Annotated in this window: 109 protein-coding genes (1 of these 109 cut by a window edge); 49 read left to right on the forward strand and 60 right to left on the reverse strand. The window is 61.2% G+C overall.

The annotated features are described in order from the left end of the window. Positions 1-75 precede the first annotated feature (75 nt). A complete protein-coding gene (gene rhlE1, locus AC3IT9_RS25440) occupies positions 76-1413 on the reverse strand; it encodes an RNA helicase RhlE1 (protein WP_150755014.1) in 1338 nt (445 codons plus the stop codon). 78 nt (positions 1414-1491) lie between these two features. Continuing rightward, positions 1492-2424: a drug/metabolite exporter YedA gene (gene yedA / locus AC3IT9_RS25445; protein ID WP_489271291.1), complete on the reverse strand. Its 933-nt coding sequence runs from the start codon at positions 2422-2424 to the stop codon at positions 1492-1494. 165 nt (positions 2425-2589) lie between these two features. Between yedA and AC3IT9_RS25450 the strand changes: the two genes are divergently transcribed. Then, complete coding sequence (locus AC3IT9_RS25450; RefSeq protein WP_007994028.1) at positions 2590-3045, forward strand: Lrp/AsnC family transcriptional regulator; 456 nt, start codon at positions 2590-2592, stop codon at positions 3043-3045. 131 nt (positions 3046-3176) lie between these two features. On the opposite strand, the gene AC3IT9_RS25455 is transcribed toward AC3IT9_RS25450, so the two are convergent. From AC3IT9_RS25455 to AC3IT9_RS25465, 3 genes are all read right to left on the reverse strand, one after another. Continuing rightward, entirely contained in the window at positions 3177-3788 is a 612-nt protein-coding gene (locus tag AC3IT9_RS25455) for a 3'-5' exonuclease (RefSeq protein WP_103396515.1), read from the reverse strand. Between the two features lie 22 nt (positions 3789-3810). Continuing rightward, the gene (locus tag AC3IT9_RS25460; RefSeq protein WP_007990686.1) at positions 3811-4290 is read right to left on the reverse strand and encodes a LabA-like NYN domain-containing protein; all 480 of its coding nucleotides are present in this window, start codon (positions 4288-4290) and stop codon (positions 3811-3813) included. A gap of 124 nt (positions 4291-4414) precedes the next feature. After that, positions 4415-5194 (reverse strand): DUF2076 domain-containing protein, encoded by a 780-nt coding sequence (locus AC3IT9_RS25465; RefSeq protein ID WP_489271292.1) that lies wholly within the window; start codon positions 5192-5194, stop codon positions 4415-4417. 178 nt (positions 5195-5372) lie between these two features. Here AC3IT9_RS25465 and AC3IT9_RS25470 point away from each other — a divergent pair, with 178 nt between their 5' ends. Both AC3IT9_RS25470 and AC3IT9_RS25475 read left to right on the forward strand, forming a co-directional pair. Further along, the gene (locus AC3IT9_RS25470) at positions 5373-6047 is read left to right on the forward strand and encodes a YciC family protein (RefSeq protein ID WP_353741629.1); all 675 of its coding nucleotides are present in this window, start codon (positions 5373-5375) and stop codon (positions 6045-6047) included. A gap of 66 nt (positions 6048-6113) precedes the next feature. After that, the gene (locus AC3IT9_RS25475) at positions 6114-7193 is read left to right on the forward strand and encodes an endonuclease/exonuclease/phosphatase family protein (protein WP_489271293.1); all 1080 of its coding nucleotides are present in this window, start codon (positions 6114-6116) and stop codon (positions 7191-7193) included. 41 nt (positions 7194-7234) lie between these two features. On the opposite strand, the gene AC3IT9_RS25480 is transcribed toward AC3IT9_RS25475, so the two are convergent. The 5 genes from AC3IT9_RS25480 to AC3IT9_RS25500 form a co-directional block, all read right to left on the reverse strand. After that, positions 7235-8068 carry an ABC transporter ATP-binding protein gene (locus tag AC3IT9_RS25480; RefSeq protein ID WP_489271294.1) on the reverse strand — a complete coding sequence of 278 codons (834 nt, stop codon included), beginning with the start codon at positions 8066-8068 and terminating at the stop codon, positions 7235-7237. Continuing rightward, a complete protein-coding gene (locus AC3IT9_RS25485; RefSeq protein WP_150715941.1) occupies positions 8056-8859 on the reverse strand; it encodes an ABC transporter permease in 804 nt (267 codons plus the stop codon). The genes AC3IT9_RS25480 and AC3IT9_RS25485 overlap by 13 nt, the downstream gene beginning before the upstream one ends. An 8-nt stretch (positions 8860-8867) precedes the next feature. Then, complete coding sequence (locus tag AC3IT9_RS25490; protein WP_489271295.1) at positions 8868-9854, reverse strand: ABC transporter substrate-binding protein; 987 nt, start codon at positions 9852-9854, stop codon at positions 8868-8870. A 375-nt stretch (positions 9855-10229) separates the two neighbouring features. Continuing rightward, a complete protein-coding gene (locus tag AC3IT9_RS25495; protein WP_150726981.1) occupies positions 10230-11600 on the reverse strand; it encodes an aspartate aminotransferase family protein in 1371 nt (456 codons plus the stop codon). A gap of 21 nt (positions 11601-11621) precedes the next feature. Then, the gene (locus AC3IT9_RS25500; protein WP_489271296.1) at positions 11622-13112 is read right to left on the reverse strand and encodes an aldehyde dehydrogenase; all 1491 of its coding nucleotides are present in this window, start codon (positions 13110-13112) and stop codon (positions 11622-11624) included. 226 nt (positions 13113-13338) lie between these two features. Between AC3IT9_RS25500 and AC3IT9_RS25505 the strand changes: the two genes are divergently transcribed. After that, complete coding sequence (locus tag AC3IT9_RS25505) at positions 13339-14259, forward strand: LysR family transcriptional regulator (protein ID WP_489271297.1); 921 nt, start codon at positions 13339-13341, stop codon at positions 14257-14259. 52 nt (positions 14260-14311) lie between these two features. Here AC3IT9_RS25505 and hrpB read toward each other — a convergent pair whose 3' ends face one another. After that, complete coding sequence (gene hrpB, locus AC3IT9_RS25510; protein WP_489271298.1) at positions 14312-16828, reverse strand: ATP-dependent helicase HrpB; 2517 nt, start codon at positions 16826-16828, stop codon at positions 14312-14314. A 109-nt stretch (positions 16829-16937) separates the two neighbouring features. On the opposite strand from hrpB, the gene AC3IT9_RS25515 reads away from it, so the two are divergent. Together AC3IT9_RS25515 and AC3IT9_RS25520 are read left to right on the forward strand one after the other, a co-directional pair. Further along, positions 16938-17357 (forward strand): polyribonucleotide nucleotidyltransferase, encoded by a 420-nt coding sequence (locus AC3IT9_RS25515; protein WP_150726978.1) that lies wholly within the window; start codon positions 16938-16940, stop codon positions 17355-17357. A gap of 41 nt (positions 17358-17398) precedes the next feature. Next, on the forward strand, positions 17399-18295 hold the full coding sequence (locus AC3IT9_RS25520) for a cation diffusion facilitator family transporter (protein ID WP_489271299.1): 897 nt from the start codon (positions 17399-17401) through the stop codon (positions 18293-18295). On the opposite strand, the gene AC3IT9_RS25525 is transcribed toward AC3IT9_RS25520, so the two are convergent. Beyond that, on the reverse strand, positions 18289-19332 hold the full coding sequence (locus tag AC3IT9_RS25525; RefSeq protein WP_489271300.1) for a DUF6515 family protein: 1044 nt from the start codon (positions 19330-19332) through the stop codon (positions 18289-18291). The genes AC3IT9_RS25520 and AC3IT9_RS25525 overlap by 7 nt on opposite strands. Positions 19333-19769: 437 nt before the next feature. Here AC3IT9_RS25525 and AC3IT9_RS25530 point away from each other — a divergent pair, with 437 nt between their 5' ends. Further along, positions 19770-20249 carry an Lrp/AsnC family transcriptional regulator gene (locus AC3IT9_RS25530; protein WP_007937367.1) on the forward strand — a complete coding sequence of 160 codons (480 nt, stop codon included), beginning with the start codon at positions 19770-19772 and terminating at the stop codon, positions 20247-20249. Between the two features lie 213 nt (positions 20250-20462). Further along, a complete protein-coding gene (locus tag AC3IT9_RS25535) occupies positions 20463-20672 on the forward strand; it encodes a DUF2788 domain-containing protein (RefSeq protein ID WP_039594082.1) in 210 nt (69 codons plus the stop codon). Here AC3IT9_RS25535 and AC3IT9_RS25540 read toward each other — a convergent pair. The 4 genes from AC3IT9_RS25540 to AC3IT9_RS25555 all read right to left on the reverse strand — a co-directional run bounded on the left by AC3IT9_RS25540 (position 20667) and on the right by AC3IT9_RS25555 (position 27168). Further along, positions 20667-21302, reverse strand: a complete 636-nt coding sequence (locus AC3IT9_RS25540; RefSeq protein ID WP_423505251.1) for a pseudouridine synthase — start codon at positions 21300-21302, stop codon at positions 20667-20669. The two genes, AC3IT9_RS25535 and AC3IT9_RS25540, sit on opposite strands and share 6 nt — an antisense overlap. A 71-nt stretch (positions 21303-21373) precedes the next feature. Then, on the reverse strand, positions 21374-22873 hold the full coding sequence (gene amn, locus AC3IT9_RS25545; protein ID WP_191624916.1) for an AMP nucleosidase: 1500 nt from the start codon (positions 22871-22873) through the stop codon (positions 21374-21376). A 186-nt stretch (positions 22874-23059) separates the two neighbouring features. Continuing rightward, complete coding sequence (locus AC3IT9_RS25550) at positions 23060-24709, reverse strand: acyl-CoA dehydrogenase family protein (RefSeq protein ID WP_489271301.1); 1650 nt, start codon at positions 24707-24709, stop codon at positions 23060-23062. 95 nt (positions 24710-24804) lie between these two features. Continuing rightward, complete coding sequence (locus AC3IT9_RS25555; protein WP_489271302.1) at positions 24805-27168, reverse strand: 7TM diverse intracellular signaling domain-containing protein; 2364 nt, start codon at positions 27166-27168, stop codon at positions 24805-24807. 410 nt (positions 27169-27578) lie between these two features. Between AC3IT9_RS25555 and AC3IT9_RS25560 the strand changes: the two genes are divergently transcribed. From AC3IT9_RS25560 to AC3IT9_RS25575, 4 genes are all read left to right on the forward strand, one after another. Next, entirely contained in the window at positions 27579-28376 is a 798-nt protein-coding gene (locus AC3IT9_RS25560) for a hydroxymethylpyrimidine/phosphomethylpyrimidine kinase (RefSeq protein WP_057713171.1), read from the forward strand. 31 nt (positions 28377-28407) lie between these two features. After that, positions 28408-29031 carry a thiamine phosphate synthase gene (gene thiE, locus AC3IT9_RS25565; RefSeq protein WP_489271303.1) on the forward strand — a complete coding sequence of 208 codons (624 nt, stop codon included), beginning with the start codon at positions 28408-28410 and terminating at the stop codon, positions 29029-29031. Positions 29032-29059: 28 nt separating this feature from the next. Next, positions 29060-30343 carry a glutamate-1-semialdehyde 2,1-aminomutase gene (gene hemL, locus AC3IT9_RS25570; protein WP_056728829.1) on the forward strand — a complete coding sequence of 428 codons (1284 nt, stop codon included), beginning with the start codon at positions 29060-29062 and terminating at the stop codon, positions 30341-30343. A 224-nt stretch (positions 30344-30567) separates the two neighbouring features. Beyond that, positions 30568-31122, forward strand: coding sequence for a tetratricopeptide repeat protein (locus tag AC3IT9_RS25575; RefSeq protein ID WP_150726970.1), 555 nt, complete (start codon positions 30568-30570; stop codon positions 31120-31122). 138 nt (positions 31123-31260) lie between these two features. On the opposite strand, the gene AC3IT9_RS25580 is transcribed toward AC3IT9_RS25575, so the two are convergent. Further along, on the reverse strand, positions 31261-31590 hold the full coding sequence (locus AC3IT9_RS25580) for a DUF1820 family protein (protein ID WP_008052403.1): 330 nt from the start codon (positions 31588-31590) through the stop codon (positions 31261-31263). Positions 31591-31723: 133 nt separating this feature from the next. Between AC3IT9_RS25580 and miaB the strand changes: the two genes are divergently transcribed. The 5 genes from miaB (at position 31724) to lnt (ending at position 37138) form a co-directional block, all read left to right on the forward strand. After that, complete coding sequence (miaB, locus tag AC3IT9_RS25585; RefSeq protein ID WP_150726969.1) at positions 31724-33052, forward strand: tRNA (N6-isopentenyl adenosine(37)-C2)-methylthiotransferase MiaB; 1329 nt, start codon at positions 31724-31726, stop codon at positions 33050-33052. Positions 33053-33266: 214 nt separating this feature from the next. Next, on the forward strand, positions 33267-34274 hold the full coding sequence (locus AC3IT9_RS25590; RefSeq protein WP_008022966.1) for a PhoH family protein: 1008 nt from the start codon (positions 33267-33269) through the stop codon (positions 34272-34274). After that, on the forward strand, positions 34267-34761 hold the full coding sequence (ybeY, locus tag AC3IT9_RS25595; protein WP_489271304.1) for an rRNA maturation RNase YbeY: 495 nt from the start codon (positions 34267-34269) through the stop codon (positions 34759-34761). Before AC3IT9_RS25590 ends, ybeY begins: the two co-directional genes overlap by 8 nt. 5 nt (positions 34762-34766) lie before the next feature. Then, positions 34767-35606, forward strand: coding sequence for a CorC family transporter (locus AC3IT9_RS25600; RefSeq protein ID WP_027924283.1), 840 nt, complete (start codon positions 34767-34769; stop codon positions 35604-35606). 8 nt (positions 35607-35614) lie between these two features. Then, complete coding sequence (lnt, locus tag AC3IT9_RS25605; RefSeq protein ID WP_489271305.1) at positions 35615-37138, forward strand: apolipoprotein N-acyltransferase; 1524 nt, start codon at positions 35615-35617, stop codon at positions 37136-37138. Positions 37139-37220: 82 nt separating this feature from the next. On the opposite strand, the gene AC3IT9_RS25610 is transcribed toward lnt, so the two are convergent. Next, entirely contained in the window at positions 37221-37982 is a 762-nt protein-coding gene (locus tag AC3IT9_RS25610) for a YdcF family protein (protein WP_489271306.1), read from the reverse strand. Between the two features lie 104 nt (positions 37983-38086). Next, positions 38087-38407: a hypothetical protein gene (locus AC3IT9_RS25615; protein WP_108216349.1), complete on the reverse strand. Its 321-nt coding sequence runs from the start codon at positions 38405-38407 to the stop codon at positions 38087-38089. A 281-nt stretch (positions 38408-38688) separates the two neighbouring features. Here AC3IT9_RS25615 and leuS point away from each other — a divergent pair, with 281 nt between their 5' ends. The 5 genes from leuS to AC3IT9_RS25640 all read left to right on the forward strand — a co-directional run bounded on the left by leuS (position 38689) and on the right by AC3IT9_RS25640 (position 44852). Continuing rightward, positions 38689-41295 (forward strand): leucine--tRNA ligase, encoded by a 2607-nt coding sequence (leuS, locus tag AC3IT9_RS25620; protein ID WP_151214180.1) that lies wholly within the window; start codon positions 38689-38691, stop codon positions 41293-41295. 87 nt (positions 41296-41382) lie between these two features. Continuing rightward, positions 41383-41988, forward strand: a complete 606-nt coding sequence (locus AC3IT9_RS25625) for an LPS-assembly lipoprotein LptE (protein ID WP_489271307.1) — start codon at positions 41383-41385, stop codon at positions 41986-41988. Between the two features lie 39 nt (positions 41989-42027). Further along, entirely contained in the window at positions 42028-43065 is a 1038-nt protein-coding gene (holA, locus tag AC3IT9_RS25630; protein ID WP_150755365.1) for a DNA polymerase III subunit delta, read from the forward strand. 238 nt (positions 43066-43303) lie between these two features. Further along, positions 43304-43468 carry an alternative ribosome rescue factor ArfA gene (gene arfA, locus AC3IT9_RS25635; RefSeq protein ID WP_150755366.1) on the forward strand — a complete coding sequence of 55 codons (165 nt, stop codon included), beginning with the start codon at positions 43304-43306 and terminating at the stop codon, positions 43466-43468. Between the two features lie 61 nt (positions 43469-43529). Further along, positions 43530-44852 carry a lytic murein transglycosylase gene (locus tag AC3IT9_RS25640; RefSeq protein ID WP_489271308.1) on the forward strand — a complete coding sequence of 441 codons (1323 nt, stop codon included), beginning with the start codon at positions 43530-43532 and terminating at the stop codon, positions 44850-44852. Between the two features lie 93 nt (positions 44853-44945). Here AC3IT9_RS25640 and AC3IT9_RS25645 read toward each other — a convergent pair whose 3' ends face one another. From AC3IT9_RS25645 to AC3IT9_RS25705, 13 genes are all read right to left on the reverse strand, one after another. Then, positions 44946-45896, reverse strand: a complete 951-nt coding sequence (locus AC3IT9_RS25645) for a S66 peptidase family protein (RefSeq protein ID WP_489271309.1) — start codon at positions 45894-45896, stop codon at positions 44946-44948. A gap of 173 nt (positions 45897-46069) precedes the next feature. After that, a complete protein-coding gene (gene lipA / locus AC3IT9_RS25650; RefSeq protein WP_162130289.1) occupies positions 46070-47068 on the reverse strand; it encodes a lipoyl synthase in 999 nt (332 codons plus the stop codon). 25 nt (positions 47069-47093) lie between these two features. Beyond that, entirely contained in the window at positions 47094-47741 is a 648-nt protein-coding gene (gene lipB / locus AC3IT9_RS25655) for a lipoyl(octanoyl) transferase LipB (protein WP_223449073.1), read from the reverse strand. Further along, a complete protein-coding gene (locus AC3IT9_RS25660; protein WP_095941984.1) occupies positions 47741-48016 on the reverse strand; it encodes a DUF493 domain-containing protein in 276 nt (91 codons plus the stop codon). The genes lipB and AC3IT9_RS25660 overlap by 1 nt, the downstream gene beginning before the upstream one ends. A gap of 87 nt (positions 48017-48103) precedes the next feature. After that, positions 48104-49261: a D-alanyl-D-alanine carboxypeptidase family protein gene (locus AC3IT9_RS25665; protein ID WP_150726959.1), complete on the reverse strand. Its 1158-nt coding sequence runs from the start codon at positions 49259-49261 to the stop codon at positions 48104-48106. A gap of 185 nt (positions 49262-49446) precedes the next feature. Next, positions 49447-50454 (reverse strand): septal ring lytic transglycosylase RlpA family protein, encoded by a 1008-nt coding sequence (locus tag AC3IT9_RS25670; RefSeq protein ID WP_489271310.1) that lies wholly within the window; start codon positions 50452-50454, stop codon positions 49447-49449. Next, positions 50454-51464 (reverse strand): lytic murein transglycosylase B, encoded by a 1011-nt coding sequence (gene mltB, locus AC3IT9_RS25675; protein ID WP_008052379.1) that lies wholly within the window; start codon positions 51462-51464, stop codon positions 50454-50456. The genes AC3IT9_RS25670 and mltB overlap by 1 nt, the downstream gene beginning before the upstream one ends. A 17-nt stretch (positions 51465-51481) precedes the next feature. After that, a complete protein-coding gene (gene rodA, locus AC3IT9_RS25680) occupies positions 51482-52585 on the reverse strand; it encodes a rod shape-determining protein RodA (protein ID WP_053162859.1) in 1104 nt (367 codons plus the stop codon). Between the two features lie 31 nt (positions 52586-52616). Then, positions 52617-54512: a penicillin-binding protein 2 gene (gene mrdA, locus AC3IT9_RS25685; protein ID WP_150726956.1), complete on the reverse strand. Its 1896-nt coding sequence runs from the start codon at positions 54510-54512 to the stop codon at positions 52617-52619. Positions 54513-54522: 10 nt separating this feature from the next. Beyond that, the gene (gene rlmH / locus AC3IT9_RS25690) at positions 54523-54990 is read right to left on the reverse strand and encodes a 23S rRNA (pseudouridine(1915)-N(3))-methyltransferase RlmH (RefSeq protein ID WP_003185785.1); all 468 of its coding nucleotides are present in this window, start codon (positions 54988-54990) and stop codon (positions 54523-54525) included. 9 nt (positions 54991-54999) lie between these two features. Next, a complete protein-coding gene (gene rsfS / locus AC3IT9_RS25695) occupies positions 55000-55494 on the reverse strand; it encodes a ribosome silencing factor (protein WP_007975896.1) in 495 nt (164 codons plus the stop codon). A 73-nt stretch (positions 55495-55567) separates the two neighbouring features. Next, a complete protein-coding gene (gene nadD / locus AC3IT9_RS25700; protein WP_150726955.1) occupies positions 55568-56257 on the reverse strand; it encodes a nicotinate-nucleotide adenylyltransferase in 690 nt (229 codons plus the stop codon). 1 nt (position 56258) lies between these two features. Beyond that, entirely contained in the window at positions 56259-57530 is a 1272-nt protein-coding gene (locus AC3IT9_RS25705) for a glutamate-5-semialdehyde dehydrogenase (protein WP_150755373.1), read from the reverse strand. A gap of 177 nt (positions 57531-57707) precedes the next feature. Here AC3IT9_RS25705 and AC3IT9_RS25710 point away from each other — a divergent pair, with 177 nt between their 5' ends. Next, entirely contained in the window at positions 57708-58418 is a 711-nt protein-coding gene (locus tag AC3IT9_RS25710; RefSeq protein WP_489271311.1) for a DNA-3-methyladenine glycosylase, read from the forward strand. A gap of 158 nt (positions 58419-58576) precedes the next feature. Next, positions 58577-59893, forward strand: a complete 1317-nt coding sequence (locus tag AC3IT9_RS25715) for a bifunctional DedA family/phosphatase PAP2 family protein (RefSeq protein ID WP_489271312.1) — start codon at positions 58577-58579, stop codon at positions 59891-59893. 6 nt (positions 59894-59899) lie between these two features. On the opposite strand, the gene AC3IT9_RS25720 is transcribed toward AC3IT9_RS25715, so the two are convergent. From AC3IT9_RS25720 to AC3IT9_RS25730, 3 genes are read right to left on the reverse strand one after another with little or no spacing between them, the layout of a single operon-like run. After that, complete coding sequence (locus AC3IT9_RS25720; RefSeq protein WP_007998442.1) at positions 59900-60490, reverse strand: LON peptidase substrate-binding domain-containing protein; 591 nt, start codon at positions 60488-60490, stop codon at positions 59900-59902. 10 nt (positions 60491-60500) lie between these two features. After that, positions 60501-61217, reverse strand: coding sequence for an LrgB family protein (locus tag AC3IT9_RS25725; RefSeq protein ID WP_489271313.1), 717 nt, complete (start codon positions 61215-61217; stop codon positions 60501-60503). After that, positions 61214-61576: a CidA/LrgA family protein gene (locus tag AC3IT9_RS25730; RefSeq protein WP_489271314.1), complete on the reverse strand. Its 363-nt coding sequence runs from the start codon at positions 61574-61576 to the stop codon at positions 61214-61216. Before AC3IT9_RS25730 ends, AC3IT9_RS25725 begins: the two co-directional genes overlap by 4 nt. A gap of 193 nt (positions 61577-61769) precedes the next feature. Here AC3IT9_RS25730 and AC3IT9_RS25735 point away from each other — a divergent pair, with 193 nt between their 5' ends. The 3 genes from AC3IT9_RS25735 to AC3IT9_RS25745 all read left to right on the forward strand — a co-directional run bounded on the left by AC3IT9_RS25735 (position 61770) and on the right by AC3IT9_RS25745 (position 64727). After that, positions 61770-62225 (forward strand): MaoC family dehydratase, encoded by a 456-nt coding sequence (locus AC3IT9_RS25735; protein ID WP_046041672.1) that lies wholly within the window; start codon positions 61770-61772, stop codon positions 62223-62225. A 114-nt stretch (positions 62226-62339) separates the two neighbouring features. Continuing rightward, entirely contained in the window at positions 62340-64058 is a 1719-nt protein-coding gene (locus AC3IT9_RS25740; protein WP_150755377.1) for a C13 family peptidase, read from the forward strand. A gap of 27 nt (positions 64059-64085) precedes the next feature. Further along, the gene (locus AC3IT9_RS25745; RefSeq protein WP_489271315.1) at positions 64086-64727 is read left to right on the forward strand and encodes an oxidoreductase; all 642 of its coding nucleotides are present in this window, start codon (positions 64086-64088) and stop codon (positions 64725-64727) included. A gap of 132 nt (positions 64728-64859) precedes the next feature. On the opposite strand, the gene AC3IT9_RS25750 is transcribed toward AC3IT9_RS25745, so the two are convergent. The 4 genes from AC3IT9_RS25750 to AC3IT9_RS25765 all read right to left on the reverse strand — a co-directional run bounded on the left by AC3IT9_RS25750 (position 64860) and on the right by AC3IT9_RS25765 (position 69186). Beyond that, on the reverse strand, positions 64860-65144 hold the full coding sequence (locus AC3IT9_RS25750; RefSeq protein ID WP_150726947.1) for a YceK/YidQ family lipoprotein: 285 nt from the start codon (positions 65142-65144) through the stop codon (positions 64860-64862). Further along, the gene (gene ubiX, locus AC3IT9_RS25755) at positions 65137-65769 is read right to left on the reverse strand and encodes a flavin prenyltransferase UbiX (protein ID WP_150726946.1); all 633 of its coding nucleotides are present in this window, start codon (positions 65767-65769) and stop codon (positions 65137-65139) included. Before ubiX ends, AC3IT9_RS25750 begins: the two co-directional genes overlap by 8 nt. After that, on the reverse strand, positions 65766-67115 hold the full coding sequence (gene mpl / locus AC3IT9_RS25760) for a UDP-N-acetylmuramate:L-alanyl-gamma-D-glutamyl-meso-diaminopimelate ligase (RefSeq protein WP_150726945.1): 1350 nt from the start codon (positions 67113-67115) through the stop codon (positions 65766-65768). Before mpl ends, ubiX begins: the two co-directional genes overlap by 4 nt. Positions 67116-67272: 157 nt before the next feature. Further along, positions 67273-69186 (reverse strand): sigma-54-dependent Fis family transcriptional regulator, encoded by a 1914-nt coding sequence (locus AC3IT9_RS25765; protein WP_489271316.1) that lies wholly within the window; start codon positions 69184-69186, stop codon positions 67273-67275. A 299-nt stretch (positions 69187-69485) separates the two neighbouring features. On the opposite strand from AC3IT9_RS25765, the gene exaC reads away from it, so the two are divergent. The 9 genes from exaC to AC3IT9_RS25810 all read left to right on the forward strand — a co-directional run bounded on the left by exaC (position 69486) and on the right by AC3IT9_RS25810 (position 78997). Continuing rightward, positions 69486-71006: an acetaldehyde dehydrogenase ExaC gene (gene exaC / locus AC3IT9_RS25770; protein WP_353741646.1), complete on the forward strand. Its 1521-nt coding sequence runs from the start codon at positions 69486-69488 to the stop codon at positions 71004-71006. Between the two features lie 256 nt (positions 71007-71262). Next, positions 71263-72636: an ethanolamine permease gene (eat, locus tag AC3IT9_RS25775; RefSeq protein ID WP_489271317.1), complete on the forward strand. Its 1374-nt coding sequence runs from the start codon at positions 71263-71265 to the stop codon at positions 72634-72636. A 196-nt stretch (positions 72637-72832) separates the two neighbouring features. Next, a complete protein-coding gene (locus tag AC3IT9_RS25780; protein WP_150726941.1) occupies positions 72833-74227 on the forward strand; it encodes an ethanolamine ammonia-lyase subunit EutB in 1395 nt (464 codons plus the stop codon). A gap of 8 nt (positions 74228-74235) precedes the next feature. After that, positions 74236-75060, forward strand: a complete 825-nt coding sequence (gene eutC / locus AC3IT9_RS25785) for an ethanolamine ammonia-lyase subunit EutC (RefSeq protein WP_489271318.1) — start codon at positions 74236-74238, stop codon at positions 75058-75060. 114 nt (positions 75061-75174) lie between these two features. Further along, complete coding sequence (locus AC3IT9_RS25790; protein WP_007990572.1) at positions 75175-75636, forward strand: GNAT family N-acetyltransferase; 462 nt, start codon at positions 75175-75177, stop codon at positions 75634-75636. A 270-nt stretch (positions 75637-75906) separates the two neighbouring features. Next, entirely contained in the window at positions 75907-76563 is a 657-nt protein-coding gene (locus tag AC3IT9_RS25795) for a DedA family protein (protein WP_489271319.1), read from the forward strand. 4 nt (positions 76564-76567) lie between these two features. Next, positions 76568-77380, forward strand: coding sequence for a M90 family metallopeptidase (locus AC3IT9_RS25800; RefSeq protein ID WP_489271320.1), 813 nt, complete (start codon positions 76568-76570; stop codon positions 77378-77380). A gap of 113 nt (positions 77381-77493) precedes the next feature. Beyond that, complete coding sequence (gene ppa, locus AC3IT9_RS25805) at positions 77494-78021, forward strand: inorganic diphosphatase (protein WP_007990564.1); 528 nt, start codon at positions 77494-77496, stop codon at positions 78019-78021. 229 nt (positions 78022-78250) lie between these two features. Next, positions 78251-78997 carry a LexA family transcriptional regulator gene (locus AC3IT9_RS25810; RefSeq protein WP_150726938.1) on the forward strand — a complete coding sequence of 249 codons (747 nt, stop codon included), beginning with the start codon at positions 78251-78253 and terminating at the stop codon, positions 78995-78997. 305 nt (positions 78998-79302) lie between these two features. Here the strand turns inward: AC3IT9_RS25810 and AC3IT9_RS25815 are convergent, their stop codons facing one another. From AC3IT9_RS25815 to AC3IT9_RS25845, 7 genes are all read right to left on the reverse strand, one after another. Continuing rightward, a complete protein-coding gene (locus AC3IT9_RS25815; protein ID WP_489271321.1) occupies positions 79303-80316 on the reverse strand; it encodes a PDDEXK nuclease domain-containing protein in 1014 nt (337 codons plus the stop codon). A 146-nt stretch (positions 80317-80462) separates the two neighbouring features. Then, positions 80463-81275 carry a YfaP family protein gene (locus AC3IT9_RS25820; protein ID WP_353741649.1) on the reverse strand — a complete coding sequence of 271 codons (813 nt, stop codon included), beginning with the start codon at positions 81273-81275 and terminating at the stop codon, positions 80463-80465. A gap of 3 nt (positions 81276-81278) precedes the next feature. Continuing rightward, positions 81279-82922 carry a DUF2300 domain-containing protein gene (locus AC3IT9_RS25825; RefSeq protein ID WP_412072399.1) on the reverse strand — a complete coding sequence of 548 codons (1644 nt, stop codon included), beginning with the start codon at positions 82920-82922 and terminating at the stop codon, positions 81279-81281. Next, positions 82900-87459 (reverse strand): alpha-2-macroglobulin family protein, encoded by a 4560-nt coding sequence (locus tag AC3IT9_RS25830; protein ID WP_489271322.1) that lies wholly within the window; start codon positions 87457-87459, stop codon positions 82900-82902. The genes AC3IT9_RS25825 and AC3IT9_RS25830 overlap by 23 nt, the downstream gene beginning before the upstream one ends. Then, the gene (locus tag AC3IT9_RS25835) at positions 87456-88121 is read right to left on the reverse strand and encodes a DUF1175 domain-containing protein (RefSeq protein ID WP_353741652.1); all 666 of its coding nucleotides are present in this window, start codon (positions 88119-88121) and stop codon (positions 87456-87458) included. The genes AC3IT9_RS25830 and AC3IT9_RS25835 overlap by 4 nt, the downstream gene beginning before the upstream one ends. Beyond that, complete coding sequence (locus AC3IT9_RS25840; protein ID WP_489271323.1) at positions 88091-89803, reverse strand: DUF2138 domain-containing protein; 1713 nt, start codon at positions 89801-89803, stop codon at positions 88091-88093. Before AC3IT9_RS25840 ends, AC3IT9_RS25835 begins: the two co-directional genes overlap by 31 nt. A gap of 39 nt (positions 89804-89842) precedes the next feature. After that, positions 89843-90634, reverse strand: coding sequence for a YfaP family protein (locus AC3IT9_RS25845; protein ID WP_489271324.1), 792 nt, complete (start codon positions 90632-90634; stop codon positions 89843-89845). A 278-nt stretch (positions 90635-90912) separates the two neighbouring features. Here AC3IT9_RS25845 and AC3IT9_RS25850 point away from each other — a divergent pair, with 278 nt between their 5' ends. The 5 genes from AC3IT9_RS25850 (at position 90913) to AC3IT9_RS25870 (ending at position 97355) form a co-directional block, all read left to right on the forward strand. After that, positions 90913-92058 carry a Fic family protein gene (locus tag AC3IT9_RS25850; RefSeq protein ID WP_489271325.1) on the forward strand — a complete coding sequence of 382 codons (1146 nt, stop codon included), beginning with the start codon at positions 90913-90915 and terminating at the stop codon, positions 92056-92058. 144 nt (positions 92059-92202) lie between these two features. After that, on the forward strand, positions 92203-92445 hold the full coding sequence (locus tag AC3IT9_RS25855; protein ID WP_007970180.1) for an exodeoxyribonuclease VII small subunit: 243 nt from the start codon (positions 92203-92205) through the stop codon (positions 92443-92445). Beyond that, a complete protein-coding gene (gene ispA, locus AC3IT9_RS25860; RefSeq protein ID WP_489271326.1) occupies positions 92442-93329 on the forward strand; it encodes a (2E,6E)-farnesyl diphosphate synthase in 888 nt (295 codons plus the stop codon). Before AC3IT9_RS25855 ends, ispA begins: the two co-directional genes overlap by 4 nt. Before the next feature lie 91 nt (positions 93330-93420). After that, positions 93421-95319, forward strand: coding sequence for a 1-deoxy-D-xylulose-5-phosphate synthase (gene dxs, locus AC3IT9_RS25865; protein ID WP_489271327.1), 1899 nt, complete (start codon positions 93421-93423; stop codon positions 95317-95319). Between the two features lie 152 nt (positions 95320-95471). Further along, on the forward strand, positions 95472-97355 hold the full coding sequence (locus tag AC3IT9_RS25870; RefSeq protein ID WP_489271328.1) for a TonB-dependent receptor domain-containing protein: 1884 nt from the start codon (positions 95472-95474) through the stop codon (positions 97353-97355). 137 nt (positions 97356-97492) lie between these two features. Here AC3IT9_RS25870 and AC3IT9_RS25875 read toward each other — a convergent pair whose 3' ends face one another. The 11 genes from AC3IT9_RS25875 to nrdR form a co-directional block, all read right to left on the reverse strand. Beyond that, the gene (locus AC3IT9_RS25875; protein ID WP_489271329.1) at positions 97493-98293 is read right to left on the reverse strand and encodes a cobalamin-binding protein; all 801 of its coding nucleotides are present in this window, start codon (positions 98291-98293) and stop codon (positions 97493-97495) included. Beyond that, complete coding sequence (locus AC3IT9_RS25880; protein ID WP_150726902.1) at positions 98293-98712, reverse strand: MFS transporter; 420 nt, start codon at positions 98710-98712, stop codon at positions 98293-98295. The genes AC3IT9_RS25875 and AC3IT9_RS25880 overlap by 1 nt, the downstream gene beginning before the upstream one ends. Continuing rightward, entirely contained in the window at positions 98709-99326 is a 618-nt protein-coding gene (ribA, locus tag AC3IT9_RS25885) for a GTP cyclohydrolase II (RefSeq protein WP_150726901.1), read from the reverse strand. The genes AC3IT9_RS25880 and ribA overlap by 4 nt, the downstream gene beginning before the upstream one ends. Positions 99327-99614: 288 nt before the next feature. Then, positions 99615-100118, reverse strand: coding sequence for a phosphatidylglycerophosphatase A family protein (locus tag AC3IT9_RS25890; RefSeq protein WP_007970166.1), 504 nt, complete (start codon positions 100116-100118; stop codon positions 99615-99617). Continuing rightward, the gene (gene thiL / locus AC3IT9_RS25895; protein ID WP_150755393.1) at positions 100115-101080 is read right to left on the reverse strand and encodes a thiamine-phosphate kinase; all 966 of its coding nucleotides are present in this window, start codon (positions 101078-101080) and stop codon (positions 100115-100117) included. Before thiL ends, AC3IT9_RS25890 begins: the two co-directional genes overlap by 4 nt. Positions 101081-101108: 28 nt before the next feature. Then, a complete protein-coding gene (nusB, locus tag AC3IT9_RS25900; RefSeq protein ID WP_150726898.1) occupies positions 101109-101609 on the reverse strand; it encodes a transcription antitermination factor NusB in 501 nt (166 codons plus the stop codon). Then, a complete protein-coding gene (gene ribH, locus AC3IT9_RS25905; protein WP_003228649.1) occupies positions 101606-102082 on the reverse strand; it encodes a 6,7-dimethyl-8-ribityllumazine synthase in 477 nt (158 codons plus the stop codon). The genes nusB and ribH overlap by 4 nt, the downstream gene beginning before the upstream one ends. A 91-nt stretch (positions 102083-102173) precedes the next feature. Continuing rightward, positions 102174-103265 (reverse strand): bifunctional 3,4-dihydroxy-2-butanone-4-phosphate synthase/GTP cyclohydrolase II, encoded by a 1092-nt coding sequence (gene ribBA, locus AC3IT9_RS25910; protein ID WP_150726897.1) that lies wholly within the window; start codon positions 103263-103265, stop codon positions 102174-102176. A gap of 16 nt (positions 103266-103281) precedes the next feature. Then, positions 103282-103947, reverse strand: a complete 666-nt coding sequence (locus AC3IT9_RS25915; protein WP_008018158.1) for a riboflavin synthase — start codon at positions 103945-103947, stop codon at positions 103282-103284. A 47-nt stretch (positions 103948-103994) separates the two neighbouring features. After that, the gene (ribD, locus tag AC3IT9_RS25920; RefSeq protein WP_489271330.1) at positions 103995-105128 is read right to left on the reverse strand and encodes a bifunctional diaminohydroxyphosphoribosylaminopyrimidine deaminase/5-amino-6-(5-phosphoribosylamino)uracil reductase RibD; all 1134 of its coding nucleotides are present in this window, start codon (positions 105126-105128) and stop codon (positions 103995-103997) included. Further along, the gene (nrdR, locus tag AC3IT9_RS25925; RefSeq protein WP_003228656.1) at positions 105125-105589 is read right to left on the reverse strand and encodes a transcriptional regulator NrdR; all 465 of its coding nucleotides are present in this window, start codon (positions 105587-105589) and stop codon (positions 105125-105127) included. The genes ribD and nrdR overlap by 4 nt, the downstream gene beginning before the upstream one ends. Before the next feature lie 127 nt (positions 105590-105716). On the opposite strand from nrdR, the gene AC3IT9_RS25930 reads away from it, so the two are divergent. Genes AC3IT9_RS25930 through trxA form a run of 3 tightly spaced genes read left to right on the forward strand, consistent with a single transcriptional unit; the run spans position 105717 to position 107746 of the window. Further along, positions 105717-106181 carry a YbaY family lipoprotein gene (locus AC3IT9_RS25930; protein ID WP_150755394.1) on the forward strand — a complete coding sequence of 155 codons (465 nt, stop codon included), beginning with the start codon at positions 105717-105719 and terminating at the stop codon, positions 106179-106181. Continuing rightward, positions 106178-106834 carry a class I SAM-dependent methyltransferase gene (locus tag AC3IT9_RS25935; protein WP_150755395.1) on the forward strand — a complete coding sequence of 219 codons (657 nt, stop codon included), beginning with the start codon at positions 106178-106180 and terminating at the stop codon, positions 106832-106834. The genes AC3IT9_RS25930 and AC3IT9_RS25935 overlap by 4 nt, the downstream gene beginning before the upstream one ends. A gap of 39 nt (positions 106835-106873) precedes the next feature. After that, entirely contained in the window at positions 106874-107746 is an 873-nt protein-coding gene (trxA, locus tag AC3IT9_RS25940) for a thioredoxin (protein WP_150726892.1), read from the forward strand. A 104-nt stretch (positions 107747-107850) separates the two neighbouring features. On the opposite strand, the gene AC3IT9_RS25945 is transcribed toward trxA, so the two are convergent. Continuing rightward, positions 107851-108189 carry a hypothetical protein gene (locus AC3IT9_RS25945; protein WP_489271331.1) on the reverse strand — a complete coding sequence of 113 codons (339 nt, stop codon included), beginning with the start codon at positions 108187-108189 and terminating at the stop codon, positions 107851-107853. A 135-nt stretch (positions 108190-108324) separates the two neighbouring features. Between AC3IT9_RS25945 and AC3IT9_RS25950 the strand changes: the two genes are divergently transcribed. From AC3IT9_RS25950 to AC3IT9_RS25970, 5 genes are all read left to right on the forward strand, one after another. After that, positions 108325-108915: a DUF2796 domain-containing protein gene (locus AC3IT9_RS25950; protein WP_150726890.1), complete on the forward strand. Its 591-nt coding sequence runs from the start codon at positions 108325-108327 to the stop codon at positions 108913-108915. Positions 108916-109050: 135 nt separating this feature from the next. Further along, positions 109051-109761 carry an ABC transporter ATP-binding protein gene (locus AC3IT9_RS25955; protein WP_489271332.1) on the forward strand — a complete coding sequence of 237 codons (711 nt, stop codon included), beginning with the start codon at positions 109051-109053 and terminating at the stop codon, positions 109759-109761. Between the two features lies 1 nt (position 109762). After that, positions 109763-111028 (forward strand): ABC transporter permease, encoded by a 1266-nt coding sequence (locus AC3IT9_RS25960; protein ID WP_057713119.1) that lies wholly within the window; start codon positions 109763-109765, stop codon positions 111026-111028. An 11-nt stretch (positions 111029-111039) separates the two neighbouring features. After that, a complete protein-coding gene (locus tag AC3IT9_RS25965) occupies positions 111040-111558 on the forward strand; it encodes a DUF3299 domain-containing protein (RefSeq protein ID WP_489271333.1) in 519 nt (172 codons plus the stop codon). A gap of 221 nt (positions 111559-111779) precedes the next feature. Continuing rightward, a complete protein-coding gene (locus tag AC3IT9_RS25970) occupies positions 111780-112478 on the forward strand; it encodes an OmpW/AlkL family protein (RefSeq protein ID WP_150726886.1) in 699 nt (232 codons plus the stop codon). Between the two features lie 272 nt (positions 112479-112750). On the opposite strand, the gene AC3IT9_RS25975 is transcribed toward AC3IT9_RS25970, so the two are convergent. Together AC3IT9_RS25975 and AC3IT9_RS25980 are read right to left on the reverse strand one after the other, a co-directional pair. Continuing rightward, positions 112751-113680, reverse strand: coding sequence for an NAD-dependent epimerase/dehydratase family protein (locus tag AC3IT9_RS25975; RefSeq protein WP_150726885.1), 930 nt, complete (start codon positions 113678-113680; stop codon positions 112751-112753). Next, positions 113673-114062, reverse strand: partial view of a sugar nucleotide-binding protein gene (locus AC3IT9_RS25980; protein WP_489271334.1) — the final stretch only. 495 nt of this gene lie beyond the right edge of the window; only the last 390 of its 885 coding nucleotides appear in the window; its start codon lies off the right edge, out of view; the stop codon is at positions 113673-113675. Before AC3IT9_RS25980 ends, AC3IT9_RS25975 begins: the two co-directional genes overlap by 8 nt.

The raw sequence follows: 114062 nt of genomic DNA on the forward strand, positions 1-114062 counted from the left end.
ACACAGATCCAGTGTGGGAGCGGGCTTGCTCCGGGCGGCGTTCCGACGAAGGCGATTTAGCAGGCGCCGCAAATATTAAGGCTTACGCTTACGCGGCCCAGTATTGAACACCGGCACCTTGCGCACAGGCTTGATAGAAAGCTCTGCTGGCGCAACCTCTCCGCTATCCACCCACTTGCCAAGATTACGCTTGCCGCCACCACCGGAAGCTTTTGGCTTCTTCGGTTTTTTCGGCTTCTTGACGACCTGGCCGCTGGCATCGGTGTCCGGCACGCGGTGCTCGGGTTCGAAGTCCGGTTCGTTCTGCCGCTTCAAGGTCTGACGAGTCAGCATCTCGATGGCCGACAGAAGATTCACTTCATCGGCGCACACCAGGGAAATCGCCTCACCGGTCGAACCCGCGCGGCCGGTACGACCGATGCGGTGGATGTAATCCTCGGCCACGATCGGCAAGTCGAAGTTGACCACCAACGGCAGGTCTTCGATGTCCAGGCCACGGGCCGCCACGTCGGTAGCGACCAGGATCTGCACTTCGCTCGCCTTGAAACGATCCAGTGCGCGCTGACGGGTCGCCTGAGGTTTGTCGCCGTGGATGCCGTCGGCGTTGATGCCCAGGCCCTGGAGTTTATCCACCAGCGCATCCACGCCGTTGCGGGTCTTGGCGAACACCAGCACCTGCTTCCACTTGCCCTTGCGCATCAGGTGAACGAACAGCTCCGGCTTGCGCTTCTTGTCCACCGTCACGATCCATTGCTTGACCGTATTGGCCGCAACGTTGCGCGGGCTGACTTCGATGGTCAGCGGATCGTTGAGCATCTGCCCGGCCAGCAGGCGGATGTCGTCGGAGAAGGTCGCGGAGAACAACAGCGTCTGACGTTTCTTCGGAAGAGCGCGGTAAATGTTCGCCAGTTCCTCGGAAAAGCCCAGGTCGAGCATGCGGTCGGCTTCGTCCAGCACCAGGGTCTGCAACTGGTTGAACTTCAGCGCGTTCTGGCGGAACAGGTCAAGCAAGCGGCCCGGGGTCGCCACCAGCAGGTCGACGCCGCTGCGCAGCTTCATCATCTGCGGGTTGATGCTGACGCCGCCGTATACCGCGTAGGTGCGCAGCGGCAGGTTTTCGGCGTACTGGCGCACGGCTTCGTGAACCTGCTCGGCCAGCTCGCGGGTCGGTACCAGGATCAGCGCGCGGACCGAGTTGGCGGTGACTTTCGGCCCTTCCATGGCCAGCAGTTGCAACAGCGGCAGGGCGAAACCGGCGGTCTTGCCGGTGCCGGTCTGGGCGGCGGCCATCAGGTCACGACCGGCCAGCACCGCCGGAATGGCTTGCGCCTGAACCGGCGTCGGAGTCTGGTAGCCGAGCGTCTCGAGGGAGCGCAGCAAGGGTTCGATCAGGCCAAGGGTGGCGAAAGTCATGGGAGTACCGTAGGAAAATTCAGCGCGGGTTGTTCAAAACAAGTGTGCAAAACAAGATGCAATGGCGCGCAGTTTACCCTAATTCACACGGGATTCTGTCGGTACTGCCGTCGTTACCACTGGCCGCTCTGGCGTGCGGCGCCATTGTGGCAAGCCGATCAACACCACGGCGCTGATGATCACCGCCATCGCCAGCGCTTCCTCGATACCGATGGTCTCGCCAACGAACACGATCCCCAGCAACACCGCCACCGCCGGGTTGACGTAGGCATAACTGGTGGCCGCCGCCGGACGCACGTGTTTCAGCAGGTACATGTAGGCGTTGAAGGCGATGATCGAACCGAACACGGTCAGATACGCCAACGCGGCCCAGCCTTCGATCGGCGGCACCTTTTCCAGGTGCTCACCGCTCACCGCGCTGGCGATCAGCAATACGACGCCGCCCACCAGCATTTCCACAGCGCTGGCCATCGCGCCTTGTGGCAGCGGCAAGTGTTTGCTCCACACCGAGCCAAAGGCCCAGGTTGCCGCCGCGAATATCAGCAACGCCGCGCCCAAAGGGCTCGATTGCAGATTGGAGCCGAGGTTGAGCATGGCGATGCCGATCAGCCCGAGCACGATCCCTGCCCATTCGAGACGGGTATTACGTGTGCCCCAGAAATAGCCGCAGAGCAAGGTAAACAGCGGCACCGTCGCCACCGCCAACGCCGCCACCCCGGAGGCCACGCCCGTGTGTTCGGCCACGCTCACCGCGCCGTTGCCGCACGCCAGCAACAAGATCCCAATGATGCCAGCGGCTTTCCACTGCGCCCAGGTCGGTGCCGGCGCCCCGCGCCAGCGCAGGAAGGCGTACATCAAGGCTCCGGCGATCACGAAGCGGATACCGGCGAGCAGCAACGGCGGCCATGACTCCACGCCAATGCGGATCACCAGGTAGGTCGAGCCCCAAATCACATACAAGGCGAAGAAGGCAGCGATCAAGGGTAAGGGAAAGCGACGAAGGCCGGACATGGGGGCAGCTCACAGGCAAGGACAAGTGAACGGCTATTCTAGAAAGGCCAGCGTCGAAAAATAAGTTACAAAACCTGTTTAAAGCGCCAGTACACTTTTCAAAACACGGAGTTCAGCGCTATAAACCGTGTTTTCGAAAGTCGGCCATTTTCAGGAGTCACCCCGATGGATAAGTACGACCGCATGCTGCTCAGCGCCCTGCTGGAAAACGGTCGCGCGTCCTACGCGGACCTGGCGCGCAAGGTCAACCTGTCCGCCCCGGCCGTGGCCGAGCGCGTGGCCAAGCTCGAAGCCAGCGGCGTGATCACCGGCTATCAGGCGAAAGTCGACATGGCCAAGCTCGGCCTGCCGATCCAGTGCGTGATCGAACTGCGCCTGAACCAGCACGGCAACCAGAAAGCCTACGACGACCTGATCAAAATCCCGCAATTGACCGAATGCCATCGGGTGACCGGTGACCCGTGCGTGATCATGCAAGCGGCGGTGGGCTCGATGCCGGAGCTGGAAGAGCTGATCAACCGGATTGCCACGTTCGGGTTCAGCAAGACGTCGATTGTGTTGTCGAGTGCGATAGAGAAGCGGGTGCCGTTGGGGCATATCGAAGGGAATGGCAAGCTTTGATCGAACGCGGAACCTGTAGGAGCGAGCCTGCTCGCGATGGTCGCCAACGATAACGCGGGAAACCTGACACCCCGCACTGTTCTCGGGTTCATCGCGAGCAGGCTCGCTCCTACAGGGGGTATGCGGTGTTTTCAGAACCCGCGATAACGCTTGAGGTGTTCGCCCACTTTCGCCGCCGGGACCTTCTGCAACTTGCACAGCAAGTCATGGGACAGCTCGCGCAAGCCATGCTTCTGGCGCAACTCCTCGGCCAGATGCGCCGTCAGGTTGGCCGCCATTTCGGCATCGGCCATGGCCCGGTGGGCCTTGCCCGTATGGGGCAGGTTGGCGAACGTGGTGAGGGTGCCGAGTTTGTGGTTCGGCGCGGCAGGCATCAGGCGGCGCGCCAGCAGCAGCGAGCAGGCAAAGTTCTGCAAGCGGGTGCGTTTGATTCGCCCAAGTTCGAAGTCCCAGAACTTCTGGTCGAACGCGGCGTTGTGCGCCAGCAATGGTGTAGTACCGACGAACTCATTCACTTCGTTCATCACTTGCTCCGCCGACGGCGCGGTGCGCAGCATGGCGTTGCTGATGCCGGTGAGTTGCTCGATGAAGGCCGGGACGCGCACGCCGGCGTTCATCAGGCTTTGGTAACGCTCGACGATGCGCCCCTGTTCAAGGATCACCACGGCGATTTCCGTGGCCCGGCAGCTGCTGCTCGGGGAGATCCCGGTGGTTTCAAAGTCGATGACTGCTATGCGTTCCAAACCTGGTTCAACTCCGTAAAAATCAATTCTTGAGCAGCAACGCGCCTTCGATCGGCACATAGCGGCTGGCGGCGCGGATCAGCGAGTTGGCGGTCAGGCCCGGCACGCCGTAGGCCACCGCTTGCACCCCGTGTTTGCTGATGATGCGTTCCAGCAGCATGTCGAAATCACCGTCGCCGGAGGCCAGGACGATTTCATCGACATGGTCGGCGGCATCCATGATGTCGAGGGTAATGCCCACGTCCCAGTCGCCCTTGGCCGAACCATCGCTGCGCTGGATGTACGGCTTGAGCTTCACGGTGAAACCGAGGTTGCGCAGGATCTGCTGGAACTGCTGCTGTTTGCTGTCGCCACGGTCGATGGCGTAGGCGTAGGCTTCGACGATCTCGCCCTGTTTGCTGATGTCAGCCCACAGTGCGGCGTAGTTGAAGTGGCAACCATAAGCCTGACGCACGGTGTAGTAGAGGTTCTGGACATCGGCGAACACTGCGATTTTTTTCACCGGCTTTCCTCAAGGCTGAATCAGGCACCAGGCCCGAAAAGTCGCCCAGTATGCCAGCCCGAAGGATTGTTCCGCGAATAATCGGCTATGTGGCAAGGGAGCAAGCTCCCTCGCCACAGATCTGTCAGACGAAGGAATCGTCGCCGCCGAAGAACGATGAGCTGTCATCGCTGTAGTCGGCGTCGCTGAACCCGCCCTGATCGTTACTGTAGGAATCGTTACCGGCCATGCGCTGATCATCGCCCCAGCCATTGTTGCCCTGGTCGTTGACCTGGGCCGGCTCTTCCTTGATGACTTCGACGACTTCCGGTTGCTGATTGTGATGGAACAGGCTGCTGATGCCTTGTGCCAGCATCACGCCACCCGCCACGCCGGCGGCGGTTTTCAGCGCACCACCGAGGAAACTGCTGCCAGCCGCTGCCGGAGCCTGTTGCTGGGGTGCATAGCCCTGTTGTGGAAAGTTTTGCGGTGGCGCGCCGAAGTTCTGCTGTGGCGGTTGCAAACCGAACGACGAGCGTCCCGGCTCACGCCAGCCACCGCTCGACGGCGGTGCGCTCTGGGTTGGCGCGGGCTGTGGCTCACGAGAGCCGCCGCCAAAGATGCTCGACAAAAAGCCACCGCTACTCGGCGCAGGAGCCGAGGTTGCCTGGGCCTTGACCTGTTGCAGTTCGGCCTGCAATTGCTGGATTTGCTGGGTCAGTTGTTTGTTCTGCTCATCGAGGCTCTTGATCGCCGCCTCTTGCACCAGAATCGCCTGGGTCATGAAATAACCTGCCGCGGGCTGGCGCGTCAGGTGTTCCTTGATCCGCGCCTCGGCCTGGGCGTCGCGCGGGGCTGAGTCCGTTTCGGCCTGTTGCAGCCGGGAAAACAGTCCATCGATCAGGGTTTGTTCTTCGCTGTTCATGGCGACCTCGTAGATTGCCGGGAAAATCGTTGCCTTTATCCAATGAGGATAAGGTGCTCGACCTTAATGGAGGCTGAAACAAGATGTTTCAATGTCCTTTACCGAACGTTTACGTTTGCGCCCCCCGGCGCTTGATCGGTTAAAGTGAGCCACTGCTTCCAACCTGCGATACCAACTGATGAATCCGTTAGATGTGCTGCGTGACTCCCTGTATTTCTTCAAGCGCAATCTGCGCCAGATCGTGCAGCTGTGCCTGCCGCTGGTGATGCTTGAGGCACTGCTGCAACAAGTGGTCGACCACTCCACCGAGCCGGACAGTTTCCCGGGCATCAGCGTGATTGTCGGCTTGCTGGTGTACCCGCTGTACACCGCCGCGCTGATTCTGTTTCTCGATGCTCGCAGCCGCGGCGAATCGCCGAGCAACCGCGAGCTGCTGTCTAGGTCCGCCTACCTGTGGCCGCGCTTCGCCTTGCTGACGGCGCTCAATACCGTGCTGATTCTGCTGGGCCTGTCGCTGTATTTCCTGCCGGGTATCTACCTGATGGTGACCCTGGCGTTTGGCGAATACCTGCTGGTGTTGCGCGGCCTGGCGCCGCTGGCGGCCATGAAGGAAAGCCTGCGCATGACCCAAGGGCATTTCTTGCGCATCCTGCTGTGCATTCTGTGTGTGATGGGGCCGTTGTGGCTGCTCAAAGGCGTGACGCTGGCGGCGTACCCGGAACCTCAGAACCCGGTGGTTTCAGTGCTGATCGACAGCGCCCACAGCTTCCTGCAGCTGTTTACCAGCGTGGTGCTGTTCCGGTTGTTCATGCTGATCAACCCGTTGCCTGAGAGAAATGACAGCTCGCTCTGACCTTGGGCACGACCATCGCTCTCGGGTATGCTCGGCAATAATCCTGTAACGCTAATAAGCCGAGCCATGACCCGTCTACTGCGCTACACCCTGCTGGGCCTGCTGATCGTGACCGGCCTGATCACCGTGATGATCTACAGCCTGACCTGGCGCCCCGATGCCAAAGAAGTGTTGCCAGTCAGTTGCAGTGCCCAGGCCCCCTCCCTGGTCCCCGGGCAGGCGTTGAAGGTGATGACCTGGAACGTCCAGTACCTGGCCGGCAAGCGCTACGTATTCTGGAATGACCTGGCCGCCGGCACCGACGAACGCCCTACAGCGGAAGACATGGCCTTCAGCCTCGACGAAGTGGCGCGGGTGATTCGCGACGAACAACCGGACATCGTGCTGTTGCAAGAGCTGGACGACGGCGCCAAGGCCAGCGATTACCAGCACCAGTTCAAACTGCTGCAAGAACGGCTCGCCGACTTGTTTCCGTGTGGCACCAGCGCGTTCGACTGGAAGGCCGACTTCGTGCCGAACCCGCACATTTTCGGCAGTGTCGGCCGGCAACTGGCGACCCTGAGCCGTTACCGGATCGAACATGCTGAACGGCTGCAACTGCCCATCGCCTCGGGCAATCCGCTCAGCCGCCAATTCAAACCCAAAGACGCCTTGCTGGTGAGCTACTTGCCGTTGAGTGATGGCGGGCAAATAGCGGTGTTCAATACCCATCTGGACCGTGCCAACCAAGCCGACAATACCTTGCAGAACCAGGTGAGCGCCGTGGCCAGGGCCCTCGATAAACTCGAAAGCCGTGGCACGCCGTGGCTGATCGGTGGGGATTTCAACCTGTTGCCGCTGGGCCAGTATCGACGCCTTTCCGACGCGCAACGCGCGCCCTACTCCGCCGACAGCCCGTTGCACCTGCTGTGGGACAAATACCCGATGATCCCGACCAACAACGAAGCCAGTGGTATCGACCGCGAACGCTGGCTGACCCATTACCCGAACGATCCCGGGCTGAACGGCCCGGACCGGACCGTCGACTACCTGTTCTACAGCCCGCGGATCAAACGGGTCGAGGCGATGGTGCGGCAGGACGATACGTTGCGCATCTCCGATCACCTGCCGGTGATTGCGCGGTTCCTTCTACCGGCTGCGCCCTGACACCTCGCTCCCACAGGGATGGTGCATGGCCACAATCAGCCTTAATGCACCTCCTCCAGATCATCATGCAGCAGCCCGAAGATCTCGCGTTTCATCTCGATGAACGAGCGCTCCATGACCATATCGAGGTTGCGTGGACGTTCGATCGGCACATCCAGAATCTGCTTGATCCGCCCCGGCCGGGCGCCCATGACGTAGACCCGGTCGCCGAGCAGGATCGCCTCGTCAATGTCGTGGGTCACGAACAACACGGTCTTCTTGCTGTTGCCCCACACCCGCAGCAACAACTGCTGCATTTGCAGGCGCGTCTGGCTGTCGAGGGCACCGAAGGGTTCGTCCATCAGCAGGATCTGTGGATCGTTGGCCAACGCCCGGGCAATCGCCACGCGTTGCATCATTCCACCGGACAACTGCTTGGCGTAGTTGTCGGCAAAGCCGCTCAGGCCCACTTCGTTGACGTAGTAATCGACGATGTCCTTGCGTTGCGCCGCCGGCATGCCGCGCCGCTTGAGACCGAATTCGACGTTCTGCCGCACCGTCAGCCACGGGAACAGCGTGTAGCTCTGGAACACCATGCCACGGTCCGCGCCGGGGCCTTCCACCTGTTGGCCGCCGACGTAGATCTCGCCCGAGGTCGGTTCGGCCAGGCCGGCGGTGAGGTACAGCAGGCTCGACTTGCCGCAACCCGAAGGCCCCACCAGTACCGCAAATTGCTGGTCCGGCACCTCGAACGACACTTCCTCCAAGGCGGTAAAGGTACCGCCATCGGGTTTCCTGTAACTCAGGCTGACCTTGTCCACTTTCAGCCGGGGCGCGCTTACCGGTGCAGCCTGAGGGGCGACAAAACGATGAGTGGCGGCGGTTACTGAGCCCATGCGGTGATCCTCAGACGTAGGAAACGGAACAGTTGATCGGTGACCAGGCCCAGCAGGCCGATGATCGCGATGGCGAGGAAAATCACATCCACCTGGAAGCCACGCATGGCCTTGAGGCTCAGGTAACCCAGGCCACTGGAAGCGGCGACCAGTTCAGCCACCACCAGGTAAGTCCAGGCCCAGCCCATGGTCACGCGCAGGGTGTCGAGTACGCCTGGCAGGGACGCCGGGGCGATCACATGCAGCACCGCGTCACGACGATTGGAACCTAGGGTATAGGAGGCATTGATCAGGTCCTTGGAGATGCCTTTGGACACGTCCGCGATCATCACCAGTTGCTGGAAGAACACGCCGAAGATGATCACCGACACCCGCTGCTCCAGACCGATGCCGATCCACAGGATGAACAGCGGCACGAACGAGGTCACCGGCAGGTAGCGAATGAAATTCACCAGCGGCTCAAGGAAGGCCTGGACGATGCGGAAACTGCCCATCAACAGCCCCAGCGGCACCGCCACCAGGGACGACACGATGAAACCGACCATCACCACTTCGAAGCTGGCCCACACATGCTGGCCGAGGGTGCCGTCGCGACCCAGGCGCACGGCGGCCTCGACCACCGCGCCCGGCGTCGGCAGGAACATGCCCGGCACCACGCCACCGTAGGACAACCCGGCCCACAGGCCGACCAACAGCACCCAGGCCAGGCCGCTCGCGCTCCAGATCACCGAGACAGGCAAACCGGTCTTGGGCGTGATGCAGCGGCTCAGCCATGAATTGCGCTTGAACATGCAGCCTCCTAGAGCGGGGTGACGAAGCGGTTGTCGATCAGGTCGTCATTGCTGACGTTGTAGGGCTTGCCTTGCAACTCGCTGGCGGTTTCATTGGCCAGTTTGATCAGCGGTGCGCTGTCACCCGGCTTGCCCGGCGAGCCCAGGAGTTTTTCGCTCATGGCCTGATCGTAGAAACGCACGCCCTGGGCGGCCGCTTCCATTTCCTTCGGATCGGCCAGGTAACCGCCGACACCCTTGGCCATGATTTTGTAGGCTTCCTGTGGATGATCCTTGGTGTACTGCACCGCTTTGTACAAACCGGCCACCAGGGCCTTGACGTCTTCCGGCTGCTTTTCGATCACGCTGCAGTTCAGTGCGACCACGTCGACGATCACCCCCGGTGTGCTGCTGCTGTCGATCAGCACCTTGCCCTGCTTTTTGTCGCGAACCATCGACAGGTGCGGCTCCCAGGTCACGGCGGCCGGTACGCGACCGGCGATGAACGCGGTGGCGGCGTCGTCGGCCGTCATGTTTTGCACGGTGATGTCGCTCATGCTCATGCCGTGTTTTTTCAGCAGATAGGACAGCCAGAACTGCGAGGTCGAACCTTCGTTGACCGCAACGGCCTTGCCCTTGAGCTCCTGCAGGCTCTTGACGTCCTTGCCCACCAGCACGCCGTCGCCACCATGGCTGTCGTCCAGCGCGGCCACAGCCTTGAAGCAGAATTGCGGACGGTACTTGAGCACCTCGTCGATGGTCGACGCCGAGCCGGACAATTCGCCGGACGCTTGTGCGGCCATGTACATCGCCGCTTCTTCGACCACCGGTAACTCGACGGTCAGACCGTTTTCCTTGAAGTAGCCAAGGTCCTGGGCCAGGTACAGGGTGCCGTAGCCGACCCAGGTGGTATGACCGATGGACAGGGTGCCGGCCTGGACGCTGGTGGCGACCGTCGCGGCGATGGCGGTGACCGCCAGTGGATGGGCAACGCGGGTAAGCAAGGACTTGATCATGGAGCACTCCCAAAGCTGTTGATTTAGTTTTGTCATGGGCAGTACGGCGAGCCCTGAATCGGCTGCAACCTGTGGTCTCTCGGGGACCCTTCGGCGGACAGCATTCGGTGGGCTGGCGAGATCGATGTTGGCCCAAGGGCGGGATTAGGAAAATGAGGAAATATGTGGATGCGAGTGATGAAAAAACTGGTTAGTGCGCACCGTGAAAGAGCGCTGTGGGCGGGGATGCCCGAGGTGGGTGCAAGACGTTAAAAATGTGTTGAATGGACCATCGCATTCGCGAGCAAGCCCGCTCCCACAAGGGATCCGTGTCAGACACAAATCCAATGTGGGAGCGGGCTTGCTCGCGAAGAGGCCCGAGAGAGCGCTACATGATCAGAGCCGGCCGTATTCCTGCGCCGTACGATCCATCGCTTTCAGGGTCTTGCTGATCAGCTCATCAATCTCTTCACGGCTGGCAATCAACGCCGGCGCCATGATCATCCGGCCCAAGGTCGAACGAATGATCACCCCCTCCTCGAAGCCAATCGTGCGGCAGCGCCAGGCGATGTCGTTCTCGTTGGCGAAACGCTTGCGAGTGGATTTGTCTTCGGCCAGTTGCAGCGCCGCGACCATGCCGGTGCCCTGGATGTCACCCACCAGCGGGTGCTTGCCGAACACTTCGCGCAGGCACTGCTGCAGGTACGGGCCGATGTCGTCCTTGACCCGCGTCACCACGCCTTCATCACGCAGGGCCTTGAGGTTGGCAATCGCCACCGCCGCCGCCACCGGGTGCCCGGAATAGGTCAGGCCGTGGGCAAACACGCCGCCCTGCTCCACCAGCACCGAGGCCATTTTCTTCGACAGGATCAAGCCGCCCATGGGGATATACCCCGAGGTCAGGCCCTTGGCGATGGACAGGGTGTCCGGCTCGAAACCGAAGTACTCGTGGGCGAACCATTCGCCGGTACGACCGAAGCCGCCGATCACTTCATCGGCACACAGCAGCACATCGTACTTGCGGCAGATGCGCTGGATTTCCGGCCAGTAGCTTTCCGGCGGGAAGATCATGCCGCCGGCGCCCTGGAACGGTTCGGCGATAAAGCCCGCGACCTTGTCGGCACCCAGTTCGAGGATCTTCGCTTCCAGTTGCTGTGCCGCACGCAGACCGAATTCGGCCGGCGTCAGGTTGCCTTCGTGGGCGAAGAAGTACGGCTCGTCGATGTGTTCGATGTCCGGAATCATACCGCCCATTTCGTGCATGAATTTCATGCCGCCCAGCGCCGTCGCGGCCAGGGTCGAACCGTGGTAACCGTTCCAGCGGCCGATCATGATTTTCTTCTCGGGCTTGCCGAGCACCTGCCAGTAACGACGCACCGTACGGATCAACACCTCGTTGGCTTCGGAACCAGAGTTGGTGTAGATCGCGTGGCTGTAGTGAGCCGGCAGCAGGCTGAACAGCAGCTCGGACAGCTCGATCACCTGCGGGTGGGTGGTGTGGAAAAACATGTTGTAGTACGGCAGCTGTTCCAGTTGCTGGCTCGCAGCAAAGGCCAGGTCCTTGCGCCCGTAACCGAGGTTGGTGCACCACAGCCCGGACATGCCGTCGAGGTAACGCCGGCCATCGTTGTCCCACAGGTGCAGGCGCTCGCCACGGACCATCACCCGTGGCCCTTCGTCGTTGAGGGCTTTCTGATCGACGAACGCATGGATGTGGTGCGCAGCGTCGGCGGCCTGGTAGTCGCGGGTATCACGTGGTGTGGTCATCGCCAGTTCTCCGTTTTGTTATCAGCGCAATTGAAACCAGGTGGTCTTCAACTGGGTGTATTTATCGAATGAATGCAGGGACAGGTCGCGACCGAAACCCGACTGCTTGCCACCGCCAAAAGGCACGGTCACGTCCAGCGCATCGACGCTGTTGACCGACACCGTACCGGCCCGCAATTGTCGCGCCACACGGTGGGCGCGATTGAGGTCATCTGTCCACAGCGAAGCCGCCAGACCGTAGACGCTGTCGTTGGCCAACTGCAAGGCGTGGGCTTCGTCGTCGAACGCCGTGATCGCCAATACCGGGCCGAACACTTCATCGCGAAACAGCGGCATGTCCGGCGTCACACCGGTGAAAATCGTCGGCTGGATAAAGTTGTCGGAGCCGTTGAAGATCGACTGCCGACCGCCACAAACCTTGGTCGCGCCTTGCTGTTCGGCCTGCTGGATGAACTTCATGATGCGCGCGGTCTGACGGCTGTCGACGATGGCCCCGGCGGCGCTCGACGGGTCCAGCGGATCGCCCGGCAACCAGCGTTCGGCCTGGGCCTTCAGGCGTTCGACGAACTCGTCATGGATCGAGCGCTGCACCAGCAATCGCGAGTTGGCCGAGCACACTTCGCCCTGATTGAAGAAGATGCCGAATGCGGCTTTCTCGGCGGCCAGATCGAGGTCCTGACAATCGGCGAACACCAGGTTGGCACTCTTGCCGCCGCACTCCAGCCACACTTGCTTGAGGTTCGATTGCGCCGAGTACTGCATGAAATATTTGCCGACTTCGGTGGAGCCGGTGAACACCAGGCAATCGACGTCCGGGTGCAGGCCCAGAGCCTTACCGGTCTGCTCGCCGAGGCCCGGCAGTACGTTGAGTACGCCTGCCGGAATCCCCGCCTTAAGCGCCAGTTCAGCCAGGCGCAGGGCGGAAAACGGCGACTGTTCGGCAGGCTTGAGGATCACCGAGTTACCGGCGGCCAGGGCCGGGGCGAGTTTCCACGCGGCCATGTCCAGGGGGAAATTCCACGGCACCACGGCAGCCACTACGCCGAGGGCTTCGCGGGTAATGGTTGCCAGCACGTTCTGCGCACTCGGCGCGACCTGATCGTAGAGTTTGTCGAGGCTCTCGGCGTACCAGCGGAACACTCCCGCGGCACCCGGCACGTCGATATTGTAGGCATCGGCGACGGGCTTACCCATGTTCAACGAATCGAGCAGCGCCAGCTCTTCACGGTTTTCCAGGATCAAGTCGGCCAGGCGCAACAGCACTTGCTTGCGTTCGGTCGGCGAGCGCGCAGCCCAGGTGCCAGCTTCAAAGACCTGCCGCGCATTGTGCACCGCCGCGTTCACGTCTTCTTCGCCGCAGGCGGCAACGTTGGCCAGGCATTGCCCGGTGGCAGGGTTGATCACGGCGAAAGTCTGCCCCGACTGCGCCGGGCGGCGCTGGCCGTCGATCACGGCCTGGTCGGGAAACCGCAGGGAAGCGGCCTTGCGTTGCCAATACTCAAGCTCGAACACGTTCAGATGCTCCAGAGGACATTCTTGTGTATTGGATAGTCGCTCAGGCCCAAGCGGTGGAAAACCAGTAAAAATGTGTTCGCAGGCCAAGAAAAAACTACGTAGCCAATCTCCCTTCTGGCGCAGCATGTGGTTATTGTTCAAACACAACAAATCGCTACCCGAGCGGATAGGGGTGGCGCGCAAATTGCCAGGATGCCTGATCCGTTCTCCCCCGAGGTTTGCTGTGGCTGCCTACAATCTGCGTCAACTGAAATACTTCATCACCACCGTCGAGTGCGGCAGCGTCGCCGAGGCCTCGCGCAAGCTGTACATCGCCCAGCCTTCGATCTCCACGGCCATCAAAGGGCTGGAAGACAGTTTTGGCGTGCAACTGCTGATTCGTCACCATGCACAGGGCGTTTCATTGACCCCCAGCGGTGCACGCTTCTACCGCAAGGCCCAGGAACTGCTGCGCATGGCCAAGGAGTTCGAACAGAACGCCCTGGCCGACAACGATGTGGTGTCCGGGCAGATTGATATCGGCTGTTTCGAAACCGTTGCGCCGCTGTACCTGCCGCAGTTGCTCGCCGGTTTTTCGGCGTTGTACCCGGGGGTGGAAATCCGCATCCGCGACGGCGAACAACAAGAGCTGGTGCAGGGCCTGACCTCCGGCGCCTTCGATCTGGCGATCCTTTACGAACATGACCTCGACGGCACCATCGAGACCGAACCGCTGATGCCGGCGCAACGTCCCTATGCGCTGCTGCCGGCGGATCACCGTTTTGCCCAGCAGGCGCAAGTGTCGCTGCGGGACCTGTACCTGGAGCCGATGATTCTTCTGGACGTGCAGCCGAGCCGGACCTATTTCGTCAGCCTGTTCGATGAACTGGGCCTGACGCCACGCATCGCCTTCAGCTCGCCATCGATCGAGATGGTGCGCGGCATGGTTGGACAGGGATTCGGGTTCTCGATCCTGGTGACCAAACCGCATTCGGAGTGCACCTACGACGGGCAGAAAGTGGTGTGCGTGGACATCGCCGAAGACGTCACCGGTTCAGGGTTGGTAGCGGCCTGGCTCAAGCGCGGGCAACTGACCAAACCGGCGCAGTTGTTTGCTGACTATTGCCGCGAGCAACTCACAGCGAAATCCGAAAGATCGCAGTGATCCCCTGTGGCGAGGGGGCAAGCCCCCTCGCCACAGAGTCCGGTGTTAACCATTATTTACGGGGTTTGATCCGCGCAGTCGCTTCGGCCACCAGCGGATCATCCGGCCAGTAATGCTTCGGATAGCGCCCCTTCAAATCCTTCTTCACCTCCGCATACGTGCTGCGCCAGAAGTTGGCCAGGTCCTGAGTCACCTGCACCGGTCGCCTTGCCGGGGACAACAGATGCAGCTTGACCACTTGCCGGCCCCCGGCGATGCGCGGGGTTTCCGCCAGGCCGAACAACTCCTGCAAACGCACCGCCAGAATCGGCGGCTGTTCGCTGTAGTCCAGACGAATCGAGGAGCCCGACGGTACGCTCAAATGATGCGGTGCCAGCTCGTCCAGCCGTTGCGGAAGTGGCCACGGCAGCAGATTGCGCACGATGCTCGACAGGTCCAGATTGGCGAAGTGACTGAGCCGCGAAACCTTGCCCAGATACGGCATCAGCCAGTGCTCCAGACTCTTGAGCAACGCCGCGTCGCTGACATCCGGCCACTCGCTCTCGCCCTTGGCGGCGAGGTCCAGCTGCCGCAACAAGGCGACCCGCGCCTGCCACTGACGCAGCTCCGGGGTCCACGGCAACAGCTCCAGGCCTTTGCGTCGCACCAGGTTCACCAGTGCCTGGCTGCGGGCGGTTTCGTCGAGGCCTGTCAGTGGCTCGCGGCTGAGGATCAGTTCACCGACCTTGCGCTGACGCTCGGCCCGCAGCACGCCTTCACGTTCATCCCAATCCAGTTGATCGACGCAGCGCACCTGCTCGGCCAGCACTGAATCGAAGAGCGCCGGATCGAAGTCCGTCGCCAGATAAATCCGCTCCTCACGCTGGCCCTGGCGACTGCCCAGATCGGCGATCACCAGCCACGGTTGCTTCATCAGGCTGTCAGCCTCGGCGAACAGCGCGGCACGGCCGTTGGCCAAGCGATATTCCGCTCCACCGGCGCGCCGTTGCTGGGCGACGCGGTCGGGATAGGCCAGCGCCAGCAACGCGCCGAGCCAGCGCGGGTGATCCGGATCGCTGACCGACTCCGTCGCTTTGCCGCGCAGGTAACCACGATACTGCCGCGCCAGTTGCCGTGCGCGCTGCACGCCCCCCTGGGCACCGCGTGCGGCACGCTCTTCGCCAGACAGCAGTACCAGTCGGCTGTGCAAGTCCGCTCCGGCACCGCGCAAGATATCGCGCTCGCCGAGCAGTGCCGCGACGTCGCAGGCCATGTCCGCCAGTCCCAGCGCCTGACCGCGCAACAGTAAATGCGCGATGCGCGGATGCGCCGGCAGCTCGGCCATGGCCTGACCGTGACGGGTCAGCGCTTCACCCTCCAGAGCCCCCAGGCGTTCGAGCAGGTCCTGAGCCTGTGCATAAGCGGCGGCCGGCGGCACGTCGAGCCACACCAGTTGTCCGGGCGTCACGCCCCAACGTCCCAGTTGCAGAGCCAGCCCGGCGAGGTCCGCCGAAAGGATTTCCGCACTGCCATAGGCCGCCAGTTGCTCGTGTTGGTCCTGGGACCACAAGCGATAACACACGCCCGGTTCCAGGCGTCCGGCCCGGCCCGCGCGCTGGGTGGCGCTGGCCTTGGAAATGCGCTGGGTGTCGAGACGGGTCATGCCGCTGCCGGGGTCGAAACGCGGCACCCGCGCCAGCCCGGCATCGATCACCACGCGCACGCCGTTGATGGTCAAACTGGTCTCGGCGATGTTGGTGGCCAGCACCACTTTGCGCTTGCCCGCCGGTGCCGGATCGATCGCGGCCCGTTGCGCGGCGAGGTCCAGTTCACCGTGCAACGGGCACAGTAGAACCTGAGTATTTTCGCCCAAGGCATCGGCCAATTGCTGATGCACTCGGCGGATTTCAGCCTGCCCCGGCAGGAACACCAGCACACTGCCGGTCTCGTCGTTCAAGGCTTCGAGGATGGTCTGCACCAGACGCGGCTCGATGAATTCACCAGACTGGAATGGCCGCCCCCAGCGCATCGCCACCGGGTACATACGCCCTTCACTGCGCAGAATCGGCGCGTCGTCGAGCAACCCGGCCAAGCGTTCGCCTTCGAGCGTGGCCGACATCAAGAGTATTTTCAGCGGCTGATCGTCACGGAACAGTTCGCGGCCATTGAGGCTCAGGGCCAGCGCCAGATCAGCGTCGAGGCTGCGTTCGTGAAACTCATCGAAGATCAGCAGGCCCACGCCTTCCAGCGCCGGATCATCCTGCAAACGCCGGGTGAGGATGCCTTCGGTGACCACTTCGACACGGGTGTTGGGACCGACCTTGCTGTCGAGCCGAATGCGATAGCCTACGGTTTCGCCGACCTTCTCCCCCAGCTCACTGGCCAGCCGCTCCGCCGCTGCACGCGCGGCCAACCGGCGGGGTTCGAGCATCAGGATGGTCTGCCCGGCCAGCCACGGTTCGTTGAGCAAGGCCAAAGGCACCCGGGTGGTTTTACCGGCGCCGGGTGGTGCTTCGAGCACGGCTTCGTGGCGTGTAGCGAGGGCTTCACGCAGGGCGGGTAAAACTTCATCGATCGGCAAAGAAATCATGCTGGCTCCCAAACAGAGGGCCGAGTATAACGGCGAACTGCAAGGCGTTCGTCAGGGTCTTAATTCATACCGACGACGTTTCGTTTCGAGATTACCCAGGAGATTTCATATGCGTGCTCCCTTTCGCCTGATTGGCGGTGTTCTGGTCGCAACCTTGCTGACTCAAGTGACCGCCTGCGGTTCGATCTTCTACCCGGATCGCCGTGGCCAGATCGAAGGCAAGATCGACCCGGCCATCGCCGCGCTCGACGCCGTGGGCCTGCTGTTCTACATCATCCCGGGCCTGATCGCGTTTGCCGTGGACTTCGCCACCGGGGCGATTTACTACGCGCCGGGAGAGACTGCCCAGGTTGCACCGGAGAAACTCAAGGAAGCCATCGGCGCCGACGGCAAGGTCGATAACCGCAAGTTGCAGACTATTCTGGAAAGCGAGCTGGGCCGCAGCTTCCCGCTGGACGATCCACGCCTGATCCAGAGTAAAGGCAGCGCCCAGCAACTGGCGATGTTCGGCCTGCAACCCGCCGCGTAATCCCTACGCGTGAAAGGACTCTTCAAGGAACGATGGCCCCTATGACCTCCAGCTCCGAACACGCCCGCCTGCTGAGGCTGGCGACCCGTGCCTCGGTGGCGGTGGCATGCATCCTGATCGTCGCCAAAGCCATCGCCTGGTGGCTGAGCGGCTCGGTGAGCATGCTCGCCGGGCTCACCGACTCGACACTCGACGGCGTCACGTCATTGCTCAACCTGCTGGCGGTGCATTACGCCCTGCGCCCCGCCGACAATGATCATCGCTACGGGCACGGCAAGGCCGAGTCATTGGCGGGCATGGCCCAGGCGTTGTTCATTGGCGGCAGTGCGGTACTGATCGCGTTGCAGGCCTTTGATCGGCTCAAACATCCCGAACCGGTCGGTGCGCCGTGGATCAGTATCGGCGTGATTGTGTTCTCCCTCGTCCTGACCCTGGCCTTGCTGATGCTGCAACATCGGGTGATCAAGGCCACAGGCTCCAACGCCGTGCGTGCCGACTCGCTGCACTACCGTTCGGACCTGCTGCTCAACGGCAGCATTCTGATCGCGCTGGTGTTGGCCGGGTTTGGACTGCATCAGGTCGACCCCTGGTTCGGTCTGGGAATCGCCGCCTACATTCTGTGGAGCGCGGTGCAGATCGCCCGGGAGAGCTTTGCGGTATTGATGGATGAAGAACTGCCGCCGGAGGTCAGCCAGCACATGCTGGAATTGGCGTGCAGCGTGCCTGGCGTGTTGGGTGCCCATGACCTGCGCACGCGGATCTCCGGCAACCAGTGGTTTGTGCAGTTGCATCTGGAGTTGCCGGGAGAGCTGACGCTGTCAGTTGCCCATGGCATCAGCGATCAGGCGGCCGCTGCCATTCACAGCGCCTACCCGCGCGCCGAAGTACTGGTGCACGCCGATCCGAAGGAAGTGGTGAAAGCCGCCCGGGATCAGTAAGTCACCTGATAACCGCGACTGCTCAGGCAATCGCCCTGGGCCTGTCGGTAGGCTTGCACCACCGACGGGTCGGGCTGGTAGGTGGCGGCTCGTGGATCGAAACCACTCTGCTGCACCGCGTATTGATAACACTCGTAACCATCCCGACTGACCTGCTCCGGCGACTGTCCGTTGGCTGGATACGCCTCCACGTCATAACCACTGTTGCCGGCTGGAGGTTGCGATTGGCCAACCGGCGGTTCGACCACGACGTAGTCCTGAGTGCTTTGCTGATAGGCGTAATAGGAACCGGCCGCGAGGAACAGCAATGCCCCGCCGATCCACACCTGCTCGGCGTAATCAGGCAGGTACCTGACACGAATCCCGCGCGGTGGCTCCACCACCACATAACGCGGGCCCAGCGGGCGATACCAGTAGCCACCGGAATAGTAGTAATCCATGCCACGGTAAGGCACGCGGAAGTTGCGCTCGGGGAAGCGGTCGATCACTTGGCCGGGGCGATACCTGGGACCAGGTCCCCAGCTGTTACCGTATCCACTCGGGCGCCCCTGCCCGTAATTTTCATAGGACGGTGCGACTGTGTAGCCATTCCAGCGCTGGTTGTAATCGTTGCGACGCGGCTGATCCTGGTAGTAACCGCGCTGCGGCTGCTGGGTCTGGCGCACGGTGTCGGGCCGGGGCTGGATTGGCATGTCAGTGGCAGGCATCTGCGGCATGGGTAGCGGCGATCGCACCCGGCTGTTGAAATCCGGCGCTGGACGGTTCTGCCTCTGGTCATTGTCCTGACGTTGATTCGGGCCGTTGTGATCGTACTGGCGATTGTCGTTGTTTTGCGCACGGGGCTGATTCTGCTGCTGGCCATTTTTCGGGTGCGGCTGGTTGCTGCCACCATGGCCCTGGTTATCGCCCTGATGCCCACCCTGGCCGTGTTGCCCGCCATCATGGCCACGGTTTTGCGGCTCATCGGCCATCGTTTGCGCGGTGACACTGACACACAGCAAACCAACGCCGGCCAAACGCCAGATGCGCGATTTCATGCTTTACCTCATTGCGGGTAAGGGCCTGTACGTAAGACTGGGAAAGCGCTGGCCGGTTCTGCGACAGGTTATCTGTCACGCAACTTATTTATTGAGGCCAGCGGGTCAAATTCCACGCAAGAAAAAGGGGAGACCCGTCGGCCTCCCCTTAGAGAACTTCGTCCTGGCTCGACACTTGTGGCGTCGGCTCACCTCACGCCGTCTTCTGGACAGTGTGTAGCTCGGGGGTCGGCACATCCCCGGTGGGGGTGGCGACCGCGGCGGGCCTGATTCGGCGAGCCGCACTGGACTGTTTGTCCGAGCAGTGATTCTGGTGATAAGAATAGGCCGGGAGCGCCAGCAGAGGATTGCGAAGATTGCTGAATTAAACATCACTTGCGCAATTTTTAACCCAGGATACATAATCCTCCGCAATAGTTACGACAAAGGACCGTTTGATGAGCAAGCTCGACCGTTATGACCTGAGTATTCTGGCGGAATTGCAGCGCGACGCACGCATCTCCAACCAGGAGCTGGCCGAGCGCATCGGCCTGTCGCCTTCGCCGTGCTCGCGGCGGGTCAAGCAACTGGAAGACGACGGCTACATTTCCCGCCAGGTCGCCCTGCTCGACCGCAAGATGCTCGGCCTGAGCCTGACCGCTTACGTGCTGATCGGCATGGACCGTCACACGCCGGAGCGTTTCGAGAACTTCGAAGCGGCCATCCGCACCCTGCCCCAAGTGCTCGAATGCAGCCTGGTGACCGGAATGGATGCCGACTATCAACTCAAGGTCGTGGTGCCGGACATGGATCACTACCAGAAACTGCTGCTGGGGCATCTGACGCGGATTGAAGGCGTGACCAGCGTGCGGTCGAGTTTTGTGCTGAATCAGGTTTTGAACAGCACCGAACTGCCTTTGACTCATCTGCGTAGCTGAAGACGCCATCGCGAGCAAGCTCGCTCCCACAAGGTTTTGTGTTGACTGCAGTATTGTGATCCATACAAAACCTGTGGGAGCGAGCTTGCTCGCGATGGGGCCGGCACAGGCGACGAATGACTGCGACACACCGACGCAGGTCAATACAGCGCGAACCCGCGCAGGCGTATACTCCCCGCGCCCTTTTAGCCACGCCCGCGCTGGAGATGTTCGATGGATCCTGCCGTTTTCGAAGAGTGGATGATGACCGGACTGGTCAGCATCCTGATCATTTTCATGGGTTTCATCGTCTGGGATCTGGCGAAGAAGTCCAAGGCCGGGCGCTTTGGCTCGTTCATTCTGTTCTTCGTGCTGGGCCTGGGCGTGGCCGCGTTCATCATCAAGAGCGTAGTGATCGGCCTGATCGAATCCGGCACGTTATAAGCGCGCCGGCACTTCCTTCCACTGGCCCTGATCGAGCCCTTCGATCGTCCAGTCGCCGATCCTGACCCGCACCAGACGCAAGGTCGGCAACCCGACCGCCGCGGTCATGCGCCGCACCTGCCGGTTGCGCCCTTCGCGAATCACCAGTTCCAGCCAGCTGGTCGGCACGCTTTTACGAAAGCGCACTGGTGGATTGCGTGGCCACAGCTCGGGTTCGTCCAGTTGCCGCGCCTCGGCGGGCAAGGTCATGCCGTCATTCAATTCGACGCCGTCACGCAAGCGCTGCAATTGCTCGGCGCTCGGCTCGCCCTCGACCTGCACCCAATAGGTCTTGGCCAGCTTGTGTTTCGGGTCGGCGATCCGCGCCTGAAGCTGGCCGTCGTTGGTCAGCAATAACAAGCCTTCGCTGTCGCGGTCCAGCCGTCCGGCCGGATAGATTCCCGGTACATCGATGTAATCCTTGAGCGTCGCGCGCCCTTCGCCATCGCTGAATTGCGTCAGCACATCGAAAGGTTTGTTGAACAGGATCAGCTTCGGCTCGGCCGGTGGTGCCTTGGCGACACGGCGCGGGGCTGAAGGAGAGGGTTTCGCGCCAGGACGGCGGGAAACGGGGCGTTGAGGATGGGACATGGCGAAGTGAACATCTAACGATCAGGGCTGCTAATGCTAGTGCCCTGATCGCCAAATGACCATGACAACCGTTAGCGGAACGGCGGCTCGTCGAAGCTGCGCAGTTTGCGCGAGTGCAGCGAGTTGAGTTCGGTGCGCAACAGATCGACCGCCTCGATACCGATCTTCAAGTGCTGGCTGACCGCGCGTTCATAGAAGGCGTTGGCCGAGCCCGGCAACTTGATTTCGCTGTGCAGTGGTTTGTCCGAGACGCACAGCAACGTACCGTACGGCACCCGCAAACGATAACCCTGCGCGGCAATCGTGCCGCTTTCCATGTCCACCGCCACGGCGCGGGACAGGTTGATCAGCGGCCGTTCCTGCGCCCAGCGCAGCTCCCAGTTACGGTCGTCGTAGGTCAGCACGGTGCCGGTACGCAGGCGTTTCTTCAGTTCGTCGCCCTTCTCGCCGGTGACGTTGGCCGCCGCTTGCTGAAGCGCGAGCTGCACTTCGGCCAGGGCTGGAATCGGAATGTTCGGCGGCACCACCCGGTCGAGAATCCCGTCGCGACGCATGTAGGCGTGGGCCAGCACGTAATCGCCAATGGTCTGCGACTGACGCAGGCCGCCACAGTGACCGATCATCAGCCAGCAATGCGGGCGCAGCACGGCCAGGTGGTCGGTGATGTTCTTGGCGTTGGACGGGCCGACACCGATGTTGACCAGGGTCACGCCGTGGCCGTCACTGGCGATCAGGTGATAGGCCGGCATCTGGTAGCGGTGCCAGACCACCCCGGCGGCAATCGCCGAGGCTTCACCGTGATCCATGCTCTTTTCGATGATCACGTTGCCCGGCAGGACCATGCGCACAAAACGCGGATCGCTGCGCAATTGTTCCAGGCCATGGACGATGAACTGGTCGACGTAGCGGTGATAGTTGGTCAGCAGGATCCACGGCTGCACATGCCGCCAGTCGCTGCCGGTGTAATGCACCAGTCGGCGCAGGGAGAAATCCACCCGCGCAGCATCGAACAGGGCCAGTGGCAGCGGATCGGTGTTTTCCCAATCGTACAAACCATCGGCAATGCCGTCGGTCGCGGCCGACAGGTCGGTACTCGGGAACACCCGCGCCAGCACGGCGGCGGTGACGCCGGAACCTCCCAGCTCATCGCCCTGCTCGACCACATACGGATACGGAATGTTCTGCTGACTGACACCGACTTCGACGGTCACGGTGAAGTCGTGCATCAGCGGAACGAGCTGTTCCAGCAGGTATTTACGGAAAGCCGATGGATGGGTGACGGTGACGCTGTAGGTGCCCGGCAGCTGGACCTTGGCGTAGGCACGGGTGGTCTGCGGGACTTCGCCCTGGCAGTGGTAGGTCAGTCGCAGTTCGGGATAACGGAACAACGCTCGCTGTTCGGCATCAGGCTCGACGCGATCCTTGAGGTAACGCTTGAGCGCCTGACTCAGCGCGGTGGTTGCACGATTGTGCAAGTGTGCAAGCCGGTCCACGGCTTGCTCGGCGGTTTGAACGACAATAAAAGCTTCGGTCACGATCAGCATCCTGTGTTCTGACTTGCAGACCTTCATCTTGCCTGCATCGTCGCTTCACGGGAACAGTGACCCTTACACAAATGCCTTACTCACCACAGATCCAATGTGGGAGCGGGCTTGCTCGCGAAAGCGGTATGTCAGTCGCATCAATGTTGAATATGACACCGCATTCGCGAGCAAGCCCGCTCCCACAGGGGTCCAGTGGCAATCATACAATTGTGATCAGAAGCCTTGCGGGGTCGAGCGGGCGACAATGGCTTCCACATCCAGACCGCGAGGCAATGCGCCGTACACTCGGCCGCCACCACCCAAACGACTGGCAATAAACGCATCACTGACCACCGCGTTACCCGCCTCCAGCAATAGTTTGGCCTGCAGGCCCAGCGCGATGTCCTCGGTCAACTGTCGGGCACGGTACTGAATGTCGCTGGTGTCCTTGAAGGCCGCCTGCAATTGATTGATGTGCGCAGCCAGACGCTTGTCGCCATGGCCATCGCCCAACTCGCTGAACAGCGCATCGAGCACACCCGGCTCTTTCGACAGGGCACGCAGCACGTCGAGGCACTGCACGTTGCCGGAACCTTCCCACGTCGAATTCACCGGCGCCTCGCGGTAAAGCCGCGGCAGGATGCTGTCTTCGACATAACCCGCGCCGCCCATGCATTCGGCCGCTTCATTGATCATCGCGGGGGCGCGTTTGCAGATCCAGTACTTGCCCACCGCCGTCACCAACCGGGCGAACTTGGCTTCCTGTGAGTCGTCCAGATGATCCAGCGCCCGGCCCATGCGCAGGCTCAAGGCCAGGGCGGCTTCGCTTTCCAGCGCCAGATCCGCCAGCACGTTCTGCATCAACGGCTGTTCGCTGAGCAGCTTGCCGCCAACCGAACGGTGAGCGCAGTGATGGCTGGCCTGGGTCAGCGCCTGACGCATCAGCGAACTGGAACCGACCATGCAATCGAAGCGGGTCATGGCGACCATCTCGATGATCGTCGGAACGCCACGGCCCTCTTCACCGACCATCCACGCCAGTGCGCCACGGAACTCCACTTCGCTGGAGGCGTTGGAGCAATTGCCGAGCTTGTTCTTCAGGCGCTGGATATAGAACTGATTGCGCGTGTCGTCCGGACGATGGCGCGGCAGCAGGAAACAGGTCAGGCCCTTGTCGGTCTGCGCCAGGGTCAGGAAGGCGTCGCACATCGGCGCCGAGCAAAACCATTTGTGCCCAACCAGTTCATAGGCCTGGCCCGGACCGCTGGCACCGACCGGATACGCCTTGGTGGTATTGGCCCGCACATCGGTACCGCCTTGCTTCTCGGTCATGGCCATGCCGATGGTAACCCCGGCCTTGTGGGCCATGCCGACGTTGCGCGGGTCGTATTCGGCGGCGAGGATTTTCGGCAGCCATTTTTCCGCCAGGTCCGGTTGCAGACGCATGGCCGGAACGCTGGCGAAGGTCATGGTCAGCGGGCAGCCACTGCCGGCCTCGGCCTGGCTGTGTAGGTAAGTCATGGAGGCACGGGCCACATGGGCGCCGTCCTGCGGGTGCGCCCAGGGCAGCGAGGTCAGGCCGTGCTCGACCGCAGTGCGCATCAATTGGTGATAGGCCGGATGAAATTCCACCAGGTCGATGCGATGTCCAAACCGGTCATGGCTGTTGAACACCGGCTTGTTCTGATTGGCGAGGAACCCGGCTTCCATCAACGGACCACCGGCCAGCGCGCCATAGGCGTCGATCCGCGATTCGGCCCAACCGGCCCCGAACCGCCGCGACCATTCCTGCAACGGCAAGTCGATGCGGTACAGGTTGGCGCCGTCCAGTGACGGTGGCTGGTTGGTGACTTCGTGGGTTTCGGCGAACTGATGCAGGTTCATGACTGGGCTCCTTTGGTCGGCCAAGGGACTTCAGTTAAGCACCGCCCCCCGGCTGAAAAAAGTGTCATATACGCCTAACTGTCGGCGCTTTCGCCCTATTGCGAGCAGAGCACGCGGCGGTAGAGCGCGGCCTGCAAGTCTTCGAATTTCACCGGTTTGCTCAAGTGATCAATCACCGCGCCGATCGAGCAGCGCTCACGGTCACCGCCCAGAGCGATCATGAACAGCGGCAGTTCGGTATAACCCGGCAACGCGCGGATCTGGCAGCACACCGACTCACCGTCCTGCAGCGGCAACTGACAATCGACCAGCACTGCGTCAAACACTTCGCGCTGCAAGAGATCGAGCGCAACGTAGGCGCTATCGGCCGTACGCACGCGGAACCCCAGCTTGAGCAACATACCGCGCATCACCAACTGGCTGATGCTGTTGTCATCCACCAACAGCACGGCACAATCCTGAGGCAAGCGCAGGCGCGGAAAATCCCCGGTCATCAACGGCGTCACCGGACGTTCGGCCACCGCCAGCCCAACTTCCACATCCAGCTGAAACCGGCTGCCGCGTCCTGGCTCGGTGCGATGCGTCAGGCGTCCACCCAGCAACTCGATCAACTGTCGGCAAATCGCCAGACCAACACCCAGGCCACCGTATTCACGGGTCATCGAGCCATCGAGCTGGAAGAACCGTTGATACATCGTGGCCTCCCCCAAATCGGTGAAACCAATGCCCGTGTCGATCACCGCAAAGCTCAACGCCAGCCGGTCTGGCTCAATGGCCTTGCCGGTCACCCGCAAGGCCAGGCCGCCGATCCGGGTGAACTTGATGGCGTTATCCAGCAGACATTCCAGGCACTGCGCGATCTTGACGTTGTCGCCGTGCAAACGATCCGGCACACCTGGCGCGACATCGACCTTGAAGTCCAGCGACTTGCCCGATGCGTTGCCCTCGAACTGCGTGCGCAGTGCCTCGACCATACCGCGCAAACTGAAGGTGTCGGCCGAGGCCTTGAGTTTGCCGGCCTGCAATTCGGTAAGGGTGAGGATGCCGTTGACCATGCGCATCATGTCCCGCGCCGATCCCGAAGCCGTTTGCTGATACTGCTCGAGCTCCGGGTCCATCTCGACCGTCTGCATCAGCTCCAGCGAACCGATCACCCCGTTCATGGGCGTACGCAGTTCGTGGGTCAGGGTGGCAAGGAATTCGTCCTTGAGCTTGTTGCTGCGAGCCAGTTGCTGGTTGAGGACTTCAAGCTTCTGACTGGCGTCGAACAGCGTTTGCGCCTGCTGCTCGCGCATGTCGTTGATGCGGTCGGCCAGCGCCAGAGACAGCAAGGCCACTTCGATGGCCGAACCGATCTGGCTGGAATACATGGTCAGGAACACGTTCGGCAGGTAGCCCAGCACCATCAGCGTATTGACGATGCCGCCGAGCAAAAACGCCGACCAGGCAATGATGAAATACCGCGCCACGCGCAGGCCCCGCAGCCAGGCAAAGATCCCGGCGGCAAAAATCACCACAGTGAATGTCAGCGCCAGGGCCGTGGCCAGGCGCAGGGCCAGGGCGTAGCTGGTCATCAATGACAGGCCGACCACCAGCGCACTGAAGGCAACCAGCGCCAGCAACAAGCGGTCGAGCCAGCGACTGTGGGTAGCCATTTGCAGGAAACTGCGGGCGAACTGACTGCCGAACAGCCCCGCACAGCCGATGAAAAACGGCGTCGCAGCATTAGCCCACCACGGACTGTTTGGCCAGAAATACTGCACGGCCGCACCGTTTACCGACAGCTGATACAAACCGAACGAGGCGATATAGAAGATGTAGTAGAGGTAACTGGTGTCGCGCACGCTGAGGTAGATGAACAGGTTGTAGACCAGCATCCCCAGCAATACGCCGTAGATCAATCCCAGTACGTAAAGGCGCAAGGGCTGCTCTTCGAGGTAGGAGGTGCTCGACCACAAGGTGACCGGTGCCTGGATCGAGCCTTCGCTTTGCAATCGCAGGAATACGGTTTCGGCCTGGTCAGGTTTGAACGTCAGGTCGAACAAATAGCTGTTCTGACGAATCTCGCGGCTGGCGAACGGCAAGGCATCGCCGGTCTGCTTGACCAACTGATAGTTGCCGGCCGCATCGGGCAAATAGAGATCGAGATGATCGAGGGGCGGATAGGCCAGTTCCAGCAGCCAGGTCCGTTGTGCCGCCGGATTGACCGGACGGTAATGCAGGTCGATTTTCAGCCAGAACACTGAACGCGAGTACCCGGCGTTGAGCGTGTCTTTGTGGTGTGGTTTGAAGTTGCCGGCCGCCGCTTGTGCACGGATATCCGCGATGGTTGCCTGACCACCTGCGTCCTCATAGACCTGCAGGGTACGGCCCAAGGGGAGGCTTTGAGTGGACTCATCGAACTCGACGGCGTTTGCCAGGAGGGGCAAACACAACAGCAACATCAGCAAATAGTGCATTGAAGCCCCAGCGTGGCCTGTCCGGTTCTGTCAGGAAGCCCCCCATTCCTTTTGAGCAGACGTAAAACCGGTATCACCTGTTATTGGTTTGGATCCACTCTAGCATAGCCGTTGATAGCCATTAAACACCATTGAAATTTTTCCTGAAAAGGCTCTAGAACGGGCGTCTCAGCGACACTAATGAACGATTATCAATGGCAGCATAATCACTGTGGCGAGGGGGCTTGCCCCCGTTCGGCTGCAAAGCAGTCGTAAAGTCCGGCAACGCGGTATAGCTGAAAAACAGCCGGGGCCGCTTCGCTGCCCAACGGGGCGATGCGGCGTTCCGACAAGCCCCCTCGCCACAAAGCATCGACCAACCGCATCGTCACAACACCCGCAAAACAGGTTTGGTGGTAAGCTCGCGCACCATGAATATCTACAGCTCTCGCCCCGTTGTCCTCTGTCTCTCCGGCCACGACCCAAGTGGTGGCGCCGGCTTGCAGGCAGATATCGAAGCCCTGCTCGCTCAGGGTTGCCATGCGGCTCCGGCCGTCACCGCCCTGACCGTGCAAGACACCGTCAATGTCACGGACTTCCGCGTCCTGGACCGTGAGTGGGTACTGGCCCAGGCCAATGCCGTGCTCAACGATTCCGAAGTCGCGGCGGTCAAGCTGGGCATGCTCGGTTCCCTGGAAATGGTCGACACCGTGGTCGAACTGCTTTCGGCGCACCCGCACTTGCCAGTGGTCTGCGACCCGGTGCTGCGCGCCGGCGGCGGCGGACGCCTGGGCAAGGACGAAGTCGGCTATGCCATGCGCGAACGCCTGCTGCCTTTGTCGATCATTGCGACCCCCAACCTTCCCGAAGCCCGTATCCTCGCTGAACTGCCCGAAGGCACCGCGGACGAGTGCGCTGAAAAACTCCTGCCGTTCGTCAAACACCTGCTGATCACCGGCGGCCATGGCGACGAAACCGAAATCCACAATCGCCTGTACAGCCGCGACGGCTTGCGCGAAACCTTTACCTGCCAGCGCTTGCCGGGCAGCTATCACGGTTCCGGCTGCACCCTGGCCAGTGCGCTGGCCGGTCGTCTGGCCCAAGGCGAAAACCTCGCCAGTGCCGTACAGACCGCGCTTAACTACACATGGCGCACCCTGCGTGATGCCGAGCAGCTGGGCAAAGGCCAGTTTGTGCCGCGCCGTTTGCCACTGGATTTCTGTTCGTAACTTCTATTTGTAATGCGGTGAGGCTTGTCCGATGAAACTACGTGGCCTGTACGCCATTACCGACAGCCATTTGCTGGACGGTAAGTTGCTCAAGTACGTGGAGGCGGCGCTGGAAGGCGGCGTCACCTTGCTGCAATACCGCGACAAGAGCAGCGACGAGGCCCGCCGCCTGCGAGAGGCCGAAGCCTTGCGCGAGCTGTGCGAACGCTACAAGACGCAGTTGATCATCAACGACGACGCCGAACTGGCGGCACGCCTGAACGTGGGCGTGCACCTGGGCCAGACCGACGGCCCGCTGACTCCGGCCCGTGCACTGCTCGGGCGTCAGGCGATCATCGGTTCGACCTGCCACGCGCAGCTCGAACTGGCCGAACAGGCCGCCAAGGAAGGTGCCAGCTACGTCGCCTTCGGCCGCTTCTTCAATTCGAACACCAAGCCCGGCGCACCGACCTGCAGCCTCGACCTGCTCGACCAGGCCCGCAAGCAGTTGCACCTGCCGATCTGCGCGATCGGCGGCATCACCCTGGATAACGCCGCCCCACTGGTGGCCCATGGCGTCGATCTGCTGGCGGTGGTGCATGGCCTGTTCGGTGCCGAGAGCACGGCTGAGGTGACCCGCCGCGCCCGCGCCTTCAACGAATTGTTTTCTATTTAAGCTTTAAATCTGATTTGAGAGCCCGATCATGTCTCGTTCCGAAACGCTGTTTGCCAATGCCCAGAAACACATTCCCGGTGGCGTGAACTCGCCGGTTCGCGCGTTCAAGAGCGTCGGCGGCACGCCGTTGTTCTTCAAGCACGCTGAAGGCGCCTACGTCACCGACGAGGACGACAAGCGTTATGTGGATTACGTCGGTTCCTGGGGTCCGATGATTCTCGGCCACAGCCACCCGGACGTGCTTGACGCCGTGCGCAAACAGCTTGAGCACGGCCTGTCCTACGGCGCCCCGACCGAGATGGAAACGCAGATGGCCGATCTGGTCTGCTCGCTGGTGCCGTCGATGGAAATGGTGCGCATGGTCAGCTCCGGCACCGAAGCGACCATGAGCGCCATCCGCCTGGCCCGTGGTTTCACCGGCCGCGACAGCATCATCAAGTTCGAAGGCTGCTACCACGGTCACTCCGACAGCCTGCTGGTCAAGGCCGGGTCCGGCGCACTGACCCAGGGCGTACCGAGTTCGGCCGGTGTACCGGCGGCATTCGCCAAACACACCCTGACCCTGCCGTTCAACGACATCGACGCGGTAGAAACCATGCTCGCCGAAGTCGGCCAGGACGTGGCCTGCATCATTGTCGAGCCAGTGGCCGGCAACATGAACTGCGTGCCGCCGGCACCGGGTTTCCTCGAAGGCCTGCGGACCCTGTGCGACAAGCACGGCGTGGTGCTGATTTTCGACGAAGTGATGACCGGCTTCCGTGTCGCCCTCGGCGGTGCCCAGGCGTACTACGGCGTGACGCCGGACCTGACCACCTTCGGCAAGATCATCGGTGGCGGCATGCCGGTCGGCTGCTTCGGTGGCAAGCGCGAAATCATGCAGCGCATCGCCCCGCTGGGCCCGGTCTACCAGGCCGGTACGCTGTCCGGTAACCCGCTGGCGATGGCCGCCGGCCTGACCACCCTGCGCCTGATCAGCCGCCCGGGCTTCCACGCCGAGCTGACCGACTACACCACTCGCCTGCTCGACGGCCTGCAACAGCGCGCCGATGCGGCCGGCATTCCGTTCGTAACCACCCAGGCCGGCGGCATGTTCGGCCTGTACTTCAGCGGTGCCGACGACATCGTTACTTTTGATGACGTCATGGCCAGCGACGCAGCCCTGTTCGGTCGTTTCTTCCACCTGATGCTCGAAGGTGGTGTGTACCTGGCACCGAGCGCATTCGAAGCCGGCTTCACTTCGATCGCCCACGGCGAAGCAGAACTGAAGCTGACCCTGGACGCCGCCGAGCGCGCCTTCGCGGCCTTGAAGTAACGCTCAAATGCTGACGTTGGCCCTTGCCAGCGTCAGCTTTCGCCTACACTCCCGCGTTTTTTCCTACTCATCTGCTAATAATCCCCCGCAAAGTGGGCGATAAATTTCCCGCGCAGCAGAAAAACGAGTAAAGACTTTGTAAGGTTGCCCCTGCTTATTTCATAATGCGCGCTTATTGGATCCCTCGATGGGTCCGCGCGCCCTTCAGAGGTAAGTCGATTCCCATGAACCGCACCGGCCGCACCCTTGCACTGGGCTGCCTGTTGCTTCTTCAGCCCCTGCTCGCGCACGCACAAGCAGGCGGCAACTCGTTGTTAATCCCAGCGATGGGTCGCTGCACCCTCAATACCCAGCCGCAAGACCTGGAACAGGCACTCACCGCCTGCCAGAAAGCGTCGGAAGAAGGGGATGCGCAAGCGCAATACGAGTTGGGTGAGTTCTACTACGAAGGCAAAAACACGCCGCGCGACCTCAATCAAGCCCTGAGCTATTTCGAAAAAGCCTCGCTGCAAGGCCACGCCCAGGCACAATTCAAACTCGGCACCATGTTCTTCCACGGCGAAGGCGTGCCGGCCAATAACGTTCAGGCGTACATCCTGCTGAAGATGGCGGCGGTCAACGGCGCCGAGGACGCACTGGACACCGCCGACGAAGTCACCGAAAAGATGCCCCGCGAAGAACTGGAGCTTGCTACCCAGGTGCTCGGGCAAATCTTCCGTAAATATTTGATGGAATTGCAGAGCGCTGACGGGCGTACGCCGTTCGCGCCACTGCCCTGATTCTGTGTTGATCTGACTGGCCCCATCGCGAGCAAGCTCGCTCCCACATTTGATCTCTGGCGTTCACAAAACCTGTGTGCGCCGCAATTCCCTGTGGGAGCGAGCTTGCTCGCGATGGGGGCGACTCGGTCTTGAGACTTACTTCTCAGGCATCGGCATCGGAAACGGCATGACATTGCCGACCGCGCCACGGGCTTCGCTGATTTTCGGTGTTCCCATACGCTCGACTTCGTCGATACGCACGATCGAATGCATCGGCACAAAACTGCGCACCACGCCTTCGAACTGAGCCTTGAGCTTTTCTTCGCTCGGATCGACGACCACTTGCGTGCGCTCGCCAAAGACGAACTCTTCCACTTCCAGAAAGCCCCACAGATCACTTTGATAGATCTGCTTGGCGTACATTTCGAACACCTGGCCCTGGTTGAGGAAAATCACCTTGTAGATTGGAGCTTCACGTTTGGTCATGGCAGGCGAAACACATCGGGGGATAAAAATGAGGGCGCGAACTATAGCATAGCCATTGGACGCGCAGCGGTAGGAACCTGGGTACATGTTCCCTATAATGCGCGGTTCTTTGAATCACGTGATGACTCTTTCCATGGCCAAGAAGCTTTACATCGAAACCCACGGTTGCCAGATGAACGAGTACGACAGCTCGCGCATGGTCGATCTGCTGGGCGAACATCAGGCCCTGGAAGTCACCGCCCGCGCTGAAGACGCCGACGTGATCCTGCTCAACACCTGCTCGATCCGCGAACGTGCACAGGACCGTGTCTACTCCCAGCTCGGTCGCTGGCGCGAACTGAAGCTGGCCAACCCGGACATGGTGATCGCCGTCGGCGGTTGCGTGGCCAGCCAGGAAGGCGCCGCCATCCGCGATCGCGCCCCCTATGTGGACGTGGTTTTCGGTCCGCAGACCCTGCACCGCCTGCCGGAAATGATCGACGCCGCGCGCATCACCAAGCTGCCACAGGTCGACGTCTCGTTCCCGGAAATCGAAAAATTCGACCATTTGCCCGAGCCCCGCATCGACGGCCCGAGCGCTTACGTGTCGGTGATGGAAGGTTGCAGCAAGTACTGCACCTTCTGCGTGGTGCCCTACACCCGCGGTGAAGAGGTCAGCCGGCCGTTCGACGACGTGCTTGCCGAGATCATTCACCTGGCCGAAAACGGCGTGCGCGAAGTGACACTGCTGGGGCAGAACGTCAACGGCTATCGTGGGACTACTCATGATGGGCGCCTGGCGGATCTGGCCGAGCTGATCCGCGTGGTCGCCGCGGTCGACGGTATCGACCGCATCCGTTACACCACTTCGCACCCGCTGGAATTCTCCGACAGCCTGATCCAGGCCCACGCCGACGTGCCGGAGCTGGTCAAGCACTTGCACTTGCCGGTGCAATCGGGCTCGGACCGCATCCTCGCCGCGATGAAGCGCAACCACACCGCGCTGGAATACAAATCCAAGCTGCGCAAACTGCGCGCCGCCGTGCCGGGGATCTGCATCAGCTCGGACTTCATCGTCGGTTTCCCGGGCGAGACCGAAAAAGACTTCGAACAGACCATGAAGCTGATTGCCGACGTGGGTTTCGACTTTTCCTACTCGTTCGTCTACAGCCAGCGCCCGGGCACACCGGCCGCCGATCTGGCCGACGACACTCCGGAAGAACTGAAAAAAGAACGCCTGAATGCCCTGCAGCATCGATTGAACCAGCAAGGTTTCGAGATCAGCCGACAAATGGTCGGTTCGATCCAGCGGATCCTGGTGACCGATTACTCGAAAAAGGACCCGGGTGAGCTGCAAGGCCGGACCGAAAATAACCGTATCGTCAACTTCCGCTGCGACAATCCGACCCTGATCGGCCAGTTCGCGGATGTGCACATCGATGCCGCGCAGCCGCACTCGTTGCGGGGTTCGTTGATCCAGTAACACTGAAGATCCCTGTGGGAGAGGGCTTGCTCGCGAATGCGGTCTGTCAGCTACATTATTGTCGACTGACACACCCTCTTCGCGAGCAAGCCCGCTCCCACAGGGACAGCGCCAGGCCAGTGAATCAACTTGGTCTGTATAAGAGCTTTCGCGCCCAGCCCACTGGCGCTATCCTTGATTCATCACTATTGCCCCAGGGCGGCTAAATACGACCTTGAACGCACCCATAGAACCACATCGTTTCATCCTCGAGCCTTTTGAAGCTCGTCGCTTCGCCAATCTGTGCGGGCAATTCGACGAGCATTTGCGCTTGATCGAACAGCGCCTGACCATCGAGATCCGCAATCGCGGAAACCAGTTCGAGCTGATCGGCGAACCCAAACACACCACCTCCGCGGAAAACCTCCTGCGCCGCCTGTACCGGGAAACCAAGGGTACCGAGCTGTCGCCGGACATGGTGCACCTGTTCCTGCAGGAATCGGCCGTCGAGCAGCTGGACAACCACTCCCCCGCCGAACCGTCCGTGGCCCTGCGCACCAAGAAAGGCATGATTCGCCCCCGTGGCTTGAATCAGCTGCGCTACGTGAAGGAAATCCTCGGTAACGATATCAACTTCGGCATCGGCCCGGCCGGTACCGGCAAGACCTACCTGGCTGTGGCCTGCGCGGTGGATGCACTGGAGCGCGAGCAGATTCGCCGCATCCTGCTGGTGCGTCCGGCGGTCGAAGCGGGTGAAAAACTCGGCTTCCTGCCCGGCGACCTGTCGCAAAAAATCGACCCGTACCTGCGTCCGCTCTACGACGCGCTCTACGAAATGCTCGGCTTCGAATACGTCGCCAAGCTGATTGAGCGTCAGGTGATCGAAGTCGCGCCGCTGGCCTACATGCGCGGCCGTACGCTGAACAACAGCTTCATCATTCTCGACGAAAGCCAGAACACCACGGTCGAGCAAATGAAGATGTTTCTGACCCGGATCGGCTTCGGTTCCACGGCCGTCATCACCGGGGACATCACCCAGGTCGACCTGCCACGCGGCACCAAGTCCGGCCTGCACCACGTGATTGAAGTGCTCAAGGATGTGCCGGGGATCAGCTTCACCCATTTCCAGCCCAAGGACGTCGTGCGCCATCCGCTGGTGCAGCGCATCGTCGAAGCCTACGAGCGCTTCGAAACCAAAGCGGCCGATGATGCCGCCGCCAAGGATAGCCGCCGCGATGCTTGAGCTTGACCTGCAAATCGCCACCGAAGCCTGCGCCCCCAGCGAAGCCGAGTTCCGCCAGTGGTGCGAACTGGCTTTGCGCCAGCGCACCGCCGACTCGGAGATGACCATTCGTCTGGTCGACGAAGCTGAAGGACGCGAGCTGAACCACACCTGGCGGCAAAAGGATTACGCAACTAACGTCTTGTCATTCCCGGCCGACGTGCCGGATGAGTTCCTCGACATCCCGCTGCTGGGCGATCTGGTGATCTGCGTGGCCGTGGTCGAGCGCGAAGCCGCTGAACAGGGCAAGGAGTTCAAGGCCCATTGGGCACATCTGGTGATTCACGGCTGCTTGCATCTGCTTGGTTACGACCATATTGATGACGAGGAAGCCGAAGAAATGGAAGCACTGGAACGAACGTTGCTTGCAGAGTTGGGCTTTCCCGATCCGTACGCGGACGACGAAGCAGATGTATCCCCTATCGAAACAACAAAGGATTCAGAGTAATCGCTATGAGCGAAGATCGATCGAGCAACGGGCAGAAGTCATGGCTGGGTAAGCTCACCCAGGCTTTTGCCCACGAGCCGAAAAACCGCCAGGAGCTGCTGGAGCTGCTGCGCGATGCACACCAGAACAAACTGCTGGACAGCGAAGCACTGGCCATCGTCGAAGGCGCCATCCAGGTGGCTGACCTGCAGGTCCGGGACATCATGGTCCCGCGCTCGCAGATGGTCAGCATCAAGGCGACCCAGACACCCCGCGAGTTCCTGCCTGCCGTGGTCGACTCGGCCCACTCCCGCTACCCGGTGATCGGCGAAAGCCACGATGACGTGATGGGCGTATTGCTGGCCAAGGACTTGCTGCCGTTGATCCTCAAGGAGAACGGCGACAGCTTCAACATCAAGGACCTGCTGCGCCCGGCCACCTTCGTGCCGGAGTCCAAGCGCCTTAACGTGCTGCTGCGCGAATTTCGCGCCAACCACAACCACATGGCCATCGTCATCGACGAGTACGGCGGCGTGGCCGGTTTGGTGACCATCGAAGACGTGCTGGAACAGATCGTCGGCGACATCGAAGACGAACACGACGTCGAAGAAGACAGCTACATCAAGCCGCTGCCCAGCGGTGATTTCCTGATCAAGGCCCTGACGCCGATCGAGAACTTCAACGAGTTTTTCGACAGCGAGTTCTCCGACGATGAGTTCGACACCGTTGGCGGTCTGGTAATGAGCGCGTTCGGGCATTTGCCAAAACGTAACGAAATCACTGAAATCGGCCCGTACCGTTTCCGCATCCTGAACGCCGACAGCCGTCGGATTCACTTGCTTCGCCTGACGCCCATTGCTCGCTAAGGATTGAAATGCGCTGGACAACCCGCCCCGGCTGGCCCGGTAACCTGCTGGCCGTGGCGGCCGGTGCAATCACCACACTGGCCCTGGCGCCGTTCGATATCTGGCCACTGGCACTGCTCGCCGTCGGCCTGTTCTATGCCGGTCTGCGGGAACTGAGCCCACGTCAGGCGCTGGGTCGCGGCTGGTGTTTCGGTTTCGGCCTGTTCGGTGCCGGCACCAGCTGGATCTACTACAGCATTCACCACTTCGGCGGCGCCTCGGTCTTGCTGGCCGGCTTCCTGATGCTGCTCTTCACGGCGGCGATTGCCTGGTTCTTTGCCCTGCCCGCCTGGATCTGGGCGCGCTGGCTGCGCCGCAATGAGGCGCCGCTGGCCGACGCCCTGGCCTTCGCGGCGCTGTGGGTCGGCCAGGAAGCCTTCCGCGGCTGGTTCCTGACAGGCTTCCCGTGGCTGTATTCCGGGTACAGTCAGCTCGACGGCCCGCTGGCCGGGCTCGCGCCTATCGGCGGGATGTGGCTGATTTCCTTCACCCTGGCCCTGACAGCTGCGTTGATCTACAACGGCTTGCGCCTGGTTCGCACGGGGCGCAAAGGCTTCATTGCCGCCGGCGCATTGCTGTTGGTCGGTCCATGGCTGTTCGGCATGGCCCTCAAACATCATGCCTGGACCAGCCCGTCAGGCCCGCCACTGAGCGTCGCCGCCATTCAGGGCAACATCGAACAAAGCATGAAATGGGACCCAACGCAGCTCAACGCGCAACTAGCGTTGTACCGCGACATGAGTTTCAGCTCCAGGCGCGTCGATCTTCTCATCTGGCCGGAAACGGCGATCCCGGTGCTCAAGGAGTCCGCCGAGGGCTACCTGAACATGATGGGCAACTTCGCGGCCGAACGTAAATCGGCGTTGATTACCGGTGTCCCGGTCCGCATGGAGGTACGCCACGAGAAGCGTTTCTTCAATGGCATCACCGTTACCGGTGAAGGCGACGGCACTTACCTAAAGCAAAAACTGGTGCCGTTTGGTGAATATGTTCCGCTGCAGGATGTGCTGCGTGGGCTGATCGCATTCTTCGACCTGCCGATGTCGGACTTTGCCCGCGGCCCGGCCGACCAGCCTCTACTGCAAGCCAAGGGTTATCAGATCGCGCCGTTCATCTGTTATGAAGTGGTTTACCCCGAATTCGCCGCCAGCCTTGCCGCCCGCAGCGACTTGCTGCTGACCATCAGCAACGACACCTGGTTCGGCACCTCCATCGGCCCGCTGCAACACCTGCAGATGGCGCAGATGCGTGCGTTGGAGGCCGGCCGCTGGATGATCCGCGCCACCAACAACGGCGTGTCCGGCCTGATCAACCCGTTCGGTCAGATTACCGATCAGATCCCGCAGTTCGAGCGCGGCATCCTGTATGGCGAAGTGGTGCCGATGCACAACCTCACGCCGTACCTGGAATGGCGTTCGTGGCCATTGCTGATTCTCTGCGTGTTGTTGTTTGGCTGGGCACTGATTGCGAGCCGGATGGCCAAGACTGTCTAGAAAAGATCGCAGCCTGCGGCAGCTCCTACAGGGGATTGCATTCCAACTGTAGGAGCTGCCGCAGGCTGCGATCTTTTGATCTTTACCGGTAAAACAACGAATAACCGACCTGCCCCACCGCCTCGTTCATCAACTGCCCGTTCTGCCAGATCGCCTTGAACTCCGGCATCCAGCCACCCAGTGGCAGCCCATTGTCGCCGCCTAGAAACCCTACTGGCGCCGGCACCACCTCAAACCCGGCCTTGCGAAAACTCCAGACCGCTCGTGGCATATGCCAGGCATGAGTCACGAGCACCACACGCTTGACGCCCTGTGGCAGCAATACCTCGGCGCTGAACTGCGCATTTTCCCAGGTCGTGCGGCTGCGTCCTTCCTGCCAGCGCACGGTCACGCCAAAATCGTCGCGCAAGGAGTCAGCCATCATCTGCGCTTCGCTTGGCGGAGTGTCGTAATGCAGGCCGCCGCTGGTCAATACCGGCAGGCCGGAAGCCTTGGCCAGCCGCGCGGCAAAGCGTTGGCGTTCCAGCCCGACGCCCGTAGGCTGGTCAGCACCCCAGGCTGCGTCACCGCGCTCGCGCCCCGAGCCGAGGACCACGATGGCGTCCGCGCGTTGCCCCAGCACTGCCCATTCATCGCGGTCCAGCGGTGGCTCCCGCTCGAGCAAGCCGGCACTCCACTGCACCACCACCGGCAGGCTCATCAGCCAGAAACCACCCAGCCCCAGAGCAAAGCACGCACCGGCAAGCCTTGGCCTTGAACGGCGCCACCACCAGGCGAGCAAAAGCAGCAGCAATAGAATGCCGGGTGGCAAAAGAAGTTGTTTTACGAAATAACGAAAAGGCATTGAGCATCTCCCGGAGATGCCCGAAGCCTAAGTGGGTTGGCGCAATGCGACAATCATTACGGAAGGACTATGCTTCAAAAACACATGGAGCATGGCTCTGTGCCCTATTTGAACTGGAAAGACCGGACCTTTACCGCGTCTCTGCCGGGAACCTTATCCTTGAGCCAGATGATCTTGGCCGAACGTGGTACGTCGAGTTGCTTTACCGCTTCTGACAAGCATCCGTGTGTCTCACGCTCACTGCGATCCAGATACGCCTTGACCAGTGCAAACTCTGCGGGGCTCAAACCACGCAGTTCCAGTTCCAGAGGGTGTTCGTCGCGCAACCGGCCAGCGGTCCTTGCCGCATCCAGGGCCAAGGCCAAACGATCGATCAGCCTTTCGTACAGCTCCGGTTTTGTAGCTTTTTGCTGTGACTCAACCATCCCTCACCTCATTGGAAGATAAGACCTACTCCCCAGTTAGAGCTTAGCTTCCATGAACAAACCGGCTGAACGCCGCGACCAACGGCCCTCGCAGCGGTTTTTGCAGGACGTGCGGCAGCAATCAGGGTTTCCCTCGGTAGAGCGCGGTCATGTATGCTACGGCGCTTCCTGTAACTCCACTTCCAGCTCGGCTGGGCATCGAAAACGCCAATGTGGCGTGATCAACGTCCAGCGTTGCATTGAAGAGGATTAGGCCACCCCTATTCAGTTCAAAAGTAGCCATGCACGAACAATATCAGCCCCGTGAAATCGAAGCCGCCGCCCAGTCGTTCTGGGACGAGCAAAAGTCCTTTGAAGTCAGTGAACAGCCAGGCAAGGAGACTTACTACTGCCTGTCTATGTTCCCTTACCCCAGCGGCAAGCTACACATGGGGCATGTGCGCAACTACACCATCGGCGACGTGATCTCCCGCTACCAGCGCATGCAGGGCAAGAACGTTCTGCAACCCATGGGTTGGGACGCCTTCGGCATGCCGGCGGAAAACGCCGCGATGAAGAACAACGTAGCGCCCGCCAAGTGGACCTACGAAAACATTGCCTACATGAAATCCCAGCTGCGCAGCCTGGGCCTGGCGGTGGACTGGTCGCGCGAAGTGACCACCTGCAAGCCCGATTACTACCGCTGGGAACAATGGCTGTTCACCCGCCTGTTCGAAAAAGGTGTGATTTACAAGAAAAGCGGCACCGTGAACTGGGACCCGGTCGACCAGACCGTCCTGGCCAACGAGCAAGTGATCGACGGCCGCGGCTGGCGTTCCGGCGCGCTGATCGAAAAGCGCGAAATCCCGATGTACTACTTCAAGATCACCGCCTACGCGGATGAGCTGCTGGAGAGCCTCGACGAACTGACTGGCTGGCCTGAACAGGTCAAGACCATGCAGCGCAACTGGATCGGCAAATCCCGCGGCATGGAAGTGCAGTTCCCGTACAACGTCGATTCCATCGGCGAAGCGGGCGCGCTGAAAGTCTTCACCACCCGTCCGGACACCCTGATGGGCGCGACCTACGTCGCTGTCGCCGCCGAACACCACCTGGCCACCCTGGCCGCACAGAACAATCCCGAGCTGCAAGCGTTCATCGCTGAATGCAAGGGCGGCAGCGTGGCCGAAGCCGACGTCGCCACCCAGGAGAAAAAAGGCCTGCCGACCGGCCTGTTCGTCGAGCACCCGCTGACCGGCGAAAAACTGCCGGTCTGGGTCGCCAACTATGTGCTGATGCACTACGGCGACGGCGCGGTAATGGCGGTTCCAGCCCACGACGAGCGCGATTTCGAATTCGCCCACAAGTACAACCTGCCGGTCAAATCGGTAGTGCGCACCAGTTCCGGCGATAGCAACCCGACGCCATGGCAAGACGCCTACGGCGAGTACGGCACGCTGATCAATTCCGGCGAATTCGACGGCCTCGACTTCGCGGGCGCCTTCGACGCCATCGAAGTCGCGCTGATCAAGAAAGAACTGGGCGCCTCGCGTACCCAGTTCCGCCTGCGCGACTGGGGCATCAGCCGTCAGCGCTACTGGGGCTGCCCGATCCCGATCATCCACTGCAACACCTGCGGTGATGTGCCGGTACCGGAAGATCAATTGCCTGTCGTGCTGCCGGAAGACGTGGTGCCGGACGGCGCCGGTTCGCCACTGGCGCGCATGCCCGAGTTCTACGAGTGCAGCTGCCCTAAATGCGGCCAGCCTGCCAAGCGTGAAACCGACACCATGGACACCTTCGTCGAGTCGTCGTGGTACTACGCCCGCTACGCCTCGCCGCACTTTGAAGGTGGCCTGGTGGAAAAATCGGCGGCCGACCACTGGCTGCCGGTGGATCAGTACATCGGCGGTATCGAACACGCGATTCTTCACCTGCTCTACGCGCGCTTCTTCCACAAACTGATGCGCGACGAAGGCCTGGTGAGTTCCAACGAGCCGTTCAAGAACCTGCTGACCCAGGGCATGGTGATCGCCGAAACTTACTATCGTCGCGAAGCCAACGGCGCTTACACCTGGTTCAACCCGGCGGACGTCGAGCTTGAGCGTGACAGCAAAGCCAAGGTTATCAGCGCCAAGTTGAAAGCTGACGGCTTGCCGGTGGAAATCGGCGGCACCGAGAAGATGGCCAAGTCGAAGAACAACGGCGTCGACCCACAGTCGATGATCGACCAGTTTGGTGCAGACACCTGCCGCCTGTTCATGATGTTCGCCTCGCCACCTGACATGAGCGCGGAGTGGTCCGACTCCGGCGTAGAGGGTTCGCACCGTTTCCTCAAGCGCGTCTGGCGCCTGGCTCAAGCCCACGTCACTCAGGGCCTGCCGGGCAAGCTGGACGTCGCCAGCCTGAATGACGAGCAGAAAGCCGTTCGTCGCTCGATCCACCTCGCCATCAAGCAGGCCAGCCAGGACGTCGGCCAGAACCACAAATTCAACACTGCCATCGCTCAGGTGATGACGCTGATGAACGTGCTGGAAAAAGCCGCGCAAGCCACCGAACAGGATCGCGCACTGATTCACGAAGGCCTGGAAACCGTGACTCTGCTGCTGGCTCCGATCACGCCGCACATCAGCCACGAGCTGTGGAATCAACTGGGTCACGCTGGACCTGTGATCGACGCCGGTTGGCCGGTGGTGGATGACAGCGCGTTGGTACAGGACAGCCTGCAACTGGTGATTCAGGTCAACGGCAAGCTGCGTGGCCACATCGAAATGCCCGCCAGCGCCAGCCGCGAAGAAGTCGAAGCAGCCGCCCGTGCCAACGAGAACGTGCTGCGCTTCGTCGACGGTCTGACCATTCGTAAAGTGATCGTAGTGCCCGGGAAACTGGTCAATATCGTCGCCAGCTAATTGGATCAGGCGCCAGGTGAGCCTGGCGCCGAGTAAAACCTTTCGGGCCGCTTGATCGGCCCACATGGTTTCAAGGGGAGCAACAAGATGATCAAACGCAATCTGCTGGTGATGGGCCTCGCGGTTCTGCTGAGCGCCTGCGGTTTCCAGCTGCGCGGCACCGGCACCAATGAACTGGCGATCAAGGAACTCGACCTGAGCGCCCGTAACGCATATGGTCCAACCGTTACCCAGTTGCGTCAGGTACTGATTGGCAGCGGCGTCAACGTCTATACCGGCGCTCCTTACAAGCTGGTGCTGAGCAATGAGCAGGAAAGCCAGCGCATCCTCAGCTACGCAGGTGCCGGTCGTGCCGGCGAGTACCAGATCACCACCGTTTTGAACTACGACATCCGTGGTCGCGGCGATCTGCCACTGCTGAGCGACAAAATCGAAGTACAGAAGATCTATATGCACGACGGCAACAACCTGGTGGGCTCTGACCAGGAAGCTGAAACGGCCCGGACAGAAGGCCGCCGGGAGATGGTCCAGCGCATGATGCTGCGCCTGGAACAACTGAGCCCGACCCAACTGAACCAGTTGCAGCAGACTGCCGAAGCCAGGGCCAAGGCTGATGCCTCCGCGCTGGAAGCGGCAAAGAAGGCTGAAGCGGATACCCCGCGTCAGTCGCCTGTCGAACTGCCGCAGCAGTAAGACTTACGGGGCGCTCAGGCGCCCCGTTCGCCCTTTCTTATGAAACTCGCCCCCGCCCAACTCGCCAAACACCTGCAAGGCGCCCTTGCGCCGGTCTATATCATCAGCGGCGATGACCCGCTGCTGTGCCAGGAGGCGGCCGACGCCATTCGCGCTGCCGCCCGCCAGCAGGGATTCGATGAACGCCAGGTGTTTGCCGCCGACGCCAGTTTCGACTGGGGGACGTTGCTGCAAGCCGGTGCCAGCATGTCGCTGTTCGCCGAAAAACGCCTGCTGGAACTGCGCCTGCCGTCCGGCAAACCCGGCGACAAGGGTGCCGCCGCACTGATCGAATACTGCTCGCGCCCGGCCGACGACACCGTACTGCTGATCAGCTTGCCGAAGCTCGATGGCAGCGCACAGAAAACCAAGTGGGGTAAAGCGCTGGTCGAAGGACAGCAGACCCAGTTCGTGCAGATCTGGCCTGTCGATGTCGCCCAGTTGCCGAGCTGGATCCGCCAGCGCCTGTCCCAGGCCGGGCTTTCCGCCAGCCAGGACGCCGTTGAGCTGATCGCCGCGCGGGTCGAGGGCAACTTGCTGGCCGCGGCCCAGGAAATCGAAAAGCTCAAACTGATGGCCGAAGGAGGCCAGATCACCGTCGAAACCGTGCAGGCTGCGGTGGCCGACAGTGCGCGCTTCGATGTCTTCGGCCTGACCGATGCGGTGCTCAATGGCGAAGCGGCCCACGCGCTGCGCATGCTCGAAGGGCTGCGCGGCGAAGGCGTCGAGCCGCCGGTGATTCTCTGGGCCCTGGCGCGGGAGTTGCGCCTGCTGGCCAATATTTCCCTGCAATACAGCCAGGGTACGCCGCTGGACAAGGCCTTCAGCCTGGCCAAACCGCCAGTCTGGGACAAACGCAAACCGTTGATGAGCAAAGCCCTGCAACGCTACTCGGCGCAACGTTGGGCGCAACTGCTGCTCGAAGCGCAGCGCATTGATGCGCAGATCAAGGGCCAGGCGGCCGGTTCGCCGTGGATGAGTTTGAGCCGGTTGACGTTGTTGATGGCCGGGCAACGCCTGACGTTGCCCGCTGAATAGTCCGCTTTCCCGTGGCGAGGGAGCTTGCTCCCGCTCGGCTGCGCAGCAGCCGCAAAGCCGGCGAATGCGGCTTACCTGAAAAATAGGGATGGCTGGTTTTCAGGGTCGCTTCGCGACCCAACGAGAGCAAGCTCCCTCGCCACAGGTATCATTTCCTACACAATGTAGGGACTAGACAGACCCCGAACTTCGGCCGATGATTTGCCCCGCAAAAACCACTCACTTGCGAGGCATCATCATGAGCAAAAAGCCATCAAAGCTTGGCCCCAACAAGGCCAAATCCATCATCGCCCAGCCATTGTTCCGCAGCCGCCAGGAACGCCCGGCCAAGGGCAAAGGCAGTTACCGCCGCGAAGCCTTCCAGTCTGACAGCTGGGAGGCTTCTTACTTTCTGGCTGCATAAAGCAGAACACCCCTTCGACATGGTAAGGTCTGTACCTGATTCGTATTCCCTGGACCCGTGCATGCCCTTTTGTCTTTCCCGTCGTTGGCACTTACGCCAATTGATCGCTGCCTCCAGCCTTGTTTTGCTTGTCGCCTGTGCGGAAAAACCGACCGCAGCCGACGCTCAGCCGCTTCAGACGCTTCCTGTCGCCACCGCCCCGGCGGTTGTTCCGCCTGTGGTTCCGACCGGTGAGAACCTCGACATCCAGCCAACCCAGACCTTCGCCGAATGGCAGGCGGGTTTCCGCAAGGATGCCCTGGCCGCCGGTATCCGCGCCGATCTGTTCGACCGCGCCTTCGCCGATGTCAGCTTCGACCCCAGCGTGATCCGCGCCGACCGCAGCCAGCCGGAATTCGCAAAACCGGTGTGGGAATACCTCGACGGCGCCTTGTCGCCACTGCGGGTACGCAAAGGCCAGTCGCTGGTCAACCAATACGCTGATGTCCTGCAAAGTATCGAGCAGCGCTACGGCGTCGATCGCCAGGCACTGGTGGCGGTGTGGGGCATGGAGAGTAACTTCGGGCAGTTCCAGGGCAGCAAGTCGGTGATCAACTCGCTGGCGACCCTGGCCTACGAAGGTCGTCGTCCCGGTTTCGCCCACGCGCAATTGATCGCGGCCCTGCAAATCCTGCAACAAGGCGACATCGAACCCGAGAAGATGCTGGGTTCCTGGGCCGGCGCCATGGGCCAGACCCAGTTCATCCCGACCACCTACAACACCCATGCCGTGGACTTCGATGGTGACGGGCGCCGCGATATCTGGGGCAGCTCGGCCGATGCCCTGGCCTCGACCGCGCATTACCTGCAAAGCTCCGGCTGGCAAAGAGGTCAGCCCTGGGGCTTCGAAGTCCAGCTGCCGAGCGGTTTCAACTACGTACTGGCCGATGGCACGATTCGCAAGAGTGTCGCCGAGTGGCGACAACTGGGCGTTATGCTGCCCAACGGTGGCCAGGCCCCGGCCGGCTCCGAGCAATTGTCTGCCGCACTGTTGCTGCCGGCCGGTTACCGTGGCCCGGCCTTCCTGGTGCTCGACAACTTCCGGGCGATCCTCAAGTACAACAACTCGTCGTCCTACGCCCTGGGGGTGAGCCTGTTGTCGGAACGCTTCAATGGCGCAGGCCTGATCAGCGGCACGTGGCCAAAGGATGACCTGCCTCTGAGCCGTACCGAGCGGATTGAGCTGCAAAACCTGCTGAGCGCGCAAAACTATGACGCCGGCACCGCCGACGGGATCATCGGCGCCAACACCCGCAAGGCGATTCGCAGCGCCCAGCAGTCATTTGGCTGGCCGGCGGACGGGCATCCGACGCACAAGTTGCTGGAAGGACTGCGTAACCGCTAAAAGCTTCGCGAGCAGGCTCGCTCCCACATTAACGACACAAATCAATGTGGGAGCGAGCCTCCTCGCGATGACTGACTAACAGGCGATGAGGATCTAGCGCCTGACCACCACATCCTGCTCCAGCACCAATTCTTTGTTCCCGGCATCCAGCCTGACCAAGGCCCCCATGGGCAGCGTCAGGTTCGGGTCACAATGCCCACTGCGCCACCCGGACAGCACCGGAATCTTCAATGGCTCGAAGGTCTGCTTGAGCAACCTGTCCAGCGCTGCCACCTCAACCCCCGCCACATCCCCGACCAACACGCCGCGCAGCTTGTGCAACGTGCCTGCCAATCGCAGCTGGGTCAGCAACCGGTCGATGCGATACAGCGGCTCGTTGATGTCCTCGATCAACAGAATGACGCCCTCGGCATCTATCTCGTAAGGCGTGCCCATGGTCGCGGCGATCATGGCCAGATTGCCACCGAGCAAGCGCCCATGAGCCACACCTGGCTCGATCGTGGTCGGCGGGTAGGCTGCCGGATGAGCCAGCACTGTTCCCGCCCTCACCTGCCCTCGCAGCATGTTGAAGAAGGAAGGCTCCGTAGGTTTTTGCTTGTCACCCAGCAGGTCGGCATTGAGCATCGGACCATGAAAGGTCACGAAACCGGCATAACGGCTGATCGCCAAATGCAGCGCGGTGATGTCGCTGTAGCCGACAAACGGCTTGGCGTTGTCACGCAGCAAATCAAAATCAATGCGATCGAGCAGCCGGGGCGTGCCGTAACCACCCCGCAGGCAGATGATGGCATCCACCTCACTATCGGCGAACGCAGCATGCAGATCGCCAAGTCGCACCTCGTCACTACCGGCCAGGTAGCCGTTTTTTTCGTAGACCCCGGGAAACACTTTCAGTGAATAACCCCGGGCACGCATCCATTGCACCGCCTTGTCGGTCTCCAGCGGGGCTGGGCCAGCAGGTGCGATAACGCCGATCATGCCTTCCGACGGCAGTGCCGGGACGGGAGCATGAGGACAAAGAGTGTGGGTCGGTCGAGCGGTCATCCGTGAATCTCCCTGCGTGAAATCTTCAGCACACAGTAGTCAGGAACGGGGACAAACAGAAGAGGAACCGTTGCCCCGCAGGTTGCAGGAAAAAACAGCCGTTGCCATGGGCCAGGCAAAAAAACGCCCGCGAGGCGTTGAAACCTTGCGGGCGTTTTATGTTTCACAGTCGATCAGGACGACATCAGCTCGGCCTTGACCAGCTTGGCCTGCTCGTCGGCGTGATACGAGGAGCGTACCAACGGACCCGAGGCAACGTTCTTGAAGCCCATCTTGTAGCCTTCCTCGGCGAACCAGGCGAAGGTGTCCGGGTGCACGAAACGCTGCACCGGCAAGTGGCTGCGGGACGGTTGCAGGTACTGGCCGAGGGTCAGCATGTCGATGTCGTGCTCGCGCATGCGCTTCATGACTTCGATGACTTCTTCGTCGGTCTCGCCCAGGCCCAGCATCAAACCGGACTTGGTTGGAATGTGCGGCATCATCTGCTTGAAGCGTTGCAGCAGGGTCAGCGACCACTGGTAATCGGAACCCGGACGTGCAGCCTTGTACAGGCGCGGCACGGTTTCCAGGTTGTGGTTGAACACATCCGGCGGCTCGGCGGCGGTGATTTCCAGCGCGATGTCCATGCGGCCACGGTAGTCCGGGACCAGGGTTTCGAGCTGCACGTTCGGCGACAGCTTGCGGATTTCACGGATGCAGTCGGCAAAGTGCTGGGCACCGCCGTCACGCAGGTCGTCGCGGTCTACCGAGGTGATCACTACGTACTTGAGGCGCAGATCGGCAATAGCGATGGCCAGGCTTTCCGGCTCATTGACGTCCAGTGGCTTCGGACGACCGTGGCCAACGTCGCAGAACGGGCAACGACGGGTGCAGATGTCACCCATGATCATGAACGTCGCGGTGCCACCGGAGAAGCACTCGCCCAGGTTCGGGCAGGACGCCTCTTCGCACACGCTGTGCAGCTTGTGTTTGCGCAACAGGGCCTTGATGCGGTCGACTTCCGGAGATACCGGGATACGGACACGAATCCAGTCAGGTTTCTTCGGCAGTTCGGTGGTCGGAATGATCTTCACCGGGATGCGTGCAACCTTTTCGGCGCCGCGCAGCTTGACGCCGGCTTCAACCTTGGGACGCGGGGCCGGGCGCTCGGTGACATCGAGCGTCGGGATCATGGTTTGCACTGCATCAGTAGTCATATCAGTCGATTCCGCCCGTCAGGGTCGTCTGCTCAGCATAGTCGAGGTGTTTGACGAGCTGCGCACGCAGCCGGGCACTTACCTCGGCAAATTCAATCGATCCTGCGTGATCGCTCAGCTGGGTCATCGCCAGCCCGGCGTAGCCGCAGGGATTAATCCGTCGAAACGGTTCCAGGTTCATGTCCACGTTCAGGGCCAGGCCGTGAAAGGAACAGCCGTGGCGGATCCGCAGACCCAGGGAAGCGATTTTCGCCCCGTCAACGTAGACACCCGGTGCATCGGGCTTGGCCACGGCGGTCACACCGTAACTGGCCAGCAGCTCGATCAGGCATTGCTCCATCCGGCTGACCAGATCGCGCACGCCAAACCCGAGCTTGCGCACGTCCAGCAGTAGATAAGCCACCAGCTGGCCGGGGCCGTGGTAGGTCACCTGACCACCACGGTCGACCTGCACCACCGGAATATCCCCGGGAAGCAGCAGGTGCTCGGCCTTGCCGGCCTGGCCCTGGGTGAACACCGCGGGATGCTCAACCAGCCAGATCTCGTCGGCGGCATCGCTGCCGCGTTCGTTGGTGAAGCGCTGCATGGCATGCCAGACTGGCTCGTAAGCCATCTGGCCGAGTTCGCGAAAGCCCAGCGTGCCAGACATCACAGCACCATGTGCACGAAACCGGTGGCCCGCAGCTCGCTGTTGATGTTGTACAGCTGGTCCTGGTCGGTCGCGACGATGTGCAACTGAATGGTGGTGTATTTGCCGTTGCTGCTCTGGCGCTCGTCAACACGTTCATCGTTGATCGTTGCATGTTTGCGAACGATGTCGATGATCCTGTCCTTGTTGCCCACGCCGGTGTCGCTGATCACCTTAACCGGGTAATCATTGGCTGGGAATTCGATTTTTGGCGCCTTTACTTCGGTATCGGTCATGGCGTAACGGCCTCGTAAGCGTAAGCCGTGGCGACGGGCATGGCTGCGCGCCAGTTCAGCGCGGAGCCATGCAGGTGCACACTAAATTCAGTTGAACAAGCCGAAGAAGAATAGACGGATGCTATCCCACATGCGGCGGAAGATACCACCTTCCTCGACGGCGTCCAGAGCGATCAGATCGGCGCTGTGCACCACCTTGTCGTCCAGTTTCACTTCGACTTTACCGATCACGTCGCCCTTGGCGATTGGCGCGATCAGTTGCGGGTTCATGGTCATGCTGGCAGCGAGCTTTTTCAGCTGGCCTTTTGGCAGGGTCATGGTCAGGTCTTGCGCCAGGCCAGCCTTGATCTGGTTGGTGGAGCCTTTCCAGACTGGAGCCTGAGCCAGCTCGGTGCCCTTCTGATAGAAGGTCTGGGTTTCGAAGAAACGGAAACCGTAGGTCAGCAGCTTCTGGGTTTCGGCGGCACGGGCCACTTCGCTGTTGGTACCGAACACCACGGCGATCAGGCGCATGCCATCACGTACGGCCGAAGACACCATGCAGTAGCCGGCTTCGTCGGTGTGGCCGGTTTTCAGACCGTCGACGGTCTTGTCACGCCACAACAGCAGGTTGCGGTTCGGTTGCTTGATGCCGTTCCAGAAGAACTCTTTCTGCGAGTAGATCGCGTAGTGAGCCGGGTCTTCGTGAATGATTGCGCGAGCCAGTACCGCCATGTCGTGAGCCGACGAGTAGTGCTCCGGGTTCGGCAGACCGGTCGGGTTCATGAAGTGGCTGTTGGTCATGCCCAGGTCGCTAACGGTTTTGTTCATCATGTCGGCGAATGCGTCTTCGCTGCCGGCGATGTGCTCGGAGAGCGCAACACTGGCGTCGTTGCCCGACTGGATGATGATGCCGTGCAGCAGATCGCTGACGGTGACCTGAGAGCCGACCTTGATGAACATCCGCGAACCGCCGGTACGCCAGGCGTTTTCGCTGACGGTTACCGGGTCGTTTTCACCGATCTGGCCACGACGGATTTCCAGGGTCGCGATGTACGCGGTCATCAGCTTGGTCAGGCTGGCCGGTGGCAGACGCTGGTCACCATTGTTCTCGACCAGCACGTTGCCGCTGCTGGCATCCATGAGCACGTAGGCCTTGGCGGCCAGTTGCGGTGGCGACGGCATCATCTCGACCGCGAACGCGGCGGGCGAGAGGAGCAGCGGGACTAACAGGAAAAGGCGTTTGGCAAAGGTGGTGATGTTCATCCGTCTCTCGAAATCGCTAATGGAAACTGCCCAAGGGCAAAACTAATCAGATGACTTTCTAACGAGTCATCGCGTGTTCAGTTGCTCACTCCAATCACCCTTTGCCGGGCTTTTGTTCTTCGAAGAGCCAACAACCTGGTTCACCCCCCAAAACCGCAGATGAACCGTCAATCAAGTCCTACGTATTACTCAGTCACAACGCTTGGCGAACCGAGATTGGCCAGGCGCACACTGTTCTGCACCTGCTGGATTTCACCCGGCGATCCGATCGGACCCAGGCGAACCCGATGCAGGGTCTGCTGATTGCGCACGATCGAACTGATGAACACCGGAGCGCTCACCGTCCCGCTGAGCTTCGATCTCAGGAGTTCTGCAGCGTCCGGGTTGGCGAACGCGCCCACCTGCAGATACTGGCCAGAGGCTGGTGCAGAAGCGTTTTTTTTTGCATCAAGCTGCACAGGCACCACCGCGGCGGCGTGTTGCTGTGGCGGCGGTGTCCATTGCTCGACGGTGCCGGCCGAAGCCGTGATCACCGGGGCGCTATTGTGTGCGACTTTCGGTTCGTTGAGCATTAATGGTGCCGGACGGCCCTTGGCGGCCCACCATTGCTGCGGGTCGATGCCTTCGACCTTGACCCGCGCGGTGCCGGTTTCGGCGTAACCGAGTTTCTTGGCGGCAGCGTAGGACAAGTCGATGATCCGGTCCGAGTAGAACGGACCGCGGTCGTTGACTCGCAGGATCACGCTCTTGTTGTTGTCCAGGTTGGTCACCCGGACGTAACTTGGCAGTGGCAATGTCTTGTGCGCGGCACTCATGCCGTACAGGTCATACACTTCGCCGTTGGCGGTGTTCTGGCCGTGGAACTTGGTGCCGTACCAGGACGCCGTACCCGACTGCACATAGGTCTTGGACTCTTGCAGCGGGAAGTAAGTCTTGCCCAGCACAGTGTACGGGTTGGCCTTGTACGGGCCGGTGTGCAGGGTCGGCGTGGCGTCCGGGATACGCGAAACATCGACATCCCACCATGGCGCGCCATCCTTGTGGGCGCGGTTGATGTCCAGCCCCGGCGTCGTGCGCACGGAGGCGGTGGATTTCTGGGCCGGCGCGCGGCTGGTCGAACAACTGGCGACCAGCACTGCCAACGCGGCGAATGCCATCAGCTTCAGGGGTTTACTCATAGGCAATGCCCGCATTACTTGACGCCCCGTGCTTGGACCAGCTGTTCAGACAGTTGATGTACGGCCATGGCGTACATCACGCTGCGGTTATATCGCGTGATCGCGTAAAAATTCTTCAGGCCCATCCAGTACTCGGAGCCATTGTCGCCTTCCAGGCGGAAAGCAGTAACCGGCATATCATCGCGCAGCGCATCATGACTTGACCACCCCAGCGCTCGCAACTCCCCGACGGTTTTCGTCGGTTCGATTCCAGTGGTCAAACCCTCGTCGACCTGATCGCCACGGACATCGGCGCGGCTGACTACCGGTTCGCCGGCGACCCAGCCATGACGCTTGAAGTAACTGGCGACACTGCCGATGGCATCGTCCGGGTTGGTCCAGATGTTGATATGGCCATCACCGTCGAAATCCACCGCATAGGCGCGGAAACTGCTCGGCATGAATTGCGGCAAGCCCATTGCGCCAGCGTAGGAGCCTTTGAGCGTCAACGGATCGACCTGCTCTTCGCGGGCCAGCAGCAGGAACTCACGCAATTCCTTGCGGAAAAACTCGGCACGGGGAGGATAGTCGAAACCCAGGGTCGACAAGGCATCGATCACCCGGAAATTTCCGGTATTACGGCCGAAAAAGGTTTCAACGCCAATGATCGAAACAATCACCTGGGCCGGCACACCATATTCCTGCTCGGCACGGGCCAACACCGCTTCGTGCTGACGCCAGAAGTCCACACCCCGGGCTATGCGCGCATCGGTGATGAACATCGGGCGATATTCGCTCCACTGTTTGACCCGTTCGGCGGGTTTCGAGATGGCGTCCAGAATCGACTGCTTGCGCTCGGCTTCGCGGAACACGCCCATCAATTGTTCACCGGCGAAACCGTAGTCGCGGGTCATTTCACCGACGAACTCGGCCACCTGGGGTGAGCCTTCGTAGTCGCCGGCCAACGCTTCCTGCATGGTGCCAAGGATGCTTACCAGGCCGACCCATGGCGCGTATCGAGTCGCCCAGCCACGCATTACTTGCATTGAAAATTTCACCTTATTCAAACCTGCGCGATCCACTTGCGATGGGTATGGATCGACATCAAAACCCCAAACGCTGACAGTAGCGTCACCAGCGAAGTTCCTCCGTAGCTAATGAACGGCAACGGCACCCCCACCACCGGCAACAGGCCACTGACCATACCGATGTTGACGAAAACATAAACAAAAAACGTCATGGTCAGGCTGCCCGCGAGCAACTTGCCGAACAATGTCTGCGCCTGGGCGGTAATCACCAGGCCACGGCCGATCAACAGCAGGTAGATCAGCAACAGCGCGCAGATCCCCACCAGGCCGAACTCTTCACCCAATACGGCAATGATGAAGTCGGTATGGCTTTCCGGCAGGAAGTCCAGGTGCGACTGGGTGCCCAGCAACCAGCCCTTGCCAAACACACCGCCGGAGCCGATGGCGGCCTTGGACTGGATGATGTTCCAGCCGGTGCCTAGCGGGTCACTTTCCGGGTCGAGGAAGGTGAGGACGCGCTGCTTCTGGTAATCGTGCATCACGAAATACCACATGGCCACGGACACCGGCACGGCGGCAGCGAGCACGCTGAGGATCCAGCGCCAGCGCAGGCCGCCCATGAACAGCACGAAGGCGCCCCCCGCCAGAATCAGCAATGAAGTGCCGAGGTCGGGCTGACGCACGATCAGGATGAATGGCAAGCCGATCAGGAACAGACTCACCCCCACATGCTTGAGTTGCGGCGGCAAGGTGCGTTTGGACAGGTACCAGGCGATGGTCGCCGGCATCAGGATCTTCATGAATTCCGAAGGCTGGAAGCGGATCACTCCGGGAATGTTGATCCAGCGCGTGGCGCCCATGGCGTTGTGCCCCATGATGTCGACCACTACCAGCAACAGTACGCCGAGCACATAACCCACCGGGACCCAGCGGGCCATGAAGCGTGGCTCGAACTGGGCGATGACGATCATCGACACCAGGCCGATGCCGAAAGAAGTGGCTTGTTTGGCCAGCAGATCCCAGCTTTTGCCACTGGCCGAATAGAGTACGAACAGGCTGCCGGCCGCCAGGGTAAGCAGCAGGATCAGCAACGGGCCGTCGATGTGCAGGCGTTGCAGCAGCGTCGCACGGCGACGCATCACATCCTCACTGGAGAGCATGCGATCGAAGTTATTCATCACGGGCGGTAGCCTCTGCACTGATAGGGCTGGCGTATTCGGGCTTCAACCGACCGTCCTGGTCCAGGAGCCAGGCATCCATGATCTGGCGCACCACTGGCGCGGCAACGCCGGAGCCGGACTCGCCGTTCTCGACCATCACCGACACCACGATTTTCGGGTCGTCGGCCGGCGCGAAACCGACGAACAGGGCGTGGTCGCGATGGCGTTCCTGAACCTTGGAACGGTCATACTTCTCACCCTGTTTGATCGCGACCACCTGGGCCGTACCCGACTTGCCAGCGATTCGGTATTGCGCACCGATCGAGGCCTTGCGTGCCGTACCGCGAGCACCGTGCATCACCTGCTGCATACCGTGATTGACCTTGTTCCAGTCCGACGGGTCGCGCAGGATGATGTCCGGCATCGGATTCTCATCCACCGGTTTCACGCCCTCGATGGTCTTGGCCAGGTGCGGACGGTTCCAGACGCCTTTGTTGGCGACCAGGGCGGTGGCCTGGGCCAGTTGCAACGGGGTCGACTGCATATAGCCCTGGCCAATCCCGAGAATCAGCGTCTCACCCGGGAACCACGCCTGCCGACGGGTCGCACGCTTCCATTCGCGGGACGGCATCAGCCCAGGCGATTCTTCGAACATGTCCAGCGAGACTTTCTGGCCGATGCCGAATTTGGTCATGTATGCCGACAGCCGATCGATCCCCAGCTTGTGGGCCAGGTCATAGAAGTAAGTGTCGTTGGAACGCATGATCGCCGTATCAAGGTCGACAAAGCCGTCGCCGGTGCGGTTCCAGTTACGGTATTTGTGATCGTAGTTGGGCAGCATGTAGTAACCCGGGTCGAACACTCGTGACGACGCCGTCACCACGCCCGCGTCCAGACCGGCAATCGCCACCGCCGGTTTGATCGTCGAACCCGGCGGGTACAGGCCGCGCAATACGCGGTTGAACAGCGGCCGGTCGATAGAGTCGCGCAGCTCGGAATAGGCCTTGAAGCTGATGCCGGTGACAAACAGGTTCGGGTCGAAACTCGGTTGGCTGACCATCGCCAGCACTTCGCCGGTTTTCGGGTCCAGTGCTACCACCGCGCCACGACGACCACCGAGCGCAGCTTCGGCGGCTTCCTGCAATTTGATGTCCAGGCTCAGGACGATGTCCTTGCCGGGAATCGGATCGGTACGCTTGAGCACGCGCAGTACGCGGCCGCGAGCGTTGGTTTCAACTTCTTCGTAGCCCACCTGGCCGTGCAACTCGGGCTCATAAAAACGCTCGATGCCGGTTTTGCCGATGTGGTGGGTGCCGCTGTAATTGACCGGATCGAGGGACTTGAGCTCTTTCTCGTTGATCCGCCCCATGTAACCGACCGAGTGCGCAAAGTGCGCACCCTGCGGATAGTGGCGCACCAGTTGCGCGACCACTTCCACCCCAGGCAGGCGGAACTGGTTCACGGCGATCCGGGCGATCTGCTCTTCGCTCAGCTCAAACAGGATCGGCACCGGTTCGAACGGCCGGCGCCCCTGGCGCATGCGCTTCTCGAAAATCACCCGATCCTCGGGTGTCAGCTCCAGCACTTCGACAATCACGTCGAGCACTTTCTGCCAGTCGCCGGACCGCTCGCGGGTCATGCTCAGGCTGAAGCTGGGCCGGTTATCGGCGATCACCACGCCGTTGCGGTCGAAAATCAGCCCGCGAGTCGGCGGAATCGGCTGCACGTGGACGCGGTTGTTTTCCGACAGGGTCGAGTGGTACTCGTACTGGATCACCTGCAGGAAATACAAACGCGCGATCAGCACGCAGATCAGCGCCACCACCGCAATTGCCCCGAACACGACGCGGCCACGCACCAGACGGGCGTCTTTTTCGTGGTCCTTGATGCGGATCGGCTGAGACATGAGGGCAGAACTACTTGTGGTAAGGGTGACCGGACAGCACGGTCCAGGCACGGTACAACTGTTCGCCGATCAGAATCCGCACCAGCGGGTGCGGCAAGGTCAGCGGCGACAACGACCAGCGCTGGTCAGCCCTGGCACAGACTTCCGGCGCCAGCCCTTCGGGGCCGCCAACCATGAAGTTGACGGTGCGCGAGTCCAGCCGCCAGCGGTCTAGCTCGACCGCCAGTTGCTCGGTGCTCCAGGGCTTGCCATGGACTTCGAGAGTGACAATCCGCTCGTTCGGCCCGACCTTGGCCAGCATGGCTTCGCCTTCCTGACGGATGAAGCGGGCCACGTCGGCGTTCTTGCCACGGGTATTGAGCGGTATTTCCACCAGTTCAAGCGCCAGCTCGGACGGAAGACGCTTGGCATATTCATGCCAGCCTTCTTCCACCCATTTGGGCATGCGTGAACCGACGGCGATCAGTCGCAGTCGCACAGCGGTCCCTTATTCCTGGTCTTTGTTGAGCTTGTTGAAGTGCTCGTGACCAACTTCAGGGCTGTGGTGCTTGCCATCGGCCGCACGGCTCTGCTCGGCACCTTTCCACAGGCGCTCCAGGTCGTAGAACTGACGGGCGTTGGAGGTCATCATGTGGACGATCACGTCGTCCATGTCCAACAGCACCCAGTCGCTGTCGCCCTTGCCTTCTTCACCCAGCGGCTTGATCCCCAGGGCTTTGACGGCCTCGCGGACCTTGTCCAGCATCGCGCCGATCTGGCGGTTGGAGGTACCGGTGGCGATGATCATGTAGTCAGTGATGCTCTGCTTGTCGCGAACATCAATCACCAGCACGTCCTGGGCCTTGACGTCTTCCAGGGCGGCTACGGCGATCTTGACCAGCTCGTCGCCTTTAGGCGGCTCGGCGGCGAGAACCTTTTCAGGCAGCGGGGCACTCTTGAATGTGCCTTTGCGTTTTACTTTGCTTTCGTTGTTGCTCGTCATATAAAACTCGTTTTGCTCGTTTGTTCGGGCGCTTCAATACACGTTGTTGCCACGTGCCTTGAGGCACTCCTATTCAGTTCGACGCACGGTAGAGCCCGTGCGCATCGATGTAGGCCAGGACCGCGTCGGGCACCAGGAAACGTACCGACTTACCGCTGGCCAGCAGTTGACGGATCTGGGTGGCGGATACCGCGAGCGGTGTCTGCCAGACGAATGCAATCTGTCCGCTCGGCCCTTTGAGGGCCAGCGGGTCGCTCACCGAGCGCGCTGCCAGCAGGTTGCGCAAGGCATCCGGTGGTTCGCTGTCGGCATCCGGGCGTTGCAACACCAGGATATGGCAATGCTGGAGCAACTCTTCCCAGCGGTGCCAAGTGGGCAGGCCGCAAAAAGCGTCCCAGCCCAAAAGCAGAAAAACCTGGTCATCCGCGGCCAGTTCGGCGCGCATCAGTTCCAGGGTATCAATGGTGTAGGACGGTTTGTCCCGCTGCAATTCGCGGGCGTCCACCACCAACGGTGCCACACCGGCCACCGCGCACTCGACCATCGCCAGACGGTCTTTCGCCGACACCTGCGGCTTGCCCCGATGGGGTGGCCTGGCACTGGGTGTCAGACGCAGCTCATCAAGCACCAGTGTTTCAGCGACTTCCAGCGCACCGCGCAAGTGGCCGATGTGCACCGGGTCGAACGTTCCGCCCAGCACGCCAATGCGGCGAGGGGCTGGCTCGCTGACGGTGACCGGGGCTGACGGGTCGAAGTCGCCCAAGTCAGACCGGCTCCTGTCCGCGCAGCTGCCCGTCACCGACCACGATGTACTTCTCGCAGGTCAGTCCTTCGAGGCCCACCGGGCCGCGGGCGTGCAGCTTATCAGTAGAAATGCCGATCTCGGCACCCAATCCGTATTCGAAGCCATCGGCGAAGCATGTCGGGGTATTGATCATCACCGACGAGGAGTCGACTTCAGCCACGAAACGCCGGGTGTCGCCCTGGTGTTCGCTGACAATCGAATCGGTGTGATGGGAGCCGTAATGATTGATGTGCTCGATGGCCTGGCCCAGTCCGTCGACCACGCGGATCGACAGAATCGCCGCCAGATACTCGGTGTTCCAGTCTTCCTCGGTGGCCGGCACGGCATCGATGATCGCCCGGGTGCGTTCGCAACCACGCAGCTCGACGCCTTTTTCGCGGAACTGGGCCGCCATCGCCGGCAGGAAATCCTTGGCAACGGCTTGATCCACCAGCAGCGTTTCCATGGCACCGCAGATGCCATAACGGTAAGTCTTGGCATTGAACGCAATGCGCTGGGCCTTGGCCAGGTCGGCGTGTTCACTCACATAAACGTGGCAGATGCCGTCCAGATGCTTGATCACCGGTACCCGGGCATCACGGCTGACGCGCTCGATCAGGCCACGGCCGCCGCGCGGCACGATGACATCGACGTACTCAGGCATGGTGATCAGCGCGCCGACGGCAGCGCGATCCGTGGTTTCGACCACTTGCACCACCGCAGCCGGCAAATCGGCCTCGGCCAGGCCACGCTGAATGCAGGCGGCGATGGCGCGATTGGAATGAATCGCCTCGGAACCGCCACGCAGGATGGTCGCGTTACCGGACTTCAGGCACAGGCTCGCGGCATCGATGGTCACGTTCGGCCGCGACTCGTAGATGATTCCGATCACGCCCAATGGCACGCGCATCTTGCCGACCTGAATACCGGACGGACGGAAGCTCATGTCGCGGATCGCGCCGACCGGGTCCGGCAGGGCTGCTACCTGACGCAGGCCGACGATCATGCCGTCGATACGCGCCGGGGTCAGCGCCAGCCGTTCGAGCAGGGCGGGCTCAAGACCATTGGCGCGACCGGCGGCCAAATCCTGTTCATTGGCCGCCGTCAGCTCGGCGCGGGCAGCGTCCAGCGCATTGGCGGCGGCCTGCAGGGCGCGGTTTTTCTGCGCGGTACTGGCACGGCCGATCACGCGGGAAGCTTCGCGGGCAGCGCGACCCAGGCGGGTCATGTAGTCAAGAACGGACTCAGTCATGGTCTGGCGTGGTCTTTGATTAGGTCTTGGTAAAGAGTAAAGCGACAGATTATAGCTGTCGCGCCCACCGACTAACAGCGGTGACGGGCGGATGGTCGAAATGGAGGGCAATTTGCCGATGTTCAGCCGGGATTAAGCTGCAAATTGTTATCATCACGACTCATTCAGCCCTGACAAATGCCGGTCATCATGTCCAATCTGACTGTTCGAGCGTCCGCTGTGAGCCTGCCCGCGGGCCTCCCGGACGCGTTTTTCGACCGTGACGCGCAAGTTCTGGCCCGGGATTTACTGGGCAAAGTCATTCGCCATCGGGTTGGTGACCTGTGGCTCAGCGCCCGGATCATCGAGACAGAAGCCTATTACTGCGCAGAAAAAGGCAGCCACGCCTCTCTCGGCTACACAGAAAAGCGTAAGGCTTTGTTCCTGGATGGTGGCCACATCTATATGTATTACGCCCGGGGCGGCGATTCACTGAACTTCAGTGCCCAGGGGCCGGGTAACGCCGTGCTGATCAAATCCGCCTACCCATGGGTCGATGAATTGAGCGGACCGGGCAGCCTGGCACAGATGCTATTGAACAATCCCGATGCCCAGGGCCACCCTCGCCCATCACAAAAACTCTGCGCCGGGCAAACTCTGCTGTGCAAGGCACTGGGCCTGAAAGTGCCGGTGTGGGACGCCAAACGCTTCGACCATGAGGTGCTGCTGGTAGAACACGTCGGGCAGACGCCCGTCCACATCATCCAGACTACGCGCCTGGGCATCCCCCATGGGCGCGATGAACACCTGATGTACCGCTTCGTCGACGCTGCTTACGCGGCTTATTGCACGCGCAACCCGCTACGACGGGGGCAGACCGAAGGGCGCGATTATTTTGTGCTGTCCTGAAATTGACTCAGACTTGATGCAAACAGAAATCCCCTGTGGGAGCGGGCTTGCCCGCGATGAGGTCAGCACAATCAGCATCACTGTTGACTCAAAGTGCGCTATCGCGAGCAGGCTCGCTCCTACAAGTAGAAAATTGAACATTTGATGGAGTGGTTTTTATGGGCCAATGGCTCGATAGCGTGACCGGATGGTTGGCGGTCAACCCGCAATGGCTGGCAGCAGCGGTATTCATCGTGGCCTTTGTGGAGTGCCTGGCGATTGCCGGGCTGATCATTCCCGGCACGGTGTTGCTGTTCGCCGTGGCGGTACTGGCAGGCAGTGGCGCGCTGACGCTCAGTGAAACGCTCTTGCTGGGTTTCGTCGCCGGGGTGCTGGGCGACGTCATTTCGTATTTTCTGGGGCGGCACTTCCATCAGAACATCCGGCGCCTGCCGGGCTTGCGCCATCATCCGGAATGGATCGCCGGGGCCGAGACTTATTTCCAGCGCTACGGTATCGCCAGCCTGCTGGTTGGGCGTTTTATCGGCCCCCTGCGGCCAATGCTGCCGATGGTGGCCGGCATGTGCGACATGCCTTTCCCCCGCTTCTTCGCTGTCAGCCTATTGGCCGGCACGGGTTGGTCGGTGGCTTATCTGATGCCTGGCTGGGCCACGGGCGCGGCAATCCGCTTGCCGTTGCCCGAAGGCTTCTGGCTCCAGGTCGGGGTTGTTGCTGGCAGCATTGCGGTGATGGTCGGCTTGAGCGCGACCAGCAGCCTGCGCCGGCATCGCCGCGCGACGTTGTTCATTACCGGGATGAGTCTGCTGATTCTGACGGGGCTGTTTATCGGTTACTCGCACCTGTCCGCACTCGATCAAGGGGTGATGACGCTGGTGCAGGAGCATCGCCAACCGATGCTGGATGAAGTGGCGGTGGTCTTCACGCTGATCGGCGAATTCCGCAACATGCTATTTTTCAGCGCACTGCTGACCGGTTTGCTGCTGCTGATGCGGCAATGGCGGCACGCGATTTTCGCGGGCAGCACGTTGCTCTTCACGGCACTGGCCAATACCGCGACCAAGTACTTTTTCGCCCGCGTGCGCCCCGAAGTGTTGAGCGATCCGCTCACCAGCTACAGCATGCCCAGCGGCCATGCTTCAGGGTCTTTCGCGCTGTTCCTGACCCTCGCCGTCCTGGCGGGACGCGGACAACCGCCTCGGATGCGTCTGACCTGGTTATTGGTGGGCTGCCTGCCCGCAATGGCGATTTCGCTTTCGCGGGTTTACCTCGGAGCGCATTGGCCGACAGATGTATTGGCCGGCGCGATGCTGGCGGCATGTGTCTGCGCGGCCAGCCTGTGGCTGATCCAGCGCAAGGAACCGCTCAACGCCTTGCCACCCAAGGTCTGGTGGCTGGTGCTCCCAGCCTTGGTGGCATTGTTCGGATTCTTCGTGCTGAGGCATTTACCGCATACGATGTTGCGGTACGCGTACTGACAGCAGTCAGGCAAACAGTTCGCCCTGCAACTCGTCCAGCAGCGCCTGAATCGCATCCAGTCGCTGCTGCGGATCGTCAAGTTGCAGCAGATCGATCTTGTCCAGTTCAGCGAAGGGCAACAGGTACGCCAACTGATTGGCCAGCGACTGCTGGCCGGTCGCTTCGGTACCCATGTTCAAGGCTTCGACCATCGGGTGTTCCGCCAGGGCCTTGAGCAAGGCCACCAGATCGGCGTCCTCGTCCTGCAGCGGTTGCTCCGGCTCGTCTTCCAGCCACTCGACCTCGGCGACGGTCAACTGATCGCGCTGGACTTCCGTTCGTAATACATGGAAACGCCGTCCGCCCTGAACCCGAATCCCCAGCAGGCCGTTGTCCTGCTGCTTGAAATCGGTAATCAGCGCCTCACACCCGACCAGGGCGTAACCCGCCGGGGCGATCCCGACTTCTTCGCCATCGAGGATGCACACCACGCCGAATCCGCCGCCCTGCTTCATGCAGCGACCGATCATGTCCAGATAGCGCGCTTCGAAGATCTGCAAGTCGAGGATGCAGCCTGGGAACAGCACTGTATTGAGCGGAAAAAGCGGCAGACTCATAGACATTTCCTTAGACCACCATCGACACCGCCAACGGCAGGAAAACCGCCGTGGCCACACCCATCAGGCTCATCGCCAGCGCCGCGAAGGCGCCGCACTCTTCACTTTCCTGCAACGCCACCGACGTGCCGACCGCATGGGCCGTCATGCCCAGTGCCATGCCCCTGGCTTCCGGGCTGTGCACGCCGAGGCGGCTCAACAGGGCCGGACCGAAAATCGCCCCGATCACACCGGTAATCAAGACGAACACCGCTGCCAGCGCCGCGACACCACCAATCTGCTCAGCCACCAACATAGCGATCGGCGAGGTCACCGATTTCGGCGCCATGGTCATCAGGATCATGTGCTCGGCACCGAACGACCAGCCCAGCAACACGCCCATCCCCGTGGCCACCACCCCACCTATCACCAGCGTAGTAAATATCGGCCAGAACAACTGCCGAATCCGTCGCAGGTTGAGATAAAGCGGCACCGCCAGCGCGACAGTGGCCGGGCCGAGCAGGATGCTGAGAATCTCGGTGCTCTTGCGGTACTCGGCGTAGGTCAGGCCGCAGCCCACCAGCACGCCGATCACCAGCAACATGGAGACAAGCACCGGCTGCAAAAAGATCCATCGGGTTTTCTCGAATGCCGCCAGCACCAGCTGATAGGCACCGAGGGTAATGCCAATGCCGAACAATGGATGGTGAATTACTGACGCCCAAGCGCCGTGCCAGTCGAAGATCATTGGCAGTCCTCAGGCTGAGCGTGACGCTTGACCATGCGCTGCATCAGCACTCCGGCGAAGGCCATCGAAAGCAGCAGCGACAGCACCAGCGCACCGACAATGGCCCAGAAATCCGCTGCGATGTCAGCGGCGTAGACCATCACGCCCACGGCCGGCGGCACCAGCAACAGCGGCAGGTAGCGCAGCAGGCTGCTGGCCGCCAGGTTCAGTGGCTCGCCGACCTGTCCGCGACAGATGAGGTACACCAGCAACAGCAGCAACCCCACAATCGGCCCCGGCAGCACCGGCAAGAACAAATGATTGATCGCGGTGCCGAGCAATTGGAACAGCACCAGCCACGTCAGGCCCCGTAACAACATCAAAGATCTCCCGCAAAATCCGTCACCCGCATTGGCAGGGCATTATAAGCATGCTCGCGCTATAGATCGGCATTCGCCAAAAGCATGGTCAGTTGACCGGAGCGTTTGGTCATGTTGATCTAAAGTGGTAAGCCGGGAGGTTAGATCCCCGCAAGCCAAAACCATAAAACCGATGAACCCAAGGAGAGTCTCAATGCCCTATGTTCCAGTTGCAGAGCTCAAAGATTATGTCGGCAAGGAACTTGGACGTTCCGAATGGCTCACCATCGATCAGGACCGCATCAACCTGTTCGCCGAAGCCACAGGGGATTTTCAGTTCATCCACGTCGACCCGGTCAAGGCCGCGCAAACGCCATTTGGCAGCACCATCGCTCACGGCTTTCTGTCGCTGTCGCTTATCCCGAAACTGATGGAAGACATCCTCGTCATGCCCGAAGGCTTGAAGATGGTGGTCAACTACGGCCTCGACAGCGTGCGCTTCATCCAGCCAGTCAAGGTCAATTCGAAAGTGCGCCTGAAGGTCGACCTGACCGAAGTCATCGAGAAGAAACCCGGCCAATGGCTGCTCAAAGCCACCACCACCCTGGAAATCGAAGGTTCGGACAAACCGGCGTACATCGCCGAACCTCTGTCCCTGTGCTTCGTATAAACCGTCCTGGATGCGAAGCAGCTCATGCTGTTTCGCGCCCTCACGCGGTACCTCACCCTATATATGGACACATAGCTGCGGCATACTCCCTCGCCTAATTGCCCGGAATCCGCTATGCGCCCACTTGCACTCCTTGCCTTGACCCTGATGCTCACCGCTTGCGGCGACGGCGAATCGCCTTTGCCTCCCGACGCCCGCCTGCCGGACGGCGGACGCTATCGCGGTGACCTGGTCAATGGCTTGCTGCAAGGCAAGGGGCGTATCGACTACCCGAACGGCAGCTGGTACGCCGGCGAGTTCGAAAAGGGCCAGTGGCAGGGCCAGGGCGAATGGCATGGCAGCAATGGCGAAGTCTATCGCGGGCAGTTCAATCAGGGACTGTTCGACGGCCAGGGGGCACTGACCACCAACGCCAGCAGCTACAGCGGCGGCTTCAAGGCCGGCCGACGCAACGGCGAAGGCACCCTCAAAGAAAACGGCATGAGCTATCGCGGAGAGTTCAAGGCCGATCAATACGCCGGCCTGGGTCGACTCGAACTCGAAGACGGCAGCTCCTATCAAGGTCAGTTCGCCCACGGCAAACCCAATGGCGAAGGACAGCGCGGCGACGGCAACGGCAATCAGTTCACCGGGCACTTCGTCGACGGCCAGCTGGAAGGCAACGGGACTTTCAACAGCGCCGACGGCGACATCTATGTCGGCAGCTTCAAGAACAATCAACTGCACGGCAAGGGCCGCTACGAGAACGCCGACGGCGATGTCTGGCTGGGCCAGTTCAAGGAAGGCTCGCTGAGCGGCAAGGGCGAGTTGATCGGCACTGACGGCAGCCACTACATCGGCCAGTTCAATGACTGGCGTTTTTCCGGCCAGGGCCGCCTGAACCTGTCCGACGGCAGCTTTTACACTGGCCAGTTCGACAACGACAGTTACCAGGGGCGCGGCACATTGGTGTTGACCGATGGCACCGTGCTCAGCGGCACCTGGATCAACGGCCAGCGCGTACGCGACGCCGAGGGCAAATTATTGCCCGACACCCTGGAGCTCGGCCTGTTGGCCCAGGGGCGCTTGCTCGACGCCGCGCTGGCCAACGTTCCACCCTCGACCCCGGCGGTAGAGCTGTATTCGTTGACCCTGGGTGGCGATGGCAAGCAAAGCGTGTTTCTGCGCGAATCCGACTACGTCGCCAACATGCTCACCACCCGTTTCGGCACCTTTGGCCAGATCCGCCTGGTGAACCATCGTGACCACCTCGCCGACCGCCCGATGGCTACCCGGGAAAACCTGCGCCGCGCTGCCCTGACGCTGGCCGAACGCAGCGGTCCGGAAGACCTGATTTTCATCTACCTGACCAGCCACGGCACCAGTGAACACGAACTGGTGCTCGACCAGCCGCGCATGGAACTGGCCGATCTGCCAGCCGACGAATTGGCCGCGGTTCTCGCCCCCTTGAAAAACCGCGACAAGATCATCGTGATTTCGTCCTGCTACTCCGGCGGCTTCATCCCCGCCCTCAAGGATGAACGGACCCTGATCATAACGGCCTCGCGGGCCGACCGAGTATCCTTCGGTTGCTCGGAGGAAGCCAACTTCACTTACTTCGGCGATGCCTTGTTCGCCCAGGCCCTGAACCAGACCGATGATCTGGAGCAAGCCTTCAAACTGACCAAGGCCACCGTCGCCGAACGTGAGCTGGCGGACGGTTTTGAAGCGTCCGAACCACAGATCTGGGCACCGAAAACCGTCCTCTCGCATTGGCAACTACTGCGCAAACAGCAGGCACGAAAAGCACTGCAAAGTGCATCCATCGAAAGCAAGGATGCAAACAGCAACTAAGCTGAATAGTATCAAGGGAGAGACACTATGTACTTGACGCCTCAGCACGTGCTGCTCGCCGGAGCCACCGGTTTGACGGGTGAGCATCTGCTTGATCGCCTGCTTAACGAACCAACGATTACCCGGGTATTGGCCCCCTCACGCAGGCCATTGGCCGGGCACCCGCACCTTGAAAACCCCGTCGGCGACCCGGCGGAGTTTCTGCCGCAGCTGAACGGGCGGGTCGATATCGCCTATTGCTGCCTCGGCACCACGATCAAGCAGGCCGGCTCGGAACAGGCGTTTCGCGCGGTGGACCTGGACATGGTGGTGGCATTCGCCAAGCGTGCCCGGGAAATGGGCGCAAGGCATTTGATCGTGATCAGTGCCCTGGGAGCCGATCGCAGATCCTCGATTTTCTACAACCGGGTCAAAGGCGAGATGGAGTACGCATTGCGCGCGCAGGACTGGCCGCAGCTGACTATTTGCCGCCCTTCGCTATTGCTGGGTGATCGCACCGAACCGCGACTGGGCGAGAAAGTCGCTGGTCCGTTGTCTCGGCTGATCCCTGGCAAATACCATGGTATCGAAGCCTGCCAACTGGCACGCGCGATGTGGCGTCTGGCGCTGGAAGAGCAGGACGGGATCAGGATTGTCGAGTCGGATGAGCTGAGGAAGTTGGGCAAGTAATTTTATGGTGCCTGAGCGGGCCTCATCGCGGGCAAGCCCGCTCCCACAGGATTTTGTGTCGTACACAAATTTTGCAATCGCTGAAAGTCCTGTGGGAGCGAGCTTGCTCGCGATAGAGCGCGAAGCGCTCTCTTACAATCCACCCGTCGCCTGAAAACTCACCCCTATCACTGTCAGCAACGACAATGGCAACAGCAGCGTGTCGAGCAACGCACTGGCCGGCAGATCAACGCCCGGGTAGCTCGGCGCTTCGGCACCGAAACGGTCCATCGCGCAGCACCCACCGTTCATCGCGTACAAATCCAGGCGAGTCCCCGAGTACACCACAGGCGCACCCGGCTTGGCCGCATCGAGGGTCCGCACAGTGGCGCACCCGGCCAATTGCAGCGCCAGCACCATCACCAGCAACTTATTCATCGCTGGTCAGATGATGCTCGCCCCAGCGCGGCAACATGTCCTGAGGAATATTCAGCAGGTTAAGGATCCGCGCCACGACGAAATCGATCAGGTCATCGATGGTTTGCGGCTGATGATAGAAGCCCGGAGATGCCGGCAGGATCGTCACGCCCATGTTCGATAACTTGAGCATGTGCTCCAGGTGAATGCTCGAATACGGCGCTTCACGGGGCACCAGGATCAACTGCCGACGCTCTTTGAGCGTCACGTCTGCGGCGCGTTCGATCAAGTTGTTGCAGGCACCCGTGGCGATGGCCGACAACGTGCCCGTGGAACACGGCACCACCACCATCGCCGCCGGGGAGCCGGAGCCCGAAGCCACCGGCGACATCCAGTCTTCCTTGCCGTACACCCGAATCTGCCCGGCGGCAGCCCCCGTGTATTCGGTGAGGAACGCCTGCATCATCTGCGGCTTGGCCGGCAGCGTGACGTCGGTTTCGGTGGCCATCACCAACTGCGCGGCCTTGGAAATCAGAAAGTGCACTTCACGATCTTCCCGCACCAGGCAGTCGAGCAGGCGCAAACCGTACTGGGCGCCTGAAGCGCCAGTCATCGCCAGGGTGATGCGGTCCGGGCCGTTGTTCATTTGAGCGCCTCGGCCAGTTTGCCGTGCAGGCCGCCGAAGCCGCCGTTGCTCATGATTACCACGTGGGTGCCGGGTTGCGCCTGGCTCTTCACGCGCTCGATGATGCCTTCCAGGGAGTCGCTGACAATCGACGGCACAGTGCACAGCGCGGCGGTGCCCGCCAGATCCCAGCCGAGGTTGGCCGGTGCGTACCAGATCACCTGATCGGCATCGACCACGCTTTCCGGCAATCCGTCTCGGTGCGCGCCAAGCTTCATGGAGTTGGAACGCGGCTCGATGATCGCGACCAACGGTGCATCGCCGATGCGTTTGCGCAGGCCATCCAGCGTGGTGGCGATGGCGGTCGGGTGGTGAGCGAAGTCGTCATAAATGGTGATGCCACCGACTTCCGCGACTTTTTCCATCCGGCGCTTCACGCTTTTGAAGGCGCTCAACGCGGCGATGCCCATGGACGGCACCACACCGACGTGGCGTGCGGCAGCCAGCGTCGCCAGGGCGTTGGCGACGTTGTGCTGGCCAGTCATGTCCCACTCGACTACGCCTTGGGCGACGCCTTCGAACATCACTTCGAACTTCGAGCCATCTTCACTGAGCAATTTGACCTGCCACTGACCGCCAGCACCGGTGGTTTGCACCGGCGTCCAGCAACCCATCTCGATAACGCGCAGCAAGGCCGGCTCAGTGGTCGGATGAATCACCAGTCCTTCGCTCGGGATGGTCCGCACCAAGTGATGGAACTGCCGCTCGATGGCCGGCAGGTCCGGGAAGATGTCCGCGTGATCGAATTCGAGGTTGTTCAGGATCGCCGTGCGCGGACGGTAGTGCACGAACTTGGAGCGTTTGTCGAAGAACGCGCTGTCGTATTCGTCGGCTTCAATGACGAAAAACGGCGTATCGCCCAGGCGCGCCGACACCGAGAAGTTTTGCGGCACGCCGCCGATCAGGAAACCCGGAGCCATGCCCGCGTGCTCCAGCACCCAGGCCAGCATGCTGCTGGTGGTGGTCTTGCCGTGCGTACCGGCAACCGCCAGCACCCAGCGGCCTTGCAGCACGTGATCGGCCAGCCATTGCGGGCCGGAAACGTAGGGCAGGCCTTTGTTCAGTACATACTCCACAGCCGGGTTGCCCCGGGACATGGCGTTGCCGATCACTACCAGATCAGGGGCCGGATCGAGTTGCGCCGGGTCGTAGCCTTGGGTCAATTCAATGCCCTGGGCTTCCAGCTGAGTGCTCATCGGCGGATAGACGTTGGCATCGGAGCCCGTCACGTGATGGCCCAGCTCCTTGGCCAGAACCGCCATTGACCCCATGAAAGTGCCGCAGATACCAAGAATATGAATGTGCATTAGTCGACCTCGTAAAACATGGCCGCAGGTTAGCTTAGGGAGGGGAAAATCGCACCTTGTGTTTCAGATCTGAAGACGCCTTCGCGAGCAAGCCCGCTCCCACAAGGACTGCGCAGCCCTGTGGGAGCGAGCCTGCTCGCGAAGGGCGCGACGCGGTCTACCGGGCGATACCGTGTTTACGCAGCTTCCGATAGAGGGTATTTCGACTGACCCCCAACTGCTCAGCCGTGTGGGTCATATGCCAGCGCGTCTGCTCCAGCGCCGTGAGTAACGCCAACCGCTCGGCATCTTCCAGCGGATGCTCCGACGCCTCTTCAATCGTCGACACTACCGGCCGCACCTGGCGAATCATCGCCGGCAAATCCTCCAGACCGATCCGCCCGTCCTCACATAGTGCCGCCAACGTACGCAGCACATTTCGCAACTGCCGCACGTTACCCGGCCAGGCGAACCCCAATAAGGCCTCCCGCGCCGGCCCCTCGATCAACACCGTTTCTCCGCCCGTCTCCTCGGCCAGCAAAAAGTCGAGTAACCGGGATTTGTCGCTACGCTCGCGCAACGGCGGCAACGCGACTTCCAGTCCGTTGAGGCGGTAATACAAATCCTCACGGAAGCTGCCGTCCTGCACACGGTCCAGCAAGTTACGGTGAGTGGCACTGATGATCCGCACATTCACCGATTCCGGCTCGCCGCCGATTGGCACCACTTGCCGGTCTTCCAGCACCCTCAGCAAGCGCGTCTGCATGGCCAGTGGCATGTCACCGATTTCATCGAGGAATAAGGTCCCACCATCGGCCTGTTGCAACTTGCCGCGCATGCCTTCCTTGCGCGCACCGGTAAAGCTGCCGCCGCGATAACCGAAGAGCTCGCTTTCGATCAGGCTTTCGGGAATGGCCGCGCAATTGAGAGCGACGAAGGCTTTCTCCGCCCGCTGGCTGGCGTGGTGCACCGCTTTGGCAAAGGCCTCCTTGCCGGACCCGGTTTCGCCGTTGATCAGCAGCGGCACGTCGCGTTCGTAGACGCGCAATGCCTTGCGGAAGTCCGCCTGCAACGTCGCGTCATCCAGGCAAATACCCGACAGGCGCGGTGCTTGTGCAACCTTTGTAGTTGGCACCATCGGAATCGGCAACGGCCGCCGTGCCTCACCGCGCAATACCGCGAACAGCTTGCGACCATCACGGGTGCGCAACGGCCAACTGGCGGCGGCATTGGTGCTCGCGCGACCGAGCAACTCATCGAGCGAGCAATCGAAAAACGCCTCCACCGGTTTACCCAGCAAGCCGCCGCGAATATGCCCCAGCAGGTTCAGCGCACTCTGGTTGACCGCGCATATTCGCCCTTCTCCGTCGAACGCCAGCAACCCTTCGCTGAACAAACCGACGGACTCGGCCTGCAAGTGAAAGCGCAGCAGCCATTGATTGTCGAAGCAGCGCAGGAAGTAGCAGCTCTCGATCATCTTCGCCGACAGATTGACCAGCGCCATGGTGTGGAACTGACTTTGCCGCGACACATCGCGCCGCGCCGACGATACGTCGAGTACCGCCAGCAATTCGCCATGGGGATCGAAGACCGGGCTCGCCGAGCAGGTCAGGCCGGTGTGGCGGCCGCGAAAGTGTTCGTCCTGATGGATGGTCAGCGACTGACGCTCCACCAGACAAGTGCCGATACCGTTAGTGCCTTCGCAGGCCTCGCTCCAGTCGGCACCGAGCCAGAGGCCGGCACGCTCGAAAATCTGTCGTTCGGCGGGCGCGGTGACGCAGTTGAGGATCACGCCGCGGGCGTCGGTCAGCAGCACTGCATGGCCGACGCCGGAGAGTTGTTGATGCAGGCTGGTCATTTCATTGCCGGCGATGTGCAGCACCTGCTGCAAGCGTTCGCGGCTTTCCAGGACACGGCCATGTTCCAGCACCGTCGGCGCGATGCTCAGGGCCGGATCGAGGTGATAGTCCTCAAGGCAGCGCAGCCAGGAACGGGCGATGGACGGATCGCTGCCGGGACCGTGCAGGTGGGTCTTGCCCTGGGTCACCGTCAATACTTGCTGGGCATGGCGACTCAAATGGTTGTCGTGCATTTCTTATTATTCTCCCCGGGGCTCGGCGTCCCGTGCATGAGGTGATGCCGAGCATCCTCCAGCCCGGCCCGCATTGCAATGCCTGCAAGACCGGTTGGTCACAAGCTGTGCCACAAACGGTACAAAGTGTCACCAGGGCTGTACCGAAAGCGCCACAAGCCAACCCCGTTTGTCCGACAAAAACTGCGCAAGGCCTTGATTTACCTGACATGCAAGGCACTGGCCCGGCCCTTGCTCTACGCTTAAAGCAAGCGCACATGCGCGACTCCCTATAAGCACAAAAGCAAGGAGAGACCACCATGCGTTACGCTCACCCCGGTACTGAAGGCGCTATCGTTTCGTTCAAAGCCAAATACGGTAACTACATCGGCGGCGAGTTCGTCGCGCCTGTCAAAGGTCAGTACTTCACCAATACCTCGCCAGTGAATGGCCAACCAATTGCCGAATTCCCCCGCTCCACGGCCGAAGACATCGACAAGGCCCTGGACGCTGCCCACGCCGCTGCCGATGCCTGGGGCGCCACGTCCGCCCAGGCGCGCTCGCTGGTGCTGCTGAAAATCGCCGACCGCATCGAACAGAACCTGGAACTGCTGGCGATCACCGAGTCCTGGGACAACGGCAAAGCCGTGCGTGAAACCCTCAACGCCGACATCCCGCTGGCCGCCGACCACTTCCGCTACTTCGCCGGTTGCATTCGCGCTCAGGAAGGCAGCGCTGCCGAAATCGACGGCAATACCGTGGCCTATCACATCCATGAGCCGCTGGGCGTGGTCGGGCAGATCATTCCGTGGAACTTCCCGATCCTGATGGCCGCCTGGAAACTCGCCCCGGCTCTCGCCGCTGGCAACTGCGTGGTGCTCAAGCCTGCCGAGCAAACGCCACTGGGCATTACCGTGCTGATGGAGCTGATTGGCGACCTGCTGCCGCCGGGCGTGCTGAACGTGGTGCAAGGCTTCGGTAAAGAAGCCGGTGAAGCCCTGGCCACCAGCAAACGCATCGCCAAGATTGCCTTCACCGGCTCGACCCCGGTCGGCTCGCACATCATGAAATGCGCGGCGGAAAACATCATTCCGTCCACCGTGGAGCTGGGTGGCAAATCGCCGAACATCTTCTTCGAAGACATCATGAAGGCCGAGCCGTCCTTCATCGAGAAGGCCGCCGAAGGCCTGGTGCTGGCGTTCTTCAACCAGGGCGAAGTCTGCACCTGCCCTTCCCGCGCGCTGGTGCAAGAGTCGATCTACGACGAGTTCATGCAAGTGGTGATGAAGAAGGTCCTGCAAATCAAACGTGGCGACCCGCTGGACACCGACACCATGGTCGGCGCCCAGGCGTCCGAGCAGCAATTCGACAAAATCCTTTCGTACCTGGAAATCGCCAAGGGCGAAGGCGCCGAACTGCTGACCGGCGGCAAGGTGGAAAAACTCGAGGGCAACCTGGCGAGCGGGTATTACATCCAGCCGACCCTGCTCAAGGGCACCAACAAAATGCGCGTGTTCCAGGAAGAAATCTTTGGCCCGGTGGTGAGCATCACCACCTTCAAGGATGAAGCCGAAGCCCTGGCCATCGCCAACGACACCGAGTTCGGCCTGGGTGCCGGCCTCTGGACCCGCGACATCAACCGCGCCTACCGCATGGGCCGCGCCATCAAGGCCGGTCGTGTTTGGACCAACTGCTACCACCTGTACCCGGCGCACGCCGCGTTCGGTGGCTACAAGAAGTCCGGCGTCGGCCGTGAAACCCACAAGATGATGCTCGACCACTATCAGCAGACCAAAAACCTGCTGGTGAGCTACGACATCAATCCGCTGGGCTTCTTCTAAAAACCGGGGGCGACACAGGTGTTTCTGTGTCGCCCTTCAAGCAGCCATCGCGAGCAAGCTCGCTCCCACAGTGGATTTGCAACACACCAGAGATCCCTGTGGGAGCGAGCTTGCTCGCGATAGCGTCCTAAATGACTCAACACCCAACGCCTGGCCGCTCTGGCACGGGCCTTGCGTACCCATCATTCAGGAATTGCACCCAACCCGTCGTACCCGAAAGTCCAAAAGATCGAACAATAAAAACTAGAGAGGACTTATGACTATTTCTTCCACACAGCTCAAACCCACACTCGGCACCCTGCATTTATGGGGCATTGCCGTCGGCCTGGTGATTTCCGGCGAGTACTTCGGCTGGAGTTACGGCTGGGGCACCGCAGGCACACTGGGTTTTCTCGTCACCGCGTTGATGGTGGCGACGATGTACACCTGCTTCATTTTCAGCTTTACCGAACTGACGACTGCAATTCCCCACGCTGGCGGGCCGTTTGCCTACAGCCGCCGGGCCTTTGGTGAGAAAGGCGGGTTGATCGCCGGCATCGCTACCCTGATCGAATTCGTCTTTGCGCCACCGGCCATCGCCATGGCCATCGGCGCCTACCTCAACGTGCAATACCCGGAACTGGACCCGAAGATCGCCGCCGTTGGCGCTTATTTCGTGTTCATGGGCCTGAACATCCTCGGCGTCAGCATCGCGGCCACCTTCGAATTGGTGGTCACCGTACTGGCGGTCGCCGAATTGCTGGTGTTCATGGGCGTGGTCGCCCCGGGCTTCAGCTTCAGTAACTTCGTACTCAATGGCTGGTCCGGCGCCAATGAATTCACGATCGCTTCTATTCCCGGCATTTTCGCAGCCATTCCCTTCGCCATCTGGTTCTTCCTCGCCATCGAAGGCGCGGCCATGGCCGCCGAGGAAGCCAAGGACCCGAAACGCACAATCCCCAGGGCCTATGTCAGCGGCATTCTGACCCTGGTGTTCCTGGCCATCGGCGTGATGGTGATGGCGGGCGGCGTCGGCGACTGGCGTCAACTGTCGAACATCAACGATCCGCTGCCCCAGGCGATGAAAGCCGTGGTCGGCGATAATTCGACCTGGATGCACATGCTGGTATGGATCGGCCTGTTCGGTCTGGTGGCAAGTTTCCACGGGATCATTCTTGGCTATTCCCGGCAGTTCTTCGCCCTGGCTCGCGCCGGTTACCTGCCCAAGGGGCTGGCCAAACTCTCGCGCTTCCAGACGCCACATCGGGCGATTCTGGCCGGCGGTGTGATCGGCATCGCGGCGATCTACAGCGACGGCCTGATCAACCTGCAAGGCATGACCCTGACGGCGGCAATGATCACCATGTCGGTATTCGGTGCCATCGTGATGTACATCATCAGTATGCTGAGCCTGTTCAAGCTGCGTAAGACCGAACCGAACCTGGAGCGCACCTTCCGCGCGCCGGGCTATCCGATCGTGCCGGGGATCGCGCTGTTTCTGGCGGTGGTGTGCCTGGTGGCGATGGCCTGGTTCAACACCGTGATCGGCCTGGTATTCCTCGGCTTCATGGTTGCCGGTTACCTGTACTTCCAGTTGACCGCCAAGCAACGTTCCGAGGCACCGGCAGACGCTATGCTCGAAGGTATCTAAATGCACCGGCACCGGGCCCCCTGCCCGGCGCCTGCATTATTGAAGTGCACACCGATTCCCTGTGGGAGCGAGCCTGCTCGCGATTGCATCACCGCAGTGTAAATACCAGACCGAGTCGCCCGCATCGCGAGCAGGCTCGCTCCCACAAGGGTCGGTCGTGAACTGAAGACTTGTACATAACAGGAGGCCCCGCCCCATGGCCGTATATGCCCATTCCGTCGGCGCCCAGACCTATCGCTTCGACAGCCTCAAGGATGTAATGGCCAAGGCCAGTCCGGCGCGTTCCGGGGATTTTCTGGCTGGCGTCGCGGCCCTCAATGACGGCGAGCGCGTCGCGGCCCAGATGACTTTGGCCGACATTCCGCTATCCCACTTCCTGCAAGAAGTGTTGATTCCCTATGAGTCCGATGAAGTCACCCGCCTGATCATCGACACCCACGACAAACAAGCCTTCGCGGTCGTCAGCCACCTCACCGTCGGCGGCTTTCGCGACTGGCTGCTCAGCGATGCCGCCGACGAGCAGGTCCTGCGCGCCCTCGCCCCCGGCCTCACCCCGGAAATGGCCGCCGCCGTGTCGAAGATCATGCGCGTACAAGATCTGGTGCTGGTGGCGCAAAAAATCCGCGTGGTCACGCAGTTTCGCGGCACCCTGGGCCTGCGCGGTCGCCTGTCCACGCGCTTGCAACCGAATCACCCCACCGACGAACCGGCGGGCATCGCCGCGAGCATTCTCGACGGCCTGCTGCACGGCAACGGCGATGCCATGATCGGCATCAACCCGGCCACCGACAGCATCGCCTCGATCTGCGCCATGCTGGAGATGCTCGACGCGATCATCCAGCGCTACGAAATCCCGACCCAGGCTTGCGTGTTGACCCATGTCACCACGTCGATCGAAGCGGTCAATCGCGGCGTCCCGTTGGACCTGGTGTTCCAGTCTATCGCCGGCACCGAAGCGGCCAACGCCAGTTTCGGCATCAACCTCAATATATTGCAGGAAGGTTACGACGCAGGATTGAGCCTCAATCGCGGCACGCTGGGCCAGAACCTGATGTACTTCGAAACCGGCCAGGGCAGCGCCCTGTCGGCCAACGCCCATCACGGCGTCGATCAGCAAACCTGCGAAACCCGGGCCTATGCCGTTGCGCGGCATTTCAAACCGTTCCTGGTGAATACCGTCGTCGGCTTCATCGGCCCGGAATACCTGTACAACGGCAAACAGATCATCCGCGCCGGCCTGGAGGACCACTTCTGCGGCAAATTGCTCGGTGTGCCCATGGGTTGCGACATCTGCTACACCAACCACGCCGAAGCCGACCAGGATGACATGGACACCCTGCTGACCCTGCTGGGCGTCGCCGGGATCAACTTCATCATGGGCATCCCCGGCTCCGACGACATCATGCTCAACTACCAGACCACCTCGTTCCACGATGCGCTCTACGCCCGGCAGACCCTGGGGTTGAAGCCCGCACCGGAGTTCGAGCAGTGGCTGGCGAAAATGGGCATCTTCACTCAAGCGGATGGCAGGGTTCTCTTCGGCGACAGCCTGCCGCCAGCCTTCCGGCAGGCCTTGGCGCAACTGGGATGAGCATTGACATGGATAAACTACCCTTCGATCCACACAACCCTTGGCTGGAACTGCGGCGACTGACGCCGGCGCGAATCGCTCTGGGCCGCACCGGCACCAGCATTCCCACCCGCGCGCAACTGGACTTCCAATACGCCCACGCTCAGGCGCGGGATGCGGTGCACTTGCCGTTTGACCATGCCTCCCTCAATGCGCAATTGGCCGAACGTGATCGCGAGTGTCTTTTGCTGCACAGTGCGGCGACGGATCGCAACACCTACCTGCAACGCCCCGATCTGGGGCGAAAACTCAGTGATGCCTCGGCGCAGACCCTGCGTGATTACGCGGCGGCCCATCCGGGAGGCGTGGATCTGGTGATCGTGGTCGCCGACGGCCTGTCGGCACTGGCCGTTCATCGCCATACCCTGCCGTTTCTAGCGCGCTTCGAAGAGCAAATGGCCGGGGACAACTGGACTATTGCGCCGGTCGTACTCGTGGAACAGGGCCGGGTGGCCGTCGCCGATGAGATCGGTGAGTTGCTTGGCGCAAAAATGACCGTGATCCTCATTGGCGAACGCCCTGGCCTCAGCTCTCCGGACAGCCTGGGTTTATATTTCACCTACAATCCCAAGGTGGGCCTTACCGATGCCTACCGTAATTGCATCTCCAATGTCCGACTCGAAGGCCTGAGCTATGGCATGGCGGCACACCGTTTGCTGTATTTGATGCGCGAAGCCTGCCGGCGGCAGTTGTCAGGGGTCAATCTGAAGGACGAAGCGCAGGTTCAGACACTGGAGTCGGACACGGGAGGCGACATGAAAGGTAATTTCCTGCTTGGCCCGCCGAATGCCTGAACCGCTTGCGCATTGCACATTCGTACCAGTTTCAGGCAGGATCGTTGCGCGGCCGCCAAGGGTTTCCCATCGCCGTCAGAGACGTAAGACAGCCACTTGAAGACGAGACCTACCATGCGGATTATTCAAGCGACCCTCGAACACCTGGACCTGCTGACCCCGTTGTTCGTCAAATATCGCGAGTTTTATGGTTCCCTGCCGTATCCGGACTCGTCCCGGGCGTTCCTCGAAAAACGCCTGCGTCGCAAGGAGTCGGTGATCTACCTGGCGCTGTCCGATGACGACAGCAACAAACTGATGGGCTTCTGCCAGCTATACCCGAGCTTCTCCTCGCTTTCGCTCAAACGTGTGTGGATCCTCAACGATATTTATGTCGCCGAGGACGCCCGCCGCCAGTTGGTGGCCGACAACCTGATCCGCACAGCAAAAAAAATGGCCAAGGAAACCAATGCCGTGCGCATGCGTGTTTCCACCAGCAGCAACAACGAAGTCGCGCAGAAAACCTACGAGTCCATCGGATTCAAGGAAGACACCGAATTCAAGAACTATGTGCTGCCGATCAGCGACGAACTCTGAATCACCTGCACCCTGCTCGCGATGGCATCGATCGGATTACACTGGTCCAACGAGGCAACGGCATCGCGAGCAGGCTCGCTCCCACCTGATCGTTATCAAACATCAGCCCTGTGATGAAATTCCCCGCTACAATCTCGACGCGATTTTCACCACTCGCCTCGTATAATCCCGATATTCCCGGCTTGTAAGAAAAACTACCCCTATCCGTAGTCTTACGCGAAGTCATCCGCACAGGCCTGCTGAGACGGGCCGTCACCACAGGTGCTATCCATGGATTTCAACCCGATCGACATTGTCCTGCATCTCGACGTCTACCTCGACATGCTTGTAACCAACTACGGGGCATGGATCTACGCCATTCTGTTCTTGGTGATCTTCTGTGAAACCGGTCTTGTGGTCATGCCCTTCCTGCCGGGCGACTCCTTGCTGTTCATCGCCGGCGCCGTGGCGGCCGGTGGCGGCATGGACCCGGTACTGCTCGGCGGCCTGCTGATGCTGGCGGCGATCCTGGGCGACAGCACCAACTACATCATCGGACGAACGGCGGGTGAAAAACTGTTCAGCAATCCGGACTCGAAGATCTTCCGTCGCGACTACCTGCAACAAACCCACGACTTCTACGACAAGCACGGCGGCAAAACCGTGACCCTGGCGCGCTTCCTGCCGATCATCCGTACTTTTGCACCGTTCGTCGCCGGCGTGGGGAAAATGCCTTATCCGCGCTTCTTTGCCTTCAGCGTGCTGGGCACCATCCTGTGGGTCGGCGGCCTGGTGACGCTCGGTTACTTCTTCGGCAACGTGCCGTTCATCAAGAAGAACCTGTCGCTACTGGTAGTCGGCATCATCCTGCTCTCGCTGGTGCCGATGATCATTGGCATGGTGCGTAACCGACTTGCGGGTTCGAACTCCAAAGCCGAATCGCGCTGACACGATGTGGTCCCTGAGCGCCTGGCGTCGCCGGCGCACCCTGGCAAAACACCCGATTGCCGATGACATGTGGCAACGGGTGCGCCATCACCTGAGTTTTCTCGATGGCATCAGCGCCACCGAAGACCAATGGCTGCGCGAAGCCTGCGTGCTGTTCCTCGAAGACAAGCACCTGAGCGCCCTGCCCGGTGTCGAACTGCATCAGGAACAACGCTTGCTGCTCGCAGCCCAGGCGCAATTGCCGCTGCTGCACCTCGGCGACCTGAACTGGTATCAGGGTTTCCACGAAATCATTCTCTACCCCGATGACTTCCTCAGCCCCCAGCGCCATCGCGATGCCAGCGGCGTCGAGCACGAATGGGACGGTGAGCACAGCGGTGAAGCCTGGCAGCAAGGCCCGATCATCCTCGCCTGGCCCGGCGTAATGGCCAGTGGTGGCTGGGAAGGCTACAACCTGGTGATCCACGAACTGGCGCACAAACTCGACATGCTCAACGGCGTCGCCAACGGCCTGCCGCCGTTGCATCCCGACATGCGCGTCAGCGACTGGGCCAGCGTCATGCAAGAGGCCTACGACGACCTCGACCGGCAACTGGAACGCAATCCCGATGCCGAAACTGCCATCGACCCGTATGCCGCCGAGAACCCTGCCGAGTTCTTCGCCGTCACCAGCGAATACTTCTTCAGCGCCCCGGATTTGCTGCACGAGGCCTATCCACAGGTGTACCAGCAGTTGAAGCTGTTCTATCGCCAGGACCCGCTGGCGAGGTTGAAGCAACTTCAGGCGCATGATCCTGTCTATCAGGCACACCAGTGAGCGCCATACGACTTCTGGTCCATGGCGTCGATACAGGAATATGCCTATAATCGCCGCCACTTTTTGGTCAATCCGGCCAAGTGTTTTTGGTCAACTAACGGGGGCAACGCCCAATGAGCTACAGCAAGATTCCGGCTGGCAAAGACCTGCCGAACGACATCTACGTCGCGATCGAGATTCCGGCCAACCACGCGCCGATCAAATACGAAATCGACAAAGACAGCGATTGCCTGTTCGTTGACCGTTTCATGGCCACCCCAATGTTCTACCCGGCCAACTACGGTTACATCCCGAACACCCTGGCTGACGACGGTGATCCCCTCGACGTGCTGGTCGTAACCCCTTACCCGGTTGCTCCAGGTTCGGTAATCCGCGCCCGTCCGGTCGGCATCCTGAACATGACCGACGACGGCGGCGGCGATGCCAAAGTCATCGCAGTCCCACACGACAAGCTGTCCCAGCTGTACGTCGACGTGAAGGAATACACCGACCTGCCAGCGCTGCTGATCCAGCAGATCGAGCACTTCTTCGCGAACTACAAAGATCTCGAAAAAGGCAAATGGGTGAAGATCGAAGGCTGGGCCGGCGCAGACGCCGCCCGCGAAGCGATCACCAAGTCGGTTGCTGCCTACAAAGGTTAAGAGCAGCCGCGTGCTTCAAGCGACAAGCTTCAAGAAAAACCCCGGTTGATCCGGGGTTTTTTGTGGGCGCTTGATAAGCACGCTAAACATTGCGTTTAACCTGCCTCGATCTTGGTTTTTACTTGTTTAAAATTCCCCAAGAGCGTCTTACATCCAGTCGTAAATTTCCCGCAAAATTTGAACGAGGCGTTTATTCAAACCCTTGTTAGCCGCCAGTAGACTCGCGTTCATGAAAAAGAACACTAGCGGCCCACGCTTCAAAGCGCTCCTCGAAGCAGCGAGCATCACGACCACCGGATTTGCCGAATTCCTGGATACGGCTCCGCAAAATGTACATAACTGGTACACCCGCGGTGTGCCCGCCCACTGCATGGAAGAAGTCGCCAGAAAACTCTCCGTCAGCAGCGACTGGCTGAAAACCGGCGAAGGCTCGAAAGACGCCCAACACCTGCGCCTGCTCGACGAAACCGGCAACACCTTCGATGCCCAGACCATCCGCGGTGTCTACACGGTCATCGAGCCTGTCGACGTCGAACTGCCTTTGTACAAAGAAGCTGTCATCGCCCCGGGCTCCAACGAGACCCACGTCATAGAAGACCCCGGGCAATCCATCCGCCTGCCCCGCAGCCACCTTGATTCCCTGGAAATCAACCACGCCGACGCCATCTGTGTCTTCATGAGCGGTAACAGTATGGGAGAGAAAATTGAAGACGGTTCGACCCTGGCGATTGACCGTGGCCTGACTCAGATTATCGATGGCGAGATCTACGCCATCGAACATGACGGCATGCTACGCATCAAGTACCTGCACCGACTACCGGGCAACTCCCTGCGACTGCGCAGCCACAATCGCGCCGAGTACCCGGATGAAATCTTCAGGGCCGCACAAATCGAAGAGCAGAACATCAGGGTGCTGGGCTGGGTGTTCTGGTGGTCGACCCTGAACAAACGGCGGCCGGCGGTGCCGTTTCTTTAAGCGCTCCAGAACGCCCATCGGCCGCCCACCCGGGTGGCCAAACGGCTCTGCCCGGCACTTCCCGCTGGGAATTTGCGTCAAACCTGCGTATGCTGCGCCCCACATTTGCGCATCGACCCACCTTGCGGCTCAGATGCACTGACCTGGCAGATGACTTTCTCACCAGGTCCCACAGCCGGACGCAAGATCCGGGTGTACGTTTTGAAGGCTGGCGCGGTTTACCAAAAATGATCCAAGCCAGTCCCCGAGAAGCCGGCCACAAGCCGGCTTTTTAATGCCTGAAAGAAAGTGATTCACAACAAAAATCACTCAGTCCCTTCAGTATTCAGCGCATAAAACTCCTGCAACTTGGCTTGCAACAGTTTCTTGTCTGGCAATTGGGTGTGGTACTCCGCGATCAAGGCCGGCGACAGTGAGCGGTTCAGGGCGTACTCGACGATTTCGTCCTCCTTGCTCGCGCACAGTAATACGCCGAGCGCCGGGTTTTCGTGTGGCTTGCGGACATTGCGGTCCAATGCTTCAAGATAAAAATCCATCTTCCCCAAGTATTCCGGCTCAAAGCGCCCGACCTTGAGTTCGATCGCCACCAGGCAGTTCAGCCCACGGTGGAAAAACAACAAATCCAGCGCAAAGTCCCGCCCACCTACCTGCAACGGATATTGTGAACCCACAAAGCAGAAGTCCCTGCCCAGTTCGATCAGAAAATCCTTGAGCTTGTGCAACAGGCCTCCATGCAAGTCTGTCTCTGCATGACCACGCTCCAGAGCCAGAAACTCGACCACATAGGCATCCTTGAACACGTCCAGGGCCAGGGGATGAATTTGTCTCAGCGGTGCTGAGACTTTTGCCGGGCTGACCACTGAACGTTCAAACAGAGCCGCCTTGAACTGACGCTCCAGTTCGCGGCTCGACCACTTCTCCTGGATTGCCATGCGCAGGTAAAACTCACGCTCCTCCGGGTGTTTGCTCTGGTTGAGGATGATCAAATTCTGGGTCCAGGGCAAAAGTCGCAGCAGTGCTGCGACTTTTGCATCATGCCTATAGGCCTCGTAAAACTTGCGCATGCGAAAAAGATTCGCACGAGTGAACCCCCGTAATCCAGGCTGTGTATAGGCCAGGTGCTGAGCCAGTTGTGCCACCACTCCATCACCCCACTCCGCCGCTTCAATTTTGCGACTGATGTAGGCCCCAACCTGCCAGTGCAGTTCAATCAGCTCAGTGTTGACCGCCTGCATGGCGCGTTGTCGTGCCGCCACAATCAGTTGGGTGATTTCGTTGAAAGCAGAATCGAGAGAGATATTGCTACGAAGCTCATTCACGTTAGGGCATTTCCATGTCAGTTGGAGGGCCCTTTCAATTACTCCTGATGCCGATGCAGGAACATTCACAATGTATTTCTGCATGAAACAACGCTAATAGGCCTCCACCTCGCCGTGTGCAAAGTCTGCGTAAGTTGTACCTCACCTCACGGATAACTAAACGACTTCACCAACGTCAACTCCCCCACCGCACGCATCGGCACCAGGAAGGTCTCCATCTTCTCGCTCGGCGTGCCTTCCTCGGTGATCACCGTCACCTGCGCCGTGGTCAGCGCTTGCACCGCGTCTTCCTGCCCCTCCTCATCATTGCTGTAGCCGCCGCCGAAGTAGTTCACATACACCAGATATTGCCCCTTGATCGGCGCGGGCATGGCGAAGATTTCCGGGCCGAAGCCGGTGGTGACGTCGACGTCGAGCGCGGCACCGTTGGGGGCGACGCGGTCGCCGTACCAGATGTGCGCGCCGTCGGGAGTGATCAGGTGCAGGTCGAGGTCGGTGCCGTCGCTGTCCCACGCCAGCAATACGCGCAATTTGGCCGGGGTCGCACCGCCGCTGCTGTTGAGAAATTGCGTGCGCTGACGTTGCTGGCCATCGGGGCTGCGAACCTCGACGCTGTTGCTGCCGTTGGGGAATGAGAACGGGCGATCGAAGCGGCCGGCCGGGTCGATTTTCAGCGGCATGCTCACTCCGTTGACGATCAGCCGACCGGGCTCTGTGGATTTGGCTGTGGCTTTGATCTGTCCGCTGATGCGAGCGGTGTTGGCCTGCCCTGCCGGGGTATTCACCGACGAGGCCGGGTAGTTGACGGTCTGCCGGAAGTTTTCCCCTTCGCCCTCAGGCGCACCGGTGCGCCAGCCGCCTGCGGGGGTGTCGAGTTTGACGCTGTCAGCCGCCATCACCGATGGCAACGCCACCAGCGAACAGAGCAACAGCAAGACCTGTGGATAACGGAGTTTCATGGACTATTCCAGCAAGAGGTGGCGGGCGAGCCCTTCGATGTAGGTTTCGTCCTGGCCGTTGGGGTGTGCGTCGAAGGCCAGGTGCAGGTATTCGTGGGTCAGGTCGAGGCGGTCTTGCAGTGTCTGCGCGCCACGCACGTAGATGCGCTGACGTTCACGGTCGACATAGGGGCGGCCGAAGGCCAGGCGGCAGACGGCGAAGGTGCTGACTTCGTTGTAGCCGGTTTCACTTTCAAGCTTCTGGCGCCAGCCGCGCCGTTGTTTCTGTAACCATTCTTGTGCGGCGGGCAACGCTGCGCAGGACGCGACCGGGTTGTCCCAGCGACTGAGACTGGCGCGTGGGTAGGCGTGCAGCAGGATGGCGTCGTAGCGCTGGCCGGCACGGGCCTGTTCGACGGCTTGCTGCCAGGACAGTTTGTCCGGGCCGGGTTGATCGGAATGGTAGGTGACGGTGCTGCCGGCCAGCACCAGGTCGCTGGTCCACGCGGCGATATCGCGTGACTCGGGCGACGCCGGACGCGGTGCGACCCGCTGACGGCTGCTGCTGTCGTCGATGCTCAGGCAGTCACCGCTGCGCGTGGCGTTTTGCAGCAGGTAAGTGCGGATGGCCACGGCCAGGGCTTTGGCGGCCTCGACCGGTTCGGCGCTGGCTTCGCGCTGAAGAACACGGGCAACGTACTCTTCGCGATCCAGACGTGCCACGAGCTTGTGGTCCAGCAGAAACAGTTCTCCGTCGCTGTGAATATCCAGCGCATTACCCTTGGCGAATTCAACGCGGTAGTCACCCTGCAATGCCCCGGAAGTCACCGCGGTGCCCCCTGACAGCACGCGCCGAAGTGGATAGCGGGAGAACAGGTCGACCTCTACGCACTGCCCTGCATCCACAGGCCATGCAACAGGGATAACCGTAGACAGTGCCTGCGCGTAATCTCGAAGAACCCGTTGACTGGTACCGCGCCCGCCGGCCCAGACCGGTGTAGCGTCCGTCGTCCAACCGGCAAACCCGCCCTGACGCGATGTCGCATCCTGATCCGCCAGCCAGCTCCAGGTCTTGACCCGCAGGCGGCTTCCGAGTTCGCCGACGACATGGCCATCGGCGGCATTGAGCACCACATCGAGCAACACACGCCGGGCTTGATCCTGCGCCGGCAGCACGGCCAATACCTTCAACAGATCTGCTACCGAAACCCGGGTAGCCGGTTGCAACGAAGGCAAATCCAGCAACCATTGCGGCACCTGCCGCGCCTGCCAATAGGCTCGCCAGTCGGCATCGCTGATGCCCAACCGCGCGGGTTCGAAATACAGACCGCATGACTTCACCAACGCCTGATCACGCTCGATCCTGCCGCCCGCCGTGCAGCAATAAACCTCTTCCTTCGACTGGCCGCGACATTCATAAGCCGGCTCACGCGCGCCAGTGTCCACCAGCCAGGCGTAGACGAACAACTTCCACACACTGCCCAGCGGCGTCTGCAACGTCTGCGGCAACGGCTCGCGGGTGATCACCTGCGTTCGGCTCAGCGACAACAAATCGCCCTTGAAGGCCAGGCGCAAAGGTTCGTCCTGCGCCGTCGCCAGCACAGGGATCAAACACAGCAACCAACCTATCAGCAGCCTGTGCACGTCAGTGAACCGTGACCTGGCCAAGGGCTGCCTTTTGTTCAAGCGCCTGATGCTGCGGCGCATAAACCTGCGTGAAACGCACCGGCGGCAAGTTGAACTGCCCCTTCTGCGAGAATCGCACCAAGTGCCGCAGGCGCAATTCGCCACTCAAGGCATCGACCGGAATGGCGTAAGCCATTTGGCCCGGTTCGAATCGCGCCTTCTCCAGCGATGTCGGTTCGGTGCCAGCCTTGCCCATGAGCTTGATGCCCCAGGTCGTGCGTTCGACATCGGCGCCCGGTGGCAACGGCACTTCCAGCATCCCGTAACGCAACGGTCTGGCGGCTTTGCTGGTGACGATCACTTCGTCGAGATAGAGGTTGTCGCTGGACAGCGGCGCGTTGCCGACCGCCTCAAGTTTGAAGGTAAAGGCCTCATCCCCCGGCACCAGTCGCGACAGGCGACGGGTGATGGTCACGGCCATCGGATCGACCGCCGGCTGTTGGCTGCGGTAGCTCAATGCAGCGCGCAGCGGACGCTCTTGGGCGCCGGTCAGCGTCAATACCGTCGGCACTGGCGCAGGCCCCTGCCACGTCCAATACATCTCACCAGATACCCCGTACTGTTTCTTCCAGCCTTCACCCGGCGCCAATGCAATGGTGGGCGATGCCTGCTCGATGCTGCGTTGCAGCCAGGTCAACGCCAACGCACGTTCCAGAGTCGATTGCTGTGGCAGCAAACGTTGCAGCAAGGCCTGGGCGTGAGCCTGATCGAAGGGTTGCAGCGACAGGTTCAGCGCTTCGGCAAACGGCTGGGAACTGACCGCCAGACGTTGCTGCGCGTCGGCCAGTTGCCGATTGAACGCATCCGGCAAAGCGACCTTCGCTTGCCTGGCCAGCGATGCCGTCAGCACCCGTGCGGCAGCCAGCCCCAAGGCTGAATCCGGATCGCTCATCACGAGGCTGTCTTCGCCGTCTTCCATCAGGTTCGCGGCGGTGCCCTCGCCCGCTTTCGCCAGGTCGTCCATCAAGCCGCTGAGCAAGGTGTTGACCGGTAACTGCATCTGTTTGGCGAACGACAGGATCAGCGCCCGCTGCAACAGCGGCGTATTCTTCGCCTGCTTGGCGTAGACCTCCAGCACCCGCTGCCAATGCTCCGGCGGCAGGCTCAGTTCCAGCACCTGGCTGGCGTGCCAGTCGGCGTAATAGGCGTAGGCGGTGAGGAACGCATCCGGCTCGCCGTCCATGCCCCACCAGGTGAAGCTCGCCGAAGGGCCGGCCATTTGCACCAGGCGCAGGCGACTGTTTTGCATGATCAGGCGCAGGCGATCGCGGATCTGCGGATTCGCCGCCAGCGTCGGGTAGACGATGCTCAACGGCAACAGGCGGCTGGCGGTCTGCTCGACGCCACCGTAGGGGTAGCTCAGCAGATCGTCGAGGGCAGAACGGAACAACGCTTGCGGACTATCATCCAGGCGCAGGCGGATATCACTGGCGTCTGTCGGCAACGTCAGCGGCGTATCGCCCTCACCCACATCAAGGCTCTGGACTTGAGTCATCTGCCAGCCTTCACCGGTCGCGCTCAGGTGCACCGCCAGGGCATCAGCGGTTTTGCCATCCTGCACCAGCTCGGCGCTCCACTCGCCATTGGCCAGTTCAAAGGTCGGCAACGGGATGTAGTTGATGCCACTGTTCAGGGTCACCGGCACGCGCTGTTCGTTGCCGGCGTAACGGGTCACCAGTTCGGCCTTGACCGGTTTCTCGGCCTGGCTGAAAGCGAACACACCGAGGTCCGGTTTGTCGCCGGCGCGGAATCGGGTCGGGCCGCTCCACTTCAGGTACAGAGGTTTTTCCGAGCGTACGAACTGCTTCTTCTGCCCGACCTGACCGTCATCGGCGATGGCCCTGGCGGTGATGCGCCAGCGGGTCAGGGAGTCGGGCATCTTGAAGGTAAAGCGGGTTTTGCCGTTGGCATCGGTCAGCAACTCAGGTTGCCACGCAGCCGTGTCGACATCCTCGCGACGCGGTCGCTCCAGCACCTTCACGCCGCGTTCACTGCGATTGGCTTTGCCCGGTGCACCGGGACTACCCGGCAAGGCGACGTCATAACTGATGAACGACAAACTGGCGCTGGTGCGCACGTTGTTGCGCCGTGGGTGATAGAAAAACTGGTCGATGCTCGGCGCGACTTCCGGTTGCAGGGCGTAGACCATTTCATCGACCACGCTGACCGTCAGGTGCGCGGGAATCGCTTTGCCGGCGAACTGGGTGGTCAGGTCTACAGAGACGGTTTCACCCGGCTGATAGGTTTCCTTATCCGTGGTGATGGCGACGTCGATCTGTGGCGTTACCACCTTGATGCCGGCGTTCTGGAAGCTGTATTGGCCGCCCTTGGTGTACAGCACCGAGAAGGTCAGGTTCGGCGCGAAACCGTCCTTCACCGGGATGCGCGCGCGGTATTGGGTATCGCTGAGTTTTTCCATCTTCAGCCAGTCGCCGCCCCTGGACAGCAGCGCGGTCGCTTCGACCTTATCGCGCTCCAGAGAAAGCAGCGCATCGCTCACTGGCTCGGGGAAAGTGATCAGCGCCAGCGCTTCATCGCCTGCGATGTACTCGGACTTGTCGAGGACGATTTCCACGGTGCCGGGTACGGCTTTGACACCTTCGCCGGTAACCGAATGGCCGGTGGCGCCGACCACCCGGCCATGATCATCCTTGAGCGTCAGGTTGTAGGTGCCCGGCCGATCGAAGGCCAGGATGAACCCCTTGTCGGTTGCCGCAAGTTTGCCTTCGCCGGTGCTCTGGTCCTCCAAACGCACCCAGCCATAGCTGCCCGGCGTAACGGCGTCGACCTGCTCGCCTTCGCGGGCGTAGCTGAAGGCAACCTTGTCACCCACCGCGCTGAAGCGTTGAGGCGCGCTCAAGCGGAAATTCGCCGCGCCACGGTCGATGAGGATTTCCTTGGTGGTCTTGACCCGATACGCCGCACCGTCGCTGGCAAACACGGTGAGCATGTAGCGACTCGGTTTGTCCGCTGCCGGCAAATCGAGGGACGCATTGCCCTTGGCGTCGGTGGTCAATTCGGTACTGGTCAGCTCCACCGGAAATTGCCCGAGGTATTGCAGTTCGTTGTCGACCATCGACAGTTGTTGGGCGCGCAGGCTCAGGCTCAATTTCGCATTGGCCACCGGCTTGCCGTCCGGGTACAGCAGCACCAGGTTGCCCTTGACCGGCTCGCCAGTACGGTAATCCTGCTTGGCCAGATTGAGCGAAATCTCGAAGTGCGGCTTGATGTATTCAGCGACGCGAAAGGCGCTGCTGTAGGCCTGATCCTTGTAGTTGAAACGCAGTTCATAACCACCGGCCACGGCGTTGTCCGGCAACTGGAATCGGCCTTGAGTGCCTGCCTTGGAATCGAGCTTCAGATCGAGGGATTGCAGCGCCGTGCCGGTCGCATCCAGTACGGTCACATTGACATCGGCCGCGCTTGGCTGCACCGAGTCCCGCGCGTTCTTGAACTCCCGCCCGACGATTTTCAGCGACACCCAATCCCCCGGCCGATACAGCGGCCGGTCGGTGAAGGCATAGAGTTTGGTGTCGTAGATTTCGCTGTCGTAGTAGAAATTCTCGGAGACGAACACCCCGCCCTCTTCGTCTTCGCCGATCACGAACGAGCGCTCGGGGCTGACGTGTTTCAGGCGCAGCAAGCCGTCGGTATCGGTGGCGCCGCTGCTCATTACACCGAGGCCATCGGTCCACAGCACATTGACCTTCGGTACCGAGCTGCCTTCGTGTTTGCGCGCGGCCCACACCAGCAATTCGTCACCGGCGATCTTGCTCACCGCCACGGTGTTGGAGACGAACACCATGGTAGTCGCACGGTACTTGCCGATCAGCGCTTCCACCAGATACAGACCCGGTTTGAGATTGCCCAACGGGATGTATACGTTGCCCGGCGCGACGCTGACGAACTCACTGGAAGAACCGGCCAGGTTCACCCCCGCAGGTGGCTGGATCGGCTTGGCCTGCCACAACGGATAACGGAACTGGGTGACCACCGGCAAACCCGGTATCAGCGCGAATTGCGGCTGCGCATCGTAGGGCGTTGGCGCGGCCATCGCGTTGCCCATCTTCAGTTCCGGCACTTCCTCGGTGACCTGTTTACGCGACTCGTAGGAAAACGCCCGCTGCATCACCCGACGGGATTTGCGATACCAGTTGTCCCACAGGTACGCGAGGGTATTGGACAGACCTTCTCCCTTGAACTGGCCATCGCTGACCACCCGATGCAGGTTCTTCTGGCGCTTGAGAAAATCCAGCGGCTTGTCGATGCGATACACCCGAATGTCTGCGCCGCCGTAGGGTTCCATGCGAAACCGGCGATAGTCGCGGCCCGGCGCTTCGAGGCGCACCATCGCCGGTTCATCGCTGGCAAAACTGCTGTCGGCCAGCAGGAAAAAACTCTCGCCGGCCACCGGCGCATAGCCGCTGGCCGGGACCGAGTCGTCCGCATCAACCGCCGAGAAAGGCAGCACCAATACCAACAGCAGAGACAGAAAACGCAGCATGCGGGCACCGGTCATTGGGAAAGAAAATTCAGTCGATAGACGCCGATGAAGTTGGGGTTGGCTGCGTCGGGTATCCATCGGGTGTCCTTCCATGTCATGAGTTGCTGCAGGCTTGCCGAACGCATGCCGTTGTCGGTGGGTGTGCTGGTGCCGGTGTGATAGGCGATGTAGCGGCCCATCCAGATCATCAGGTGCTGGTCGTCACCCTGATCGAAAAACATCAGATCGCCAGGGCGTGCTTGAGACACGTCGCGGCTGACCAGATGGCTGTTGAACTGGATCAATTTGATCGCATTGACGTAAGGCCCGACCTTGCCGCCGCCCTGCTGCCATTGCTGGGCAAGACCGCGCTGGGCATCGCTCAGTTGCAGTTCCGGCGGCAGGTAACGATTGGACAGGCCATTGCTGCGCAACCATTTGTCGTCATGGACTTTCAGCGCTTCGTTAGCGGCGAAGCGCACCAGCCCGGCGCAGTCTTGCTGATACCAACGCGGGCTCGGGCCCTGGCTCAGTTGCTCTTGGGCGATGCGCACGAACCAGGCGCGAAACACCTGGGATTGCTGTGGGTCGAGCGATGGTGCCTCGACAGCGTGGGCACCCGCGCTCAGCAACAACGCCAGAAGGCCGAGACTTCGGATCAACGCCGTCACAGCGCTTTCCACTCCAGCGGCAGCCATTGCCAATGGCCGTCGGGCTCACTGCCTTCGGGCAAGGTCAGCGCATATTTGCCGTAGCCGCCGAGCTTGCGCAGTTTCGGGATCAGGTAGGTTTGCGCGGCGTTGTAGAACACCGGTTCCATGTCCTGAGGCAGGCTGTCGAGGGTTTCCTGCTGCATCAATTGCGCCATGGAATCGGGGCCGAAATACACTGGCATCAACAGGTCTTTCGGTACCACGTCGGCCATCGGCGGGAAGCGTTTGTCGAGGGTGCCGAGGGCCTTATCCACAAGCTTGTCGTCGAGGGAAAACAGCAATGTTGAGCCATGGCGGGCCAGGCTCACACGCATGAACGCCTTGCCGCTGATCGCCTCCGGGTTCTCGGCGTCCTTGGCTTTGTACGGGCCGAAACTGGAACTGACTTGCCGCTGCCACTGATGGCTCTGCCCTTCCTGTTTCTCCACCACCGGGAATGCGTGCTCGGCGACATTGCCTTCATAGGCGCCGACCATCGAGCCGAACAGCTTGCCCAGTTCGCCATCGAGCGTGCCGCCATCCTCGTCGTTCAGACTGGCCACCAGCAACGGCGTGTACAGACGCGAATCAGCGTACCAGCAAAGCCCCGCCGCGCCGGCCATGTGTTCGGTCAACGCTTGTGCCACGTCATCTTCGGCACCGAGTTTCACCAGCAGCGGTTTCTGTTGTTCGGCAGCCAGCGGTAACGCCACGCAAGCGCTGGCGCCCATGGGCATGGCTTGCCAGATCGGTTTGAAATCGAAGTCCGGCTGATTCTCCAGCTCATCCATGGCCAGGAAGCTGTGCCAGCCCTTGTCGTCCATGTCGAAACGCAGGCCGGCGAAGTTCGGAATGAAGCGCTGATACCCCATGGCCAAAACACTGGCATTCACCGACAGGCGTTGTTTCACCTCCGGCGCACGCGGCGGCAGGCCAAAGGCTTCGGGGAACAGTTTGTCGCCATTGAGCAGCGCAGCAATGGCCGTTGTCGACACGCTGCCCGATTCTTCCGTTGCACCACTTTGCGGATCGTAGAGTTTCGCCGGATTGGACAGCACCACCAGTTTGTCGCCATGGGACGCGAACAGCAGCGCCTTGCTGGCGTTGTAACTGAGTTGATAGAGCGCCACGTCGTCGGCGCCGACCTTCACGTCAGCGACCTTGCTCAACTGCGAGTCGTCCAGTGCCACTTTGGCCAGCGGCTCCAGCACCTTGGCCAGCCCGCCGCGATCCATCACCAGCAGGAAATCCTTGAGCCGCCCATCCGCCCCGCGCCACAACGCTACGTCGGCAGGCTGATCGAACAGTTGCTCGATCAAGGTGTCCTGCAGTTTCAGGTCATGTTCGTAGATGATCCGCCGCAAGCTGCCAATCAACCCCAGGCGGTCGGCATGGGTTTCGTAATAGAAGACGAAATCTTCGGTCAGGGTTTCCTTGAGGAACGGCACCGCCAGCAAGTCCTTGGGCAATTGGCTCAGGGAATGGGTTTCCAGCAGGCCATCCGGGCGGCTCATGCCCAGTTTGTCACTGGCCAACACAGGTGCCGGAGCCTTGGGCTTGTGCATGAACCACCCCAACCCACCGGCCACAACAATGACCAGGCATATCCCGATCAGCAGCGTCGGCCAATGCAGGGGAGATTTGGCCGCTGGTGCGCCAGCGGCCGGAGTAACAGTGCTATCACTCATGTTCACAAAACCCGATGTTCATCCGTGGAGCGGGGATGCTTAGTAGTTGAAAGTCTTGACCAGCAGCAGGTCGCCGATTGCGCGCAGGGGCACGATGAACGTCTCGCGTTTTTCATCGACGGTGTTTTCGTTGAACACCAGGTTGATCTGCGAGGTAATCACCTCGTTCTGGTTGCCGGACTCATCGAAGTTATAGCCGCCGCTGCCGAAGTTGCCCCAATAGTTCACGTAAACCAGATAAGTGCCACGTAGCGGTGCGGTCATGGTGAACATTTCCGGGCCCGGTCCATCGACGCCATCAGGGTCGAGGCCGCCACCGTTGGTCAAGGCCGGGTGCGCCCAGAAGGCATGCTGGCCGTCCGGCGTGACGATGTGCAGGTCGAGTTCGGCCTTCGGATCGTCCCAACCCAGCACCACGCGAATCCGCGCCGGGGTGCGCAGGTTGTTGGCCTCATAGAATTGAACACGCTTGAGGGACTGGCCTTCGGCGCTGCGCACTTCGACGCTGTTGGAGCCGGCGCCAAACGCATAGGGCCGGGCGAAACGCCCTTGCTCGTCGGTATAGAGATTCAGCGGATTACCGTTGACCGCCAAGGTGTGCGGCCCACGTTGGCCGCCCAAGGCCTTAAGTTGGCCTTCGATCATCGTGCGATTGCGCTGCACGCCCCGGTCGATGGGCGGCGTGGGATAGGCGACTTGCGGGTTTTCGCTACGGTCCAGCAGACCGTTGTAACGCCAGCCGCCCACCGGTTCCGATAATTCAGCATTCGGCGCGGCCAGAATCACAGGCGCGAAAACCAGCCCGATCAGCAGCAAAAGAAATGAGCGCATGCGACGCCTCCTGCCATGCACGACGAAACCTTGCGCCTGATCCTGGGCGCGTTACAGATGCCGATACTGCGTTTCATCTGTAAGACCCGTGACTGCCAGGTCGTATAGGGCTCGAAGGTTAGCCATTCAGGTGTTTTTTAACAATCGGATGGCTCTGAAATTGCGGTGGAAGTCACGGTAATGGGTGGACGTTGAGCCGAATACGCGCCATATTCGGCTCATTATGTGAGCCGAATAGCCTTTCCAATCGGCTCACCCCCACTTAGAGCATCAAGTTCATGACACCTCAATGGATATGGCAGCAGCCTGATTGGCCGGGGTTCACCTGGAATTCCGAACGCTTGGCGCCCTTGTTACGCGAGTGCGTCCAAGCACAAGGTCGGCTAATGGGCATGGCCAGTTCCGTGGGCAGTTCGCTGAGCGCGCAAAGTGAACTGGATGCGTTGTTGCAAAACATCGTCACCTCATCGGCCATTGAAGGAGAACAACTGAACGTCGGCTCCGTTCGTTCGTCGCTGGCTCGACGCCTGGGTCTGGATCTGGTTGATGGCGATAGAGTCAGCCAACGCAGTGAAGGTCTTGCGCAATTGATGCTCGATGCTACGCAGCATTTTGCCGAGCCGCTGACGCTGGATCGCTTGCTGCACTGGCATGAATGGTTGTTTCCGGAGCAGGACGGCGACCTCGCCGCCCGGGCGATACGTGTCGGTGCATTGCGAGGTGATGAACCGATGCAGGTCGTCTCCGGTCGTCTCGACAAGCCGACCGTGCACTTCGAAGCGCCGCCTCGACTGGGCCTGGAGCGGCAACTCGAAATCTTCCTAGACTGGTTTGAGAGCGGCCGAAGCCAGGCCGGACTCGACCCATTGCTGCGCGCTGGTATCGCACACTTCTGGTTTGTCACACTCCACCCTTTTGACGACGGCAATGGTCGCCTCACTCGCACCATCACCGATCTGGCATTGGCACAGGGCGAGGCTCAGGCGATTCGTTTTTACGCAATGTCGGCAAGCATTCTTGAGGATCGCTCCGGTTACTATCGGGTGCTGGAAACCAGTCAAAAGGCTACGACAGATGTCACTGTGTGGCTGGAGTGGTTCCTGCAGACTCTTCTGCGCAGCCTGCAACAAGCGATGACACGGATCGACAGTGTGCTGGGCAAGGCGCGATTCTGGCAGGCACACCAGAGATCCGAGCTATCGGCCGAGCAAACAAAGGTACTGAATCGCTTGCTCGATGGCGGCGAAAGAGGCTTCGAGCAGGGCATCAGTGCAGCTCAATACCAGGCCGTCGCCAAAGTATCCAAAGCGACAGCAACCCGTCATCTGACCGAACTGCTGAACAAAGACTGCCTGCAACGCCTGCCCGGTGGCGGGCGCAGTACCCGGTACCAGATCAAATACCCCAATACGACGGACACCTGATGCCTGTGGCGAGGGAGCCAACTCCCTCGCCACAGTGTTTTTTCATCCAGAAATTGCGACAGCAAATCCCCCCCGCTCATTTGCCCCTGCCCCCCCCTATCTGCTAGTGTCGCGCCGGTTTAACGTCAACCGGAAATCGCCGCCATGGCCCGCAAAAAAGCTGCACTGGATTTCGAACAATCCCTCGCCGACCTGCAAACGCTGGTGGAGCGTCTGGAGAATGGCGAATTGTCGCTGGAGGACTCGCTGGCCGCTTTCGAGCAAGGCATCGGTCTGACTCGCGATTGCCAGGCGGCGCTGGCCCAGGCCGAGCAAAAGGTTCAGGTGCTGCTCGAGCGTGATGGCGAGTTGGCCGAGGAACCCTTCGACGCGGATCAGCCAGAATGATTGCAGCGTACTCGGCAAGCAGCCAGGCCCGTGTCAATGCGGCTCTGGAAACCCTGTTCATTGCGCCAAGCCCCGAGCTGGCGCGACTGTATGAGGCCATGCGCTACAGCGTGATGAATGGCGGCAAACGCGTGCGTCCACTGTTGGCCTACGCCGCGTGCGAAGCGTTGGGCGGCAAGGCCGAGCAAGCCAACGGCGCAGCCTGTGCGGTGGAGCTGATCCACGCCTATTCGCTGGTGCATGACGATTTGCCGGCGATGGACGATGACGACCTGCGTCGCGGCCAGCCAACCACCCACAAGAAATTCGATGAAGCCTGCGCGATCCTCGCCGGCGACGGCTTGCAGAGCCTGGCCTTCAGCGCCCTGCTCGATCCACGCCTGAGCACTTCGGAGGCTGAAATCCGCCTGCAAATGGTCAGCGCCCTGGCGCTGGCGGCAGGCCCCGCGGGCATGGTCGGCGGTCAGGCCATCGACCTCGGCTCGGTCGGCCTGAAGCTTGATCAGAAAGCCCTGGAGTACATGCACCGGCACAAGACCGGCGCGTTGATCGAGGTCAGCGTCAAACTCGGCGCCCTGGCCAGCGGGCGTGCCGAGAAAGACGAACTCAAGTCCCTGCAGGCTTATGCACAGGCCATCGGCTTGGCATTCCAGGTGCAGGACGACATTCTCGACGTTGAAAGCGATACCGAAACCCTCGGCAAACGCCAGGGTGCCGACATTGCCCGGGATAAACCGACCTACCCGGCCCTGCTCGGCCTCGACGCCGCCAAGGCCTATGCCCTGGAGCTGCGCGACCAGGCCCTGCACGCCCTGCGACCGTTTGACGCAGCGGCCGAGCCGTTGCGCGATCTGGCCCGGTATATCGTCGATCGCCGCAGCTGACGGCGAATCCGCCAAAAAAAACCAACGCGTGGGCAGGGACCGATGCATCAGGTAAACTGCCGCATCTTTTATACCTATAACGATTCGCCTGATGCCCACGACGTTTCATGAGATTCCCCGCAAGCGCCCGACCACGCCCCTGCTCGACCGCGCGAACACGCCGGACGGCCTGCGCCGGTTAGGCGAAGCCGAGCTGGAAACCCTGGCCGATGAGTTGCGCCTGGAATTGCTCTACACGGTCGGCCAGACCGGTGGGCATTTCGGTGCCGGCCTGGGCGTGATCGAGCTGACCATCGCGCTGCATTACGTCTTCGACACCCCGGACGACCGGTTGGTGTGGGACGTGGGTCATCAGGCTTATCCACACAAGATCCTCACCGGTCGTCGCGAGCGCATGGGCACTCTGCGCCAGAAGGACGGCGTCGCTGCCTTCCCGCGCCGCTCCGAGAGCGAGTACGACACCTTTGGCGTCGGCCACTCCAGCACCTCGATCAGTGCAGCGCTGGGCATGGCGATTGCCGCCCGCCTGCAAAACAGCGAGCGCAAGGCGATCGCGGTGATCGGCGACGGCGCGTTGACCGCGGGCATGGCGTTCGAGGCGCTGAACCATGCGCCGGAAGTGGACGCCAACATGCTGGTGATCCTCAACGACAACGACATGTCGATCTCGCGCAACGTCGGTGGCCTGTCGAACTACCTGGCGAAGATCCTTTCCAGCCGCACCTATGCGAGCATGCGCGAAGGCAGCAAGAAAGTGCTGTCGCGCCTGCCCGGCGCCTGGGAAATCGCCCGTCGCACCGAAGAATATGCCAAGGGCATGCTGGTTCCCGGCACACTGTTCGAAGAACTGGGCTGGAACTACATCGGCCCGATCGATGGCCACGACCTCCCGACCCTGATCGCCACCCTGCGCAACATGCGCGATCTGAAAGGTCCGCAGTTCCTGCACGTCGTCACCAAGAAAGGCAAAGGCTTCGCCCCGGCGGAAGTCGACCCGATCGGTTACCACGCCATCACCAAACTCGAACCGCTGGACGCCCCGGCCGCCGCGCCGAAAAAGGCCAGCGGGCCGAAATATTCCGGCGTGTTCGGTGAATGGCTGTGCGACATGGCGGCTGCCGATCCGCGTCTGGTCGGGATTACCCCGGCGATGAAGGAAGGCTCGGACCTGGTCGCTTTCAGCGAACGTTTCCCGCTGCGCTACTTCGACGTGGCCATTGCCGAGCAGCACGCCGTCACCCTCGCGGCCGGCATGGCCTGCGAAGGCGCCAAACCCGTGGTGGCCATCTATTCGACCTTCCTGCAGCGCGGCTACGACCAGTTGGTGCATGACGTCGCCGTGCAGAACCTCGACGTGCTGTTCGCCATCGACCGCGCAGGCCTGGTGGGCGAAGACGGTCCGACCCACGCCGGCAGCTTCGATTTGTCGTTCCTGCGCTGCATTCCCGGCATGCTGGTGATGACGCCGAGCGATGAAAACGAGCTGCGCAAGATGCTCACCACCGGTCACCTGTACGAAGGCCCGGCGGCGGTGCGCTACCCGCGCGGCAACGGCCCGAACGCGACCATCGAGAAAGACCTCGAGCCGATCGAGATCGGCAAAGGCATAGTCCGCCGCCAGGGCAGCAAAGTCGCCCTGCTGGTGTTCGGCGTGCAACTGGCCGAAGCCCTGAAAGTCGCCGAGACGCTGGACGCGACCGTGGTCGACATGCGTTTCGTCAAGCCGCTGGATGAAGCGCTGGTTCGCGAAATCGCCAGCAGCCACGAGCTGCTGGTGACCGTCGAAGAAAACGCGATCATGGGCGGCGCCGGTGGCGCGGTCAGCGAATTCCTCGCTCGCGAGAATATCCTCAAGTCGGTGCTGCACCTGGGCTTGCCGGACATTTACGTCGAACACGCCAAGCCTGCGCAAATGCTGGCTGAGTGTGGTTTGGATGAGGCGGGAATCGAAGCGTCCATTCGCGAGCGCCTGCAACTGCTCAACATCTAAATCTCTGGATACATGCAACACCCTGTGGGAGCGGGCTTGCTCGCGAAAGCGTCGGATCATTCAACTGAGAAGTTGACTGACACTCCGCCTTCGCGAGCAAGCCCGCTCCCACATTTGATTTGTGTGCGCCACGAAACACCAACGGACTACCAATGAAGTTCTCCCGCCTCGCCCTGCCCCTGCTTCTGCTGCCCACCGCTAACGCCTATGCCGACACCTTCGAACGCGACCAGGCCCTGAAGTTGCCCGACGTGCTGATCAGCGCCAACCGCCAGGTCGAAGCACGCAACGACAGCAGCGCCGCCAACACCGTATTCACTCGCGCAGACATCGATCGCCTGCAACCCGAAAGCGTCACTGATCTATTGCGTCGGGTGCCGGGTGTGCAAGTCTCGCAGACCGGCGGGCGCGGCAGCCTTCCGGGTGTCTACATCCGCGGCACCCAGTCGGCCCAGAGCCTGGTGCTGGTGGATGGCCAACGCATTGGCAGCTCGACCTCCGGCGACAGTAACCTGCAACACATCAATATCGAGCAGGTCGAGCGCGTGGAAGTGCTGCGCGGCTCCCGCTCGGTGATTTACGGCAGCGATGCGATTGGCGGAGTAATCCAGATCTTCACCCGTCGTGGCGGCGAACAGGGTCTGCAACCTCGATTGCACATGGGTTTTGGCAGCAACCAGACCTGGGAACGCAGCCTCGGTTTGTCCGGTGGCGATGCAAACACCCGCTTCAACCTCGGCGCCAGCCTCGATGAAACCGCCGGGATCAATCGCACCCATGAGTCATACCCCAGCGACGGCGACTATGACGAGTACCGAAACCAGTCGTTCAGCCTGAGCTTGAGCCACGCACTCAGCGATGACATCGAAATCGGCGCCAACGCGTTGGATAACCGCGGCAAAAGCGAGTTCGACAACCCGTTCGGGCGCTTCGACGTGAATACGTTCGAGTCGGTCCAACAGCAGCCCTACAACGAATTCGATGTGAGCAGTGTCAGCAGTTACATCGACGCGCGCATCAATGATCTGTGGAAAACCCGCATCGAGTTCGGCCACAGCGAAAACCGCGAGAAGACCCTGGACAAGCTCAGCGATGAACGCAGCGTGTTCAACACCTACCGCGATTCGGTGAACTGGCAGAACGACCTGACGCTCAACGAGCGCAACAGTTTGCTGCTCGGCGGTGACTGGTATGAAGACCGCATCAACAGCAGCACCGCATTCGAAGAGGACAGTCGCTGGAACCGTGCGGCGTACATCCAGCACCGCTATCGGGCCGACAGTTTCTCCACAGAGCTGGGTTTGCGTCACGACGATAACCAGCAGTTCGGCAGCCAGAACACCTGGAGCGGCACCTTCACCCTGCCGCTGAACCCGGACAACGAAGTGCTGCTGACCTACAGCGAAGGCTTCCGCGCGCCGACCTTCAACGATCTGTACTACCCCGACTTCAGCAACCCGGACCTGAAGCCTGAAACCTCGAAAAGCTATGAGCTGCAATGGCGGAGCCAGTTGACCGAGAGCAGTCGCCTGGAGACGTCGCTGTATCGCACCGACCTTGAAGACGCGATCATCTTCGGCAGCAACTCGCGCCCCGAGAACGTTGCTTCCGCGCGAATCAACGGCTTCGAAGCCGCACTGAAGCAGGAACTGTTTGGCTGGCAGAGCAACCTTGGCATTGCGATCATCGACCCACGCGACCGTGACACGGGCCATACCCTGGCCCGTCGCGCGCGACGCACCTTGAGCTGGGACCTGGACCGACAGTTCGATCGCCTGGGCCTCGGCGCGAGTTGGCAAGCGGTCAGCAGCAGCTATGACGATCTGAACAATCAACAGCCGTTGGGTGGTTATGCATTGTTGGGACTGCGTAGCAGTTGGGAGCTCAATCGTGAAATCAGGCTGGAGCTGAAGGTCGATAACCTGCTGGACAAGGGTTACAGCCGGGCGTTGTACAGCTTCCAAGGTAGCCAGTACGGGTATCGCGAGGAAGGTCAGACGTGGATGCTCGGGGTGACCTGGACACCGGAGATCTGATCCAAAATCAGAGGTGTGTGGACCGACCTCATCGCGAGCAAGCTCGCTCCCACAGGTTTTGCGGTTGAATTACAGTTTTGCGATCAAACCGGATCCCTGTGGGAGCGGGCTTGCCCGCGATTACAGACGCCGCGGTCTCAGCGATCAGGCGCGATCAACTGGCACAGCTTTGCAGTTGCCTCAATCATCTGCCCACTCGGCCGCTCCAGGCCCTTGTCCTTCACCAATCGCAACTGTCCTTGTGCCACGGCCGCCACCTGTGGCCAGGCTTTCCACGCATCGAGCTGCGCCTGTTCGCTGGCCAGAATCACCTCGGGATTGCGCTGCAACACCGCTTCCACGCTGACTTGCGGTGCCGGTAGCTTCAGGTCACCAAATACGTTTTGCGCACCGCAGACCTCCAGTGCATCGCTGATGATCTGCTCACCGCCAACCGTATACAGCGGCCGATCCCAGACCTGATAAAACACCCGTAACGGCTTATCCCGTCGATAGCGTTGGCGCAATTCATCCAGCCGCTGGCGTAAATCGCTGGCCAATGAAGTTCCGCGTTCAGGCCGACCAAGCTGAGCGGCAATGGCCTCGATCTGTGCGGCGAGCTGGTCCAGGCTGTGGGGTTCGGCGACGTAGGTGGGAATATTCAGACGCTTGAGCTGATCACGCTGGGCCGGGCCGACGCTACCGGGCCATAGCAGCAACAGATCGGGCTTCAGGCTGAGCAAGCGCTCCATGTCCAGCTGGCCATAGCGGCCAACGGAGGGCAGGTTCTTGAGTTCGGCAGGTCGTTCACCAGCGTCTAGCACACCGACCAGGAGGTCAGCGGAGCCCAGTTCAACGACGATTTCAGAGAGCGACGGGGCGAGGCTGACAACCCGCTCGACCGCGACTGCCGAGCCACTGACGGCCAGCAGCAACACCGCCAGCCAGATCGCGCGCATCAACCGAGTTGACGCGGAATACGGTAGAGGTAGAACAGCACGGCGGTCGACAGTGCCAGCAGCATCAGCGGCACGGCTTCGAGACCAACGAACACCGCCAGGGCACCGATCCAGGCCGGCAGCCCGGCGGCCAGGAATGCCGTGCGCCGCTTGGTCGCCAGACTGATCCAGGCGCCAGGTTCTTCAGGGGTATCGAGAGCTTTCTGGGTGGCGATCAGTGCGTGTTTGTAGGCACCGAAAAACTTCAGGCTGACAAACATCGAGGCAACGCCGGCGATGAACAACGGCATCGCCAACACCGGCAGAATGGCTTCGCTCTGGCCGAACACCGCGTTGATCACAAACAGCGGCAACAAGGCCAATGCCAGGTATTGCCACCAGTTGACGGACAGTCGCCGCCGCACCTGACCGCGGGTCACGCCCGATCTACCTCGCCCTGATGCTCATTGCCCATCATGTGGTCGAGCTTGCTGGCCTTGGTCGCCAGGTAGAGTCTGTTATGCGGGTTGTGGCCGGTGTGCAGCGGCACGCGCTCGGCGACCACGATACCCATGTCGGTCAAGGCCTTGACCTTGCGCGGGTTGTTGGTCATCAGGCGCAGGGACTTCACGCCCAGATGCTCCAGCATCGGCAGGCACATGGCGTAGTCACGCTGGTCGGCGGCAAAGCCCAGGCGTTCGTTGGCTTCGACGGTATCGGCGCCACCGTCCTGCAGCTCATAGGCACGGATCTTGTTAAGCAGGCCAATGCCACGGCCTTCCTGGCGCAGGTAGAGCAAGACGCCACGACCTTCGCGGGCGATGGCCTGCAAGGCGGCCTCCAGTTGCGAGCCGCAGTCGCAACGCTGGCTGAACAAGGCATCGCCCGTCAGGCATTCGGAGTGCAACCGGCCGAGTACCGGGGCACCGTCGGCGAACTCACCCAGGCTCAGCACAACGTGCTCGCGGCCGGTGGCTTCATCGAGAAAGCCATGCATGGTGAATTGCGCAAAAGGCGTTGGCAGCTTGGAAGCGGCGACAAAAACGACAGGCACCGGTGTGCTCCTGATCTAAAAGTCTGAAGATTCGCAGAGCCGGCATTGTAACAGCAGGTTCCGGAGGACGCTTAGGCTGAATTATCGGCGATAACTATCAAAATGTTTGATATACGCCGCACCACAATCAATGTGGGAGCGGGCTTGCTCGCAAAGGCGTCGTGTCAATCGACATCAATGTTGCATGACACACCGCTTTCGCGAGCAAGCCCGCTCCCACAATGGATGCCTTAAGAACCGTGTCAGTTCGAATCACAGCTCTCGTGATCAACGCCTGGAAATCCCCGGTCAGGCGAAAAACCACACCAGTCCCTGCATCGCCAACCAGGCGAACACCCCGGCCAGGACATCATCGAGCATGATGCCGACGCCGCCATGTACGTGCCGGTCAATCCAGCGAATCGGCCATGGCTTGAGAATGTCGAAGAAGCGGAACATCAGGAAACCCGCCAGCAACCACTGCCAGCCTTCCGGCACCAGCCACAGGGTTATCCACATCCCGACCATTTCGTCCCAGACGATGCCTTCATGGTCGTGTACCCGCAAATCGTCGGCCACTTTGCCGCACAGCCAGAAGCCGAACAGCATGGTGATGCCCAGCATCAGCCAGTAACCCCAGTCGGGCAGCATCTGCCACAACGGGATAAAGGGCAGCGCAACCAACGACCCCCAAGTACCGGGCGCCTTTGGCAAGGTGCCCGAGCCAAAGCCGAACGCCAGGAAATGCCACGGATTGCGCCAGACCGACGGCGGTACGAATTCCGCCGGGACCTGTTTGGGATGATCTGTCACGGTGACTCCCGAAAATGTTGATAACCCCGGGTTTGCGGGGTGATGTCTTTGCCATCGGCGTCCAGCAGCCTCACGCCCTGCCCGGTTACCACCCGCCCAATCACATGGATCGGCCAGCCGTCGGCCAGCAATAGCGGCAACTCGACGGACGGTAAGGTGAAGGCCAGGACGTAATCGTCGCCGCCGCTCAGGGCCGCGACCTGTGCGTCCGAATGACCGAGAAAGTCGACCAGGCTCTGCGACAGCGGCAAACGATCCCGCTCGACTTCGATTCCGACCTTCGAAGCCAGCGCGATATGCCCGCAATCAGCGAGCAGGCCGTCAGAGATATCCATTGCCGAAGTGGCCTTGCCCCGTAGCGCCTGACCCAATCCGAGCTGCGGTTGCGGTGACCAGTAATGCGCCAGCAACGGCTCGGCAATGCTCGCTTCGGCTGTGCGCTGGCCGAGCACCAAGGGCAAGGCGCCGGCGGCATTGCCCAGGTTGCCGCCGACACACAACAGGTCCCCCGGTTGCGCACCGCTGCGGGTCAGCGCCAGACCGGCCGGCACGCGCCCGAACACGGTCATGGTCAGGCTCAGTGGCCCACGGGTCGTGTCACCGCCCACCAGCGCCACGCCACAGCTTTGCGCCATCTGGTTCAAACCACGGGCATAGGCTTGCAGCCAATCGGCGGTCACCGTCGGCAAGGTCAGGGCAAGGGTAAAGGCAATCGGGGTGGCGCCCATGGCAGCCAGGTCGCTGACGGCCACGGCCAGCGAGCGCTGACCGAGCAGAAACGGATCGCAGGGATCGGCGAAGTGCACGCCGGCCACCAACGTATCGGTAGAAATTGCCAACTGCTCCCCGGGAGGAACAGCCAGCAAGGCGCAGTCATCACCGATCCCGAGGGCAACGCCTTCGCCGCCCTGCGCACAAGGCGCGGCGGCGAAGAAATTGCGGATCAGCTCAAACTCGCCCATGGCTTCGTGTCGACATTCCAAGCGCCGATCAGCGCTTGAAAGCCTTCACTTCAGCTTCACGCAGACGCGGGGCCAGCTTATCGAGCACACCGTTGACGAACTTGTGGCCGTCGGTGGAACCGAAGACCTTGGCCAGTTCGATACCCTCGTTGATCACAACGCGGTACGGCACGTCGGCGCGCTTGAGCAGTTCCCAGGTGGACAGGCGCAGAACCGCCAGTTCAACCGGGTCCAGTTCTTCGATGGTCAAGTCCAGGCATGGCGTGAGCGCGGTGTCGATTTCGGTCTTGAACTGCGGAACCCCGTGCAGGATCTCGCGGAAGTAAGCGCCGTCGACATCGGTGAAATCGTTATCGACCCGGAACTGCGCTTCGATTTCGTTCAGCGATTGCTTGGCCATGTGCCATTGGTACAGCGCCTGGGTCGCGAGCTGACGGGCTTCGCGACGCTTGACACTTTTCGATGGCTTGCCGGCATCCGCAGGCTTTGGATCGCGCGGGTTGAAACGATCGCTTTCGTCGCTAATCACTTGGCCTCCAACTGCGCCAGCAGGCTGACCATTTCCAGAGCGGACAGGGCAGCTTCAGCACCTTTGTTACCGGCCTTGGTGCCGGAACGTTCAATGGCTTGCTCGATGGAATCAACGGTCAGCACGCCGAAAGCGACCGGAACGCCGAACTCCATGGACACCTGGGCCAGGCCCTTGGTGCACTCGCCCGCCACGTATTCGAAGTGCGGAGTGCCGCCACGAATGACCGCGCCCAGGGCGATGATTGCCGCGAATTCGCCTTTCTGGGCGACTTTCTGCGCAACCAGCGGGATTTCGAAGGCGCCAGGTGCGCGGATGATGGTGATGTCGCTTTCGCTCACGCCGTGGCGAACCAGGGCATCAACTGCACCGCTGACCAGACTTTCAACGACGAAGCTGTTGAAACGGCCCACTACCAGAGCGTAGCGGCCTTTAGGGGCGATGAAGGTACCTTCGATGGTCTTCAGGGTCATTCGATAGATCTCTTAAAGAGCCGGGACGCGTCTCGTACGCGCCCCTCGGTGATATTTGAACCGCGAATTCAAGGCCGGAAACAACCGGTCATTATTCGGAGGGCACGTATTCTACAACTTCCAGATCGAAACCGGATATCGCATTAAATTTCATGGGTGCCGACATCAGGCGCATTTTGCGTACACCCAGGTCACGCAGGATCTGCGAACCGGCACCGACGGTGCTGTAGGTGGTCGGTTTTTTCACCACGGCGTGATCGGCGGTTTCGCGGATGTGCGCGAGCAACACGTCGCCATCGAGCGGGTGACCGAGCAACAGCACCACGCCGCTGCCGGCCTCGGCAACCGTGGCCATGGCGGCGCGCAGGCTCCAGCGGCCTGGTTGCTTGACCATCAGCAGGTCACGCAGCGGGTCCATGTTGTGCACCCGAACCAGGGTCGGTTCTTCGGCGCAGACATTGCCCAGGGTCAGTGCCATGTGCACGTCGCCTTCCACCGAATCACGATAGGTCACCAGGTTGAATTGGCCCAGTTCGCTGTCCAGTGGCTGCTCGGCAATCCGCTGAACGGTACGTTCGTGGATCATCCGGTAGTGAATCAGGTCGGCGATGGTGCCGATCTTGATGTCGTGTTCGGCGGCAAAAGCTTCCAGCTCGGCCCGACGGGACATGGTGCCGTCGTCGTTCATCACTTCGCAGATCACGCCGCTCGGCTCGAAACCGGCCATGCGCGCCAGGTCGCACGCCGCTTCGGTGTGGCCGGCGCGGGCCAGGGTACCGCCGGCCTGGGCCATCAGCGGGAAGATGTGACCGGGGCTGACGATGTCTTCAGCCTTGGCATCACGGGCGGCGGCAGCCTGCACGGTGCGCGCACGGTCGGCGGCGGAAATGCCGGTGGTCACGCCGGTGGCCGCTTCGATCGATACAGTGAACTTGGTGCCGAAACCGGAACCGTTGCGCGGTGCCATCAACGGCAGCTTGAGCAGTTCGCAGCGCTCGCGGCTCATCGGCATGCAGATCAGGCCACGGGCGTGCTTGGCCATGAAGTTGATGTGCTCGGGCTTGCAGCACTCGGCGGCCATGATCAGGTCGCCTTCGTTCTCGCGGTCTTCGTCATCCATGAGGATGACCATCTTGCCTTGGCGGATGTCTTCAACCAGTTCTTCGATGCTATTGAGCGCCACAAGGCACCCCCTTGAGTCAGGATTTGAGGTAGCCGTTGGCGGCCAGAAAGCTTTCGGTAATGGTGCTGCCGGCAGTCGGCTCGGCGGCCTTGTCGCCCAAAAGCAGACGCTCCAGGTAACGGGCCAGCAAGTCCACTTCCAGGTTCACCCGGCGGCCTGGCTGGTACGACGCCATGATGGTTTCGCTCAGGGTGTGGGGAATGATGGTCAGCAGGAACTCGGCGCCATCGACCGCGTTCACGGTGAGGCTGGTGCCGTCGACGGTGATCGAGCCTTTATGGGCGATGTACTTGGCCAGGTCCTTCGGCGCGCGGATACGGAATTCCACGGCCCGCGCGTTCTCGGTACGGGCAACCACTTCGCCCACGCCGTCGACGTGACCGCTGACCAGATGCCCGCCGAGGCGAGTGGTCGGGGTCAGGGCTTTTTCCAGATTGACCGGGCTGCCACTTTTCAGGTCGTTCATGGCGGTGCAGTCGAGGGTTTCGCGACTGACGTCCGCCGCAAAGCCATTGCCCGGCAATTCCACGGCAGTCAGGCACACGCCGTTGACCGCGATGCTGTCGCCCAGTTTGACGTCGCTCAGGTCGAGCTTGCCGGTTTCGACGTGAACCCGTACATCACCGCCCTTTGGGGTCAATGCACGAATACTGCCGATGGATTCGATGATGCCGGTAAACATGAGGTTCTCCTCGAGAACAAAGCCAGCGCTGTAGCGTTGACCGGAAATTATACGCTCGCGGTTGACGTAGGAATGGCAATGACTCGCCAGTCATCGCCCACTGCGCGAATTTCGATGATTTTAAGCTCGGGCGCATCCTTCATTTGCGCGAGCGGCCAGTCCAGCAGCGGCCGCGCCGAGGAACCCAAAAACTTGCCGGCAATGAAAATCTGGAACTCGTCCACCAGACCGAGTTGGGCAAAGGCACCTGCCAGGCGCGGGCCGGCCTCGACCAGCACCTCGTTGACACCACGGGCTGCGAGTTCAACCAATAGCTGGCGCAGATCGACCTGACCATCATAGCCGGGCACGATCAGGCATTCCGGGCCGTTGGCGTATTGCTCTTCCACCGCCACGCAGGTAGCGACCAGCGCCGGGCCGGCCTTGAAGAACGGTGCATCCAGCGGCACCCGCAGGCGCCCGTCGACCAACACCCGCAGCGGTGGTCGGCTCATGGCCAGTGCCGTTTGTTCAGCATCCAGACCCAGCTCATCGGCGCGCACGGTCAACCGCGCGTTGTCCACCAGCACGGTATCGGCACCGGTCAGTACCACACTGGCTTGCGCGCGCAGACGCTGAACAGCCGAGCGCGCCGCCGGGCCGGTGATCCACTGGCTTTCGCCGCTTTCCATCGCCGTGCGCCCGTCCAGGCTCATGGCCAACTTGACCCGCACGAACGGCAAACCGTGCTCCATGCGTTTCAGAAAGCCCTGATTGAGCTTGCGCGCCTCGCCTTCCAGCACGCCGCTTTCGGTGGCGATGCCGGCTTGGGCCAAGCGTTGCAGACCGCGACCGGCGACTTCCGGGTTCGGGTCCTGCATCGCCGCGACAACGCGGGCCACACCGGCATTCACCAGTGCATCGGCGCAAGGCGGTGTGCGGCCGTGGTGGCTGCAAGGTTCAAGCGTCACGTAAGCGGTGGCGCCACGAGCCTGCTCGCCGGCCGCGCGCAGGGCGTGGACTTCAGCGTGGGGCTCGCCGGCGCGCTCGTGCCAGCCTTCACCGACAATCTGCCCGCCCTGCACAATCACGCAACCGACCCGCGGATTGGGGTGTGTCGTGTAATGCCCCTTGCGCGCCAGTTCCAGGGCACGGGCCACGAAGTGGGCATCGAGGATGGCTTGTTCTGCGGGAGTGGTCATTCTTTCACCGGTTCACGGGCCAGGCGATCGATCTCTTCGCGGAACTCGTTGAGGTCCTGGAAGCGGCGATATACCGAAGCGAAGCGGATGTAGGCGACTTCGTCGAGCTTCTGCAGCTCGGCCATCACCAGTTCGCCGACCACGAGGGATTTGACCTCGCGTTCGCCGGTGGCGCGCAGTTTGTGTTTGATATGCACCAGCGACGACTCGAGGCGCTCAACACTCACCGGGCGCTTTTCCAGCGCGCGCTGCATGCCGGCGCGGAGTTTTTCTTCGTCGAACGGCTGGCGACTGCCGTCGGTTTTGATCAGGCGCGGCAACACCAGTTCAGCCGTCTCGAACGTCGTGAAGCGCTCGCCGCAGGCCAGGCATTCACGCCGGCGGCGCACCTGTTCGCCCTCGGCGACCAGACGCGAGTCGATGACCTTGGTGTCGTTGGCACCGCAGAAGGGACAGTGCATGGTGGCAGGCAACAAAAAAAGGGAGGGCCATGGTAGCGCATCCCGGTGGCAAGACAAGCCATAGGGTTTGCGGTATACAGACGGGATGATCACTTGATCCATGGAATTCAGCTTTATGGAGCCACCAATGTCGTTACGTCCGCTCATTTTGCTCAGTGTTTTCAGCCTGCTGGTGGCTTGCGGCAGCGATGCACCCAAGCCCCAGCCGCCAACGCCTGGCCCGGCGCCACAGCAAGCGCAGAAGAAGGCCCGGGAGGCCGCCGAGCTCGGTCCTCTGCCCGCCTATCAGCGTGAACTGAGCGGCACCTTGCAAGGCGTACCGGCCGGCGCTGAAGTCGAACTGGCATTGCTGGTGATCGACGATAAGGACCGCCCGCAACAATTGCTCGCCAGTTCCAGCCTGATCGGCAACAACCAGGTGCTGGCGTTTCACCTGCGTTTCAATCCGGAAGCCTTCCCGGTCGGGTCCCGTGTTGAACTGCGAGGCCGCGCCAGTCAGTCCGGGCAGTTGATCCTGCACTTGCCATCGCAGCTGATTACCCAGCCGACCACCCAGGCCCTGGGCCAACTGCAATTCGTCAAAGCCCCATGAGTGCACCGCTCGACCTGCAAAAGGCGTTGGGTGAACTGCTCGGTGATGCGCAATTGGTCGCCTGTGAGTTACCAGGGACCGACCTGAAGTTGTGGCTGATCGACGGCGACAACATGGACCGCGCCTTCAGCCCGGAGGAAACCCGGCGCATCCTGCATGAGCCGCCGTACTGGAGTTTCTGCTGGGCCAGCGGCCTGGCCGTGGCCCGTTATCTGGCCGAAAACCCGCATTGGGTCGAAGGCAAGCGAGTGTTGGATTTCGGCGCCGGTTCCGGGGTGGCGGGGATTGCCGCTGCCAAGGCCGGCGCACTCGAAGTGCTGGCCTGCGACCTCGACCCGTTGGCGATTGCCGCGTGTCGGGCCAATGCCGAGCTCAATGACGTAGAGCTCAACTACTCGACGGATTTTTTCGCCGAGGCCGATCGCTTCGATTTGATCCTGGTGGCGGATGTGCTTTACGACCGGGCCAACCTGCCGCTGCTCGACCAGTTCCTCAGCCGCGGCCGAGAGGCGCTGGTGGCGGATTCCCGAGTGCGGGATTTTCGCCACCCGTTGTACCGGCGCATAGAGATGCTGGAGGCGATGACCCTGCCGGATCTGGCCGAGCCCCACGAGTTTCGGCATGTGAGCCTCTACCACGCCGCCCGCGCCTGACCGTATAGTTGCCCCATTCACGCTTTTACGAGATTGCCCATGAGTCAGGAAACGCCGTACATCTTCGACGCCACGACTGCCGATTTCGACCAGTCGGTGATCGAGAACTCTTTCCACAAGCCGGTGCTGGTGGATTTCTGGGCCGAATGGTGCGCGCCCTGCAAAGTGCTGATGCCGATGTTGCAGAGCATTGCCGAGAGCTATCAGGGTGAGTTGCTGCTGGCCAAGGTCAACTGCGACCTCGAACAAGACATCGTCGCCCGCTTCGGCATCCGCAGCCTGCCGACCGTGGTGCTGTTCAAGGACGGCCAGCCTGTCGACGGCTTTGCCGGTGCCCAGCCCGAATCCGCCGTGCGCACCCTGCTCGAACCCCATGTGCAGATGCCGCCACCGGCCGCCGCCGATCCGTTCGAACAGGCCCAGGCGCTGTTCGACGACAGCCGGTTTGCCGATGCCGAAGCGCTGCTCAAAGTGATCCTGGGTGAAGACAACACCAACGCCAAGGCGCTGATCCTGTACGCCCGCTGCCTGACCGAGCGCGGTGAACTGGGTGAAGCGCAAGCCGTGCTGGATGCGGTCAAGAGCGACGAACACAAGGCCGCGCTGGCCGGCGCCAAGGCACAGATCAAGTTTCTCGGTTTGGCCAAGGACCTGCCGGATGCCGCCGACCTGAAGGCCCGGCTGGCGAAAGACCCGCTGGACGATGAGGCGGTCTATCAACTGGCGATCCAGCAACTGGCCCGCCAGCAGTACGATGCCGCGCTGGATGCCTTGCTGAAGTTGTTCATCCGCAACCGCAGCTACAGCGAAGGCTTGCCGCACAAGACCCTGCTGCAGGTGTTCGAGTTGCTGGGCAATGACCACCCGCTGGTCAGCACGTACCGCCGCAAGTTGTTTGCAGCACTGTACTAATCACGCCCTTGTAGGAGCGAGCTTGCTCGCGATGGACGCCAACGATAACGATGGCTAGCTGTGTAACCGCGGCGCTTTGGCATCTCTCGCGAGCAAGCTCGCTCCTACAACCAGCTATAGAGCGGTGTATCCCCGCCGCTCACTACCTTCACGTCTGAACTGTGGCGCAGGCGCACCAACAGGCGCTTGCCCGCCGCCGCACTGCCGGTCAGGCCTTCCAATTGATCGAGCAGATCCGGCCCGCTCAACTGCCCGGCCTTGCGCAGCAAATCCCTGGCGATCTGCCACAGCGCATCATCCTGATTCAGCGGTTTTGCCGCTGGCGCGCTGACCGGGGATTTTTCCACCTGCAACTGCGCCCCTAGTCGCGCCCAGTCCGCGTCGTCCATCTCCAGGGTCAAATCCACCGGCCAGTCGCCGATGCTTCCGCGAATTCGCAACATAGGTCTGCTCCCGCACATTTCGTCCCTGCATGCTCCCATGGGACTTGTGCAACGCCAAGCAGGCAGTCAAACTCTGCGCACTTACGTTATAAGATTACATAACAATTTCTTCATTTTACTTTCCGGAGACTCGTCATGCGTCGTCTGCTTCTCGCTCTGCCGTTTGCCATGTTGCCGCTGGCTGTCGCCCATGCCGCCGACGAACACGATCATGAGCATGGCAGCCTGGCCGCCCACGAACATGGCGTGGGACGCCTGAACGCTGCGCTGGACGGCAAGACCCTGGAGCTGGAGCTGGAAAGCCCGGCCATGAACCTGGTGGGTTTCGAGCACGTCGCCACCAGCGACGCAGACAAAGCCAAAGTCGCCGCCGCCCGCGCGCAACTCGAGCAACCACTGGCCCTGTTCAACCTGCCAAAGGCCGCTGGTTGCGTGGTGGAAAACCAGGAACTGGAAAGCCCGCTGTTCGGCGACAAGCCCGATGCTGACGATGATCACGACGAAGACGCCAAGGACGAGGACGGCCACGAACATCACCATGACCACAGCGAAATCCACGCTCGCTATCAGTTCACCTGCGCCACGCCGGCGGCACTGAAGTCGCTGGACCTGGCGACTCTATTCAATAGCTTCCCGGCGACCCGGACAATTCAGGTACAACTGATCGGCCCGAGCGGGCAGCAAGGGGTTGAAGTGACGGCCAAGGCTGCCAACCTGAAATTCTGAATTCACTGAAGATCCCTTGTAGGAGCGAGCCTGCTCGCGAAGGCGTCGTATCAGTCTGCATCAATGTCTCTGACACACCGCATTCGCGAGCAGGCTCGCTCCCACAGGTTAATCAACACCCATGAAATCGGCTAAATGACCCAAGCACTCATCGAACTGTCCGACCTGGGCTTCAGCTGGCCCGGTCACCCGCCGCTGCTGGACATCCCGGCGTTTCGCCTGGAACGCGGCGAAACCCTGTTCCTCAAAGGCCCCAGCGGCAGCGGCAAGACCACCCTGCTCGGTCTGCTCGGCGGCGTGCAGAAGCCTGATCGCGGCACCATCCGCCTGCTCGGCCAGGAACTGACGCAACTCTCGGCCGGCGCCCGCGACCACTTTCGCGTCGATCACACCGGCTACATTTTCCAGCAGTTCAATCTGCTGCCGTTTCTATCGGTGCGTGAAAACGTCGAACTGCCCTGCCACTTCTCCAGACTGCGCGCCGAACGGGCGAAACAACGCCACGGCAGCGTCGACAAAGCGGCGGCGACGCTGCTCGCCCACCTGGGTTTGAAGGATGAAAACATCCTCGCTCGTCGCGCCGATTCGTTGTCCATCGGCCAGCAGCAACGGGTCGCCGCCGCACGCGCGCTGATCGGTCAACCGGAACTGGTGATCGCCGACGAGCCGACCTCCGCCCTCGATTACGACGCCCGCGAGAACTTCATTCGCCTGCTGTTCGCCGAGTGCCGCGAAGCCGGGTCGAGCCTGTTGTTCGTCAGCCACGACCAGAGCCTGGCGCCGCTGTTCGACCACAACCTGTCGCTGGCCGAACTCAATCGCGCCGCCACCCCGTCCGAGGTCTGAGATGTATCTGTTTCGTCTAGCCATGGCCAGCCTGGCTAACCGCCGCTTCACCGCGATCCTCACGGCGTTCGCCATTGCCCTGTCGGTGTGCCTGTTGCTGGCAGTGGAGCGCGTGCGCACCGAAGCCAAGGCCAGCTTCGCCAGCACCATCAGCGGCACCGACCTGATCGTCGGCGCCCGCTCCGGCTCGGTGAACCTGTTGCTGTACTCGGTGTTCCGCATCGGCAATGCCACCAACAACATCCGCTGGGACAGCTTCGAACACTTCGCCAGCAACCCGAAAGTGAAGTGGGCGATCCCGATGTCCCTCGGCGATTCCCATCGCGGCTACCGGGTGATGGGCACCACCGAAGCCTACTTCGAGCATTACCAGTACGGTCGCCAGCAACACCTGCAACTGAGCGATGGCCGCGCCTTCGCTACCGACCCGTTCGAAGTGGTGCTCGGTGCCGAAGTGGCCGATGCACTGCACTACAAACTCGGCGACAAACTGGTGCTGGCCCACGGCGTGGCAGCGATCAGCCTGGTCAAGCACGACGACAAACCGTTCACCGTGGTCGGCATTCTCAAGCGTACCGGCACGCCGGTGGACCGCACGCTGCACATCAGCCTCGGTGGCATGGAAGCGATTCACATCGACTGGCATAACGGCGTGCCGGCCCGGGGCGAGGGGCGCATCACGGCCGATCAGGCGCGCAACATGGACCTCACGCCGCAGGCGATCACCGCGTTCATGCTCGGTCTCAACAACAAGATTTCGACCTTTGCCCTACAACGGGAAATCAACGAATTCCGCGGTGAGCCGATGCTGGCGATCTTGCCGGGCGTGGCGTTGCAAGAGCTGTGGAGCCTGATGGGCACCGCGGAAAAAGCCTTGTTCGTGGTCTCGCTGTTTGTGGTGCTGACCGGGTTGATCGGCATGCTCACGGCCATTCTCACCAGCCTCAATGAACGCCGCCGGGAAATGGCGATCCTGCGCTCGGTGGGCGCACGCCCCTGGCACATCGCGACGCTGTTGGTGCTCGAGGCCTTTGCCCTGGCGCTGTCGGGCGTGATCGCTGGCGTGGCGTTGCTGTATGTGTGCATCGCGGCGGCCCAGGGTTATGTGCAAGCCAACTACGGTCTGTTCCTGCCGCTGTCCTGGCCGAGCGAGTATGAATGGACGCTGCTCGGTGGCATCCTGATCGCCGCGCTGCTGATGGGCAGCGTGCCGGCCTGGCGCGCCTATCGCCAATCCCTGGCCGATGGCCTGTCGATCCGTTTATGAGGACGTTGAAAATGCCCCGCGCTGTACTTGCGCTGTTGATGCTGGTTGCCCTGCCCCTGTGGGCGGCCCAGCCAAAGGACCTGACCTGGTCGGAGATGATCCCGCCGAACGCGCCGAAAGAGGTGCCGAACATGACGCCGCTGCACGATCTGTCGCAGATGAGCAGCACGCTCTCGGCAGAGTCGGCGCCAGCAGCCAGGCAGGACATGCCCAACGCACCGGTGGTCAAGACCCTCGACGGCCAGAACATTCGCCTGCCGGGCTACATCGTGCCGCTGGAAGTGAGCGAGGAAGGCCGCACCACGGAGTTTCTGCTGGTGCCGTACTTCGGCGCCTGCATCCATGTGCCGCCACCACCGTCGAACCAGATCGTGCACGTCAAGAGCGAAGTTGGTGTGAAGCTCGACGAGTTGTATCAGCCTTACTGGATCGAAGGCGCGTTGCAGGTCAAGGCGTCCACCAGCGAGTTGGCGGATGCCGGGTATCTGATGGAGGCGGACAAGATTTATCTGTATGAATTGCCGGAGTGAGTCCGGTAGTCATGTGTTGTTTGATAGTCAGTCATCGCGAGCAGGCTCGCTCCCACAGGTGATCGCTTACCCTTGTGGGAGCGAGCCTGCTCGCGATGAGGTCATCAAAATCACCACAAAATCCAACCCCTTCCCACTTTCATTGAGCTGCATCAAAAGACCGAATAGTTAGCCGGCTTACCATTGGACATCGAACACTTTTAACGTCCTCTGGAGCCCCCATGAACAAGTCCATGCTCAGCGCTTCGCTGGTTGCCCTCGCGCTCGCAGCCCCGCTCGCCCACGCCTTTGAGGCCGGCGACATTCTCATTCGTGCCGGCGCAATCACCGTCAACCCGGAAGCCGACAGCTCCAGCGTCAAGGTCGATCAAGGCCCGCTCGCAGGTGCCGACCTAGGTGGCAAAGCGACCATGAGCAGCGACACGCAACTGGGCTTGAACTTCGCCTACATGCTCACCAACCACCTGGGTATCGAGCTGCTGGCGGCCACGCCGTTCGAGCATGACGTGAAACTCAAAGGCACGGCCCTGAGCGCGGCCAACGGCAAACTCGGCACCCTCAAGCACCTGCCGCCGACCTTGAGCCTGGTGTACTACCCGCTGGATCCGAAGTCGGCCTTCCAGCCGTACGTCGGCGGCGGCATCAACTACACCTATATCTACGACGAACACGTTGGCAGCCAAGCGCAGTCCGCCGGTTTCAGCAACTTCAAGGCGGAAAACTCCTGGGGCCTGGCGTGGCAGGTCGGTGCTGACTACATGCTGACTGACAACATCTTGATCAACGCCCAGGTGCGCTACATCGACATCGATACCCGCGCCACTGTCGAGAACAACTCGATTGCTCCAGGTACCCGGGCACGTGTGGACGTCGATGTAGACCCGTTCATCTACATGGTGGGTCTGGGTTACAAGTTCTAAGCGACATCGCTGGAAGAATGTTCACGTGGTGGTGAACCTGGCTGTTGTGGCGAGGGAGCTTGCTCCCGCCGGGTTGCGAAGCAGCCCCAGACCAGGCAGAAGCGGTGACTCAGAAAAACCGCATTGACTGGATTGACGACTGCTACGCAGTCGAGCGGGACGATGCGGCGATCCGACAAGCTCCCTCGCCACAGGAATTGCACAAGTTGTAAGTAAATTCCGGCCACAAAAAAGGCGCCCTTCATGGGCGCCTTTTTTGTAGCCGCAGAACCTCAGCGCCCCAGCAACCGCGCCAGCCCCTCGCGCATCGGGGTTTGCTCAGTGGTACTGAAGCGTTCCAACAAACGCCGGTTGTTCGCCCGGGAATGACGAATGTCACCGGAGCGCGCCGGGCCGTAGCTCACCGGTGGCAACTTGCCGACCACGGCTTCGAGCGCTTCGAGCATTTGCTTGAGGGTCGTCGCCTGGTTCCAGCCAACGTTGACCGCACCGACTTCGACCTGGGGCATTTCGATGGCCTGCACCAGCAAGTCAACCAGGTCTTCGACGTAGACAAAATCCCGGGTCTGCTCGCCATCGCCGAACACCGTGATCGGCAAGCCCTTGAGTGCGCGCTCGCTGAAAATGCTGATCACCCCAGAGTACGGCGAGGACGGATCCTGGCGTGGGCCGAAGATGTTGAAGAAGCGGAAAATCACCGGCTCCAGCGCATGCTGGCGGCGGTAGAAGTCGAAGTAATGCTCGCTGGCCAGTTTGTCCACCGCGTAAGGCGTCAATGGCGCCTTGGGCGTGTCTTCGTCGATCGACTCACCTTCGCCATTATTGCCATACACCGCCGCACTGGAGGCAAACAGCACGCGTTTGACCCCGGCCTGGCGCATGGCTTCGCAGACGTTCAGCGTGCCGATGAAGTTGCTCTGGTGCGTGCGCACCGGATCGTCCACCGAGGCCTGCACCGAAGCCACGGCCGCGAGGTGCGCCACGGCGCTGCACCCGGCCATCGCCTGAGCGACCAAAGCCGCATCGGCCACGTCGCCTACGATCAGTTCGACCCTGGGATTGTCCAGCGGCAGATTGCTGCGCTTGCCGGTGGACAGATCATCGAGAATCCGCACCGCATGGCCTTTGGCAAGCAGGGCGTCAGTCAGGTGTGAACCAATGAAACCGGCACCACCGGTGATCAAAACGGGGCCGTCAGCCATGGCGATAGAACCTGTCCAGTAGGCCGGGAAGCGCCGCACGCCAGGCGCGCGGTTTGATCCCGAAGGTGTGCAGAATTTTTTTGCAGGCCAGTACCGCGTGTTGCGGTTCGTCGGCAGCATCCGGACGCGCGGCGTGGGCCTGGGCGGTCGGGGCTTCGATGGCCAGCGGATGCAGGCTGCGGGCTTCGGTCAGAATCGCCTGCCCCAGCGCCAGCGGCGTGGTCGCCTCATGCCCGGCGTAGTGGTAGGTGCCCCACAGCGGCGCGGCGCAATCGAGTTGCTTGAGCACTGAAATGATCACACGGGCGGCATCGTCGACCGGCGTCGGATTGCCGCGTCGGTCGTCGGCCATCAGCAGTTCTTCGGGTTGTTCGGCACGGGC

This window comes from Pseudomonas sp. KH_046_1, assembly GCF_057839025.1.

Coding starts and splice junctions, on each gene's coding strand:
- rhlE1 (WP_150755014.1), bottom strand. CDS start 1,413: ATGACTTTCGCCACCCTTGGCCTGATCGAACCCTTGCTGCGCTCCCTC.
- yedA (WP_489271291.1), bottom strand. CDS start 2,424: ATGTCCGGCCTTCGTCGCTTTCCCTTACCCTTGATCGCTGCCTTCTTC.
- AC3IT9_RS25450 (WP_007994028.1), top strand. CDS start 2,590: ATGGATAAGTACGACCGCATGCTGCTCAGCGCCCTGCTGGAAAACGGT.
- AC3IT9_RS25465 (WP_489271292.1), bottom strand. CDS start 5,194: ATGAACAGCGAAGAACAAACCCTGATCGATGGACTGTTTTCCCGGCTG.
- AC3IT9_RS25470 (WP_353741629.1), top strand. CDS start 5,373: ATGAATCCGTTAGATGTGCTGCGTGACTCCCTGTATTTCTTCAAGCGC.
- AC3IT9_RS25475 (WP_489271293.1), top strand. CDS start 6,114: ATGACCCGTCTACTGCGCTACACCCTGCTGGGCCTGCTGATCGTGACC.
- AC3IT9_RS25480 (WP_489271294.1), bottom strand. CDS start 8,068: ATGGGCTCAGTAACCGCCGCCACTCATCGTTTTGTCGCCCCTCAGGCT.
- AC3IT9_RS25485 (WP_150715941.1), bottom strand. CDS start 8,859: ATGTTCAAGCGCAATTCATGGCTGAGCCGCTGCATCACGCCCAAGACC.
- AC3IT9_RS25490 (WP_489271295.1), bottom strand. CDS start 9,854: ATGATCAAGTCCTTGCTTACCCGCGTTGCCCATCCACTGGCGGTCACC.
- AC3IT9_RS25495 (WP_150726981.1), bottom strand. CDS start 11,600: ATGACCACACCACGTGATACCCGCGACTACCAGGCCGCCGACGCTGCG.
- hrpB (WP_489271298.1), bottom strand. CDS start 16,828: ATGATTTCTTTGCCGATCGATGAAGTTTTACCCGCCCTGCGTGAAGCC.
- AC3IT9_RS25515 (WP_150726978.1), top strand. CDS start 16,938: ATGCGTGCTCCCTTTCGCCTGATTGGCGGTGTTCTGGTCGCAACCTTG.
- AC3IT9_RS25520 (WP_489271299.1), top strand. CDS start 17,399: ATGACCTCCAGCTCCGAACACGCCCGCCTGCTGAGGCTGGCGACCCGT.
- AC3IT9_RS25525 (WP_489271300.1), bottom strand. CDS start 19,332: ATGAAATCGCGCATCTGGCGTTTGGCCGGCGTTGGTTTGCTGTGTGTC.
- AC3IT9_RS25530 (WP_007937367.1), top strand. CDS start 19,770: ATGAGCAAGCTCGACCGTTATGACCTGAGTATTCTGGCGGAATTGCAG.
- AC3IT9_RS25535 (WP_039594082.1), top strand. CDS start 20,463: ATGGATCCTGCCGTTTTCGAAGAGTGGATGATGACCGGACTGGTCAGC.
- AC3IT9_RS25540 (WP_423505251.1), bottom strand. CDS start 21,302: ATGTCCCATCCTCAACGCCCCGTTTCCCGCCGTCCTGGCGCGAAACCC.
- amn (WP_191624916.1), bottom strand. CDS start 22,873: ATGAAGGTCTGCAAGTCAGAACACAGGATGCTGATCGTGACCGAAGCT.
- AC3IT9_RS25550 (WP_489271301.1), bottom strand. CDS start 24,709: ATGAACCTGCATCAGTTCGCCGAAACCCACGAAGTCACCAACCAGCCA.
- AC3IT9_RS25555 (WP_489271302.1), bottom strand. CDS start 27,168: ATGCACTATTTGCTGATGTTGCTGTTGTGTTTGCCCCTCCTGGCAAAC.
- AC3IT9_RS25560 (WP_057713171.1), top strand. CDS start 27,579: ATGAATATCTACAGCTCTCGCCCCGTTGTCCTCTGTCTCTCCGGCCAC.
- thiE (WP_489271303.1), top strand. CDS start 28,408: ATGAAACTACGTGGCCTGTACGCCATTACCGACAGCCATTTGCTGGAC.
- hemL (WP_056728829.1), top strand. CDS start 29,060: ATGTCTCGTTCCGAAACGCTGTTTGCCAATGCCCAGAAACACATTCCC.
- AC3IT9_RS25575 (WP_150726970.1), top strand. CDS start 30,568: ATGAACCGCACCGGCCGCACCCTTGCACTGGGCTGCCTGTTGCTTCTT.
- AC3IT9_RS25580 (WP_008052403.1), bottom strand. CDS start 31,590: ATGACCAAACGTGAAGCTCCAATCTACAAGGTGATTTTCCTCAACCAG.
- miaB (WP_150726969.1), top strand. CDS start 31,724: ATGGCCAAGAAGCTTTACATCGAAACCCACGGTTGCCAGATGAACGAG.
- ybeY (WP_489271304.1), top strand. CDS start 34,267: ATGCTTGAGCTTGACCTGCAAATCGCCACCGAAGCCTGCGCCCCCAGC.
- AC3IT9_RS25600 (WP_027924283.1), top strand. CDS start 34,767: ATGAGCGAAGATCGATCGAGCAACGGGCAGAAGTCATGGCTGGGTAAG.
- lnt (WP_489271305.1), top strand. CDS start 35,615: ATGCGCTGGACAACCCGCCCCGGCTGGCCCGGTAACCTGCTGGCCGTG.
- AC3IT9_RS25610 (WP_489271306.1), bottom strand. CDS start 37,982: ATGCCTTTTCGTTATTTCGTAAAACAACTTCTTTTGCCACCCGGCATT.
- AC3IT9_RS25615 (WP_108216349.1), bottom strand. CDS start 38,407: ATGGTTGAGTCACAGCAAAAAGCTACAAAACCGGAGCTGTACGAAAGG.
- leuS (WP_151214180.1), top strand. CDS start 38,689: ATGCACGAACAATATCAGCCCCGTGAAATCGAAGCCGCCGCCCAGTCG.
- AC3IT9_RS25625 (WP_489271307.1), top strand. CDS start 41,383: ATGATCAAACGCAATCTGCTGGTGATGGGCCTCGCGGTTCTGCTGAGC.
- holA (WP_150755365.1), top strand. CDS start 42,028: ATGAAACTCGCCCCCGCCCAACTCGCCAAACACCTGCAAGGCGCCCTT.
- arfA (WP_150755366.1), top strand. CDS start 43,304: ATGAGCAAAAAGCCATCAAAGCTTGGCCCCAACAAGGCCAAATCCATC.
- AC3IT9_RS25640 (WP_489271308.1), top strand. CDS start 43,530: ATGCCCTTTTGTCTTTCCCGTCGTTGGCACTTACGCCAATTGATCGCT.
- AC3IT9_RS25645 (WP_489271309.1), bottom strand. CDS start 45,896: ATGACCGCTCGACCGACCCACACTCTTTGTCCTCATGCTCCCGTCCCG.
- lipA (WP_162130289.1), bottom strand. CDS start 47,068: ATGATCCCGACGCTCGATGTCACCGAGCGCCCGGCCCCGCGTCCCAAG.
- lipB (WP_223449073.1), bottom strand. CDS start 47,741: ATGTCTGGCACGCTGGGCTTTCGCGAACTCGGCCAGATGGCTTACGAG.
- AC3IT9_RS25660 (WP_095941984.1), bottom strand. CDS start 48,016: ATGACCGATACCGAAGTAAAGGCGCCAAAAATCGAATTCCCAGCCAAT.
- AC3IT9_RS25665 (WP_150726959.1), bottom strand. CDS start 49,261: ATGAACATCACCACCTTTGCCAAACGCCTTTTCCTGTTAGTCCCGCTG.
- AC3IT9_RS25670 (WP_489271310.1), bottom strand. CDS start 50,454: ATGCGGGCATTGCCTATGAGTAAACCCCTGAAGCTGATGGCATTCGCC.
- mltB (WP_008052379.1), bottom strand. CDS start 51,464: ATGCAAGTAATGCGTGGCTGGGCGACTCGATACGCGCCATGGGTCGGC.
- rodA (WP_053162859.1), bottom strand. CDS start 52,585: ATGCGTCGCCGTGCGACGCTGCTGCAACGCCTGCACATCGACGGCCCG.
- mrdA (WP_150726956.1), bottom strand. CDS start 54,512: ATGTCTCAGCCGATCCGCATCAAGGACCACGAAAAAGACGCCCGTCTG.
- rsfS (WP_007975896.1), bottom strand. CDS start 55,494: ATGACGAGCAACAACGAAAGCAAAGTAAAACGCAAAGGCACATTCAAG.
- AC3IT9_RS25705 (WP_150755373.1), bottom strand. CDS start 57,530: ATGACTGAGTCCGTTCTTGACTACATGACCCGCCTGGGTCGCGCTGCC.
- AC3IT9_RS25710 (WP_489271311.1), top strand. CDS start 57,708: ATGCCGGTCATCATGTCCAATCTGACTGTTCGAGCGTCCGCTGTGAGC.
- AC3IT9_RS25715 (WP_489271312.1), top strand. CDS start 58,577: ATGGGCCAATGGCTCGATAGCGTGACCGGATGGTTGGCGGTCAACCCG.
- AC3IT9_RS25720 (WP_007998442.1), bottom strand. CDS start 60,490: ATGAGTCTGCCGCTTTTTCCGCTCAATACAGTGCTGTTCCCAGGCTGC.
- AC3IT9_RS25725 (WP_489271313.1), bottom strand. CDS start 61,217: ATGATCTTCGACTGGCACGGCGCTTGGGCGTCAGTAATTCACCATCCA.
- AC3IT9_RS25730 (WP_489271314.1), bottom strand. CDS start 61,576: ATGTTGTTACGGGGCCTGACGTGGCTGGTGCTGTTCCAATTGCTCGGC.
- AC3IT9_RS25735 (WP_046041672.1), top strand. CDS start 61,770: ATGCCCTATGTTCCAGTTGCAGAGCTCAAAGATTATGTCGGCAAGGAA.
- AC3IT9_RS25740 (WP_150755377.1), top strand. CDS start 62,340: ATGCGCCCACTTGCACTCCTTGCCTTGACCCTGATGCTCACCGCTTGC.
- AC3IT9_RS25745 (WP_489271315.1), top strand. CDS start 64,086: ATGTACTTGACGCCTCAGCACGTGCTGCTCGCCGGAGCCACCGGTTTG.
- AC3IT9_RS25750 (WP_150726947.1), bottom strand. CDS start 65,144: ATGAATAAGTTGCTGGTGATGGTGCTGGCGCTGCAATTGGCCGGGTGC.
- ubiX (WP_150726946.1), bottom strand. CDS start 65,769: ATGAACAACGGCCCGGACCGCATCACCCTGGCGATGACTGGCGCTTCA.
- mpl (WP_150726945.1), bottom strand. CDS start 67,115: ATGCACATTCATATTCTTGGTATCTGCGGCACTTTCATGGGGTCAATG.
- AC3IT9_RS25765 (WP_489271316.1), bottom strand. CDS start 69,186: ATGCACGACAACCATTTGAGTCGCCATGCCCAGCAAGTATTGACGGTG.
- exaC (WP_353741646.1), top strand. CDS start 69,486: ATGCGTTACGCTCACCCCGGTACTGAAGGCGCTATCGTTTCGTTCAAA.
- eat (WP_489271317.1), top strand. CDS start 71,263: ATGACTATTTCTTCCACACAGCTCAAACCCACACTCGGCACCCTGCAT.
- AC3IT9_RS25780 (WP_150726941.1), top strand. CDS start 72,833: ATGGCCGTATATGCCCATTCCGTCGGCGCCCAGACCTATCGCTTCGAC.
- eutC (WP_489271318.1), top strand. CDS start 74,236: ATGGATAAACTACCCTTCGATCCACACAACCCTTGGCTGGAACTGCGG.
- AC3IT9_RS25790 (WP_007990572.1), top strand. CDS start 75,175: ATGCGGATTATTCAAGCGACCCTCGAACACCTGGACCTGCTGACCCCG.
- AC3IT9_RS25795 (WP_489271319.1), top strand. CDS start 75,907: ATGGATTTCAACCCGATCGACATTGTCCTGCATCTCGACGTCTACCTC.
- AC3IT9_RS25800 (WP_489271320.1), top strand. CDS start 76,568: ATGTGGTCCCTGAGCGCCTGGCGTCGCCGGCGCACCCTGGCAAAACAC.
- ppa (WP_007990564.1), top strand. CDS start 77,494: ATGAGCTACAGCAAGATTCCGGCTGGCAAAGACCTGCCGAACGACATC.
- AC3IT9_RS25810 (WP_150726938.1), top strand. CDS start 78,251: ATGAAAAAGAACACTAGCGGCCCACGCTTCAAAGCGCTCCTCGAAGCA.
- AC3IT9_RS25820 (WP_353741649.1), bottom strand. CDS start 81,275: ATGAAACTCCGTTATCCACAGGTCTTGCTGTTGCTCTGTTCGCTGGTG.
- AC3IT9_RS25830 (WP_489271322.1), bottom strand. CDS start 87,459: ATGACCGGTGCCCGCATGCTGCGTTTTCTGTCTCTGCTGTTGGTATTG.
- AC3IT9_RS25835 (WP_353741652.1), bottom strand. CDS start 88,121: ATGGCTGCCGCTGGAGTGGAAAGCGCTGTGACGGCGTTGATCCGAAGT.
- AC3IT9_RS25840 (WP_489271323.1), bottom strand. CDS start 89,803: ATGAGTGATAGCACTGTTACTCCGGCCGCTGGCGCACCAGCGGCCAAA.
- AC3IT9_RS25845 (WP_489271324.1), bottom strand. CDS start 90,634: ATGCGCTCATTTCTTTTGCTGCTGATCGGGCTGGTTTTCGCGCCTGTG.
- AC3IT9_RS25850 (WP_489271325.1), top strand. CDS start 90,913: ATGACACCTCAATGGATATGGCAGCAGCCTGATTGGCCGGGGTTCACC.
- AC3IT9_RS25855 (WP_007970180.1), top strand. CDS start 92,203: ATGGCCCGCAAAAAAGCTGCACTGGATTTCGAACAATCCCTCGCCGAC.
- ispA (WP_489271326.1), top strand. CDS start 92,442: ATGATTGCAGCGTACTCGGCAAGCAGCCAGGCCCGTGTCAATGCGGCT.
- dxs (WP_489271327.1), top strand. CDS start 93,421: ATGCCCACGACGTTTCATGAGATTCCCCGCAAGCGCCCGACCACGCCC.
- AC3IT9_RS25870 (WP_489271328.1), top strand. CDS start 95,472: ATGAAGTTCTCCCGCCTCGCCCTGCCCCTGCTTCTGCTGCCCACCGCT.
- AC3IT9_RS25875 (WP_489271329.1), bottom strand. CDS start 98,293: ATGCGCGCGATCTGGCTGGCGGTGTTGCTGCTGGCCGTCAGTGGCTCG.
- thiL (WP_150755393.1), bottom strand. CDS start 101,080: ATGGGCGAGTTTGAGCTGATCCGCAATTTCTTCGCCGCCGCGCCTTGT.
- ribH (WP_003228649.1), bottom strand. CDS start 102,082: ATGACCCTGAAGACCATCGAAGGTACCTTCATCGCCCCTAAAGGCCGC.
- AC3IT9_RS25915 (WP_008018158.1), bottom strand. CDS start 103,947: ATGTTTACCGGCATCATCGAATCCATCGGCAGTATTCGTGCATTGACC.
- ribD (WP_489271330.1), bottom strand. CDS start 105,128: ATGACCACTCCCGCAGAACAAGCCATCCTCGATGCCCACTTCGTGGCC.
- nrdR (WP_003228656.1), bottom strand. CDS start 105,589: ATGCACTGTCCCTTCTGCGGTGCCAACGACACCAAGGTCATCGACTCG.
- AC3IT9_RS25930 (WP_150755394.1), top strand. CDS start 105,717: ATGTCGTTACGTCCGCTCATTTTGCTCAGTGTTTTCAGCCTGCTGGTG.
- AC3IT9_RS25935 (WP_150755395.1), top strand. CDS start 106,178: ATGAGTGCACCGCTCGACCTGCAAAAGGCGTTGGGTGAACTGCTCGGT.
- trxA (WP_150726892.1), top strand. CDS start 106,874: ATGAGTCAGGAAACGCCGTACATCTTCGACGCCACGACTGCCGATTTC.
- AC3IT9_RS25945 (WP_489271331.1), bottom strand. CDS start 108,189: ATGTTGCGAATTCGCGGAAGCATCGGCGACTGGCCGGTGGATTTGACC.
- AC3IT9_RS25950 (WP_150726890.1), top strand. CDS start 108,325: ATGCGTCGTCTGCTTCTCGCTCTGCCGTTTGCCATGTTGCCGCTGGCT.
- AC3IT9_RS25955 (WP_489271332.1), top strand. CDS start 109,051: ATGACCCAAGCACTCATCGAACTGTCCGACCTGGGCTTCAGCTGGCCC.
- AC3IT9_RS25960 (WP_057713119.1), top strand. CDS start 109,763: ATGTATCTGTTTCGTCTAGCCATGGCCAGCCTGGCTAACCGCCGCTTC.
- AC3IT9_RS25965 (WP_489271333.1), top strand. CDS start 111,040: ATGCCCCGCGCTGTACTTGCGCTGTTGATGCTGGTTGCCCTGCCCCTG.
- AC3IT9_RS25970 (WP_150726886.1), top strand. CDS start 111,780: ATGAACAAGTCCATGCTCAGCGCTTCGCTGGTTGCCCTCGCGCTCGCA.
- AC3IT9_RS25975 (WP_150726885.1), bottom strand. CDS start 113,680: ATGGCTGACGGCCCCGTTTTGATCACCGGTGGTGCCGGTTTCATTGGT.